The sequence below is a fragment of the Streptomyces sp. P1-3 genome (assembly GCF_050613155.1).
GTDB lineage: Bacteria > Actinomycetota > Actinomycetes > Streptomycetales > Streptomycetaceae > Streptomyces.
The window spans coordinates 2525126-2638395 of sequence record NZ_CP192512.1 but is presented as its reverse complement, the minus strand read 5'-3'; the positions used below and the strand labels follow the sequence as shown (position 1 = coordinate 2638395).

Here is a 113270-nt window from a genome sequence, read left to right as displayed (position 1 = left end):
CTCACCCGCTTCCTGGACGCCGTCCACCCCGGCGTCGTCATCAACTGCGCCGGCGCGACCCGCGGCGGCGCCCGCGAGCTGACCCGGCACAACACCGTCGCCGTCGCGACGGTCTGCGAGGCGCTGCGCCGCAGCGGCTGCGCGGCCCGCCTGGTGCAGATCGGCTGCTCCTCCGAGTACGGGCCCTCGCAGCCCGGCTCCTCCACGGCGGAGGACGCCGTGCCGCGCCCCGGGGGTCCGTACGGGGTGAGCAAGCTGGCCGCCACCGAGCTGGTCCTCGGCTCCGGCCTGGACGCCATCGTGCTGCGCGTGTTCTCGCCGGTCGGCCCCGGCACCCCGGCCGGCTCCCCGCTCGGTCGGCTCGCCGACGCGATGCGCCGCGCCATGCAGTCCGGCGACGGCGAGCTCAAGCTCAGCGGCCTCGGCGTCCAGCGCGACTTCGTGGACGTACGGGACGTGGCGCGGGCGGTGCACGCCGCCTCGCTCTCCGCCGCGCAGGGCGTGGTCAACATCGGCAGCGGTCGCGCCGTGCGGCTGCGCGACGCCGCCGCAGTCCTCGCCCGGGTCGCCGGGTTCGCCGGCTCACTGAACGAGGTCGACGTCCCGGCCGCCCGGCAGCCCCTGGCGCAGGCCGTGGGCGGGCCCCAGGGCGCGGGAACCGGCGTCCCCGCTTCCGTCGCCGCGCATGCCGACCAGCACGGCGCCGCCGCCCCGGCCGCGTACCCGTACCCCGACGGCTGCGGCGCCTGGCAGCAGGCCGACGTCCGCACCGCCCGCGACCGGCTCGGCTGGCGGCCGCGGATCGCCCTGGAGGAGTCGCTCGCCGACATCTGGATGGAGGCGGCGTGTCGCATCTGATCTCCCCCGGGCCCCGCGCCGCCGCCGCGCCGACCGCGGCCCGCCTGGGCTTCGGCGTGCCCGGATACGCCCACCCCCTGGTGGCCCCCACCGAGTGGGCCGAGCTGACCCGCGTCGGCCTCCCCCTCCACTGGGCCGTCCTGAACGTCGCGCGCGGACCCGGCGCCCGCCCCGACCCGCACTGCCTCGCCGCGACCGCCCGGCTGCGCGGGGCGGGCGGCCGCGTCCTGGGGCATCTGGACGTCCGCGCCGGCACCCGGCTCCTGGGCGAACTGGTCTCCGACGCCCACCGCTACCTCGACTGGTACGGCGTCGAGGGCTTCTACCTCGACCGCTGCCCCGCGGAGCGCCCCGGCCTTCCCGAGGCCCGCCGGGTGGCCACCGCCCTGCGCGCCCTGCGGGGCGGCGCGTACCTGGTGTTCGGGCACGGCACACATCCGCACCCGGGATACGGGGAACTCGCCGACCAACTGGTGACCTTCCGCGGCACCTGGGCCGACTACCGCTGGTCCCAGGCGGCGGAATGGACCGCAAGCCATCCGCCGGAGCGCTTCTGCCACCTGGTGCACGGCGTGCCCCGCCCGCATCTGGACGAGGCGCTGCGCATCGCCCGCTGGCAGGGTGCGGGAACGATCTACTTCACCGACCGCACGGCCGGGCCCGGCCAGGACGCCGGCGCCGCGGACCCCTGGGAGGCCCTGCCCGGCTACTGGGACGAAATCGTCTCGCGGATCGGACCTGGTGTCTCGGAATGAGAAGGGGCGTGGCAGTGTTACGGAAGGAACAACCGACGCTCCCACCTCTTACGGAGTCCCCGTGTCGCTGCCACCCCTGGTCGAGCCGGCTGCCGAGCTCACCGTCGACGAGGTCCGCAGGTACTCGCGCCATCTGATCATCCCGGATGTCGCGATGGACGGACAGAAGCGGCTGAAGAACGCCAAGGTCCTCTGTGTGGGCGCCGGCGGTCTCGGCTCGCCCGCCCTGATGTACCTCGCCGCGGCCGGTGTCGGCACCCTGGGCATCGTGGAGTTCGACGAGGTCGACGAGTCGAACCTGCAGCGCCAGATCATCCACAGCCAGGCGGACATCGGCCGGTCCAAGGCGGAGTCCGCCAAGGAGTCGGTCCTCGGCATCAACCCGTATGTGAACGTCGTGCTGCACGAGGGGCGCCTCGAAGCCGACAACGTGATGGAGATCTTCTCCCAGTACGACCTGATCGTGGACGGCACGGACAACTTCGCCACCCGCTATCTCGTCAACGACGCGTGCGTGCTGCTGAACAAGCCGTACGTCTGGGGTTCGATCTACCGCTTCGACGGCCAGGCGTCCGTCTTCTGGAGCGAGCACGGCCCCTGCTACCGCTGCCTGTACCCGGAGCCCCCGCCGCCGGGCATGGTGCCGTCCTGCGCCGAGGGCGGCGTGCTCGGTGTGCTGTGCGCCTCCATCGGGTCGATCCAGGTCACCGAGGCCATCAAGGTGCTGACCGGCACGGGTGAGCCGCTGGTCGGCCGCCTGATGATCTACGACGCCCTGGAGATGACCTACCGCCAGGTGAAGGTCCGCAAGGACCCGAACTGCGCGGTCTGCGGCCCGAACCCGACCGTCACCGAGCTGATCGACTACGAGGCGTTCTGCGGTGTGGTGTCGGAGGAGGCCCAGGAGGCCGCCCTCGGCTCCACGATCACTCCGAAGCAGCTCAAGGAGTGGATCGACGGGGGCGAGAACATCGACATCATCGATGTCCGCGAGCCGAACGAGTACGAGATCGTCTCGATCCCCGGCGCCCGGCTGGTCCCGAAGAACGAGTTCCTGATGGGCGGCGCCCTCCAGGACCTCCCGCAGGACAAGAAGATCGTCCTGCATTGCAAGACGGGTGTCCGCTCGGCGGAGGTCCTGGCCGTGCTGAAGTCCGCGGGCTTCGCGGACGCCGTCCACGTGGGCGGCGGAGTGATCGGCTGGGTCAACCAGATCGAGCCGGAGAAGCCGGTCTACTGACCGAGAGCGCTACAGGAAGGGGCCGGACCGCGTCGCAGCGGTCCGGCCCCTTCGCGTCTACGCGCGGGTCGTGGCCCTACGAGCAGGTCGTGCCGCTCGCCGGGACCTTCCCCTCCAGCAGGTACGCGTCGACGGCCTGCTTCAGGCAGCTGTTGCCGCTGTTGTAGCCGCCGTGGCCCTCGCCCTTCAGGGTGACCTCGATGCCCACGCCGTCGCCCAGCTCCCGGGCCATCTTGCGCGCGCCCTCGTACGGGGTAGCCGGGTCGCCGGTGTTGCCGATGACGACGATCGGGGCCGAGCCCTTCGCGCCGACCTCCGGGCGGTCGGTCTTGCCGGCGGCGGGCCAGCCGGTGCAACCGGTCATGCCCCAGGCCATCGACTCGCCGAAGACCGGTGACGCCTTGCGGAACTCCGGCAGCTTCGCCCGCACGTCCTCGGCCGTGTACCGCTGCTTGTCGTCGACGCAGTTGATGGCGCGGTTGGCCGCCTGCATGTTGGCGTATCGGCCCTGCTCGTCACGGCTGAGGTAGTTGTCGGCGAAGAGGAGCAGCATGTTGCCCTTGCCCAGCCGCATCGCCTCGTTCAGCGCGATCGTCAGATACTGCCAGTTCTCCTGGTTGTAGAGCGCGGCCGCGACACCGGTGAGCGCCAGCTCCTGGGTGAGCTTGCGTCCGCCGTCGGCCTCCAGCGGCTTCTTGTCCAGCTTCTTCAGCAGCGTGACGATCTTCTGGCTGCCCGCGGCGCCGCCGCTGCCGGTCGGGCAGAGCTCACCCTTCTTGGCGCAGTCCTTCATGTAGTTGTCGAGTGCGAGCTGGAACCCCTTGGCCTGGCCGATGGAACCGGTGACCGGGTCCTCGGTCGGGTCGACGACCGCGTCCAGCACCGAACGGCCCACGTTCTTCGGGTACAGGTGGGCGTAGACGCCGCCCAGCTCCGTGCCGTAGGAGATGCCGAAGTAGTACAGCTTCTTGTCGCCGAGGACCTGGCGCATCAGGTCCATGTCGCGGGCGGCGCTGACGGTGTCGACGTGCGGCAGCACCTTGCCGGAGTTCTTCCGGCAGGCGTCGATGTACCTCTTGTTGGCGGCGGCCATCGCCGCCACCTCGGCCTCGTCGTCAGGGGAGCTGTCGACCGTGTTGAGCTTGTCGAGTTCCTTGTCGCTCAGGCAGCGCACGCCCGCGCTCTCGCCCACGCCCCGCGGGTCGAAGCTCACCAGGTCGTAGCGCGAACGCAGGGTGTCGTACTCCTCGGCGAAGGCGGGGAGCCCGGCGACGCCGGAGCCGCCGGGCCCGCCGAAGTTGAAGACGAGCGAGCCGATCCGCTTGCCCTTGTCCTTGGCCTGCGCGCGGATCAGGGCGACGTCGATGGTGTCGCCGTCCGGCTTGGCGTAGTCCAGCGGGGCCTTGAGGGTGGCGCACTCCCAGTCGCTGCCCGGAGCCGCTCCCCCGCCGCCCTGCGCCGGGGTCGGGGCCGCGCACTCCTTCCAGTTCAGCTTCTGCTGGGTGAGGCCGGCGGGCAGGCTGCCCGCGGGGGTCGAAGAGGAGGCCGAGGAGGAGGGGTCGGCCGAGGAGCTGTCCTTGTCGTCGTCACCGCCGCAGCCGGTGAGGGCGGCGAGCGCGATCGCGAGGGTCGCGGAGACCAGGGCTCTGGTCCGCGTGGTCCGTATGGAACTCGGCATGTTTACAGTGCCTCTTTGCGTGTGAGGTGGCTGAAGGACAGCCAGCCCGGCAGTACCGGCAGCCAGAATGTCATCAGCCGGAACAGGAACACCGCGGGGGTCGCGGTCTCGTACGGCAGGCCCGCGAAGGTCAGACCCGTGATCAGCGCCGCCTCGACCGCGCCCACACCGCCCGGAGTGGGCGCCGCCGACCCCAGCGCGTTGCCCGCGAGGAACACCACGGCGATGCTCGCGTAGCTCAGATCACCGCCGAACGCCCTGATCGACGCGTCCAGGCACATCACGAAGGCGGCCGTGAGCAGGAGCATTCCACCGATGCCCGCCACCAGCTTCTGCGGTCGCTGGAGTACGTCCAGCATGCGCGGGACGACACCGGCGAACAGCGAACGCACGCGAGTGGAAACGAACTTCCGCAGTGCGGGGATCGCCGTCACCACCAGCGCCAGTACGGCGGCCGTCAGCAGTCCGGCGATCACGGTGCGGGACGGCGAGAGCGTCGGGGTGCGCTCGGTCCCGGTGATGTAGCCGAAGGTCATCAGCAGGATGATGTGGCTGGCCAGGCCGAAGAGCTGGGAGGCGCCCACACTCGCCACCGCCAGGCCCGGCCGTACCCCCGCGCGCTGCAGGAAGCGGGTGTTGAGCGCCACGCCGCCGACCGCCGCGGGCGCCACCAGCTTGGCGAACGAGGCGGCGACCTGCGCCAGCACCGTCCGCCCGAACGGCACCTTCTCCGGGACGAACCCCAGCAGGCTGATCGCCGCGGCCACGTAGGTGAGCGCGGAGAAGACGAGGGCGATCGCCACCCAGAAGTAGTTCGCGCCGCTGATCACCGTGCCCAGCTGGATGTGGGTGAACTGCGACAGCAGGAAGTACGCGGCGAAGGCACCGGCGCAGAAGGTCACCAGGGTGCGCGGTTTGATGCGCTCCAGGCGCACCGGCTCTATGGGCGCCTGCGGCCGCTTCAGCAGCACCTGCTGCCGGATCTGGGAGAGCAGGTCCTCCTCGCGGGCCTCCTCCAGCGCCTCGTCGATCGCGCGCTTCTCGGCCTCCTTCTCCGCCTTCACCGCCTGCTTCTCGGCCTTCGCCGCCTTGCGGTCGCTCACCTGGCCGGGCTGCCCGGCGACGGTCTCCGCCTCCTGGGCCTCCGCCTCCCCGCGGGCCTCCTTGACGGCCTTCCTGGCGCGGGACGCCTCCAGTACCGCCTCGCGATGGCGCTCCGCGCGCTCCCGCGCAAGGTGGCGCAGCGTCGCGCGGGTCCCGCGGTTGAGAGCGAGCGGTTGCAGCAGCGGAAGCGCGTCGGCGACCGTGTCCGGTCCGAGGACGTCCACGGCGGCGGCCACCGACCGCTCCGGGCCGACCCGCAGCGCGAGCGTGGTGAGCAGCTGGGCGATGTCCATCCGCAGTACCAGGTCGCCCGCCGCGATCTCGCCGCCGCGCAGGTCGGTGAGGATCACCCTGCCGGAACGATCCACCAGGAGCGCGCCGCCGTCCAGCCTGCGATGGGCGATCCGCCGCGACTGGAGCGCCTTGACCTGGTGCCAGGCGCCCGCCAGCAGTTCGTCGGTGACCTCCTCGTCCGGCAGGGAGTTCAGCGAGCGGCCGCCGATGTGCTCGTAGACCAGCATCACGGCGTCCGGGCCCAGCTCGGAGGTGGCGATCAGCTTGGGCGCCGCGGCACCGGCGGCGATCGCCGCGTACGCCAGCAGTGCCTCCTGCTCCAGCGCCTGGCGCAGCGACTGGAGGCTGCGGGGCTGGGTGATGCTGCGCAGCGCGAGCCGCTGCCACAGGCGGTAGAAGAAGCCCCGGGCCTGCTGCTCGCGGTCCACGACGGTCACGTCCAGCGGCGGGCCGTCCTCCAGCGTGACCAGGTACCGGCGGCCCCGGTCGCCGGGCGCGCCCGAGCGGCCCTCGCCGCCGTCGCCGTCGCCTTCGTATGGCTCGGCGTCCTCGGAGCGCATCGCGCTGACGGGCTTGAACCCGACGCGGCGCAGTCCGGCGAGCAGGTGCTGTCCAGTGGGGCGCACGTTCGGGGAGCCGACGGCGTACAGCGTGCCGTATGCGACGGTCCAGCCGATCAGCACGGTGATGATGATGGCGAACGGGGTGGTGTAGCCGCCGATGAGCACCGCGAAGGCGTCCAGCAGCAGCACGCACCACATGGCCACCCGCCAGCGCGGTCTGCGGGCCATGCCGACGGCGGTCATATAGGCGATGACCGGGGCCAGATAGCCGTGCACCGGGTCGCTGAACGTGCCGCCCGGCGACTCCTGTGTGAGGGCCTCGCGGATCGACTCGGGAGCGCCCTCGGCGACCCACAGGTCGGTGGCCAGGGAGACGCCGTGGGCGAGCACGGCGGCGAGTACGCCGTCCGCGATCCGCAGTCCGTCGCGTTTGACCAGCCGTTCGACGGCGAAGGCCACCGGCAGGATGAGCACCGCGACGCTGGCGCCCAGCCCCGCCAGGTCGATCAGCAGCGCGGGCGCCTCCTCGGTGCCCTCGCCGATGTCCTTCTCCAGCCCGCTGGTGGTGCCGTGCGCGAAGGCGGAGATGGCCAGGACGATGCCGATGCCGAGGACGCCGAGCAGCAGCCGCAGCAGGTCGGAGGGGCGGTGGACGCGGGCGGGGAGCAGCGGTTCGTCGCCGGAGACCCGGCCGATCCGCGGGCCGGGGCCGTCGCCGGGCCCGTCGCCGGAGACGGCGTGGCTGCCGTGCGGACGGCGGTCGCGGTGCTCGTCGGCGGGTTCCCCCTCGTCTCGCCGGCCGCGCGGGGCGGGTGGTTCGTCGTGCTCGTGGCCGGCGTGCGGGGCGGGTGGTTCGTCGTGCTCGTGGCCGGCGTGCGGGGCAGGTGGTTCGTCGTGCTCGCGTGGACCGTCCTGCGCGGAGCCATGGGCGTCGGAAGGCTCGGCGCCCTCCCCGGCGTCGGCCGGGGGCCGAGCCTGGGGCTCCGGGGCGGGCTTGGTCAACGAGGTCCGCGGGGCGCGGGGCGTGCCGGAGCGCGGCAGCACATCAGGGGCGCGGGCCTCGTCCGGAGGCTGCGCACCTTGCTGCTCGTCTGTCTCTTCTTGATCTCGTATCACCAGTCACCGCCCGGAAGATGGTGGCATGACCGGGCTGAGGAGGAGGGCATCAGGGGGTGTCTCGGGGCCGTGAAATTCGGATCGTACGGACTGTAGCCGGTCGCCGTACAGAGGGTGACCGAATTCGGGTCCGGCTGTGGACATCGTTCTCCGGGGCGTTGTCGGTGGCGTACGGCAAGATGGGCCGGATGAGTCCGGAGAGCGAGGAAGCACGGGCCGTGGACGCTCCCCCAGCCGGCGACGCCGGGGGATCCCCCCTGCCCGAGTACGCGGAACGGGTCCTGGAGGTCGCCGAGCTGATTCCGTCCGGCCGGGTGATGACGTACGGGGACGTGGCCGAGTGGCTGGGCGAGGGCGGCCCGCGGCAGGTCGGGCGCGTCATGGCGCTCTACGGAGGGGCCGTGCCCTGGTGGCGCGTGGTCCGCGCGGACGGCCGTCTGCTGCCCGGCCACGAGGTGCGCGCCCTGGAGCACTACCAGGAGGAGGGCACACCGCTGCGGGCGGCGGCGCGCGGCGCCCAGGGCCACATACCGCGCCTCGATCTGGCCGCGGCCCGATGGGACGGCGGCGTCGACGGAGACATCCCTCACACCTGACAGCTTCGGCGACCGGAGGGCCTCGCGTCTGCCCCCGGCCCCGCGGGCCGTCCGCACAGCGGGCGACCGCCGCGCAGAGGGGCGTGGCCGACCGGCCCCCGCCCGCACTGGCGTAGCGTCGGGGGAGCCCTGTGCCGCCCGCGGCACGCCGACCGGCCTCACCGCCCGGCCACCGCCCGGCGGACCCGGTCGTACCGGACACGGCTGTGCCGCATACGGCCGTTCGAAACCCAGCACACCCACCAGGACCGGCGATCCACGTGAGCTCCTCCTCCTCGTCCCTTGCGCGGCAGCGGCAGGTGCGGCAGCCGTCCACGGGTACGTACCGGTTGGTACGTACCCCGCCGGGGCCGGTCACCCCTCCTGTCCTGGACGCCCGGCAGCGCGCCGTGGTTGACCACGCGGACGGGCCGCTCCTGGTGCTCGCCGGACCGGGCACCGGCAAGACCACCACGCTGGTGGAGGCGGTCGCCGAGCGCGTACGGCGGGGCGCCGACCCCGATCGGCTGCTGGTCCTGACCTTCAGCCGCAAGGCGGCGGTCGACCTGCGCGACCGGATGGCGGCGCGCCTGGGGGGCGCCCGCGCCCCGCAGGCCACCACCTTCCACTCCTACTCCTACGCCCTGGTCCGCGCCCACCAGGACGCCGACCTCTTCGCCGATCCGCTGCGGCTGCTGTCCGGCCCGGAGCAGGACGTCGTCGTCCGGGAGCTCCTCGCGGGCCAGACCGAACTCGCGCGCGAGGGCCGCGCCACCGCCCACTGGCCGGACGAGCTGCGCGCCTGCCTGACCACGCGGGGCTTCGCCGACGAGGTGCGCGCGGTCCTCGCACGCAGTCGCGAACTGGGCCTGGGCCCCGGCGCCCTCGGCGCCTTCGCCGCCAGGACCGGGCGGCCCGACTGGGGCGCCGCCGCCGCGTTCCTCGCCGAGTACCTCGACGTCCTCGACGCCCAGGGCGTCCTCGACTACGCGGAACTGGTGCACCGGGCGGTGCTGCTCGCGGAACGCCCGCACGTGGCGGCGGGGCTGGCCGGGGCGTACGACGCGGTGTTCGTCGACGAGTACCAGGACACGGACGCGGCACAGGTGCGGCTGCTGCGCGCGCTGGCGGGCAACCCGAAGCCCGGGCGCGGCGGGCGTGCGCATGGCGGTGGCGCCGGGCGGCGGGGCGGTGCGGCGCGCCGGGACGATGCGGCACGGCAGGGCGACGCCGAGTGGCAGGACGGTGCCGCGGGTCGTGATGGCGCCGGGCGGGACGATTCCGGGCGACGTGGCGATCCCGCGCGGCGGGCGGGCCGCGCGCTCGTCGTCTTCGGCGACCCCGACCAGTCGATCTACGCCTTCCGCGGCGCTGACATCAACGGCATCCTCGACTTCCCGCACGCCTTCCCGCGCCCTGACGGCACACCCGCGCCGGTGGCGGTCCTCGGCACGTCCCGGCGCTCGGGCGCGGCCCTGCTGGCCGTCACCCGCCTGATCGCCCAGCGGATGCCGCTGACCAGGCTCCCGGCGGACGCGGTACGCGCGCACCGCGACCTGTCGGCGGCCCGGCCCGGCGGCCGGGCCGAGGCGTACACGTACCCGACGGCCGGGGCGGAGCTGGACAACGTCGCCGACATCCTGCGCCGCGCCCACCTGGAGGACGGGGTGCCGTGGCGCGACATGGCCGTACTGGTACGCGCCGGAGGCCGCTCGCTCCCGGGCGTACGCCGCGCGCTGACGGCCGCGGGCGTACCGGTGGACGTGGACGGCGACGACATCCCCCTGCGGAACGAACCAGCGGTGGCCCCACTGCTCACGGCCCTGCGCGTGGCGGCGACGGCGGCCCTGCGGGACACGGCGGGCCCCGGACCGCTGGGCGGGCTCCCCGAAGACGGCGCCGGCGTCCTGAGCCCCGCGCCGGCGGATGACGTCCAAGGCGCCGGTGTTCCGGGTCGCGTGTCGGCGGGTGACAGCGATGGTGCTGCCGTTCCGGGTTCCGTGTCGGCGGATGGCGGCGATGGTGTCGGCGTTCCGGGTCCTGTGTCGGTGGGTGGCGGCGATGGTGCCGGTGTTCCGGGTCCTGTGTCGGTGGATGACGGCGACGGGGTCGGTGCTCCGGGTCCCGCGTCGGCGGGAGGCGCGGCCGGGATGGACGCCGAGACCGCCCTCACCCTGCTCACCTCCCCGCTCGGCGGCATGGACGCTGCCGATCTGCGCCGCCTCGGCCGTGCCCTGCGCGAAGAGGAGCGTGCCGCCGGGGCCACCGTGCCGCGCCCGTCCGACGTCCTGCTCGCCGAGGCGCTCGCCGAACCCGAGCGGTTGGTCGCCCACGACGCCTCGTACGCGCGCGGCGCGCGACAGCTCGGCCTGCTGCTGCGGCGCGCCCGCACGCTGCTGGCGGACGGCGGCACCGCCGAGCAGGCGCTGTGGGAGCTGTGGGACGGCACCCGCTGGCCGCGGCGTCTGCGGCACGCCGCGCACCGCGGCGGCGCCGCCGGCCGCAACGCCGACCGCGACCTCGACGCCGTATGCGCGCTCTTCGAGACCGCGGCCCGCGCCGAGGAGCGGACCGGCGGCCGCGGCACGCTCAACTTCCTGGAGGAGCTCGACGCCCAGGACATCGCCGCCGACACGCTCTCCGGCCGCGCCGTCCGCCCCGACGCCGTACGCCTGATGACCGCGCACCGCGCCAAGGGCCTCCAGTGGCGGCTGGTCGTCGTCGCGGGCGTACAGGAAGGGCTCTGGCCCGACTTGCGGCGGCGCGGTTCGCTGCTCGAAGCCGACCGCATCGGCCGGGACGGGCTGGCCGAGCCGCTGTCCCAGGGCGCGTTGCTCGCCGAGGAGCGGCGGCTGTTCTACGTGGCGGCCACCCGGGCCCGTGAACGCCTGGTCGTCACCGCCGTCAAGGCCGCCGCCGAGGACGGCGACCAGCCCTCCCGCTTCGTCGCCGAACTGGGCGTCGAGCCCGTGGACGTCGCGCACCGCCCGCGCCGCCCGCTGTCCGTCGCCGCGCTCGTCGCCGAGCTGCGCGCCACCACCGTCGACCCCGAGGCGTCGGACGCGCTGCGGGACGCCGCCGCCCGGCGGCTGGCCCGGCTCGCGGCGCTGCGCGACGACGACGGCCAGCCGCTGGTCCCGGCGGCGCACCCCTCCCGCTGGTGGGGCCTGGACGAGCCGACGCGCAGCACGGTCCCGCTGCGCGACCGCGATCGGCCCGTCGCGCTGTCCGGCAGCGCCCTGGACCAGCTGGTGAACACCTGCTCCCTCCAGTGGTTCCTGGGCCGGGAGGTCAAGGCCGACGCACCCGCGACCGCCGCCCAGGGGTTCGGCAACGTGGTGCACGTACTGGCCGACGAGGTGGCCGTCGGGCGCACCCCGGCCGATCTCGCCGTCCTTATGGAGCGACTGGACTCCGTATGGGAGGCGCTCGCCTTCGACGCGCCGTGGAAGTCACGGCAGGAGAAGGAGAACGCGCGGGCGGCGCTGGAGCGCTTCCTGCGCTGGCACGTCATGGAGCGCGGCGGCCGCACCCCCGTCGCCACCGAGCACGACTTCGACGTCACTTTGGAGGCCGACGCCTACCAGGTGCGGATCCGCGGCAGCATGGACCGGGTGGAGCGGGACGCCGCCGGGCACGCGTACGTCGTCGACTTCAAGACCGGCAAGCAGCCCGTCGCCCGGGACGCCGTCGCCCGCCACCCGCAGCTCGCGGTCTACCAGCTCGCCGTCCGCGAGGGCGCGGTCGACGGCCTCTTCGACGGCACCCGCCCCGAGCCGGGCGGCGCCGAACTCGTCCAGCTCAGGCAGGCCGCCGCCAAGAAGGACGGCGGCGAGGCCGTGCCCAAGGTGCAGGCCCAGGAGCCCCTCGCGGGGGAGTGGGTCGGTGAACTGCTCGCCGAGGCGGCGGGGCGCGTCCTGGACGAGCGTTTCGCCCCGAGCACGGGCGACCACTGCGGCCGCTGCGCCTTCCGGAACGCGTGCAGCGCCCGACCCGAGGGCCGCCACATCGTGGAGTAGCCGGCGGAGCCGCGTTGTCAGCGGAGCCGCGTTGTCAGAGGGTGCCGATACCCTCGTTCGGGTGTCACCACGCCTCACCGACCCCGAGCAGCTCAAGGAGCTCCTCGGGATCCCGTTCACCCCGGAGCAGACGGCCTGCATCACCGCGCCGCCCGCCCCGCAGGTGATCGTGGCCGGAGCGGGCTCCGGCAAGACGACGGTGATGGCCGCGCGCGTCGTATGGCTGGTGGGCACCGGCCAGGTCGCGCCCGAGCGGGTGCTGGGGCTGACCTTCACCAACAAGGCCGCCGGAGAGCTCGCGGAACGGGTCCGAAAGGCCTTGGCCAAGGCCGGCGTCACCGATTCCGACCCGGCCCCCGCGGACCCCGAGCAGGCCCCTGGCGAACCCCGTATCTCCACCTACCACGCCTTCGCCGGGCAGCTGCTGAAGGACCACGGCCTGCGCGTCGGCCTCGAACCGACCGCCCGGCTGCTCGCCGACGCCACCCGCTTCCAGCTCGCCGCCCAGGTGCTCCGCACCGCCCCCGGCTCGTACCCGGCGCTCACCCGGCCCTTCGCCGACCTCGTCACCGACCTGCTCGCCCTGGACGGGGAGCTCGCCGAGCACCTGGTGCCCGCCGAGCGGCTGCGGGAGTACGACACCGGGCTGCTGGCCGAACTCGACGGCGCCAAGCTCACCAACGAGGCGCTGCGCAAGGTGCCCGAGGCCGCCCGCGCCCGCCTGGAACTGCTCGGCCTGGTCGAGTCCTACCGCGCCGAGAAGCGCGGCCGGGACCTGCTGGACTTCGGCGACCAGATCGCGCTGTCCGCCACCCTCGCGCGCACCCGGCCGGAGGTCGGCCGGATGCTGCGCGAGGAGTTCACGGTCGTGCTGCTGGACGAGTACCAGGACACCTCCGTCGCCCAGCGGCTGCTGCTGTCCGGCCTCTTCGGCGACGGCACCGGGCACGCCGTCACCGCGGTCGGCGACCCCTGCCAGGCCATCTACGGCTGGCGCGGCGCCTCCGTGGCGAACCTGGACGACTTCCCCGAACACTTCCGGCATGCCGACGGCCGCCCCGCCCGGCGCTTCGCGCTCAGCGAGAACCGGCGCAGCGGCGGTCGCCTCCTCACCCTCGCCAACACCCTGGCCGCACCGCTGCGCGCCCTCCACGAGGGCGTCGAAGCGCTGCGTCCCGCCCCCGGTGCGGAGCGGGACGGGCTGGTCCGCTGCGCCCTGCTGCCCACTCACGCGGAGGAGCTGGCCTGGCTCGCCGACTCCCTCGCCCATCTGGTGCGCACAGGCACCCCGCCGGGCGAGATCGCGGTCCTGTGCCGTACGGCCACAGACTTCGCCGAGATCCAGGGCGCCTTGGTGGAGCGAGACGTCCCGGTGGAGGTGGTCGGCCTCTCCGGGCTGCTGCACCTGCCGGAGGTCGCCGATCTCGTCGCCGTGTGCGAGGTGCTCCAGGACCCGTCGGCCAACGCCGCGCTCGTACGGCTGCTGACCGGCCCGCGCTGGCGCATCGGCCCCCGCGACCTGGCGCTCCTCGGCCGCCGGGCCCGCCTCCTGGTACGGACGGGACACGGCGGCGACGCGGAGGCGGACCCCGACCGGCGGCTCGCCGAGGCGGTCGAGGGCGTGGACCCGGCCGAGGTCGTCTCCCTCGCGGACGCCCTCGACACGTTCCTGAGCCCAGGGCGCACGGGGAGCCCTGGGGAGGACGGGCGAGGGACCGATGACGGGCTGCCCTTCTCGGCCGAGGCGCGGGTGCGCTTCGCCCGGCTCGCCGCCGAACTCCGCGACCTGCGCCGCTCCCTCGCCGACCCGCTCATGGACGTGCTCCACCGGGTGCTCGCGGTCACCGGTCTGGAAGTCGAACTGTCGGCCTCGCCGCACGCGCTGGCCGCCCGCCGCCGCGAGACCCTGCACAACTTCCTGGACGTCGCCGCCGACTTCGCCGCCCTGGACGGCGAGTCCACACTGTTGGCCTTCCTCGGCTTCCTGCGCACCGCCGCGCAGTACGAGAAGGGCCTGGACAACGCCCTCCCCGGGGGCGAGAACACCGTCAAGGTGCTCACCGCCCACAAGTCCAAGGGGCTGGAGTGGGACGTCGTGGCGGTTCCGGGCCTCGTCGCCAGGCAGTTCCCCAGCGAGCAGGCCCGGGAGTCCTGGACAGGACACGCGAAGGTGCTGCCGCACGCGCTGCGCGGCGACGCCGCGACCCTCCCGGACGTCGAAGCGTGGCACAGCAAGGGCATGGCGGCCTTCAAGGAGGCCATGAAGGAGCACCAGCGCACCGAGGAGCTGCGGCTGGGGTACGTCACCTTCACCCGCCCCCGCTCCCTGCTGCTCGGCTCCGGTCACTGGTGGGGACCCACCCAGAAGAAGCCGCGCGGGCCGTCGGCGTTCCTCGAGGCGCTGCGCGCGCACTGCGAGGCGGGCGCGGACCACGGTGAGGTCGAGGCGTGGGCGGAGCCGCCGGGTGAGGACGAGGGGAACCCTGCCCTGCGCGCCGCCGCGGCCACCGACCGGGTGTGGCCGCTGCCGCTGGACCCGGACGCGCTGGCCAGGCGCCGCCGCGCGGCCGATGCGGTCCTGGGCCACCTGGACCGCCTTGACCGGGCGGTGCGGGCTCCCCAGCGGCAGGAGGACGCGTGGCCTGAGCCACCTGAGGACCCGGACTGGCCCCCGCCGCCGGACGACGATCTGGACGATCCGTATGACGGTGTTCCGTACGAGGATGACGCGTACGGCGCCCCGTATGACAGCGAGCCGTCCGACCCTGCGGGCGGTGCACAGGTCAGCTGCCCAGGCCATGGCCTGGCGAGCTTCGCCCCCGTTCCTCCGGGGTCTGGGGCGGAGCCCCGGTTTCGGGAAGGGGCGGGGCAGGGGACATGTCCGCCGGAGGCGCCCGGCTCCACCGGACACGCCGCGGCGCCGCACGGGCCCCCGCGCCCCGGCGGTGGTTCCTCCGTGCCCGCGCCCAGGCGGCCGCAGCACGAGGCCCGGCGGCCGGGGCGGGAGGGCGCCTCTTTCGGCGCGCCCCCCGAGCCGCTGTCGGACGGCGAGCCGCTGCCGCCCGAGGAGGCCAGGCTGGCGGCCTCCTGGGACCGGGACCTCGACGCCCTGGCCGGTGAGCTGCGGCGCGCCCGCGCGACCGTACGGGAGGTCCCCGTACCGCCCGTGCTGAGTGCCACGCAGCTGCTGCGGCTCGCCGCCGACCCGGATGCCTTCGCGGAGGAGCTGGCCCGTCCCATGCCCCGGCCGCCGCAGCCCGCCGCGCGCCGTGGCACGCGCTTCCACGCGTGGGTGGAGTCGCGCTTCGAGGAACTGCCGCTGCCGCTGCTCGGGCCCGATGAGCTGCCGGGCGGCGCGGACGACGAACCGGAGATCGCGGACGAGCGGGATCTGGCGGAGCTGAAGGAGGCGTTCGCCCGCACCCCGTACGCCAAGCGCACGCCCTACCGAGTCGAGGCGCCGTTCCAGCTCGTCCTGGCGGGCCGTACGATCCGCGGCCGGATCGACGCGGTCTACCGGGAGCGGGGCGCCGACGGGGACACGTACGAGATCGTCGACTGGAAGACCGGCAGATCCCACGACGCCGACCCGCTCCAGCTCGCGGTCTACCGCCTCGCCTGGGCCGAGCGGCACGGACTGCCGCTCTCCGCCGTGACGGCCGCGTTCCTGTACGTGCGCGACGGCGAGGTCGTCCGCCCCGCCTCCCTCCCGGACCGGCCCGCCCTCGAACGCATCCTCACCGGCGAAGACCCCCCGCTCACCGGTGAGCACCCGCCGCGGCGGCCATGACCGGACCTCCCGGGACCGGGCGGGCTCCCAGGGACTTCCCGGGAACCGGGGCCCCAGGGTCGCCCCCGGACTCGAGCCTCCGGGGTCGCCTCGGGACCGGGCCCCCGGGGCCGCCCCGGACCGGGCCCTCAGGGCCGCCCTGGGGCCGAGCTCCCAGGGACGCCCCGGGACCGAGCCCCGGGGCCGCCCGGGACCAGGCCCCCAGGTACGCCCCGGACCGGGCCCTCAGGGCCGCCCCGGGACCGAGCCCCCAGGACCGCGGATCATCTCGCATCGCCGGGCGGATAGGCTCGTCTCCATGAGCGACACCCCGGACACCGCGGTCCGCGCCTTCGTCGACGGCCACCGCGCCGCCTTCCTCGACGACCTCGCCGAGTGGCTGCGCATCCCTTCCGTATCGGCCGATCCCGGCCGTGCCGAGGACGTGCGGCGCAGTGCCCGGTGGCTGGCGGACAAGCTGGCGGAGACCGGTTTCCCGACCGTGGAGGTGTGGGACACGCCCGGCGCACCGGCCGTCTTCGCAGAGTGGCCGTCCGGCGAGCCCGACGCGCCGACCGTCCTGGTCTACGGGCACCACGACGTGCAGCCCGCCGCCCGCGAGGACGGCTGGCACACCGATCCCTTCGAGCCGGTCGTCTCCGACGGCAGGCTGTACGCGCGCGGCGCGGCCGACGACAAGGGCCAGGTGTTCTTCCACACGCTCGGCATCCGGGCGCACCTGGCCGCCACCGGCCGTACCGCCCCCGCCGTCAACGTCAAGCTGCTCATCGAGGGCGAGGAGGAGTCCGGCTCGCCGAACTTCCCCGCGCTGGTGAGCGCCCGCGCCGACCGCCTCGCGTGCGACGCGGTGATCGTCTCCGACACCGGCATGTGGTCGGCGGACACCCCCACGGTCTGCACGGGCATGCGCGGTCTCACCGACTGCCAGATCGACCTGTACGGCCCTGACCAGGACATCCACTCCGGTTCCTTCGGCGGCGCGGTCCCCAACCCGGCCGTCGAGGCCGCCCGGCTGGCCGCCGCGCTGCACGACGCCGACCGCCGGGTGGCGATCCCCGGCTTCTACGACGGCGTGCTGGGACTCACCGAGCAGGAGCGCGAGCTCTTCGCCGAGCTGCCGTTCGACGAGTCCGCCTGGCTGCGTACGGCGCACTCGCACGCCACGCTCGGCGAGGCCGGGCACACCACGCTGGAGCGCGTCTGGGCCCGGCCGACCGCCGAGGTCAACGGCATCGGCGGCGGCTACCAGGGCCCCGGCGGCAAGACGATCATCCCGTCCGCCGCGCAGCTGAAGCTGTCCTTCCGGCTGGTCGCGGGCCAGGACGCGGACGTCGTCCAGAAGTCCGTACGGGCCTGGGTGGCCGAGAGCCTCCCGGCCGGGATCCGCCACGAGATCACCTTCTGGGGCGCCACCCGCCCCTGCCTCACGCCGCTGGACCACCCGGCCCTCCAGTCCGTCGTACGGGCCATGGGACGCGCCTTCGGGCAGAAGATCCGCTTCACGCGCGAGGGCGGTTCGGGACCGGCCGCCGATCTGCGGGACGTGCTCGGGGTGCCGGTGCTGTTCCTGGGGATCTCGGTGCCGTCCGACGGCTGGCACGCGCCCAACGAGAAGGTCGAGCTGGACCTGCTCATGAAGGGCGTCGAGACGGCCGCCTACCTGTGGGGCGACCTCGCGGAGAACTGGCGCCCCGCCCTGGGGGACTAGCCGGCGGCGCCCCGCGCACCGCCGCCCGCGCCGTTACGCAGAGCCCGAACCCGTGTCGTTACGCAAAGCCGAAGTCGCCGTCGTAGGGGGAGTTGGAAGCAGCCGTGACCACCTGGACCGATCACCGCGTCACCCGGCCGATCGCGCTCACCGCCGAGAGCGGCATCGACCGCGCCGCACACCACCGACTGGACGAGGCGTGGCTCGCCGCGGCGTGGAGCCACCCCACGACGCGGGTCTTCGTGGTCTCCGGCGGACAGGCCCTGATCGACGACGCCCCGGACGGCAGCACCGAGCTGGTGATGACCCCGGCGTTCGAGGCCCCGCCCACCGAGACCCACCGCTACTTCCTCGGCACGGACGAGGACGGGGTGCGCTACTTCGCGCTCCAGAAGGACACGCTGCCGGGGCGGATGGACCAGTCGGCGCGCCCGGCCGGGCTGCGGGAGGCGGGCGCGCTGCTGTCCCAGCGGGACGCCGGGCTGCTGGCGCACGCTGTGGCGCTGGAGAACTGGCAGCGGATGCACCGGTTCTGCTCGCGCTGCGGTGAGCGCACGGTGATCGCGGCGGCCGGGCACATCAGGCGCTGCCCGGCGTGCGGCGCCGAGCACTACCCGCGTACCGACCCGGCCGTGATCATGCTGGTGACCGACGACCAGGACCGGGCGCTGCTCGGGCGGCAGGTGCACTGGCCGGAGGGGCGCTTCTCCACCCTGGCGGGCTTCGTGGAGCCGGGGGAGTCGATCGAGCAGGCCGTGGTCCGCGAGGTCGCGGAGGAGGCGGGCGTGACGGTCGGCTCGGTCGAGTACGTGGCGAGCCAGCCGTGGCCCTTCCCGTCCAGCCTGATGCTCGGCTTCATGGCGCGCGCCACCTCCTCGCGGATCCAGGTGGACGGCGAGGAGATCCACGAGGCGCGCTGGTTCTCCCGGGACGAGCTGCGGGCCGCGTTCGAGACCGGTGAGGTGCTGCCTCCGTCCGGGATCTCCATCGCGGCCCGCCTGGTCGAGATGTGGTACGGCGAGCCACTGCCGCAGGGCTGAGCCGGCCGGGCTCGGCCTGGCCGACCGGACCTTCGCGGGTCCGACCTTCCCGGGGCGGATCTTCGCAGGTCGGCCGGGCCTGCGCCGCGGTCAGCCGATCTCCGCTCGCTCAGCCGACCTTCGCCTTGACCTGGGCGAGGGAGGGGTTGGTCAGCGTGGTGCCGTCGGCGAAGAGCACCGTCGGCACCGTCTGGTTGCCGCCGTTCGCCTTCTCGACGAACGCCGCCGACTCCGGGTCCTGCTCGATGTTGATCTCGGTGTACGCGATCCCCTCGCGGTCCATCTGGCTCTTCAGGCGGCGGCAGTAGCCGCACCAGGTGGTGCTGTACATCGTCACAGTGCCCTGCATCGGTCCTCGGCTCCTTAGGTTCTGGCGGGGTCTCGCCGTGGTTTCAGTGGTCCAACGCGCACTGGCCCCTGGCCATTCCCGGCACCGGGCGGAGCGCATTGGCAGGCGGATAAGTATGACCGGCGGTGCCTGCCTGTGGACGAGCGGGACCGGCCGCCGCCGGGGACCTGGCAGCATGGCGGGGTGACAGCAGCAACGCCTTCCACCCTCTTCCCAGGGGCCGCACCGAGTGGGTACGCGGCTCCGCCGGGGGACGCCGACGCGGTGCTCGACGGGCTGGACCCCGAGCAGCGCGAGGTGGCCCTGGCCCTGCACGGGCCGGTGTGTGTGCTGGCCGGAGCGGGCACGGGTAAGACCCGCGCGATCACCCACCGGATCGCGTACGGGGTGCGGGCGGGCATCCTCCAGCCCGCGAGCGTGCTCGCCGTCACCTTCACCAACCGCGCCGCGGGCGAGATGCGCGGCCGGCTGCGGCAGCTGGGCGCCGCCGGGGTCCAGGCGCGCACCTTCCACTCCGCCGCGCTGCGCCAGCTCCAGTACTTCTGGCCGAAGGCGGTCGGCGGCGACCTGCCGCGGCTGGTCGAGCGCAAGGTCCAGGTCGTCTCGGAGGCCGCCGCGCGCGCCCGCATCCGGCTGGACCGCAACGAGCTGCGGGATGTCACCGGCGAGATCGAATGGGCCAAGGTCACCCAGACCGTTCCCGAGGACTACCCGGCGGCCGCCGCCAGGGCGGGCCGGGAGGCCCCGCGCGACGCCGCCGAGATCGCCCGCGTCTACGCGGGGTACGAACAGCTCAAGCGCGACCGGGGCGTGATCGACTTCGAGGACGTGCTGCTGCTCACGGTCGGCGTGCTCCAGGAGCGGCAGGATATCGCCGACCAGGTGCGCCGCCAGTACCAGCACTTCGTCGTCGACGAGTACCAGGACGTCAGCCCGCTCCAGCAGCGGCTTCTGGAGCTGTGGCTCGGCGACCGGGACAGCCTGTGCGTGGTCGGCGACGCCAGCCAGACCATCTACTCGTTCACCGGCGCCACCCCCGACCATCTGCTGGACTTCCGCACCCGCCACCCCGGGGCCACCGTGGTCAAGCTGGTCCGCGACTACCGGTCGACCCCCCAGGTCGTGCACCTGGCCAACGGCCTGCTCGCCCAGGCCCGGGGCCGCGCCGCCGACCACCGGCTGGAGCTGGTGTCCCAGCGGCCCGCGGGCCCCGACCCGGCCTACAGCGAGTACGGGGACGAGCCCGCCGAGGCCGAGGGCACCGCACGCCGGATCCGCCGACTGATCGACTCCGGGGCGCGGCCGAGCGAGATCGCGGTGCTCTACCGGGTCAACGCCCAGTCCGAGCTCTACGAGCAGGCACTCGCCGACGCCGGGGTCCCCTACCAGCTGCGCGGCGCCGAGCGGTTCTTCGAGCGGCCCGAGGTGCGTGAGGCGGGGCTGCTGCTGCGCGGCGCGGCCCGCGCCGGAGGCAGCGACCCGGCGCTGGTGGACGTGGACATCCCCTCCCAGGTCCGCGCCGTGCTCGGCACGCGTGGCTGGACGCCGGAGCCCCCGGCCGGATCGGGGGCGGTGCGGGACCGCTGGGAGTCCCTGGCGGCCCTTGTGCGGCTCGCTGAGGACTTCGTACGGGCCCGCCCGGACGCCACGCTGGGCGACCTCGTCGCGGAGCTCGACGAGCGCGCGAGCGCCCAGCACGCCCCGACCGTGGAAGGTGTGACTCTCGCCTCACTGCACGCCGCCAAGGGGCTGGAGTGGGACGCCGTCTTCCTGGTCGGCCTGACCGAAGGCATGATGCCGATCACCTACGCCAGGACCGACCAGCAGATCGAGGAGGAGCGGCGGCTGCTCTACGTCGGCGTGACCCGGGCACGCGTCCACCTCACGCTCTCCTGGTCGCTCAGCCGGGCACCCGGCGGCCGCCCGGGCCGCAGGCCCAGCCGCTTCCTCAACGGGCTGCGGCCGGGCTCCGCCGCCGGCTCCGCCCACCGGCCCGCGTTCGCCGGGGAGAGCGCCGGTGGCGTCGAGCGGGGCGCCGGACGGGTGCGCAAGCGGCGGACCCCGGCGCGCTGCCGGGTGTGCGGCAGAACGCTGACCGACGCGGGCGAGATCAAGCTCATGCGCTGCGAGGACTGCCCGTCCGAACTGGACGAGGGCCTGTACGAGCGACTGCGCGACTGGCGGGCGGAGCGCGCCAGGGAACTGGGCCAGCCCGCCTACTGCGTCTTCACCGACAAGACACTGCTCGCGATTGCCGAGGCCGTTCCGGGAACCGCACCGGAGCTTTCCGGCATCTCTGGAGTGGGAAGGCGCAAGCTCGACGCGTTCGGTGCCGAAGTTCTGGCACTGTGCGCCGGAGCGGACCCCGCACGGGACCCGCTGGGCGATCTTTCCGAGGGCGCTCGCGACACCCCCGGAAAGTCGTTGGAAAAATAGTTTGCGCCCGCGGAGGGCATACCCATAGCCTTCCGAGCACGGAGACAACGGGCCTTCCAGGGCCGCTGAATCCGTGTTGTACTGACACGCGCGGACTGGCTTCCACCAGTCCCTGAGACGCCGAGAGGAGGCGAAGAAAAATGATCAGCTTCATCAAGACCACCAAAATGACCGATCGCTCGGTCGTCTTCGCCTGCCCGCTCGGCTCTTCGCTGCGTACCCAGGGCACCGGTCTGTCCGGATCCCTGGAAGCGCGCATCAGCGAGCGACCGACCAAGGCACCTGAGGTAGCGGCAGTGGCGCAGGCGAATGCCTATGCCTTTGCGACGGCGGCCAATGGTGCCGGTCACCAGACGAAGCAGCAGCACCCCATGTGGGCCTTCCGCGGGCTCGAACCCTGGAGTCATCCAGCCTGATCCACGATCAGGTCGGCACCTTCCAGGGCCGCGGAACCCACACCGGGATCCGCGGCCCTTTTGATTTGCCCTGGCGGGGCCAGGAGACCCCGACCCCCGCCTACCAGCCGGAACGAAGAGACGAGGAACACACACCGTGCAACTCAAGGCGCACACCCCGTCCGTATCGACCGACCTGATCCCCCCGCCCGACCTCTCGGAGGACTCCTTGACCCCGCCCACGACCACGCTGACCGAGCTCGACGACGCCATCGAGAGCCTCGGCGTAGCCGTACCGTGCCGCTCCTACGACCCGGAGGTCTTCTTCGCCGAGTCGCCGGCCGACGTGGAGTACGCCAAGTCCCTGTGTCAGACCTGCCCGCTGCGCGAGGCGTGCCTCGCCGGGGCCAAGGACCGCCGTGAGCCCTGGGGCGTCTGGGGCGGCGAGCTGTTCGTCCAAGGGGTCGTCGTAGCCCGCAAGCGGCCCCGTGGCCGTCCGCGCAAGAACCCGGTCGCGGCATGATCACCGCCGGCACGATCGATCGACCCTCGACGCACGACCCCAAGAAGCAGGACCCGACCATGACGCCGTCCGCCAACGAGCCGGCCCCCTTCACCACAGCCCGTACCACCGGTGCGACCGAGTCGCGCAAGAACAGGACCCGAGAAATGCAACTCATCCCAGAAGCCCTGGCCCGTGCCCATATGCGTGAACGACTGCACGAGGCGGAGTCTCAACGCGCGGCCGTACGGCTCGCCTCCGCCCGCCGGATGCAGCGCCGGGCCGAGCGTGCCTCGCTCCGCGCCCGCCGCGCGCTGGCCATGGCCGTCATGCACTGACCCTGGCAACCCGGACAACCCACACCCAGAGCACACCCCGAGGGCCGGTTCACACGACCGGCCCTCCGGCGTACCCGCTCAGGCCGGCCGGCCCTCCGCCCCGCCTCACCGCTCTCCTTCGCGGGACGGCCCCCTCCGAGGGGCTGCCCTCCCCCGAAGGGGGGTGACGAGGGCGCGTTTGCCATCCGTGCGTAACCGTCGGAGATATCGTCTCCAGGTGGACCAGAACACGCATGATGCCGTGCAGTTGGAGTCCGAGACCGTCACCTGCGCCCGCTGCGGCGCGGTGGCCGAGGGCATGCCGCTGAACTGGACCTGCTCCGTCGAGAACCGTAGGCGCTGCTACTTCTGCGTCGATTGCGCGCGCGACAACATCCGGGCCATCGAGAGCCGTCTCGACTCCTCCTGGTGGTAGGCGTCGGGACCTCCTCGTAGTAGCCGACAGGCGCGACCCGTACCCGCCGGCGGGCGGGCAGGCCCCCGCGTGGACGCGGCCCAGTGCGGAGCCGGGCCGCGACCCCTCAGGCCGGAGTCTCCTCGGCTGCTGCCGCTGCCTCCGAGCCGGTGTCCGCCTCCGCCTCCCCGTCGGCGTCCTCCTCGGCCAGGAATCCCGGCACCCAGTCCTCGAGTTCGGCGCGCAGTGCCACCGTCGCACCCAGCTGGGACAGCACGCCGATCGTGCTCAGACACACCCGGTGGATGAGCAGGTAGGACGGCGGCAGATTGATCTGGTTGCCCAGCTCGTACAGCGGCGACTTGCGGTCCGCGACCCGCGCCGCCTGCCCGCGCAGCCACTTGCGGGTGAACTCGAACTCCTCCACCTGCGCCGGCTCGATCATCGGCAGCAGATAGGTGAGCAGGGCCTCCGGATCCATCTCGATCGACGGCTTGACGAACCCCTCCTCACGCATCAGGGCGTACACGCCGTCGGCGTCGCCTTCCAGCGTCATCCGCAGTGCGACCCCGATCTCCGCGGGCAGCCCGTCCGGCAGCCGGTCCACCGTCCCGAAGTCCAGCACCCCCAGCTTCCACTTCTCCGCCGGCCCCTCCGGGGCCTCCGAGGTGACCAGCCGGAAGTTCCCCGGGTGCGGGTCGGCGTGCAGCAGTCCCGTACGGGAGGCGCCGGAGAACAGGAAGCGGGTCAGCAACTGACCGGCCCGGTCCCGTTCCTCGGAGGTGCCCCGGGCTATCACCTCCGACAGCGGGGTGCCCTCCAGCCATTCGGTGACCAGCACCTTCTCGGCCTGGTGCACCACGCTCGGCACCACCACATCCGGGTCGTCGGCGAACTCCTCCGCGTGCGCCTGCTGGGAGCGCGCCTCCAGTTCGTAGTCCAGCTCCTCCGCGACCCGGTCGCGCAGCTCCGCGATCAGCGGTTTGATGTCCAGCCCCGGCACCAGCGGCGCCAGCACCTTGGCGAAGCGGCTCAGTTGGTTCAGATCCGACAGCAGGGCCTCGCCCGCCCCCGGGTACTGCACCTTCACCGCGACCTCACGGCCGTCGTGCCACACCGCGCGATGCACCTGGCCTATCGAGGCCGCGGCCACCGGTTTCTCGTCGAACTCCTGGAACAGCTCACGCCAGTCCGGGCCCAGCCGCTCCGTCAGCGCCGCGTGGACCGTGGGGGCGGGCATCGGTGGCGCCGCTTCCTGCAGTTTGGTCAGGGCCGCGCGATACGGCTTGGCGATCTCCTCCGGCAGCGCGGACTCGAAGACGGACATCGCCTGCCCGAGCTTCATCGCGCCGCCTTTCAGCTCCCCGAGCACCTTGAACAGTTGCTCGGCTGTGCGCTGTTGCAGTTCACGGGCGACGATCTCGGCCGGACGCCCCCCGATCCGCTTGCCGAGTCCCCAGGTCGCACGTCCGGCGAACCCCAACGGCAGCGCGGCCAACTTGGCGGTACGGGTGATCGCCTTGCGCGGAAGATCAGACATGCGCCCCTCCAACTTCCTACAGCTGAGCCGTCCCCGGGAGGTGCCCCCCGGACCCCCGTCGCCCACTCAGCGGACGCCGGTCACCTGGCCATTGTTGCGTGCGACGTCTGCGCTGCTGAGGCATATCCCTCATCCGCGGTACTGCCTGCCCCGCAGCCGCAGTCCCGGTGCGGCTGGAGGGATCGCGGACGCCAGGTGAGAGCGGGCAGCACCAGCTCCAGGCGGGACCCCGCGGTGGGCGGCAGGTGCCCGTCGAGAAAGCTGAGCGCATGGGCCGCCGTGACACCCGCGACCACGGTGGCCAGCGCCGTGTCGCAGGCCGGCACCGCCGGACGGCGACCGGAGCGCCACTGCGCGAGCAGCCGCCCCCAGTACGGCTCCCGCTCGGCGCGGTCGGCCGCGACACATCCCGCGCAGGGAGTGACGCCCGGCACAACAAACGGACCCACCACCCCCGTGCCCTCGATCACTCCCGCGTACAGATGAGGAGCCCCGGAGCTGAGCAGCGGCTCCGCCTCCGCCGGGTCCGGCGCGTAGGCCCCCAGACCGTCGCGCGGCGCGATCACCGTGAGCGCCAGACCCGGGTCGGACGCCGCCGAACCCCTACCGGATCGTCGGCGGGCCTGTCCGGCGGGCGCCGCCCTCCGCACCAGGCGCCGCGCCGCCACGTCCCGGCGCTCGCCGACCTGGTCCGCCGCCAGCCCGGCGGGTGTGACGTCCCACGGCTCGACACAGCCGCCGTCCAGCACCTCGACCTGGCCGACCCCCGCGGCCGACAGCAGCGCGGCGACCGCCGCCCCGACCCGGCCCGCGCCTCTGACGCGCACCCGCGTCGCCCGACGCGCGCCCAGCACCCGCATCGCCGCACCCGGCACGGGATGCAGCACCGACGCGGCGGCAAGGTCCGGACGGAGCCGGTCCAGCGCGCCGTCCGCCTTCCGCAGCACGGTGGCCTGCTCGCCGCCGCCGGTCGGATCGTCCAGCAGCCCAGCCGCGCCCAGCCGGTCCACGAGCGCGTCGGCCCGGCTCTCCGGTAATCCCAGTGCCTGTGCCTCCCGCCGAAGCAGCGGCAGGTCGCGGGTCCCGTCGAGCAGTTCCAGAAAGCTGCCGGTCGCGGTGTCCATCGGGCCCATGACCACCGCGTGCGCCGTCGTGACCCCGAACTGCACGGTGTCCCTGTTCCGCCAGCCGCGACGCAGCGCGGGCTTGAGCATCGGATGCATGCCAGTCCCCCTGTTCCCCGTCGCACCGCCGGTGCGGTGCGATCCGGTCTCAGCTTGCGCCGGATCCGGGACGGCCGCAGAAAGTTATCCACAGGGGTGGGGAATAGTCGTACAAGTCGTGAACGCTGTGCAGCGGTTCACCTGCCACCGGCGTGCGGGGCGGGACTTCCCCCGCCCCCAGCCGGTAACGTCGAGGCGTGTCCGCCGACCCCCTGCACAGCGCCGCGAAGCCCCAGCGCAACGCCCCGAGCACGCAGACGCAGAGCTCCGGGCCCCGCGCAGTCGAGGTCCGCAGGAGCAGCCGCCGACGCAGAACCGTCTCGGCCTACCGCGAGGGCGACCGCACCATCGTCCTCATCCCGGCCCGGATGTCCGAGGCCGAGGAGCGCCGCTGGGTGACCGTGATGCTCGACAAGCTCGCGGCGCAGGAGAGCAAGCGGATGCTGGGCGACACGGAGCTGGCCGCCCGCGCCGCCTCGCTCTCCGACCAGTACCTGGAGGGGCGGGCCCGGCCTTCCACCGTGCGCTGGGTGACCAACCAGAACACCCGCTGGGGCTCGTGCACCCCGGCCGAGGGCAGTATCCGGCTCTCCCACCGGCTCCAAGGCATGCCCGAGTACGTCGTCGACTACGTGCTCCTCCACGAACTGGCCCACCTGCTGGTCCCCGGCCACGGCCCGCGCTTCTGGCGGCTGCTCGACGCCTATCCGCGCACCGAGCGCGCACGCGGCTACCTGGAAGGTGTGGTGGCGGCCGACCGGCTGCCGCACCTGCCCACCGCCCGGAGCGAATGACCGGCCCGCTCCGGACCCGGGAACCGGGCAGCACCGCCCCGGCGTCGCTCAAAGTCGGCGGCAGCGGTTAGCCTGGCGCGCAATGCACTCTCCGGTTCCGGGATGGGGGACGGTCGTTACGTATGGGCAGGGAATTCCAGCGCGGCCACAAGGCCAAGATCAGTGACCTGACAGCCGGGAGGGACCTGTACATCGGTGTGCAGATCGCTGGGCCTGGCCTGTCCTTCGACATCAGCTGCTTCGGGCTCGACGCGAGCGAGCGGCTGTCGGACGACCGCTACTTCGTCTTCTTCAACCAGCCCAAATCGCCCGAGGAAGCGATCCAGCAGCTCGGCGCGCAGGCGGGGGACACCGAGTCCTTCCGCGTCACGCTCGACAGCATCCCGCAGCACATCCACAGGCTGTCCTTCACCGCGACCCTCGACGGCGCCGGCCAGATGTCGCAGATAGGCCCCGGCTACATCCGGATCGTGGCGGGCGGCGAGGAGGTCGTGCGCTACTCGTTCAGCGGTTCGGAGTTCAGCACCGAGCGGGCCGTGATGCTCGGCGACTTCTACCTCAAGGACGTATGGCGCTTCGCCGCGGTCGGGCAGGGCTTCGACGGCGGTCTCGAGGCGCTGCTGCGGAACTTCGGCGGTGAGGTCGCCGAGGAGGAGCCCGCGCCCGCCCCGGCTCAGAACGCCACCCCGGGATTCGCGCCGCCCGGCCAGGCCGCCGCCGCGCCCGGATTCGCCGCCCCGGCCGCCGCTCCGCCGGCCGCGCCCGCCCCCGACTTCGGTCCGCCGCAGGGCGCGACACCGCCCACGGCCCCCGCCCCGCAGCCGTCCGCCGCTCAGGGCTTCGCGCCCCCGCCCGGCAGCACTCCGCCGCCGGCCGCCCCCGTCGCGCCGCAGATGCACGCCGCGCCGACGATCGCCGCGCCGATCACCCCGCCCGGCGGTGCGGTCCCGCCGCCCGGACCCGCCGGAGCGCCCGGCCAGTTCCCCGGTCAGCAGCCGCAGCCCGGAACGGGCCCGCAGCAGGCTCCGTACGCCCAGCCCGGGCAGTACCCCGGCCAGCAGACGCCGCCGCCCGGCCAGCCGGGACCGTACCCGGGCCAGCACGGCCAGCCCGGTCAGCAGCCGGGCCAGTTCCCCGGACAGCCGGGTCAGCCCGGCCAGTTCCCGCCCCAGCCGGGTCAGTTCCCCGGGCAGCCCGGTCCGTACGGACAGCCGGGTCAGCCCCAGGGAGCGCCGCCGCAGGGCGCCGCGGCCCCCGGTGTCCAGGCCGCCCTGGCCAAGTACCGCGAGGCGCCCACCGGCCAGCGCTGGACGCCGCAGAACCCCAAGCTGATCCGCGTCGACCTCGGCGTCGGCGGCCAGCCCGTGCTCGCCCGCCAGGGCACCATGGTGCTCTACCAGGGCAAGGTCGACTTCGGTTACAAGGGCGCGGGCTTCCGCGGCCGGATCGTCGGCAACGCCACCGGCCAGGAGATGCAGCTCATGCGCTGTTCCGGCCAGGGCCAGGTGTTCCTCGCCGAGAACGCCGCCGAGATCCACCCGATCGAACTGCAGGGCGACGCGGTGTGCGTCTCCGCCGAGAACGTCCTGGCCTTCGACGAGTCGCTCCAGCACGAGGTGCGCCGTATCGAAGGGCACGGCATCCCCGGTGGCGCGCTGTTCACCATGCAGTTCCAGGGCACCGGCACCGTCGTGGTCAAGACCCAGGGCACGCCGGTCGTGCTGCCGGTCACCCCGACCACGTTCGCCGACAGCAACGCCATCGTCGCGTGGTCCGCCGGATCCCAGGTGATCATCTCCAGCCAGGTCCGGCTGCGCCGCGCCGCCTACCCCGGCCACAGCGGGGAGACCGTGAACCTCCAGTTCCGCGGCGCGCCCGGCAACTTCATCGTCGTCCAGCCCTACGAGGTGTGAGGGGACCGTCATGGACCAGCAACTGATCGCGGGCTACGCCGCGACCCCGGTCTCCGCCCGTATGGAGAACCACGGCAGCAGCATGCTCAAGGTCGCCATGCAAAGCGGCCAGGACCTTTTCGCGCGCACCGGTTCGATGGTCGCGTACGAGGGCTTCGTCCAGTACGAGCCGAACCCGCCCGCCGTCCGCCAGATGGCCTCCCAGTGGCTGACCGGCGAGGGCGCACCGCTGATGAAGTGCAGCGGTGACGGGGTGCTCTACCTCGCCGACTACGGTGCCGACGTCGTCTGCGTCAACCTCAACGGCGACTCCCTGTCGGTCAACGGAACCAACCTCCTCGCCTTCGACGCGCACCTCCAGTGGGGCGTGCAACGCGTCAAGGGCATGGCCAAGTTCGCCGGACAGGGCCTGTTCAACGTGGGCGTCTCCGGCACGGGCTGGGTCGCGCTGACCTCCCGGGGCACCCCGATCGTCGTCGACTGCGGCCGCGGTGAGGACGAGACGTATGTGGACCCCGACGCGCTCGTCGCCTGGTCCACCAACCTCAAGATGAAGGGCAAGCGCAGCTTCAAGGCCTCATCGATGATCGGCCGGGGCAGCGGCGAGGCGTACCAGCTCGGCTTCTCCGGGCAGGGCTTCGTCGTCGTACAGCCCAGCGAGGACAGTACCGACCGGCTCCGGGCCCGGGGCTGAGGGGGAGCGAACACATCATGCAGAGCCCGCTTTTCGCCCACACCGAGGCCCAGAGCCAGGACCGCTACACCCTGCAGAACCCTCAGCTGCTCCGGGTCGCCCTCACCGGCCACGACGACGTGCTCGCCCGTAAGGGCACGATGGTCGCCTACCAGGGGCTGATCGAGTTCGACGGCGAGTACCAGACCCAGGGGCAGCGGCGCGCCCGTGCCAACACCGGCGAGGGCCTGGACCTGATGCGCTGCTCGGGCCAGGGCAGCATCTTTTTCGCCAACCTGGCGCAGTACGTCCACGTGATGGACGTGGACCATGACGGGCTCACCGTCGACGCGTCCTACGTCCTCGCGCTCGATTCCACCCTGCACTGGGAGGTGATCGCGGTGGACAGCCAGTACGGCATCTCCGGCTCCGGCAAGTACAACCTCAACATCTCCGGGCAGGGCAAGGTCGTGCTGATGACCTCGGGCCAGCCCCTGATGCTCCACGTCACCCCGGACAAGTACGTCAACGCCGACGCCGACGCGATCGTCGCCTGGTCGTCCTCGCTGCGCGTCCAGATGCAGGCGCAGACGCACTCCTCCGGGGTGTGGCGGCGCCGCGGCAACACCGGCGAGGGCTGGGAGCTGAGCTTCCTCGGCCAGGGCTACGCCCTCGTCCAGCCCAGCGAGCAGCTGCCGCCGCAGAACGCGGTCGTCGGCCAGGGCATGGCCGCCCAGTTCGGCATGGGCCAGCAGGGGGCCCGGGGCCAGAACCAGGGCAACATCTGGAACAACTGAAGGCACGCGCGGACGCCCTTCCTCCGAGTTCTCGGAGGAAGGGCGTCCGCGCGCTCTTCGGCTCGCTCGCTACCCGCGTGCCGTCACAGCAGCGCGCGCGTACGGGTCACCAGACGGCGGACCGACTCGTCGGCCACGTCCGCCACCTCGTCGTATCCGAACCAGCGCAGGTCCAGCGACTCGTCGCTGATCGCCGCGACCGCGCCCTCGGGCACCAGCGCCGCGTACTGCACGTCCAGATGCCAGGCGCACGGGGTCTGGTGCCGGTCCAGCCGCACCGGCCCGCCCGGCAGCAGCATCAGTCCGGCGATCCCGGACTCCTCCGTGGCCTCGCGCAGCGCCGCGTCCGCGAGCCGGAGGTCCCCCGGCTCGCAGTGGCCGCCCATCTGCAGCCACATCCGCAGCTTGCGGTGGAGCGTGAGGAGCACGCGCTCGCGCACCGGGTCGATCACCAGCGCGCTTGCCGTGAGGTGCCCGTCCGCGCACTCCCGCCATATGCCGTCGGGGTACGTGGCCAGATGCTCGCCGTAGCCCCGGCGGAGCCGCTCCTGCTCGTCGTCGGGCGCGGGCCACTCGGTGAGGACCCGGGCAGCGTCCTGGTGCAGGCTCACTTCTCGCTGTCGCCCTTGGTCTCGTCCTCGCCGGTCTCCTCGGCCGCCGGCCCCGCCCCTGTGCCGCCGCCCGCGGCCTCGCCGAGCATCTTGTCCAGTTCGGAGAAGTCGAGCTGCTCGCGGTGGACGAACCCGTCCGGGTCGTCGAGGTCCGCCGCCGTCGGGAGCATGTCCGGGTGCTCCCAGAGCCCGTCGCGCCCCTCCAGGCCGCGTGCGTCGGTCAGCGAGGCCCACAGCCTGGAGGCGTCCCGCAGCCGCCGTGGCCGCAGCTCCAGACCGATGAGGGTGGCGAAGGTCTGCTCCGCCGGTCCGCCGGTGGCCCGGCGGCGCCGCAGCGCCTCGCGCAGCGCGTCAGCCGACGGCAGATGCGGGGCGGCGGCCGCGTGCACGACCGCGTCCACCCAGCCCTCCACCAGGGCCAGAGCGGTCTCCAACCGGGCCAGCGCCGCCTTCTGCTCGGGGGTGTCCTCCGGCTGGAACATGCCCTGCTGGAGTGCTTCCTGGAGCTGCTCGGGGTGGGTCGGGTCCAGGTGGCCGACCGCGTCCTCCAGCTTGGCCGTGTCGACCTTGATGCCGCGGGCGTACCCCTCGACCGCGCCGAACAGATGCGAGCGCAGCCACGGCACGTGGGCGAACAGTCGCTGGTGGGCCGCCTCGCGCAGCGCCAGATACAGCCGCACCTCGCCCTCGGGTACGCCCAGGCCGGAGCCGAAGGCGGCGATGTTCACGGGCAGCAGCGCGGCCTTGCCGACCGGGCCGAGCGGCAGCCCGATGTCCGTGGAGCCGACGACCTCCCCGGCCAGGACGCCCAGCGCCTGCCCGATCTGGGAGCCGAACATCGCGCCGCCCATGGAGCGCATCATGCCCAGCAGCGGGCCCGCCATGGCCTGCATCTCCTCGGGCAGGACGTCGCCCATGGCCGTCCCGACGCGCTCCGCGACCGGGTCCACCAGGTCCTTCCACACCGGCAGGGTGGCCTCGACCCACTCGGCGCGGCTCCACGCCACCGCCGCGCCCGAGCCGGACGGCAGGGAGGTGACCCCGTCCAGCCACAGGTCGGCCAGGCGCACGGCCTCCTCGACCGCGGCGCGCTCGGCCGGGCCGACGCTCGCGTCCTTGCCGCCGTCGGCGGTTCCCCCGGCGACGGTCTTCCGGGCGATGTCCTTGGCCATGTCCCAGTTCACCGGGCCGCCCTCGTAGGACAGCATCTGGCCCAGCTGCTGGAAGGCGGCGCCGAGATCGCTCGGGTTCAGCGAGCCGAACATCGCGGCGAAGGGGTTGTCCGCGCCTCCCATGCCGCCACCGAACCCGAACGGATTCGCGGGGCCCTCGTTGCCGCCCTGGCCGCCCTTCTTCTTGCCGTTGTCGCCGTCCTCCGGCTCCTCCGGCGGAAGGCCGAATCCGAATGGGGTGTCACTCACGGGTTTCCTCGGCTCGTAGGGCCGCCGGCGTCTGCGCCGACGGCGAATGCCCGACATCACCACCCAGCGTAGACACCTCGGCCGTTTCCGGGCTCGGTGCTCCGCCGGTCCGTGGGCTGCGGCAGGATGGACGTCACCTCGTACGTACACGTCGTACGCGTACGTACTGATGACAACCGCTGGAGACGCCCGGTGAGTTCCCCAGAGTCAGAAGTTCGCGCAGCGCGAAACGAGACGGCCCGTACCGCCAGACGCCCTGTCGTGGCGGTCACCGGCGCCGCGTCCGGTGTCGGTGCGCTGCTGACGCGGAGACTCGTCGAGTCCGACGAGATCAAGCAGGTCGTGGCGCTCGACGAGCGGCGCGGCGACGTCGCCGAGGCGCACTGGCACGTGCTGGACGTCCGCGACCCGGCCATCGCAGACAAGCTGCGGGGCGCGGACGTGGTCGTGCACCTCGCGATCGACCTCGATCTGGGTACGGACCCGGCCGCGCGCACCGCGTACAACGTGCGCGGCACTCAGACCGTGCTGACGGCCGCCGCGGCGGCCGGCGTGCACCGGGTGGTGCTGTGCACCTCCTCGATGGTCTACGGGGCGCTGCCGGACAACGATGTTCCACTGGCCGAGGACGCGGAGCTGCGCGCCACCGCCGAGGCCACCGGAGTCGGCGACCTGCTGGAGATCGAGCACCTGGGGCGGCGGGCGCCCCGCGCCCATCCCGGGCTGAACGTCACCGTGCTGCGCCCCGCCGTGCTGGTCGGCGGCACCGACACCGCGCTCACCCGCTACTTCGAGTCCCCCCGGTTGCTCGTCGTCGCCGGTTCCCGCCCCACGTGGCAGTTCTGCCACGTGGAGGACCTGGTCAGCGCGCTGGAGTACGCCGCGCTGGAGAAGGTCGAGGGGGAGCTGGCGGTCGGCTGCGACGGCTGGCTGGAGCAGGAGGAGGTCGAGGAGCTGTCCGGAATCCGGCGCATGGAACTGCCGTCGGCCGTCGCGCTCGGGGCCGCCTCCCGGCTGCACCGGCTCGGTCTGACCCCGTCGCCGGCCGGCGACCTCGCCTACACCATGCACCCGTGGGCGGTCAGCGGCAGCGGACTGCACGCCGCGGGCTGGCGGCCCGAGTGGACGAACGAGGAGGTGCTGGCCGAGCTCCTGGAGGAGGTCGCGGGCCGGCACACGGTCGCGGGCCGCCGGCTCGGCCGCAAGGACGCCACGGCCGCGGGGGCCGCCGGTGCGACCGTCGCCCTCCTGGGCACCGCCGCCCTGGTGCGCCGCGCCCGCAAGGCGCGCCGCCGGATCTGACCGCGATCGGAAACTGTTTTCCGCATTACGGTATTCCGTAACCAGGGTGTGTGCGGCACGATGGACCCCATGGCACGCACGTACGAGCACCCGGGTGAGCAGGCGGTGGCCGACCCGATCCGTCTCCTCGCGATCCGGGACACCGCCCTGTCGGTGGACGAGGTGTTCGGAGCCGTCGGCGACGACTCCGCGGGCGGGACCGCGCTCTTCGTGGGGACCGTACGCGACCACGACGGCGGCGCCGATGTCGCCGCGCTCGGCTACTCCGCCCACCCCACCGCCGAGGCCGAGCTGCGCCGCGTCGCGGAGAAGGTCGCGGCCGACTTCCCGGTGCGCGCGCTCGCCGCCGTCCACCGGGTCGGGGAGCTGGCGATCGGGGACCTGGCCGTCGTCGTCGCCGTCTCCTGCCCGCACCGCGCCGAGGCGTTCGAGGCCTGCCGCCGCCTGATCGACGACCTCAAGCGCGAGGTCCCGATCTGGAAGCACCAGAAGTACGCGGACGGCACCGAGGACTGGGTCGGCGCCTGCTGACCTTCGCCCGGCCCCGAGGGCTCCCCCGATGGCGGTGCAGCGGTTGCGTAACCCCCACCCTGCGGTGAGCGTTGATCAGGCGGACGGTTAATCTGCTCATCTGTCAGTTGCGGTTGCACAAGGGGTCGGGAGGCCGCTGTGGGTGCGCTTCTCTGGTTGCTCATTCCGGTTGTCGCCGCGGTGATGGCCGTTCTGTACGCGGGCTGGGCCACGCGCAACCGCAAGAGTGGGGATGTCGCCGAGCTAGCCGGGTACGCCCGGTTCCGTGAGGCGATGGAGCGGTCACATTCCGGTTCCGACGCCGCCTGACCGACCCCTGCCGGGTCCTTCGGACGGCGTACCCGTACGCGTCCGCCAACGCGGGCGCCGGGGGGACCGCTGGTACGGATGGCCCCAGCGGTGGACAGGTGCACCCTTCCCGTACTGTCGTTCCATGCCACGCCGCACTGCGACGATGCTCGCCTCACTGCTGACGCTGATCGCGCTGCTCTGCGCGGGACTGCTCATCCCCGTGCCGTACGCCGCGATGTCACCCGGGCCCACGTACAACACCCTGGGCGAGCACAACGGCGAGCAGGTGCTGCAGATCAGCGGGCACGGGACCCACAAGACCAGCGGGCACCTCAACATGACCACCGTCCGCGTCACGGGGTCCGAGTACCGGATGAACCTCTTCGAGGCGGTGCACGGCTGGCTGGCGGACGACGAGATCGTCGTCCCGCACGACACCCTCTACCCGGACGACAAGACCGCCGAAGAGGTCACCCAGGAGAACGCCGAGGAGTTCAGCCAGTCCCAGGAGAGCGCCAAGGTCGCCGCGCTCAAACACCTGAAGATCCCGGTCCGCTCTTTCACCGTCGTCGGGAGCGTCCGCAAGGGCATGCCCGCCGAGGGCAAGCTGCACGCGGGCGACGTGATCAAGGAGGTCGACGGCTCGCCGGTGCGCTCGACCGAGGATGTGAGCAAGCTGGTCACCCGGCACAAGCCCGGCGAGAAGGTCGTCTTCTCGATCGTCCCGGCCAAGGACGCCGCGCAGGCGGAGAAGAGCGGCAAGGCCCCCGAGGGCGCCGTGCCGGTGACCATCACCACCACGAAGGCGGGGCCCCGCGAGAACCGCGCCATCGTGGGCATCGAGGCGGCGACCGACTACATCTTCCCGTTCCGGATGGACATCAGGCTGGCGGATGTCGGCGGGCCGAGCGCGGGTCTGATGTTCACGCTCGGCCTGATCGACAAGCTGACTCCGGGCCCGCTGACCGGCGGCAAGTTCGTCGCAGGCACCGGCACCATCGACAACGAGGGTCTGGTCGGCCCCATCGGCGGCATCCAGATGAAGACCATCGGCGCGCGCAAGAAGGGCGCCGAGTACTTCCTCACCCCGAAGGAGAACTGCGCGACCGCGGCCAAGGACGTGCCCGGCGGTCTCACCCTCGTCAAGGTCCACACCCTCGACGACGCGGTGAAGGCCCTCGACGCCATCCGCGCGGGCAAGACCTCCGACCTGCCCCGCTGCACCAAGGGCTGAGCGCCGCCGCGGCCCGCCCGCGGGGACCGGCCCGACCCCACGGGGACCGGCCGCGGTCCCCGCGGAGCCACGCTCAGTCGGCGAACGTCGAGGAGAGCGCCTCGGCCAGCCCCGGCACCAGCTCGGGACCGGTGAGCACCTCGGTGGGGGAGTCCTTCTCCCTCAGCCGCACCGCGGACTCGCGTGCCCCGTCCCGGAGCACCGCGACGGTCATCCGCACCTCCTGGCGTTCCGGGTGCTCGGCGACCCAGCGGGCGAGCCGCCGCTCGTTCATGCCCTTCGGCACGGACGCCTCGGCGGACGGCGGCAGCATCAGCCGCTCCACGGTGAGGGCGCAGCCGACGACCGCGTCCGGCCAGGCGATGGTGCCCAGGAACTCGTCCAGCGGCGTGCCCGCGGGCAGCTCGTCCTGCTCGATGGGGGTCAGGGTAGGGCCGGGGGTGTCGGTGCCACCGGCGTCGAGGCCGAGCTGGGTGGCCAGCGCGGGCTCCTGCGCCCTCAGTCGGGCGGTGTCGACGAGCGCGAAGAGCCGGGCGGGCTGGTCCCAGCCCAGGCCGGAGGCGTACTCGTCGATCTCCAGTACGGCCCGGGTCAGCGGGTTCGCCGCCATCGGGGTCGCCGCCGGAGCGGGCTCAAGGGGGTCATGGGGGTCGGGAAGGTTGGACATGCTCAATATCGTGCCCTGATCGGACCCCAAAACGGGAACTGAGTAAAGCCTGAGTAAGTTGCATCAGTGGGCCCTACGATCACGGGGCCCGCAATAACGACAGCGAACTTCGAGGTGCGCACCTTGGCTTTCCAGATGCCGGACCGCGGCGGAGGCCCGACAGGGCCACGGATCAGAGTCGGCCGACCTTCGCGGCGGGTCCGGACCCTGCTCATGACCCTGGGTGTGCTGGCAGCGCTGGCCATGCTCTTCGTCATGTTCGCGGGGTTCTGGACGGACTGGCTGTGGTACCGCTCAGTCGGATACTCCTCGGTCTTCACCAAGACCCTCAGTACCAAGATCGGGCTGTTCGCCGTCTTCGGACTGCTGATGGCCGCCGCCGTGGGCTTCAACATCTGGCTGGCGCACCGGCTGCGGCCGCCGCTCAGCGCGATGTCGCTGGAGCAGCAGAGCCTGGACCGCTACCGCATGGCCATCGCCCCGTACAAGGGCTGGCTGCTGGCCGCGGTGACCGCGCTCGTCGGGCTGATCGCGGGTGCCTCCGCCTCCAGCCAGTGGCGCACGTGGCTGCTGTGGGTCAACGGTGTGTCGTTCGGTGAGAAGGACCCCCAGTTCCACAAGGACGTGTCGTTCTACGCGTTCGACCTCCCCTGGTACCGCTTCCTGCTGAGCTTCGGCTTCGCGGCCACGGTGCTGTCCCTGATCGCCGCGGTGCTCGTGCACTACCTGTACGGGGGCTTGCGCATCACCAGCCCCGGGGCGCGGGCCACCGGGGCGGCCACCGGCCACCTCTCGGTGCTGATGGGCGTCTTCGTCGCGCTCAAGGCGGTCGCGTACTGGCTCGACCGGTACGGCCTGGCGGTGAAGTCCAGCGACTTCAAGGCGACCGACAACTGGGCCGGTCTGCGCTACGTCGACGCCAACGCCTACCTGCCGGCGAAGACGATCCTGTTCTGCATCGCGGTCATCTGCGCGCTGCTGTTCTTCGCCACGCTGTGGCGCCGCACCTGGCAGCTGCCCGTCATCGGCTTCGGCCTGATGGTGCTCTCGGCCGTCCTCATCGGCGGCCTCTACCCGGCGATCGTCCAGAAGTTCCAGGTCCAGCCCAACGAGCAGGCCAAGGAAGCGCCGTACATCAAGAAGAACATCGAGGCCACGCGCAAGGCGTACGGCATCGATGACGTGCCGATCACGCCTTACAAGGGCCGGGGCACCACCAAGGACCCCGCCAAGCTGCGCGACGCCGCGACGTCGGCGGCCAGCTACCGGCTGCTGGACCCGAACATCGTCTCGCCGACCTTCCAGCAGGTGGAACAGAGGAAGAAGTACTACCAGTTCCCCGCCACCCTGGACGTGGACCGCTACAACGGCAAGGACACCGTGGTGGGTCTGCGTGAGCTCAACATCGAGGGCATCCCGAAGCGGAACTGGATCAACGACCACTTCACGTACACCCACGGCTACGGTGTGGTCTCCGCCGAGGGCACGTCGACGACGGGCAACGGGGCGCCGAAGTTCACCTCGCAGGGTCTGCCGGCCAAGGGCGACCTCCTCGGGGACTACCAGCAGCGGATCTACTACGGCGAGAAGACCGACCAGTACTCGGTCGTCGGCGGCCCGCAGAAGGAGCTCGACTACGAGGCGACCGGCGAGAAGACGACCAGCTTCAAGGGCAAGGGCGGGGTCTCCCTCGACAACCCGATCAACCGGGCCGCGTACGCCATCGCCTTCAGCGAGCCGCAGTTCCTGTACTCGGGGGCCATCGGCAAGGGGTCGAAGATCCTGTACAACCGCACGCCCAAGGAGCGCGTCGAGGCGGTCGCCCCGTGGCTGACCATCGACGGCGACGCCTATCCGTCGGTGGTGGACGGCCGCATCCAGTGGATCGTCGACGCCTACACCACCACCAACGGCTATCCGTACGCGTCGCGGACGGCCCTGGGCGACACCACCGAGGACTCGCTGACCGACGGACAGCGCGAGGTGGTCGCGCAGGAGAACAAGGTCAACTACATCCGCAACTCGGTCAAGGCGACCGTCGACGCCTACGACGGCACCGTCAAGCTCTACGAGTGGGACACCGAGGACCCGGTCCTGAAGACCTGGAAGAAGGCGTTCCCGGGGACTGTGAAGTCCAAGGACGAGATCCCCGACAAGCTGATCGAGCACTTCCGCTACCCGCAGGACCTGTTCAAGGTGCAGCGTGAGCTGCTCGCCCGCTACCACGTCACCGACGCCAAGCAGTTCTACAGCGGCAGTGACGCCTGGCAGGTGCCGGACGACCCGACGACCAGGAACGGCGTCGCGGTCCCGCCGTACTACCTGAACATGAAGGTGCCCGGCGCGGACGGCCAGCGCTTCTCGCTGACCACCACCTTCACCCCCAACGGGCGCCCCAACCTCGGCGCGTTCATGGCGGTCGACGCCGACGCGAAGAGCAAGGACTACGGCACGATAAGGCTGTTGAGAGTCACCTCGGAGGTGGACGGTCCACAGCAGGTGCAGAACAAGCTCAACAGCTCGAACGACGTGGCCACCTTCGTCCGGGACCTGAAGGGCGCCGACTCGGACATCCAGTACGGCAATCTGCTGACGGTGCCCCTCGAAGGCGGGCTGCTGTACATCGAGCCGGTGTACGCCCAGGGCCGTAACGGGCAGTACCCGCTGATGAAGCGGGTGGCCGCGTCCTACAACGGCAAGACGGTCTTCGAGACCAGCCTGGACAGAGCGCTCGCCGCCGTCTTCAGTGAGGACGGTGCCGCCCTGCCGCCCAAGGACGAGCCACCGGGCGAGAAGCCCGAGCCGCCGACGAGTAAGGACCCGACGGTCCAAGAGGCGTTGAAGGACGCCCAGGAGGCGTTCGACGCGGGCCAGAAGGCGCTGCAGGGCGAGGACGGTCCGGACTGGGGCGCGTACGAGAAGGCCCAGGACGACCTCAAGGCGGCGCTCCAGCGCGCTGCCGACGCGGAGCAGAAGGCCTCCGAGGGGAAGCAGGACCAACAGGACCAGAAGCCTGCCGACAAGGCCAGGAGAGAAGGCACCTGAGCGGAGCGCCGATCAGGCCCATCCCGCGCCGTGGTACGGTAAAAACACAACGGCGCGGGGTGGAGCAGCTCGGTAGCTCGCTGGGCTCATAACCCAGAGGTCGCAGGTTCAAATCCTGTCCCCGCTACTGAACGACGAGGCCCGGATCCTCAAGGATCCGGGCCTTAGTCGTGTGTCCTCCACCAGTCTGCGGGGTTTTCGCGTTTGACTTATCTCTCTGTGGGCATGTCGACAAAACGCTGAAGTGACCTCACTGGCTGCGGGATACCAGATGTACGCGGGTTGCGGGTGATGCGACGATGGAAAACATGGGGGACAGGGCAAGTCTGTTGGAGACAGGGCAGCTTGTGCAGACGCACGACGACGCCGAAGAGGAGACGCGGCACCGCCGCGCCGCCGAAGCCGGCGACCCCGCTTCCATGAGTGCTCTCGGCTCCCTGCTGCTGCGCCGCGGTGATCTCGACGGCGCCGAGCCGTACCTGAGGGCGGCCACTGCCTCCGGTGACCGGGCCGCCGCCAACAACCTCGGAGTTCTGCTGCACCAGCGCGGTTACTCCGACGAGGCCGCGGACTGGTGGCGGACGGCCGCGGTCGCCGGTTCGGCTGCCGCCGCGCACGCGCTCGGCCGGTACCACCGCGAGCGGGGCGACGAGCCCGCCGCCGAGTACTGGCTGCGCCAGTCCGCCGAGTCCGGGCACGCGCTCGGCGCGTACGCCCTCGCCGATCTGCTGGAGCACCGCAGCGACATCGGTGCCGAGCGCTGGTTCCGGGCGGCCGCCGAGCGCGGTCACCGCGAGGCCGCGTACCGCCTCGCCCGCATCCTCGACCAGCGGGAGGGCGACTCGGAGTGCGGCAGGACCGGCACCGGCGCGAGCGGGCCGGGCAGAACCGGACCGGGCGGAACGGGCGCGGGGAGAACCGGGAGCCGCGGAACCGGCGCGGGGCGAACGGGCACCGGCAGGACCGGCACCGGTGCGGTCGGCACCGGCGGCAGCGGAAGCCGGCCCGAGGCCGAGCAGTGGTACCGCCAGGCCGCCGCGCGCGGCCACCGGCGCGCCGCCCTGCACCTCGGCACGCTCCTGGAGGAGCGCGGTGAGACCCAGGAGGCCGGCCGCTGGTACCTGATGTCGGCCAAGGACGGCGAGACCCGTGCCGCCTGCGCGCTGGGCTTCCTGCTGCGGGACGCGGGCGACGCCGAGAGCGCCGCCGTGTGGTGGCACCGAGCCGCCCAGGACGGCGACGGCAACGCCGCCAACGCGCTGGGCGCGCTGCACGCCGACCGGGGCGAGACCCAGACCGCCGAGCGGTGGTACCGGGCCGCCCTGGACGCCGGCGACCACAACGGCGCGTACAACCTCGGGCTGCTCTGCGCCGAGCAGGGGCGCGAGGCGCAGGCCGAGCAGTGGTACCGCCGGGCCGCCTACTCCGGGCACCGCGAGGCGGCCAACGCGCTCGCGGTGCTGCTGCTGCAGCGCGGCGACGCCGCGGGCGCCGAGCCGTGGTTCTCCAAGGCCGCCGAGGCGGGCAGCGTGGACGCCGCCTTCAACCTCGGCATCCTGCACGCCGGACGCGGCGAGGACGCGCTCGCCCACCAGTGGTACGAGCGCGCGGCGACCGCCGGGCACACCGAGGCCGCGCTCCAGGTCGCCATCGTCCTGCTGCGGGACGGGGACGATCGGGCGGCCGAGCGCCATCTGCGCTGTGCGGCGGGGGGCGGCAGCGCGGAGGCGGCGTTCCGACTGGGCGCCCTGCTCGACCGGCCGCGCACCGGCTCGCTCCAGGACCAGTCCGCGGGACCGTCGGCGCGGCGCTCCGCCGCGTCACCGGGAGCCAAGGGCGCGGCCAAGGACAGGGCCAAGGGCGGCGGCAAGGACCTGGCCAGGGACGGGGACGGAGGCGGGGGCAGGGCCAAGGACGTGGCCAAGGGCCGGGACGGCGCCGCCGACGAGGCCCGCCCCGAGTGCGAGGAGTGGTACGAGCGTGCCGCCCGCAAGGGCCACCGGCGCGCGCAGGTGCGCGTCGGCATGCTCGCGTCCGCCAGGGGCGACGTCGTCGAGGCCGCGCGCTGGTACCGCATGGCCGCCGAGGCGGGCAGCAGCAATGGCGCGTTCAACCTCGGCCTGCTGCTCGCCCGCGAGGGCAGCGAGCCGGAGGCCTCCCTGTGGTGGGCCCGCGCGGCGGAGGCCGGACACGGCCGTGCGGCGCTGCGGCTCGCGCTGCTCGCGGCCCGCCGGGGACAGCTGGCGGAGGCGCAGCAGTGGTGCGGTCGCGCGGTGGAGCTGGGCCCGGCGGAGGTCGCGGAGCGGGCGGCGCGGCTGCGGGACGCCCTTCAGCAGGAACTCACGGCGTGACGGCCGGGCCCCGGCCCTTTCCGGTGCGCACGGTCTGCACCGGCGTGCCTCGCCGCCTCTCCGGCGTGCCGGCCTCTCCGGCGCGCATGGCCCGCACTGGCGTGCCCCGGCCTCTCCGGAGGGTGGCTCCGGACGAGATTTGCGCTGGTCGTCGGCCTAGGGTTAAGGTTGGTTCACACCGACGCGGGGTGGAGCAGCTCGGTAGCTCGCTGGGCTCATAACCCAGAGGTCGCAGGTTCAAATCCTGTCCCCGCTACGAGAACGAAGGGCCCGGATCTTCAAAGATCCGGGCCCTTCGTCATGTGCGTGCACGGGGCCTGTGCCCACGGGGCCGGTCGGGCCCCGTGGGTCAGCCCGCGCAGTTCGGGCAGACGCCGCGATAGGTGACCTCGACGGCCGAGACCGCGAAGCCGAACCGTTCCTCGGTGGGCAGATCGGCGAGTGGGTCGCCGGACGGGTGGACATCGCGGATCGTGCCGCACTGGGAGCACACCAGGTGCTGGTGGGCGTGGTGGGCGTTGGGGTCGTACCGCTTGGCACGCCCGTCCGTGCTGACCTCGATCACTTCCCCCAGCGAGACGAGCTCGCCGAGCGTGTTGTACACGGTCGCGCGCGAGATCTCCGGCAGGCGGTCGACCGCCCGCGCGTGAACCTCGTCGGCGGTGTAGTGCACGTGGTCCCCGTCGAGGACCTCGGCGACGACACGCCGCTGGGCGGTCAGCCGCCAGCCGCGTCCACGGAGCCGTTCCAGCAGGTCACTCATGCCATTCACCTATCAGTCAGATAAGGACCAGGGTACCAGCGACCTGTCCATGGCCGGATCGCGTACGACTTTCCATGTCTTCTTGACTTAGACAATGTCCAATGTAGGATCGTCATCGGCTGTACGCCAAGGGACAGGACGAGACGCAGGAGGCGCACGTGACCGCAACTGGCGAGACCACCGGACCGCTGACGACCGAGGCGGGCGCACCGGTCGCGGACAACCAGAACAGCGAGACCGCGGGCGTCGGCGGGCCGGTCCTGGTTCAGGACCAGCACCTGCTGGAGAAGCTGGCCCACTTCAACCGCGAGCGCATACCGGAGCGGATCGTGCACGCGCGCGGCGCCGGTGCCTACGGCACCTTCACCGTGACCGCGGACGTCACCCGGTACACCCGCGCGAAGTTCCTGTCGGAGGTCGGCAAGCAGACCGAGACCTTCCTGCGCTTCTCGACCGTGGCGGGCAACCTCGGCTCCGCCGACGCGGTGCGCGACCCCCGCGGCTTCGCGCTGAAGTTCTACACCGAGGACGGCAACTACGACCTCGTGGGCAACAACACCCCGGTGTTCTTCATCAAGGACGCCATCAAGTTCCCCGACTTCATCCACACCCAGAAGCGCGACCCGTACACCGGCTCGCAGGAGGCGGACAACGTCTGGGACTTCTGGGGGCTGTCGCCCGAGGCGACGCACCAGGTGACCTGGCTCTTCGGTGACCGCGGCATCCCGGCCTCGTACCGTCACCTCAACGGCTACGGCTCGCACACCTACCAGTGGAGCAACGAGGCGGGCGAGGTCTTCTGGGTCAAGTACCACTTCAAGACCGACCAGGGGATCAAGAACCTGACCTCGGAAGAGGCGGCGGTCCTGGCCGGCCAGGACCCGGACAGCCACCAGCGCGACCTGCGCGAGGCGATCGAGCGCGGCGAGTACCCGACCTGGACCGTGCAGGTGCAGATCATGCCGGCGGCGGACGCGGCGACCTACCGGTTCAACCCGTTCGACCTCACCAAGGTGTGGCCGCACGAGGACTACCCGCCGATCGAGATCGGCAAGCTGGAGCTCAACCGCAACCCGCAGAACATCTTCGCCGAGGTCGAGCAGTCGATCTTCTCGCCGGCGCACTTCGTGCCCGGTATCGGTCCGTCCCCGGACAAGATGCTCCAGGGCCGCCTCTTCGCGTACGGCGACGCGCACCGCTACCGCGTGGGCATCAACGCCGACCACCTGCCGGTGAACCGGCCGCACGCCACCGAGGCGCGCACCCACGGCCGGGACGGCCTGCTGTACGACGGCCGGCACGGCGGCGCGAAGAACTACGAGCCGAACAGCTTCGGCGGCCCGGCGCAGACCGGCAGGCCGCTGTGGCAGCCGGTCGCGGTGACCGGTGCGACCGGTGATTACGCCGCTCCGTCGCACGCCGAGGACGACGACTTCGTCCAGGCGGGCAACCTCTACCGCCTGATGTCGGAGGACGAGAAGGAGCGGCTGATCGCGAACCTCGCGGGGTTCATCGCGCAGGTGTCGCGTGACGACATCGCGCAGCGGGCGATCGAGAACTTCCGCAAGGCGGACGGGGACTACGGCAAGCGTCTGGAGGCCGCGGTCCAGGCCCTGCGCGGCTGAGGAAGCTTGCCGTAACAACCGGAGAGGCCGGACGCCGTTGGGCTCCGGCCTCTCCGCGTGCTCCCGGTGCCCCTTCGTGTGCTCCCGGGCGCTTCACCGCGGCCGCGCAGAGACGGTTCCGTGCGCGGCCGGGCAGGCGGGCGGCCGGAAGGTCAGGCCGTCACCGCGTCCGCGGTCGGACGTGCCGGGACCCAGACCCGGATGATGTCTCTGACCGACACCACCCCCACCGGTCCGCGGTCGTCGCAGACGATCAGATGGCGGAAGCCGCCGCGCACCATCGCGGCGGCGGCGTCCTCCAGGCCGCACTCCGGGGCGGCGAAGACCACGTCGGTGGTGGTGTGGGCCTGGGCGGTCTCCTTGTCCGGATCCTGGCCCGCTCCCACGGAGTTGAGGATGTCGCGTTCGGTGAGGATGCCCAGACCGCAGTTGTCCGGGTCGAGGACGACGGCCGAGCCCACGCGGCGCGCGGCCATCAACCGGGCGGCCTGGCGGAGCGTATGCGCCGGGCCGATGGTGAGGATCACCGTACTCATGGCGTCACTGACGAGCATGGACATGGGTGGAGCCACCTCCTTGGCGGCCCTTCACGCCGGGATCCGGCGACGCCGGGCAGCCCTGTGAAGGGGTTCACAAGTTCACAAGCGGGTGGATTCTCATGTTCACACGCGGTCGTGGGCACGACAAGGGGGCGCGTGAGGCCCGACGGCGCGTACGGCCGCCTTTTGACGGTCCATCAGGTGGGCCGGTCGGGCCGCGCGAGGTTTCAGCCCAGGTAGCTCAGCAACTCCTCGTGCAGCAGGCCGTTGGAGGCCGCCGCGTTCCCGCTGTGCGGGCCGGGCCGCCCGTCCAGGCCGGTGAAGTTGCCCCCCGCCTCCTGGACGACGATCGAGCAGGCCGCCATGTCCCACAGCGACAGCTCAGGCTCGGCGCAGATGTCCACCGCGCCCTCCGCGACCATCATGTACGACCAGAAGTCGCCGTAGCCCCGGGTCCGCCAGCAGGCCCGCGTCAGGTCGAGGAACGCGTTCAGCCGGCCGCGCTCCTCCCAGCCGCCCAGCGAGGAGTACCCGAACGAGGCGTCGGCGAGCTTGCCCACCTGCGAGACGCGCAGCCGGGTCGCCGACGACAGGCTCCGCCCGGTGTAGGCGCCGAGGCCCTCCGCCGCCCACCAGCGGCGCCCCAGCGCCGGGGCCGACACCACGCCCACGACCGGCCGGTCGCCGCCCTCGCCGCGCTCCATCAGCGCGATGAGCGTGGCCCACACCGGCACCCCGCGGACGTAGTTCTTGGTGCCGTCGATCGGATCCACGACCCAGCGGCGCGGGCCCGAGCCCTCGCTGCCGAACTCCTCGCCGAGCACGGCGTCACGTGGCCGGGCGCGCTGGAGCTGGGTGCGGATCAACTCCTCGGCGGCCTTGTCGGCCTCGCTCACCGGGGTCATGTCGGGTTTGGTCTCGACCTTGAGGTCCAGAGCCTTGAACCGCTCCATGGTCGTGGCATCGGCGGAGTCGGCCAGTACATGCGCCAGACGCAGATCATCGTGGTAGTCGGCCATGGCCGAACAGTATCCACAGCGCCCCGCCGCAATCACACGGCCAGGGCCGTTCCGCCGCGCACTGTCGCCCGCAGGAGCTATTGACACTGTCTGGACGCCCGTCAATTCTGGCTCGAGGCCCGCCCAAATCGGGCGGATCGGCCGGGGAGGCGATATGCCCGCAGCGCGCGAAGCCTTGTTGGACGCGGCCTTCACGGCGCTCGTCGGCCGACCCTGGGCCGGGGTACGGATGGTTGACGTGGCCGCGGCCGCCGGGGTCTCCCGGCAGACCCTCTACAACGAGTTCGGCAGCAAGGAGGGGCTGGCCCGCGCGCTGGTGCGGCGCGAGGCCGACGCCTACCTGACCGGCATCGAGGCGGCGCTCGCCGGGTCGGGCGGCGCCGATCCCCGGGAGCGGCTGACGGCGGCGGCGCAGTGGACCGTACGGGCCGCGGGCGCCAACCCGCTGCTGCGCGCGGCCCTCACCGGCTGCTGGACCGAGCGCCTCCCCTCGCCCGGGCACCTCGGGCCGCTGCCCGCCCAGCGGCTCGGCGCCGCCCCCGAACCGCTGCCCTCTCCGGGCGAGCTGCTCGGCCGGGTGCGTGACCGCGCGGTGACCCTGCTGGAGCACGACTGGCCGGCGGAGGAGGCCGCGGCCCTGGGCCGCGCCTGCGAGACCGCCACCCGGCTCGCGCTGTCCTGCGTGGTCGCCCCCACCGGGGCGGAGGACGTGGCCCGCCTGGTCCGCGGAGTCCTGCCGCCGGTACCGCCGGTGCCGTCGGGGCCGCGAGAATCGCGGGTACGGCCGGGTCCGCGCAGCGGCGCCGGCGCGGAGGTCAATGGGCGGCGGCTCCGGAGAGCTGCAGGCCGATGACGCCGGCGATCACCAGCGAGATCGAGACGAGCTTCAGCGTGGAGACCGTCTCCCCGAGGAAGGCCATCCCGTAGATCGCGGTCCCGGCCGCGCCGATGCCGGTCCACACCGCGTACGCGGGCCCCACCTCGAGTTTCCGCAGGGCGAGCGTGAGCAGCCCGAAGCTGCCGAGCGCGAAGACGCAGAAGGAGACCGTCGGCCAGAGCCGGGTGAAGCCGTGGGAGAGCTTGAGGCCGACAGCGAAGCCGGTTTCCAGCAGCCCGGCGACCACGACGAGCAGCCACGCCATCTGTATGCCTCCCGCTCGGTGCGCTGTGCCGATCGACAGCCCGGCCCGGTGCGGTTCCTTCTACCTCCGCCGGCGGAGCGCAAAACGTGGCCGGCGGGGAGCCGGGCCTGGCCCCTCAGTCGCCCTCGCGCCGCTCGCGCGTGGCCATCAGCCGGCGCAGCGAGTACAGCCGGGCCGGCTCGGCGTGGCCGTCCGTCACCCACTGGTCCAGCGCGCAGTCCTGCTCGTCATGGCTGCACGCGCGCGGGCAATCCGCCGTCCCCGGCTCCAGATCGGGGAACGCGCGGATGACCCGCGAGGGGTCGATGTGGTTCAGCCCGAAGGACCGCACGCCAGGGGTGTCGATCACCCAGCCGGTGCCGTCCGGCAGCGGCAGCGCCAGCGCGGAGGTGGTGGTGTGCCGACCGCGCCCGGTGACCGCGTTCACCACCCCGGTGGCCCGCTTGCGGTCCGGTACCAGGGCGTTGACCAGGGTCGTCTTACCGACGCCGGAGTGCCCGACGAACGCGGTGACCCGGTCCGCCAGCCGCTCGCGCACCCGGTCCGCCGCGCCGCCGTCGGCCAGCTCCGCCCGGTTGGTGACCACGTACCGCACACCGAGCGGCGCGTACGTCTCCAGCAGCGTGTCGGGCGGGGCGAGGTCGGACTTGGTGAGCACCAGCAGCGGTTCGAGCCCGGCGTCGTAGGCGGCGACCAGGCAGCGGTCGATCAGCCGCGGGCGTGGCTCGGGGTCGGCGAGCGCGGTGACGATCGCGAGCTGGTCGGCGTTGGCCACGACCACCCGCTCGTACGGATCGTCGTCGTCGGCGGTGCGGCGCAGTACGGAGGAGCGCGTCTCGACCCGGACGATCCGGGCGAGGGTGTCCTTGGCCCCCGACAGGTCGCCCACCACCGCGACCTGGTCACCGACCACCACGGCCTTGCGGCCCAGCTCGCGGGCCTTCATCGCGGTGATCGTGCGGTCCTCGACGAGGCAGGTGATCCGGCCCCGGTCGACGGTGAGGACGAAACCCTCGGCGGCGTCCTCGTGCTTGGGGCGGATGTTCGTCCGGGGCCGGTTGCCCTTGCGGTTGGGGCGGACCCGGACGTCGTCCTCGTCGGTGTGCTTGCCGTAACGGCGCATCGGGTGTTTCTCAGCCTCTCGGCGCCGCGGTCGCCCCGGCTGTCCGTCCGGACCGTCCGAGCATGCCGGACCACAGTCCGGGGAAGTCGGGCAGTGTCTTCGCAGTGGTGTCCACGTTCTCCACCTGTACGCCGTCCACCACCAGGCCGAGGACGGCGGCCGCGGTGGCCAGCCGGTGGTCCTCGTAGGTGTGGAAGATCCCGCCGTGCAGCGGGCGCGGGCGGATCCGCAGGCCGTCCTCGGTCTCGGTGGCATCGCCGCCGAGCTCGTTGATCTCCTTGGCGAGGGCCGCGAGCCGGTCGGTCTCGTGCAGCCGCAGGTGGGCGATGCCGCGCAGGACGGACTCGGAGTCGGCCAGCGCGGCGACCGCGGCGATCACCGGGGTCAGCTCGCCGACCTCGTGCAGATCGGCGTCGATGCCGGTGATCCGGCCGGTGCCGGTGAAGGTCAGGCCCCGCTCGGTCAGCTCGCAGGAACCGCCCATGTCGGTGAAGATCCGGCGCAGCGCGTCGCCCGGCTGGGTGGTGTGCTCCGGCCAGTCCGGGATCGTCACCCGGCCGCCGGTGACCAGCGCCGCGGCCAGGAACGGCGCCGCGTTCGACAGATCCGGCTCCACGACCAGGTCCCGGCCCAGCAGCGCACTGGGCGCGACCCGCCACACGTTGGGTTCGCCGCCGGACTCGGGGGTGTCCACGGCCGCGCCCGCGCTGCGCAGCATGTCGACCGTCATCCGGATGTGCGGCAGGGAGGGCAGCGCGGCGCCGACGTGGCGCACCTCGATGCCCTGGTTGAAGCGCGGCGCGGACAGCAGCAGCGCGCTCACGAACTGGGAGGACGAGGAGGCGTCGATGGTGACCCGCCCGCCGTCCAGCGCTCCGCTGCCGTGGACGGTCATCGGCAGGCAGCCGCGCCCGTCGTCGTCGATACGGGTGCCCAGCGCGCGCAGTGCGTCGATCACCCCGTGTAGCGGGCGTTCGTGCGAGCGCGGGTCGCCGTCGAAGCGGATGGGGCCGTCGGCCAGCGCCGCGACCGGCGGCAGGAAGCGCATCACGGTGCCGGCGTTGCCCACGTCGACGGTGGCCGGGCCGTGCGGTCCGGCGGGGATCACGCGCCATGCCTCGCCGCTGCCGTCGGGGCCCACGCCCTCCTCGATGCCGACACCCATGGAGCGCAGGGCCTCGGCCATCAGCAGGGTGTCGCGGGAGCGCAGCGGGCGGCGCAGCCAGCCGGGTTCGGCGGCCAGGGCGGCGAGCACCAGGCCGCGGTTGGTGACCGACTTCGAGCCGGGCACGGTGACGGTCGCGTCGACCGCTCCGTGCGCGAGCGGAGCGGGCCAGAGGGCGTCGTGAGCGACGGGAGAAGTCTCAGTGCCGGTCATGGCCATCACTTTAGTGGCTTGCCCAGTGTGTGAATCTTGATCAAAAGTGGCGAAACTCAGTCGAAACACTGCACTGGTAAGGAACGGGCGGGCGGCGGCGGGGGTCTAGAGGCCCAGCAGCCAGCTGCCGCCACCGATCAGAGAGCACAGCGAAACGAGGTGGAAGAGCAGTAGCCAGGCGATGGCGGGCACGTTGGTCAGCCGGGCCAGCTGGTCCGGATCGGAGTCCCCGGCGTGCCCGTAGCGGCGCTTGCGCTGGAGCTCGAAGGGCGGGCGTACGCCACCCAGGAGAAGGAACCACACCACGGCGTAGGCGAAGGCGGCCTGCACCTGCGGCTCGGTGAGCCAGGAGACGAGGAAGAAGGCCGCCCCGGCTATGAGGACCGTCAGCACCCCGTAGGCGTTGCGGATCATCACCAGCATCGCGACGAGCAGCGCGGTCGCCCCCCACAGCAGCGCGGTGATGTGGTTCGCGGCCAGCAGCCAGGCCCCGGCGAGACCGAGCAGCGAAGGGGCGGTGTAGCCCGCGGCGGCGGTCAGGATCATGCCCAGACCGGTCGGCTTTCCGCGTGAAACGGTCAGACCCGAGGTGTCCGAGTGCAACCGGATGCCATCCAGCCGACGGCCGCTGAGCAGGGCCACCAGGCCGTGACCACCCTCGTGGGCGATGGTGATCGCGTTCCGGGCGATCACCCAGGTCGTCCGGAAGACGACCACGGCGAGCGCGACGACTCCGGCGGAGACCACCAGCCAGCGGGAGGGGTCCGGCTGGCTGCCGACGACGCGGTCCCACAGCTCGGCGGCGTTCGTGGTGTCCATATGCGGGCGGCTCCTCGGTTTCCGTGTCCCCGTGTTGCGTATGTCGGTCCCCTGCGCCGGATCTTCCGCGTTCCGGATCTCCACGCCACCGGGGCCGGGCGTCGTGGCAGTGTTGCACCCATGTGCGGTCGATACGCAGCGAGCCGGAGGCCGGAGGATCTCGTCGGGCTCTTCGATGTCCAGAAGTGGGAGCCCAAGGAGGCCCTGGAGCCGGACTGGAACGTCGCTCCGACGAAGAACGTGTACGCGGTGCTCGAACGCCCCCTGAAAGACGCCGACGACCCGCGTCCGGTTCGCCAGCTGCGCTCGCTGACCTGGGGACTGGTGCCGTCGTGGGCCAAGTCGCCCGACGCCGGCGTGAAGATGATCAACGCGCGGGCCGAGACGGTGCACGAGAAGCCGTCGTTCCGCCGCCCCTTCCTGGCCCGACGCTGCCTGCTGCCCGCCGACGGCTACTACGAGTGGGTCACCGGCGCGGGCGAGCGGCAGCTGGAGGAGCAGGGCAAGCGGAAGCGGGCCCGTAAGCAGCCGTACTTCGTCACCCCGGTCGACGGCTCGGTGATGGCCATGGCCGGGATCTACGAGTTCTGGCGGGACCGGACGCTGCCGGACGACCATCCGCGTGCCTGGTGGGTGACGTGCAGCGTGATAACGACCGAGGCGGAGAAGGAGCCTTTCGCCGGAGCCGGAGCCGGAGCCGGAGCCGGCGGGGATGGCGGCGAGGGTGGCGGCGAGGGACGGGGGCCGCACGCGCTCGCCGACATCCATCCGCGGATGCCGCTGGTGCTCACCCCGGACCGCTGGGCGGCCTGGCTGGACCCGGCCCGGACCGACCCGGCGGACCTTCGGGAGCTGCTGGTCCCGCCGCCCGCGGAGCTGCTGCGGGCGTATCCGGTCGGCACCGGGGTCAGTGACGTGCGCAACAACGGCCCGGAGCTCGTGGCGGAGCTGGACGCGCCTGAGGTGGACACGCTCTTCTAGTCCCATGAGCACGCTTCCGCGCAGCGAGACCGTTCCGACCCCGGCGGGGGACGCCCGCGTCACCTGGCACGAGGCCCGCCGGGCTCGCGCCGTACTCGCCGTGAGCCACGGCGCGGGCGGCGGCATCGAGGCCCGGGACCTGCGGGCGCTCGCCGCCGCCCTGCCGTCGCGCGGGATCACTGTCGCCCTCGTCGAGCAGCCTTGGCGGGTCGCGGGCAAGAAGGTCGCTCCAGCGCCCCGGACGCTGGACGCCGGATGGACGGCACTGTGGCCCGCGCTGACGAGGCCCGGGCTGCCCGTCGTCGCGGGCGGGCGCAGCGCCGGGGCGCGAGTGGCCTGCCGTACGGCCCAGGCGCTCGGGGCGCACGCGGTCCTCGCCCTGTCCTTCCCCCTGCATCCACCGGGGAAGCCGGAGAAGTCCCGCGCGGAGGAGCTGACGGAGGTCGGTCTGCCGACGCTGGTCGTCCAGGGCGGGCGGGACCCCTTCGGGCGCCCGGAGGAGTTCCCGTCCCCGCTTCCGGCCGGGACCGAGCTGGTCGAGGTGGCCTACGGCGATCATGGGTTCGCCGTCCCGAAGAAGGCCGGCACCACGCAGGACGAGGCCCTCGCGGCCCTGACCGAGGCGGTGGCGCGGTGGCTGGAGAGGATCACCGGCTGACCGATGACCGATGACCGATGACCGATGACCGCCGACACGACGCGGTGGGAAGCGGTGAGTGAATCCGGGAATGCGATGCGGGTGGCGCGTGTTGAACCGGGCGTCGGAATGTCGATGCACCGTTCGTCACAGGCAGTCGCACGAGGAGAGGAAGTCCCCCGCATGGGTTCGCTTGCTTGCCCGGCCCGTCCGCAGCCCGCCGACCTCTACTGGTCGCAGCTGAAGGCCGAGCCTGCCGCCGAAATAGAAGCGGCGAGCGGACCGGATGGTCGTCTATTCTCCGATTCGAGCGGGTCCGCATCCGGTCCTGCCACAGTGTTGGAGGAGGTGGGTCAGGTCACTGGGACCGACGCGGGGGCCGACGGCACGAACGAGGGACCGATCGAAGGGCGGGCCGCGGAGACGGACGCCGAGCGCAACGCGCGCTTCGAGCGGGACGCGCTGACCTTCCTCGACCAGATGTACTCCGCCGCACTGCGCATGACGCGCAATCCGGCCGACGCCGAGGACCTGGTGCAGGAGACGTATGCCAAGGCGTATGCGTCCTTCCACCAGTTCCGTGAGGGCACCAACCTCAAGGCGTGGCTGTACCGCATTCTGACCAACACGTTCATCAACTCGTACCGCAAGAAGCAGCGTGAGCCGCAGCGCAGTGCCGCCGAGGAGATCGAGGACTGGCAGCTGGCGCGCGCCGAGTCGCACATGTCGACCGGGCTGCGCTCCGCGGAGTCCCAGGCCCTCGACCACCTTCCCGACTCCGACGTGAAGGAAGCCCTCCAGGCGATCCCCGAGGAATTCCGCATCGCGGTCTATCTCGCGGATGTCGAGGGGTTTGCGTACAAGGAGATCGCCGACATCATGGGTACCCCCATCGGTACGGTGATGTCCCGTCTGCACCGTGGGCGGCGCCAGCTGCGCGGTCTGCTGGAGGACTACGCCCGTGGACGCGGGCTCGTCCCGGCGGGCGCGGGCGCTGCGGCGGACGAAGGGCACGATCGGAAAGGCTCGGACTCATGAGCTGCGGAGAGCCGCACGAGACGGACTGCTCCGAGGTTCTCGACCATCTCTACGAGTTCCTCGACCACGAGATGCCCGACGGTGACTGCGCCAAGTTCGAGACGCACATCGACGAGTGCTCGCCCTGCCTGGAGAAGTACGGTCTGGAACAGGCCGTGAAGAAGCTCGTCAAGCGCTGCTGCGGACATGACGACGTGCCCCGCGACCTGCGGTCGAAGGTGATGGGCCGGATCGAGCTGATTCGCTCCGGGCAGGTGGCGCCCGAGATGGACCTGCGCAGTCCGCTGCACGGTGAGTGCGGCGAGCCGGACCGGCCGGGCGCTGCCCAGACGGATCGGCCGACCACAGCCCAGGCGGATCTGCCCACCGCCGCCCAGGACTGAACCCCGATCTCACCCGAAGGTGTGCATTAGACGGGCTCATACGGCCTAATCCTCCGATGCGCCCGCCTTGCTCCTCGCACGGCAATATCCTCCCCATCCTGACGGCGTGGCCTGAACGGATGGGAGGAGGGCGCCATGCGGGCACTTCCCCCGAGGGCGTGCGCCTATATCCTGTGCGCCGCCCTCTCGGCGGCGGTGTGCGCCGCCCCCGCCATGAGTCCGGACGCCGCGACGCCCTGGACCACCGTGCTGCCGGTCGCCGCGCTCTACGCCGCCGTGTGCATCGGCCCCTCGGCCGAGTGGGGCACCCCGGTGCTGCTCGCCGGGGCGATGTTGCTGCCACCGCCCGCCGCCGCGCTCGCCGCGGTACCCGGTGGGCTCGCGGGCCCGGCCGAGCCGCCCGCCGCGGGCGCTCGCCGGGTCTGGCACGCGGCCCAGCTCGCCCTCGCCTCCGCCGCCGCGTCCTGGGTGTTCGGGCCGGGCTCCGCGTCCGTGTTCGGGGCGGCGGACGGCCCGCGGGCGGTCGCCGGTGCGGACCTGCCGTACGTGCTGCTGCCCGCCGCGGCCGCCGCCCTCGCCTTCTGCCTGGTGCGCGTCGCGCTGGAGGGCGGCGTTCTGGTCACCGCCGAGCACCACGGGCCGAGCACCGCCTGGCGCGGGCCGCTGGCGCGCTCGCTCGCACCGCACCTGGTCCACGGCTCGGCCGGACTGACGATGGCGCTGCTATGGCGCAGTTCCTACGGACCGACCGCCGCGCTCCTGGTGCTGCTGCCGATGTGCGTCTCGGCGTCCGTCTTCGCGCTCTACCACCGCAAACGCGCCGCCCACCAGGCCACCATCCGCGCCCTCGTCCAAGCGGTCGACATCAAGGACCGCTACACCCGCGGCCACAGCGAACGGGTCGGCCGCGCCTCGGTGATGATCGCCCGCGAGCTCGGCATGAGCGGCGAGCGACTGGAGGCGCTGCGGATCGCGGGCATCCTGCACGACGTCGGCAAGCTCGGCGTCCCCACCCGGCTGCTGCGCAAGGACGGCCCGCTGACCGCCGACGAGCGCCGGGTCATCGAACTCCATCCGGAATACGGACACGAGATGGTGCGTGGAATCGGTTTTCTCGAGGAGGCGCGGACAGCGATCCTCCACCACCACGAGCGGCTGGACGGCACCGGCTATCCGTACGGGCTCGCGGGGCGGGACATCCCCGAGTTCGCCCGGGTGGTGGCGGTCGCGGACGCGTTCGACGCCATGACCTCGACGCGTACGTACAGCAGGGCCCGCCCGGTGCCGTGGGCGGTGGAGGAGCTGAAGCGCTGCGCGGGCACGCACTTCGACCCCCGGATGGTGCGGGCGCTGGCGAGCGCGCTGGAACGGCACGGCTGGCACGCCGCGGTCACAGCGGACGCGCCGGAGCTCACGCCAGGCACGCGGGAGGGGCGCGGAAACGTCCCGCCAGCCCGCCCTGACAGCCCCCGCCCCTTGCCGTCCGCCACCCCGCAGGACGTCGTCGCCCCTGGTCACAGCCCTGGTGCCGGTCATCGAGGAGGCCGTTCGTGAACGGCGACCAGCGACACGGCGGAGGCGGCAGCCCCGAGCGCCCGGGCGGCGGGGGCGGGCTCGTCGCCACCGGGCCGCAGCCCGCCGGCCTCGGCCGCCCCCGTACGGACATGGACCTCGGCACGAACCCGGGCCCCGGCACGGACGCCAACCTTGATGCGGGCCCCGGCCCTGGTATCGGTATCGGTACGGGCGCGGAACCCGACACGTCCTCCGACACGTCCCCCGAAACCGCCCCCGGCCCCGCCGGGGAAACGTCGGCGGAGGCCGGGCGCGGCTCGCGGGCCCCCCGGCACGCGCGCGGCGGCGAGGCCGCCGCGAGCGAGCCGTCCGCGCGTGCTCCCCGCGCCTCCCGCACCGGGACGTACGCCGTGGGAGCGGTGTACTGCGCGGCCGGGGCGCTCACCCTGTTCGCGCTCGGGTGGACCCACTGGCACGGCGTCCGGGAGCCCGGAGTCGCGCTCGCCTTCGGCGCGCTGATCGCCGTCGGCGAGGCCCTGCGCTGGGACGACGGGCCGTCCGCGCGCGGCAACGCGGCCTGCGGCGGCTACGGCGCCGCGTACGCGGGCAGGGCGGGGGCCGGGTACATCGGTGCGTACCGCGGCAGGCCGGGGGCCGGGTACGCCGGGTACGCCCCGGGTCGCGAGCCCGGGAGCGCGGCGGGCGGTGAGCCGGGCCTCGGCGCACGGGAGCCCGCGCCCGTCGCCGCCGCGGGCGCTCTCGCCTACGCCCTGCTGGGGCGGCTCGGCGGTGAGCCCATCAGTCACGGCGCGCTCCAGGTCGTCGCCGTCGTGGTCGCCGCCGGACTGGTGGGCCTCACCCCGCGCGTGGCCCTCGGCCATCCGCCCCGGCTCGACCACCACGCGCGCCGGGTCCTCACCGTCGCCTTCGCCGCTGCCTGCTTCCAACCGCTGTACGGCGACGGCCGATTGTCCCAGTGGTGCGGCGACGGCCCCGCCCACGTCCTCTGCCTGCTCGTGCTGCTCGGGCTCACCGCGTTGTGCGACGCCGTGCTGGCCGCCGCGCTCGCCCACGCCCGCACCGGCTGGCCGTACGCGCCGCTGCTCCGCGACGAGCTGCGGGCACTGGCCTGTGTGGGGTCGGCGGTCTGCGCGACGGGGGTGGTGACGGCGCTGGCCGTGGCCGTCGCCGGGCTGTGGGCGCTGCCGGTGGTGTGCGTGCCGCTGCTGTTGACCCAACACGCCCTGCGCCGCTACACCGACGTCCGTGCCACCTACCGGCAGACCATCGCCTCGCTCGCCCGCTCGACGGAGATCGCGGGGTACACGCCCGCCGGTCACGCCCGCCGGGTCGCCGCGCTGAGCGGCGCGGTCGGCCGGGAGCTGGGGCTGTCCCGCCGTGAGCTGACCGTCCTCGAACACGCGGCCCTCATGCACGACATCGGGCAGCTGTCCCTGCTCGATCCGGTGCCGTCCGGCGCCACGGAGCAGCTGCCCGCGGCCGAGCAGCAGCGGATCGCCTTGCTGGGCGGCGCCGTCGTCCGGCAGACCGGGGCGCCCGCGCAGGTCGCGCAGATCGTCGAGCGGCAGGCGGACCCGTACCGGGAGCAGCCGCTGACCGCCCGGATCGTACGGGTGGCCAACGCCTACGCCGAACTGGCGCAGACCCTGGCCGACGCGGCGGACGGCCCGCTGCGCGCCGTGGAGCGGTTGCGGCTGGCCACGGCCCGCGACTTCGATCCGGCGGTGGTCGCGGCGCTCGGCCGGGTGCTCGCACGGTCCGGACCCACCGGATGAGGCACCGCGCGGGAGCTGCCCGGGCGCGGCATAACCCATGGGTAATGAGCCGTCGCCGGAACCGGCATGGTTGGATGCGAAGTGTGGGGAGTGGGGCGGCTCGCCAGCGGCAAGGAGGTGTGGTGGGGCACCGTTCCCTGGACGAATCTTGAGGGGCCGGGCTGAGATGTCCGCGAATGTGTGGCAGGTTGTCGTCAGGGGAGGGCGACAGGGGAGGGCGACGCCGTCCGGCTCAAGGCATCTGGTGCGGGACAACGGAGAAACCGGCAGGCGGGAATCGTGAAGATCTTCGGCAAGGTACGGCACCGGCCCTCCGCCTCTTGGCGGCAGGCCACCGACCGTGCGTTCACGCTCATCGGCGACGGCCGGTACGAGGACGCCGGCGCGCTGCTGACCCGGGCCGCCGATATGGAGCCGTGGCTGTCCGAGTCGTGGTTCAACCTGGCGTTGCTGCACAAGTTCCGGCATGACTGGGAGCAGGCGCGCGCCGCGGGCCTGCGCGCCGTCACCCTGCTGGACCGCGAGACCGGCGCCCCGGACTGGTGGAACGTGGGCATCGCCGCGACCGCCCTGCAGGATTGGCCGCTGGCGCGCCGCGCCTGGCAGGCGTACGGGCTCAAGGTGCCCGGCAAGCAGGACCCGGGCGCGGCCGTGGGCGAGCCGGTGGGCATGGAGCTGGGCAGCGCGGCGGTCCGGCTGTCGCCGGAGGGCGAGGCCGAGGTCGTCTGGGGCCGGCGGCTGGACCCGGCCCGTATCGAGGTGCTCAGCATCCCGCTGCCGTCGTCGGGGCGGCGCTGGGGCGAGGTCGTGCTGCACGACGGGGTCCCGCACGGTGAGCGGACGACGACGGGCGCGGACGGCACCGTGCGGGCCTACCCGGTCTTCGACGAGATCGAGCTGTGGGCGCCGTCCCCGGTGCCGACCTGGGTGGTGCTGCTGGAGGCGGCCACGGAGGCGGACCGGGACGCGCTGGAGCGGCTGGCGGCGGACGCGGGCTTCGCCGCCGAGGACTGGTCCTCGTCGGTGCGGTTGCTGTGCCGCTCCTGTTCGGAGAGCCGGATGCCCAGCGACGAGGGCGACGGGGAGCACCTGGACCCGCATGACCACAGCGAGCCGGGCCATCCGGGACCGCTGGGGCACCGCACCGCGGGCTCGGGGTCGCTGTGGGTGCCCGAGCGGGAGTGCGGGATCGCTGCCCCGGCCGGGCTGGTGCGGGGGCTGCTGGACGGCTGGGTCGCGGACAGCCCGGACACCCGTGAGTGGCGGGACCTGGAAGAGGTCTGCTGACGTCCCGGGCACCTCGGCCGCGCCGTACCCTGTAGGGCGACGGTTGACGGTTTGAGGAAGGCGTGCGGCGGACCATGGCACAGCAGGACACGGATCAGCGGGCGGACGACGAGTTCATCGACGACACGGTGGACGCGGAGGAGCGCGAGCTGGCGTATCGCGAGCGCGGCACCGTCCGCCCGATCACGGTCGTCGGCCACCCGGTGCTGCACCAGGAGTGCGACGACGTCACCGAGTTCGGTGACGAGCTCGCGTCGCTGATCGACGACATGTTCGCCAGCCAGCGGGCGGCGGAGGGCGTGGGCCTCGCCGCCAACCAGATCGGCGTGGGCCTGAAGGTGTTCGTCTACGACTGCCCGGACGACGAGGGCGTACGCCACGTCGGTGTGGTGTGCAACCCGGTGCTCGAAGAGGTCCCGGCCGAGCGCCGCCTCCTGGACGACTCCAACGAGGGCTGCCTGTCCGTGCCCGGCGCCTACGCCCCGCTGGCCCGCCCCGACTACGCGGTGGTGCGCGGCCAGGACGCCGAGGGCAAGCCGATCGCGGTCCAGGGCACGGGTTACTTCGCGCGCTGCCTCCAGCACGAGACCGACCACCTCTACGGCCGGCTGTACATCGACCGGCTCTCCAAGCGGGAGCGCAAGGACGTGATGCAGCAGATGGCGGAGCGTACGCCGCGCTACGAGGTCGTCCCGAACGACTGACGCGGCGCGTCCACGGCGGACGTCGGCGGTTCACCCCCAGGGGGGCGGAGGGTTCACCCATCCCGCCCCCCTTACGCATAACCGGATATTGGCATGAGCATGGCGCATGCACGGGGTCGGGTGAGGCAGGGTAGTGCACGAGGCGGCCGGGGGCACTTGGGGGGCGGCCGATCGTGGACCGACACGGGGGGCATAGCGACGTGAAACGGGCTTGTTGCTACTGCTAGTGTGCGCGTACTCGCAATGAGTAATCAGACCCCCCGTGCACATGTCAGAAGGGCCAAGGGTTTCCATGCGCAAGCTCCAACAGGCCGCGATCGTCGTCGCGGCGGTCGGCAGTCTGGTCACCGTAGGCGCCGGTACCAGCTACGCCGACGCTCCCCCCGGTGGGTACAACGGCGCCGGACAGCAGTTCCAGCCGCAGGGTCAGCCGCAGGCCGCGCCGCTCCCGGCGCCCGCTCCGCAGGCCGCGCCGCTCCCGGCGCCCGCCCCGCAGCCGGCACCCGCGCCGCAGGCCGCGCCGCTCCCGGTGCCCGCCCCGCAGCCCGCCGACCAGCAGGTCGCCCAGCCGCAGCCGGCGCCCGCTCCGCAAGCACCCGCCCCGCAGGCGCCCGCGCCTCAAGCGCCCGCCCCGCAGCCGGCTGCCCAGCCGCAGTCCACCACGCAGGCCGCCCAGCCGCAGTCCAGCCCGACCGAGCTGGGCTACGAGCACCACAGCGGCTACGAGCACCACAGCGGCTACAAGCACAACACCGGCTACTACCAGAACTCGGGCGGCCACCACCACGACGGCGGCCACGGGCACCAGGGCGGCCACCACCAGCAGGGCGGTCACCACCAGCAGGGTGGCCACCACCAGCAGCAGGGTGGCCACCACCACCAGCAGAAGGAACAGCGTCCGGTGAACAACTACGTGTTCCACCCGGAGCAGGAGTGCAGCCCGCAGACGGTCGTTCAGACCAACATCCCGATCGGGGTGTTCTCGCCGGCTGACACGAAGGGCTTCACCTGCCTCCAGCCGAACACCGCGTTCAACAAGTTCCACGGCTGAGGTCCGCCTCACGCCGACGCTCGCAGCGGGCCCCCTGGGGATCGGTCTCCAGGGGGCCCGCTGGCGCGCGTTACGCCCATCCGGGGCGTGTCGCCGTGCCGCGCTCGGGGCGTCGCACCCCAACTGCCTGGCGCTCAGCGGGGTTTCCGGGGCGCCGTCCATAATTCTTCCGCAAATCAGCGCGTCGTCGGACAAAATGGGATGTTCTTCCATTAACCTCCGTAACTGTACGAAGTTGGTCCAAAACGGACCGCATCGCGCTCAAACAAACGGAGAAGAAATGCGCAAGCTTCAGAAGGCTGCCGTGGTGGTAGCCATGCTCGGCAGCGTCGGCTTCGTTGGCGCCGGCACTGCCGCGGCCGGCGGCCACGGCCCGGACATCGACGTCAAGCAGCACAGCTCCTGCAAGTCCCACGACCTCAACGTGAACGTGCTGGGTGGGATCAACATCCTTGGCAACCTCCTGGGCAACCTGTTCGCCGAGGGCGAGAACGGCAACGCGTACGCCAAGACGGGCACGAGCCAGGACTGCAGCAACCACGCTCTCGGGCACTGAGCATCGCGCCCAGCAGGTGAGTAAGTAAGTGACATGGGTCCCGGCGTCCGAGCCACAAGCCCGGCGCCGGGACCCTTCTCTGATGTTCTGCCCGTCCGAACATCGATCACAAAAAGGGACGTGACGCATGGTCAGTTGGAAGAAGGTGGCGCTGGTCGCCGCGGTTCTCGCGGGACTGACGACGACATACGCGGGTGCGGCACAGGGCGCCCCGGCCGCCGCCTGCGAGCGGGACGACAGCGGCAACGTCGTCTGCAGCGACAAGACGGACTACCGCAGCAAGGACGGCAAGTATCACGTCAGCCAAGTCCAGTCATGCGTGACCGGACTCCTCTGGGGGAAGCTACCCCGGCCTACAGATCTGCTCTTCGACTGGGTGCAGTACGAGGAGCACCCGAAGCCCCAAGAGAAGGCGCGTGTGGACTGCTCCAACCACGCACCGAGCAACAAGGAGCGTTGAGCCATCGTCGCGGGCGCTCTTCTCACATAGCGGATGGCCGGAGCCGGGTGGGGACCCGGTCCGGCCATCGGCCGTTGTCTGTCAGAACTCGTCGTCGAACGAGACCGAGCCCTCCACGGCGACCTGGTAGGCCGAGGCGCGCCGCTCGAAGAAGTTGGTCAGCTCCTGGACGTTCTGCAGTTCCATGAAGGAGAAGGGGTTCTCCGAGCCGTAGCGGACCGGGAGCCCGAGGCGGACCAGCCGCTGGTCGGCCACGCACTGGAGGTAGTCGCGCATGGAGTCGGTGTTCATGCCCGGCAGGCCGTCCCCGCACAGGTCGCGGGCGAACTGCAGCTCGGCCTCGACGGCCTCCTCCAGCATCGCGGTGACCTGCTTGCCCATCTCCTCGTCGAAGAGGTCCGGCTCCTCCTGGCGGACGGTGTCCACGACCTGGAAGGCGAAGTCCATGTGCATGGACTCGTCCCGGAAGACCCAGTTGGTGCCGGTGGCCAGGCCGTGCAGCAGGCCGCGCGACCGGAACCAGTACACGTACGCGAAGGCGCCGTAGAAGAACAGGCCCTCGATGCACGCCGCGAAGCAGATCAGGTTGAGCAGGAAGCGGCGGCGGTCCGCCTTGGACTCCAGCCGGTCCAGCTTCTCGACCTCGTTGATCCACTTGAAGCAGAACTGGGCCTTCTCCCGGATGGACGGGATGTTCTCCACCGCGTCGAAGGCGGCGGCGCGGTCGTCCGGGTCGGGCAGGTAGGTGTCCAGCAGCGTCAGATAGAACTGGACGTGCACGGCCTCCTCGAAGAGCTGCCGCGACAGGTACAGCCGCGCCTCGGGGGAGTTGATGTGCTTGTACAGCGTGAGCACGAGGTTGTTCGCCACGATCGAGTCACCGGTGGCGAAGAACGCGACCAGCCGCCCGATCAGGTGCTGCTCGCCCGGCGAGAGCTTGGCGAGGTCGGCCACGTCGGAGTGGAGGTCGACCTCCTCCACGGTCCAGGTGTTCTTGATCGCGTCGCGGTAGCGGTCGTAGAAGTCCGGGTACCGCATCGGCCGCAGGGTGAGCTCGAAGCCCGGGTCCAGGAGGTTTTTCGAACGGCTTTCTGGGGTGTTGCTCATTACTGGCAGGCCTCGCAGGACTCGGGGTTTTCCAGGGAGCAGGCGATCGCCTCGGCGTCGGGCGTGGCCTGCTGGGCGGGGATCGGGGCGGCCGCGGTGGCCCCGTTGGCGCGCGCGGACTGTGCGATCCGGGTCGCCGGGCGCGAACGCAGGTAGTACGTGGTCTTGATCCCCTGCTTCCAGGCGTACGCGTACATCGAGCTGAGCTTGCCGATGGTGGGCGACGCCATGAAGAGGTTGAGCGACTGGCTCTGGTCGAGGTACGGGGTGCGCGCGGCGGCCATGTCGATCAGCGCGCGCTGCGGCACCTCCCACGCCGTGCGGTACAGGTCGCGGATGTCCTGCGGCACCCAGCCGAAGTCCTGGACCGAGCCGTTGGACTCGCGCAGCGCCTCGCGGGTCTGCGCGTCCCACACGCCGAGCCGCTTCAGGTCGTCCACCAGGTAGGAGTTGACCTGGAGGAACTCACCGCTGAGCGTCTCGCGCTTGAAGAGGTTGGAGACCTGCGGCTCGATGCACTCGTAGACGCCCGCGATGGACGCGATGGTCGCCGTCGGGGCGATGGCCAGCAGCAGCGAGTTCCGCATGCCGGAGGTGGACATCCGCGTGCGGAGCGCCTCCCACCGCTCGGGCCACGTCATCTGCGCGTCGGCGTAGTGGTCGGGGTGCAGCACGCCGCGTGCGGTGCGGGTCGCCGACCAGGCGGGGTGCGGGCCGTGCCGCTCGGCGAGGTCGCAGGACGCCTCGTACGCCGCGAGCATGATGCGCTCGGAGATCTTGGTCGACAGCGCCTTGGCCTCGGCGGAGTCGAAGGGCAGCCGCAGCCGGAAGAACACGTCCTGAAGGCCCATCAGACCCAGGCCCACCGGCCGCCAGCGGGAGTTGGAGGCCCCGGCCTCTTCCGTGGGGTAGAAGTTGATGTCCACCACGCGGTCGAGGAAGGTGACGGCCGTACGGACCGTGCGGTCCAGCTTCTCCCAGTCCATGTCGCCGTCCGCGCCCAGGTGCGCGGCCAGGTTGACCGAGCCCAGGTTGCACACGGCCGTCTCGCCGTCGTCGGTGACCTCCAGGATCTCGGTGCACAGGTTGGAGGAGTGGACGACCTTGCCGGGCTCGGCGGTCTGGTTGGCGGTGCGGTTGGCGGCGTCCTTGAACGTCATCCAGCCGTTGCCGGTCTGCGCGAGCGTCCGCATCATCCGCGCGTACAGCTGCCGGGCGGAGACGGTCTTGATGGCCTTGCCCTCGGCCTCGGCCTTGCGGTACGCCTCGTCGAACCGCTCGCCCCACAGGTCGACCAGCTCGGGAGTGTCGGACGGGGAGAACAGCGACCAGTCGGCGTCGGCCTCGACCCGGCGCATGAACTCGTCCGGGATCCAGTGCGCGATGTTGAGGTTGTGGGTGCGGCGGGCCTCCTCACCGGTGTTGTCCCGCAGCTCCAGGAACTCCTCGATGTCCGCGTGCCAGGTCTCCAGGTAGACGCAGGCCGCGCCCTTGCGGCGACCGCCCTGGTTGACGGCGGCGACCGAGGCGTCGAGGGTCCGCAGGAACGGCACGATGCCGTTGGAGTGCCCGTTCGTGCCTCGGATCAGTGACCCGCGGGCCCGGATGCGGGAGTACGACAGGCCGATGCCGCCGGCGTGCTTCGACAGCCGCGCCACCTGGTGGTAGCGGTTGTAGATCGAGTCCAGCTCGTCCAGCGGCGAGTCCAGCAGATAGCAGGACGACATCTGCGGGTGGCGGGTGCCGGAGTTGAACAGGGTGGGGGAGCTGGGCAGGTACGACAGCGTGCTGGTCAGCCGGTACAGCTCGCAGACGTCCTCCAGGGCCCGGTCCGAGAGGTCCTCGGCCAGCCCGCAGGCCACGCGCAGCAGGAAGTGCTGCGGGGTCTCGACCACCTGACGGGTGATGGGGTGGCGCAGCAGGTAGCGGCTGTGCAGGGTGCGCAGGCCGAAGTAGCCGAAGCGGTCGTCGGCGCCGTCGGCCAGCGTCTTGTCGACCAGGGTGTCCAGGCGGGCGGCGTGGGTCCGTACGAAGGCGGCCGTGGAGTCGGCGATCAGGCCCTCGCGGTGGCCCACCTCGACGGAGGCGGAGAAGGAGACCGCGCCCTGCCCGGCCGCCTCCTCGGCGATGGCGAGGGTCAGCAGCCGGGCGGCGAGCCGGGAGTACTCCGGTTCCTCGGAGATCAGGCCGGCGGCGGCCTCGGTGGCCAGGGCCCGCAACTCCGCCTCGTCGGACCCGGCGTGCCGGCCGCGCAGCGCGGCGGCGGCGACCTTGCCGGGGTCGGTGGCGGGAAGATCCGCGGTGAGATCGGTCAGGGTACGCAACAGGGCGGTTCCGGGCGCGTCGGTGGCGGCCGCGGAGCCCTTGGAGTCCTGGGCCGCTGAAACCGGATCGGCGGGCGCGATGGTCACGGAAGTGCTCTCCCTCGCTCGGCTGGGGGGCCAGGAGGGGTGGTGCGCGATGGGCGCATACGGGCGTGCCGTACCGGAGCAGGGCATGCCGCGCAGCGTCCACCGGCCCAACCCGCGAGGCCCGGACGTGTTCGAGGCCGTCGGCAGGTAGTCGGACTTCACGCGCACGCAAAAGCACACACGTACACCGTTGCGGGACAGTTCCGGATTCGCGCCGGATTCCCCTGCGGCGACAGCGAGGATGAGCATACATCTTGTGTTGACTGCCGCACGCGCCACCACATGTTGTGTCACTCGGTTTGAGCTTTCGCACGAATGTGCTATATCGGGAGGCTGTTGGAGGCGTACGCCGGCATGCGGAAGGGGCGCGGCGAGAGCGCCACGCCCCTGTCCTCCACGCTACCTCGCGGCTGTGCGCCGTGCGCCGTCAGTGTCCGCCCGGCGTCTTCACCGGCGCCGCCCCGGCCGCCTCCACGGCCGGCTCGGCCTTGGCGCGCGGGTCGCCCGCGTCCGCCGTGTAGTCCTCGGGGGAGGTCTCGTCGATGCCGTCGGGCGCCTTCAGGGCCCGCAGGACGACGGTCAGGGCGACCGTGACGGCCACGTTCAGGACGAAGGCGGTCAGGCCGATGTAGCCGATCTCACCAATGCCCGGGATCTCCTTCTGGCTGCCGCCGAAGTGCTTCTGGGTGGGGCTGGCCACGCCGTACGCCGCGACCGTGCCGTAGACCATGCCGACCGCCCACCCCGCGAGCAGCGCCCAGCGGTGGAACCAGCGGGTGAACAGACCGCCCACCAGTGCCGGGAAGGTCTGCAGGATCCAGATCCCGCCCAGTAGCTGGAAGTTGATCGCCACCGTCTTGTCCATGGTCAGGACGAAGGCCAGCGCGCCCACCTTGACCAGCAGGGAGACCAGCTTGGAGACCTTCGTCTCCTGCTCCGGGGTGGCGTCGGGCTTGAGGAAGTCCTTGTAGATGTTGCGGGTGAACAGGTTCGCCGCGGCGATCGACATGATCGCGGCCGGCACCAGCGCGCCGATGCCGATCGCGGCGAACGCCACGCCCGCGAACCAGTCCGGGAACATGTCCTCGAACAGCTGCGGGATGGCGAGCTGCCCGTTCTCCACCTTCACGCCCGCCGCGATCGCCATGAAGCCCAGCAGCGCCAGCAGTCCGAGCATCAGCGAGTACAGCGGCAGGATGGTGGTGTTGCGGCGGATCACCTCACGGCTGCGGCTGGAGAGCGTCGCGGTGATGGAGTGCGGGTACATGAACAGCGCCAGCGCGGAGCCGAGCGCCAGCGTCGCGTACGCCCACTGCGAGGCCTCCGGTGGCGCCAGTGCGCCGCGTGGCTTCCCGGTCGCCTCGTTCGGCTGCGAGAACGCCTCCCCGGCCTTGGCGAAGATGTCGTCGAAGCCGCCCAGCTTGATCGGGATGTAGATGATCGCCACCACGATGACGATGTAGATCAGGGTGTCCTTGACGAAGGCGATCAGCGCGGGCGCGCGCAGCCCGGAGGAGTAGGTGTACGCCGCGAGCACGCCGAAGGCGATGAGCAGCGGCAGGTCCTTGATGAACCAGTTGGTGTCCTCGCCGCCACCGACGCCCATCACGTCCAGCACCGCCTGGATGCCGACGAGCTGCAGCGCGATATAGGGCATCGTGGCGAGGATGCCGGTGACCGCGACGGCCAGCGACAGCCCCTTGGAGCCGAAGCGGCCGCGGACGAAGTCCGAGGTGGTGACGTACCCGTGCTTGTGCGACACGGACCACAGGCGGGGCAGGAAGGTGAAGATCAGCGGATAGACGAGGATCGTGTACGGGACGGCGAAGAAGCCGGCCGCGCCCGCCGCGTACACCGCGGCCGGGACCGCGACGAAGGTGTACGCGGTGTACAGGTCGCCGCCCAGCAGGAACCAGGTGATCCAGGTGCCGAAGCTGCGCCCGCCCAGACCCCACTCGTCGAGGTTGTCGGCGTTCTCGGCCGCCCGCCAGCGCGCGGCCATGAAGCCCATGACGGTGACGGCCAGGAAGAAGACGATGAAGACGGTGAGTGCCACGCCGTTCACTCCGTCGTTCACTTCGCCGCACCCCCCTCGCGGGACGCGCGCAGCGCCCGCTGCTCACGGCGGACCAGGACGTACGCGATCGCCGTCAGCCCGGTCGAGATCAGCACCCACAGCATCTGGTACCAGTAGAAGAAGGGGATCCCGAACGCCTTGGGGTCGACCTTCGCGTACGAGCCGACCCACAGCATCGCGACGAACGGCGTGACCAGGCAGAGACCGATCACCACACGCGAGGGTGTGACGACCGGTCTGATGCCTTGTGTACCGGGTTTTTCGGACATGCGGCGGCTCCGCCCCCTCGTTGATCACCTGCGGTAATGCGCACGAAATCTAGGCCAGGGGTACGACGCCCGTCACTACCTGTCCGTATATCGGTATGACAAACAAATGGTCAGCCGTTGGGCCGCTGAAGCCGCGCGACGAACTTGTAGCGGTCGCCGCGGTAGACCGAGCGCACCCACTCCACCGGCTCGCCGTTGGCGTCCAGCGAGTGCCGGGACAGCATCAGCATGGGCAGCCCGACGTCCGTGCCGAGCAGGCCCGCCTCGCGCGGGGTGGCCAGCGAGGTCTCGATCGTCTCCTCCGCCTCGGCCAGGCGGACGTCGTACACCTCGGCCAGCGCCGTGTACAGCGACGCGTACTTCACCAGGCTGCGCCGCAGGGCGGGGAAGCGCTTGGCCGACAGGTGCGTGGTCTCGATCGCCATCGGCTCCCCGCTGGCCAGCCGAAGCCGCTCGATCCGCAGCACCCGGCCGCCCGTGGCGATATCCAGCAGTTCGGCGAGCCGGTCGTCGGCGGTCACGTAGCCGATGTCGAGCAGCTGCGAGGTGGGCTCGAGGCCCTGGGCCTTCATGTCCTCGGTGTACGAGGTCAGTTGCAGGGCCTGGGAGACCTTGGGCTTGGCGACGAAGGTGCCCTTCCCCTGGATCCGCTCCAGCCGCCCCTCGACCACCAGCTCCTGGAGCGCCTGGCGCACCGTCGTGCGCGAGGTGTCGAACTCGGCGGCCAGTGTGCGCTCCGGGGGGACCGCGGTGCCGGGCGGCAGGGTCTCGGTCATCTCCAGCAGGTGCCGCTTGAGCCGGTAGTACTTGGGCACGCGTGCGGTGCGCGTCCCGCCGGTCCCGTTGCCGGTCTCGGCCGGAGACCCGGCCGTATCCCCGTCGGTCTCCATGACGCGCCTTCCCGCCTCCTGTCCTGCTGCCGTCACCGGCTCCTCCGTCTTCAGCGGCTCACATCGTGGCACGGCCAGGCGGCCCCTCGGCTCAGATGTCGTGTGATGTCGGTCCGGTAACGGAGCCGACAGCGACTCTTATACACCCTTGACACCCCTAAAGGTCTAGGCCAAGCTGCGGGGCACTGGTCTAAACCATTAAAGACCAATCCAGTCCTGTTGAGGAGTGTGCGGTGAAGCGTGGGCTCATAGCGGCGACCGGTGTCGCGGCAATGCTGGTGAGCGTCGCGGCCTGTGGGTCCGGCGACGGCGACAAGAAGTCGGGGGCGGACGGCTTCAAGGGGGAGACGCTCACCGTCTGGGCGATGGACGGCTCCACTCCCGACGGCTGGACCAAGGACGTCAAGGCCGAGTTCGAGAAGCGGACCGGCGCCAAGCTGAAGATCGAGACGCAGCAGTGGAACGGCATCCAGCAGAAGATCACCACCGCGCTGTCGGAATCCGATCCGCCGGACGTCATCGAGATCGGTAACACCCAGACCCCCGCCTACGCCGAGACCGGCGGCCTGGCCGACCTGACCGACCTCAAGAAGTCCATCGGCGCCGACTGGACCGAGTCGCTGAACCAGTCCGCGGTCTACGACGGCAAGCAGTACGCCGCCCCGTGGTACGCCGCCAACCGCGTCGTCCTCTACAACAAGAAGATCTGGGCCGAGGCCGGCATCAAGGAGATGCCGAAGACCCGCACCGAGTTCTTCAAGGCGCTGGACACGATCGAGAAGAAGACCGATGCCGAGCCGATCTATCTGCCCGGGCAGAACTGGTACTTCTTCGACGGCCTGACGATCGGCGCCGGCGCCGAACTGGTGAAGAAGGACGGCGACAAGTGGGTCTCCAACCTCGCCGACCCCAAGGTCGGCAAGGCCATGGACATCTACAAGCAGTACCAGTCCTTCAGCAAGGCCCCCAAGGACAAGGACGAGGCCACCCCGCAGCAGGGCGAGGTCTTCGCCAAGGGCAAGACGGGCGCCTTCATCGGCATGGGCTGGGAAGCCGGTGTGGCGATCAAGGCCAACCCGAAGATCGAGAAGGAGATCGGCTACTTCACCATCCCGGGGGAGACCGCCGGCAAGCCGGAGGGCGTCTTCCTCGGCGGCTCCAACCTCGCCGTCGCCGCGGGCAGCGAGAAGCAGGAGCTGGCCAAGGAGTTCCTGAAGATCGCGCTGTCCGACACCCTCGAGAGCCGGCTGGCCGAGGAAGCCGGCGTGATCCCGAACAAGGTCTCCCTGCAGACCGCGCTGAAGGGCAACGCCGCCGCCGAGGCCGCCGCCCCGGCGGTCAAGGCCGGCGGCACCACCCCGCTGATCCCCGAGTGGGCCGCGGTGGAGAACGCGCCGAACCCCATCAAGGCCTACATGACCGCCGTGCTGAACGGTGAGTCGCACGCGGATGCCGCCGAGTCGGTCGAGGACGAGCTGAACAAGCGCCTCAGCCAGGAGCGGTAACCAGATGGCAAGCACGTCGGCGCAAGCCAGACGGGCGGACACCGCCCCGCCGGCCGACGCCCCCGCCGGCGCGGGGCCCGCCAAGGGTCCCGCCCGCGGGCGTCCCCGGGCCACCGGCACCGCCCCCTATCTGCTGCTCCTGCCCGCGGTCGCCGCCACGCTGGTGTTCCTGGGCTGGCCCCTGGTGAAGAACGGCATGCTGTCGTTCCAGAACCTGAACATGAAGCAGCTCATCCAGCACCTCACCGAGTGGAACGGGACCGAGAACTACCGCGAGGCGCTGAGCAGCGACGAGTTCTGGCGCGTCACCGGCCGCTCGGTGGTCTTCACCGGCGTCAACGTCGTCCTGATCATGGTGCTCGGCACTCTGGTCGGGCTGCTGCTGGCCAGGCTCGGCAAGCGGATGCGGCTCCTGCTCTCGGTCGGGCTGGTGCTCGCCTGGGCGATGCCCGTCATCGCCGCCACCACCGTCTACCAGTGGCTGTTCGCCCAGCGCTTCGGCGTCGTCAACTGGGTGCTGGACAGGCTCGGCTGGCACTCGATGGCCGACTACAACTGGACCGGCAGCCAGTTCTCCACCTTCTTCGTGATCACCCTGCTGATCGTCTGGCAGTCGATCCCCTTCGTGGCGATCAACCTCTACGCCGCGACGACCACCATCCCCAAGGAGCTGTACGAGGCCGCGGCCCTGGACGGCGCCGGGACCTGGAAGTCGTTCACCTCGGTGACCTTCCCGTTCCTCAAGCCCTTCCTGCTCGCCACCACCTTCCTCGAGGTCATCTGGGTCTTCAAGGCGTTCCCGCAGGTCTTCGTGATCAACGAGGGCGGCCCGAACCGCCTCACCGAGACCCTCCCCGTCTACGCCTTCGTCGAGGGCTTCGGCAACCAGCACTACGGCATGGGCGCCGCGATCTCGGTGCTCACCATCGTGATCCTGCTCGGACTGACCGCCTACTACCTGCGAACCGTGCTCAAGCAAGAGGAGGACGAGCTGTGAAGCGCTCAGCGCTGGGGAGGATCTGGCCGAGTGCCACGGCCGTCGTCCTCTTCGTCGTCTTCGCGTTCCCGGTCTACTGGATGCTCAGCACGGCCTTCAAGCCGACGTCGGACATCGTCACCGAGGATCCGGTGTGGTTCCCGGCCAGCCCGACCCTGGAACACTTCAGGACCGCCCTGGAGGCCGAGAACTTCTGGACCCTGGTCGGCAACTCCCTGACCGTCACCGTGACGGCCGTCGGGCTCTCCCTGGTCATCGCGCTGCTGGCCTCGTTCGCCCTGGCCCGCATGCGGTTCAAGGGCCGCCGCGGCTTCATCCTGACGTTCATGATCGCCCAGATGGCGCCCTGGGAGGTCATGGTCATCGCGATCTACATGATCGTCCGGGATGGCGACATGCTCAACAGCCTGGTCCCGCTGACCCTCTTCTATATGGTCATGGTGCTCCCCTTCACCGTCCTCACCCTGCGCGGCTTCGTCGCCGCGGTGCCCAAGGAGCTGGAGGAGGCCGCCATGGTCGACGGCTGCACCCGGCCCCAGGCGTTCATCAAGGTGATCTTCCCGCTGCTGGCCCCCGGGCTGATGGCCACCTCGCTGTTCGGCTTCATCACCGCATGGAACGAATTCCCGCTGGTCCTCATCCTCAACAAGGACGCCGAGGCGCAGACCCTGCCACTGTGGCTGTCGAAGTTCCAGACGGCCTTCGGTGACGACTGGGGAGCCACGATGGCCGCGGCCTCGCTCTTCGCACTGCCGATCCTCCTCCTCTTCCTGTTCCTGCAACGCAAGGCGGTCGGGGGTCTCACCTCCGGCGCGGTGAAGGGATGACAGACCCTCATGACGACGCTCGCGCGCGCCTCCGACACCCTCACCCGGGACGCCCTCGCCGTCCTGCAACCCGGTTTCGCCGGCACCACCGCCCCTGACTGGCTGCTGCGCCGACTCGGCGAGGGGCTCGTCTCGGTCGGACTGTTCGGCCGCAACATCGCCTCGCCCGACCAGCTCGCCGACCTCACCGGGCGGCTGCGGGCCGAGCGCGCCGACCTCCTGGTCGCGATCGACGAGGAGGGCGGCGACGTCACCCGGCTGGAGGTGCGCACCGGCTCCTCCTTCCCCGGCAACCTCGCCCTCGGCGCGGTCGACGACACCGCGCTGACCCGCTCCGTCGCCCGCGAGCTGGGCCGCCGGCTCGCCGCCTGCGGCGTGAACCTCAACTGGGCACCGTCCGCCGATGTCAACTCCAACCCCGGCAACCCGGTCATCGGGGTCCGCTCCTTCGGCGCCGACCCCGAACTCGTCGCCCGGCACACCGCCGCGTACATCGAGGGCCTCCAAGGCGCCGGGGTCGCCGCCTGCACCAAGCACTTCCCCGGCCACGGCGACACCGCCGTGGACTCCCACCACGCCCTGCCGCGGATCGACGCCGACCCGGAGACCCTGGCGGCACGCGAACTGGTGCCCTTCCGGGCCGCCATCGCCGCCCGCACCAAGGCGGTGATGAGTGCCCACATCCTGCTGCCCGCGCTGGACCCGGAGCTGCCCGCCACCCTCAGCCCGGCCGCCCTGCACGGTCTGCTGCGCCTCCCCGTGGCCGACGGCGGCCTCGGCTTCGACGGCCTGATCGTCACCGACGGCATGGAGATGCAAGCCATCTCCGCCACCTACGGCATCGAGCGCGGCAGCGTCCTGGCGATCGCCGCCGGTGCCGACGCCATCTGCGTCGGCGGCGGGCTGGCCGACGAGGACACCGTGCTGCGGCTGCGGGACGCCCTCGTCGCCGCGGTACGCGACGGACGCCTCCCACAGGAGCGGCTGGCCGACGCCGCCGCCCGGGTACGCGCCCTGGCCCAGTGGGCGCGCCAGCCCGGTCGAGAGGGCGTGGCGGGCGCGGCGGTGGGGGCCGCGCCCGCCCCCGAGGTGGGGCTCGAGGCCGCCCGCCGCGCGCTGCGGGTAACGGCGGCCCCGGAACCGTACGCGCCGCTGACCGCCCCGGCGTACGTCGCCGCGTTCACCCCGATCGCCAACATCGCCGTCGGCGACGAGACGCCCTGGGGGGTGGCCGCCGAACTCACCCGGCTGTTGCCCGGCACCACGACCGACACCTACGGCCGGCAGCTGGCGGACCGCGACGGCGTGCTCGCGCTGACCGCGCAGGTGCTCGCTGCGGCGGCGGACCGCAGGATCGTCGCCGTGGTACGCGACGTCCACCGCCACCCCTGGATGGCCGACGCCCTGAACGCGCTGCTCGCAGCCCGCCCGGACACGGTCGTGGTCGAGATGGGCGTGCCCCAGGCGCCGCCGGCAGGGGCGCTGCACATCGCGACCCACGGCGCCGCCCGCGTCTGCGGTCGCGCGGCCGCGGAGGTCATCGCGGGCGTGCGGGTGTAGCCGGCGGTGGGCTTGCTCCCCTGCCCCTCCCCCTACGCCCTTGAGGGCGTGGGGGACCCCTGCCCTGGGCGGGCAGCCCCCGCCCAGGGCAGGGACTGCAGGCCCGGCCCTACAGCCCCTGCCAGCTCGGCTTCGCCGCGTACGTGGCGCGGAAGTAGCCGGCGAGCTTCAGCTTGGAGGCGGCCGCCTCGTCCACGACGACTGTGGCGTGCGGGTGCAGCTGGAGTGCCGAGGCCGGGCAGACCGCGGCGACCGGGCCCTCGACGGACTGGGCGACGGCCTCCGCCTTGCCCTCGCCGGTGGCGAGCAGCACCAGGTGGCGGGCGTCGAGGATGGTGCCGATGCCCTGGGTGATGACGTGGTGCGGCACCTGGTCGATGTCGTCGTCGAAGAAGCGCGCGTTGTCGACTCGGGTCTGCTGGGTCAGCGTCTTGATCCGGGTACGGGAGGCGAGCGACGAGCAGGGCTCGTTGAAACCTATGTGGCCGTCGGTGCCGATGCCGAGGAGCTGGAGGTCCACGCCGCCCGCCTCGGCCAGCGCCCGGTCGTACGCCTCGCAGGCGGCCTGGACGTCCTCGGCCGTGCCGTCCGGGCCGATGAAGGCCCCCTCGGTCAGACCCAGCGGTTCCACGACCTCGCGCAGCACGGTCGAGCGGTACGACTCGGGGTGCCCCGCGGGCAGGCCGACGTACTCGTCGAGCTGGCATATCCGGGCCCTGGAGATGTCCACGGCGCCGCCTCGGACCTTGGCCGTCAGGGCCTTGTAGACCGGCAGGGGAGTCGAGCCGGTGGCGACACCGAGCAGGGCGTCGGGCTTGCGGCGAACCAGGGCGGCCATGGCCTCCGCGATGAGCTCTCCGCCTGCCTTGGCGTCCGGGACGATGACAACTTCCACGTTGGCCTGCCGTTCTGGAAGTGGAGCATGTGGTTTAGACCAATCTAGCAGCTTTCCCTCGGCGGACGGGCGGTTCTCCGCGGTCCCCGCGCCTCGCTTCCCGCTGGAAGGGCGGGGACCGCAGGGGCTTCGTCTTCTCCGGCGGCTACAGCAGCACGCCCCCCGAGGCGTCGATCCACTGGCCGGTCACCCAGCGGCTGTCCGGAGAGGCCAGGAAGGCCGCGATGCCGGCTATGTCCTCGGGCTGGCCGACCCGGCCCAGTGGCGAAGCCGCCGCCATCGCGGCCAAGGAGTCCGCATTGCCGCGCAGCCAGCCCGCGTTCATATCGGTGTCCACCGCGCCCGGTGCCACCGCGTTGACCGTGATGCCGCGGGGGCCCAGTTCCTTCGCGAGGTGCGTGGTGAAGGCGTCGACGGCGCCCTTGGTCATCGAGTAGGCGATCAGCTCGGGCATCGCGCCGCCCCGGGTCAGCGCGGTCGAGACGTTGATGATCCGCCCGCCGTCCCGCAGTCGCGGCAGCGCCTGCTGGGTGACGAAGAACGGCGCCTTGGCGTTGACCGCGAAGACCTTGTCGAAGTCCTCCGGGGTGAGGGTGCCGATCGGCTCCCGCTCGCCGGTGATCCCGGCGTTGTTGACCAGGATGTCCAGCCCGTCCGCCTGCTCGTCGAAGGCCGCCCACAGCGCCTCCGCGTCCCCGGGCACCCCCAGCTCGGCGCGGATCGCGAACGCGTCGCCGCCCGCCGCCCCGATCGCCTCGACCGTCTCCTTCGCCGCCGTCTCGTCCCGTCCGTAGTGCACGGCGACCCGCGCGCCGTCCCGGCCCAACCGCTCGGCGATCGCCCGCCCGATCCCCCTGCTGCCGCCCGTGACCAGTGCGGTCCTGCCCGTGAGCACGCCCATGGCCGCGCCCCCCTTTTTTTCTGTAGGAGTCGATACAGAAAGACCGTAGCACATTTCCTAGCGGCCGCTATAGAATCCATCTCATGGATGCCACGAACGAGCGAACGAGTGAGCGGGTAGGCAGGAGGGGCAGGCCCCGCTCCTTCGACCGCGACGCGGCGCTCAAGGCCGCGACGCTGGAGTTCTGGGAGCGCGGCTACGAGGCGGTGTCCATCGCCGACCTCACCCGCGTCATGCACATCAAGGCGCCCAGCCTGTACGCCGCCTTCGGCGACAAGCGGACCCTCTTCGAAGAGGCCGTCCAGGCGTACGTCCAGGAGTTCGGCGGCTACATCCACCAGGCACTGGAGGAGGAGCCGACCGCGCGCGACGGCGTCGCCCGCATGCTCCGGGAGGCTGCCACCGTGCACACCCTCCCCGGCCATCCCAAGGGCTGCATGATCGCCACCGCCGGGACCAACTGCACAGCTCAGTCCGAGGAGATCCTCCAGGGGTTGACCGAGCTGCGCGTCCAGAACACCCGGCTGATCGAGCGCCACATCCGCGCCGACATCGCCGCCGGCCGGCTTCCCGCCGACGCCGACGCGCACGCCCTGGCCGTCTTCAGCACCAGCGTGCTGCACGGCATGTCGCAGCAGGCCCGCGACGGCGCGGACAGGGCGACGCTGGAAGCGGTGGCGGAGATCGCGATGGACGCCTGGCCGTGACGGGCGTGGTCGCGGATGGCCCGGCCGCCGCAACATGCCTGGCTGTAACGGGCCTGGCCGCAATGCGCCTGGCCGTAACCGGCCTCACCGTGAATCGCCCGGCCGTAAAAAGACCCGCGGGCCGCGGCGCCAGAGCGGGACCCTCAACCCGCCCGGCACCGCAGCCCGGAGTTGCATCGGCCGACCGGGTCGGCCGACCGGAGGCCCCCGGCGCCGTCAGGGCAGAGAGCGCCGTGTGCCTCGATCCGCCCTCCTGTGCGGGGAAGGCGGAGGTCTTACGGAGTGCCGGGAGTCAAGAGCGCTCCCGGGAGATTACGCCGTCAACATTGTGGACTAGACCACTCGCGTCTGTCCATCGTTGTCTCTAGAAAGGGTAAACCCGCTCCAGAAAGAGTAAACCCGCTACGCCGGTAGGCTCACAGTGTGCCCTCCATGAACGACCTCGTACGCCAGCACACGGCGCTGGGCGACTCCGACCTCGAATGGCTCCACTTGCTGGTATCGGAGTGGCAGCTGCTCTCCGACCTCTCCTTCGCCGACCTCGTCCTGTGGGTCCCCACCCGCGACGGCACCCGCTATGTCTCCGTCGCCCAGATGCGGCCCAACACCGGCCCCACCTCCTACCAGGACGACATGGTGGGACATCTCGTTCCGCGTGGCCGCCGCCCCATGCTCGACGCCGCCCTGGACGAGGGGCGGATCGTCCGGGAGGGAGATCCGGAGTGGCGCGAGGAGGTCCCCGTACGCGTCGAGTCCATCCCCGTCCGCAGGGAGGGCCGGGTACTCGGCGTCATCGCCCGCAACACCAACCTCCTGACCGTGCGGACCCCCAGCCGGCTGGAGCTCACCTACCTTCAGAGCGCTTCCGACCTCGCCCAGATGATCGCCGCAGGGGCCTTCCCGTTCCCGGGCCAGCAGGTCGAAATGGACGCCTCGCCGCGCGCCGGTGACGGACTGATCAGGCTGGACGCGGACGGCGTGGTGCAGTACGCCAGCCCCAACGCCCTGTCCGCCTACCACCGGCTCGGCCTCGCCGCCGATCTCGTCGGGCACCACCTCGGACAGGCCACCGCCGAACTCGCCCCGGCCCGCGGCCCGGTGGACGAGGCGCTGGTGAAGCTCGCCAGCGGCTGGGCGCCGCGCGAGTTCGAGGTCGAGGGCGACGACGGCGTGATCCAGCTGCGCGCCATCCCGCTCAAGCCCAAGGGCGCCCATATCGGTTCGCTGGTCCTGCTGCGGGACGTCACCGAGCTCCGTCGCCGCGAGCGCGAGCTGATCACCAAGGACGCGACCATCCGGGAGATCCACCACCGGGTGAAGAACAACCTCCAGACCGTCGCCGCCCTGCTGCGCCTCCAGGCGCGCCGGATGGATTCGGATCAGGGGAGGGAGGCGCTCAACGAGGCGGTCCGCAGGGTCGGTTCGATCGCGATCGTCCATGAGACGCTGTCCCAGAACCTCGACGAGCGCGTCGAGTTCGACGACATCGCGGACCGCGTGCTGGCCATGGTCGCGGAGATCTCCCCGGGCCGGGTGGCCGGCCGCCGCACCGGTCGCTTCGGCATCCTGGACGCCGAGGTCGCCACGCCGTTGTCCATGGTCCTCACCGAAGTGCTCCAGAACGCCCTGGAACACGGCTTCGGGCCGGGGGAGCAGGGCACCGTCGAGGTGGCCGCGGTGCGCAGCGAAGCCGTCGCGGCGGATGCCGGCGGGCGCGGCCAGCGTGGCGAGGGCCGCCGTGCGGAGGGCCGACTGCTGGTCACCGTGCAGGACGACGGCCGCGGTCTGCCCGAGGACTTCGATCCGCGCCGCGCGGGCAACCTCGGCCTGCAGATCGTACGGACACTGGTGGAGGGGGAGCTGGGCGGGACCTTCGACATGGTCCCCGCGCCCGAGCGGGGCACCCGGGTCGTCCTCGACATCCCGGTGCGCACCGGGAAGCGCTGAGCCCGGTACCGGTCGCGGCTCCTGCACCCGGCGACCTGCCGGGAGTGCCCTGGCAAAGCGCTGAGCCCCGGTCCGTACGGCTTTCGCGTACGGACCGGGGCTCAAAGCTCACGGTATGGGGGCATCCCCAGGGGCGAAGCTCCGGGGAGCATCGGGGTACTGCGCGCTGCGGCTCGGGGGCCGAGGGGCTGCGGTCAGGCGCTCGCGTTGCGCGCCCGGTTGCGAGCGGCGCGGCGCTTCATCGCACGGCGCTCGTCCTCGCTGAGGCCACCCCAGACACCGGAGTCCTGGCCGGACTCCAGCGCCCACTGCAGGCACTGCTCCATGACGGGGCAGCGGCGGCAGACGGCCTTGGCTTCCTCGATCTGCAGCAGCGCAGGACCGGTGTTGCCGATGGGGAAGAACAGCTCGGGGTCTTCCTCGCGGCAAACGGCGTTGTGACGCCAGTCCATGGCTGCTCCATCTCCTCGTGTTGCATGTACGTTGCTTGTGAATGTGAACGCTTTCACGAATCCCTCCGCAAGGGAAGGGCCGTCGCCCAGTTTGGGGCTGGTGCGGTCCCGTGGAATGAGGAGGGGGTTCGGGCTCTCAAGGGGGCTTCGTGCGGCCGTCCCGATCGCCATGAAGAGACTCGCAAACCTCGGCGGCGGATACAACCCCTTCCGGAAAGTTTTTTTTGATTCCTTGGTGTCGTCTCAGTCACAGCCGTACTTCCATGGGGTGGAGAGCAGGCTAAACGTTCGACTGGAAGGAGTTTCGGGCCTGCCACTCACACAATCACACGCAGTGCACGGCGAACACCTGTGAACGTCACGCTCGTACGCAGTCCCAGGTGGTCGCCGTCCATCTGGAAGGGGAGCGGCGCCTGCGATTGCAAGGTGAAGTCGGTCAGGTCGTGCTCGGAGACCACATGCTTGCCGTGCGGGCCGCGGTCCGGGGTGGAGGTCAGCAGCTGCGTGCCGTACCGGGCCATCGCCGCCGTCGACAGTTTGGTGAATCCCAGCACGTCGAGGGCGGTGTCGAAGGACGCCTGCGGCGAGGCGTAGACCGGCCGGTTCCCCAGGAAGGTCCACGGGGAGGTGTTGCAGACTATCGACAGGACCAGGTCCTCGACCGGCTCCGTCTCGGGCCGGGTGAGCGTGATCGCGCCGTGCCGCCGGTGCGGTTCCTTGAAGAACTGCCGCGCGGCCTGCCGCAGGTACAGCGCGTGGGTCGACCGCTTGCCGCGCTCCCGCTGCTGCTCGACCCGGCCGATCACCCCGGCGTCGAACCCGAAGCCCGCGCAGAAGGTGAACCAGCGAGGGGGCACCGCTTCGTCGACGGTGCCCGGGGTGCCGGCGGCCACTCCCAGCCCCACGGTCCGCTCGTTGCCCTGCCGCAGCGCGTCCAGCAGCGCGCCGGTCGCCTCGACGGCGTCGTTGGGCAGCCCGAGGGCGCGCGCGAAGACATTGGTGGACCCGCCGGGGACCACGGCGAGCCCGGGCAGCTGCTCCGGGGCGGGTCCGCTGTGCAGCAGGCCGTTGACCACCTCGTTGACGGTGCCGTCGCCGCCGAGCGCGACGACCAGTTCGTACGCACCGGTCTCCGCCGCCCGTCGGCCCAGGTCGCGGGCGTGCCCTCGGTACTCGGTGGTGGCGACCTCCAGCTTCAGATCGCTGGCGAGCGCATGGATCAGTACGTCCCGGGTGCGGGCACTGGTAGTGGTTGCTGCCGGATTGACCACGAGAAGCGCGCGCATGCCGCAGAGCCTACCTACCTGGCGGTACCCGTCCATCCCCCGGGGGCGCCCCGAGCGCCCGGCGCGCGGCTACCCTGCTGGGGTGAGCAGTAAGAAGTCCGCCTCCGCCAAGCCCTCCGCCGCCAAGCGGTCCACTGCCGACCAGCCGGCGGCCAAGCGGCCCGCTGCCAAGCGGCCGGCCGACGCGCCCGCGGCCGCCTCCGCCGCCAGTGTCCCCTCCGGGCCCCGACCGGCCCGGCTGACCGCCGCCGCGGTGCTCGCCGCCGTCGAGGGCGCGGTGCTCTTCGGATTCGGGATCTATCTCCTGGTCATGGGGCTGGTGGGCGATCCGGACAGCCCGCAGCAGGCGGAGATGCTCGCGGTGACGGTGCTGGCGCTCGCCGTGCTGCCGACCGCCGCGGCGCGCGGGCTGTGGCGGCGGCGCAGCTGGAGTCGCGGCCCGGCGATGATCACGCAGCTGATGGCGCTGCCGGTGGCCTGGACCCTCGTACAGAACGGTGGCGCGCTGATCGCGATCGGGGTGGCCATCGCCGCCGTGGCCTTCGCGGTGCTGGGCCTGCTGATCAACCCGACGGCCACGGAGGCGCTGGGCATCGGCCCGCGCGAGGCGTAGCCGCCGGTGGAGGGCGCGTCCCGTCGGGCGCGCCCCGCCGGGACACCGGCGCACCGCTGTCGTGTGCGTCCCGTCGGGCCGGATTGCTCGGCGGGCGGGTGGGGCGTGTACCGCTCGGTTCACCCGCCGGGCAGCGGCGCCGTCGTGACCTCTGCTCCTCGACGCCCGGTCGTCTCGTCTGCCGACCGGCCGATACCTCTACTCCTCGACCAGGAGCCTCTCCCGCAGCTGCGCGAGCGTACGGGCCAGCAGCCGGGAGACGTGCATCTGCGAGATGCCCACCTCCTGCGCGATCTGCGACTGGGTCATGTTCCCGAAGAACCGCAGCAGCAGGATCTTCTTCTCCCGCGGCGGCAGGTCCTCCAGCAGCGGCTTGAGCGACTCGCGGTACTCGACGCCCTCCAGCGCCTCGTCCTCCGCGCCGAGGGTGTCCGCGACCGCCGGGGACTCGTCGTCCGTGTCGGGCACGTCCAAGGACAGTGTGCTGTACGCGTTGGCCGACTCCAGGCCCTCCAGCACCTCCTCCTCGGAGATGCTCAGATGCTGGGCCAGCTCGTGCACGGTCGGCGCGCGGCCGTGCCGCTGCGACAGTTCCGCGGTCGCCGTGGTCAGCGAGAGCCGCAGCTCCTGCAGCCGGCGCGGCACCCGCACCGCCCAGCCCTTGTCGCGGAAGTGCCGCTTGATCTCGCCGACGACGGTGGGCGTCGCGTACGTGGAGAACTCGACTCCGCGGTCCGGGTCGAACCGGTCGACGGACTTGATCAGGCCGATGGTGGCGACCTGCGTCAGGTCGTCGAGCGGCTCGCCGCGGTTGCGGAAGCGCCGCGCCAGGTGCTCCACCAGCGGCAGATGCATCCGGACGAGGTGGTTCCGCAGCTCGGCCCGCTCGTCGGAGCCCTCGGGCAGCCCACGCAGTTCGACGAACAGCGCCCGCGCACCGCTGCGGTCGTGCGGATCATGCTGCTGCCGCGTGTCCTGCTGGTGCTGATCCATGTGGTCCGCCCGCTCTGGTGGGTCGCCGGCCGCGCCCTGGTCCGCGGGATGCGGCCGGGCGGGCTGGGGCGGGATGGCCGGGGTACGCACTCCCCGCGATGATGCAGTGCTCACGGAGCCCCCCTTTCCGTCACGGCTGTCCGGGGCCGGCGCCGCGCTTCTTGTGCAGGCTGATGCTGACCGTACGGTCCTCGGCGACCGTCGAGTCGACCTCGCCGGCCAGCGCGGAGAGCACCGTCCAGGCGAAGGTGTCGCGCTCGGGAGCGCGGCCGTCGGTGGTGGGTGCCGAAACGGTCACCCGCAGCGCGTCCTCGACCAGACGGAAGACGCAGCTGAGCACACTGCCGGGGACGGCCTGCTGAAGCAGGATCGCGCAGGCCTCGTCCACGGCGATACGCAGATCCTCGATCTCGTCGAGGGTGAAGTCCAAGCGGGCTGCGAGCCCTGCGGTCGCCGTCCGCAGCACCGACAGATAGGCACCGGCTGCGGGCAGCCGGACTTCCACGAAGTCCTGGTTCCCGGGCTCGCCTGCGATCTGGGACACCCTCACCTCCAAGGTGGCAGAGCTGGGTAGAGCTGAGCTGATACGAGCACCGACCGCGCCTCCGGGAGGGGGTGCGGACAGGTGCGGAGCACGTGTTCCGGCTGCGACGCTACCGCGATCCGCGGCTCGGTGTCGCCCGGTCGGAGGACGGCCCCCGTGTGGGCTACACCGAAACACGGTCACGTTACGTCACTTATGGTAAGCCCATGTATACGTACAGTGGCTAGGGGTTGGGCGGGTTCAATTCGGAAGAGATGCGGTCCCGTTGTTCCACGCCCCGCTGGGGCGGGCCGGTCGCGGCAGCGCGGACGCGGGTCGCCCCGCCTCGGCCGCGAGCGCGGCCAGCGCCTCCCCGGACATGCGTCGTACGGTCCATTCGTCCATCGCCTCCGCGCCGAGAGCGGTGTAGAACCCGATGGCGGGCTCGTTCCAGTCCAGCACAGACCACTCGAAACGGGCATAGCCGAGCTCCACGCAGATCCGGGCCAGCTCGGCCAGGAGAGCCCTGCCGTGGCCGCCGCCGCGCGCACGCGGACGTACGTACAGATCCTCCAGGTAGACGCCGTGCGTGCCGGTCCAGGTGGAGAAGTTGCGGAACCACAGCGCGAAGCCGACCGTTCCGCCCTCGTCTTCGGCGATCAGCGCGAAGACCGCCGGGTTCTCGCCGAAGAGCGCGTCGTGCAGCTGCTCCTCGGTGGCCTTGGCGTCCGCCTCGGCACGTTCGTACGCGGCGAGTTCGCGGATCATGGCATGGATCGCGGGGATGTCGGACGGCTCAGCGGATCGGATCATGCCGGAAGGCTAACCGGCGCCTCCGGTCAGGTCAGCCGGCGGTCGGCGTAGCACCAGCGCCAGCTCTCGCCCGGCTCCAGGGTCCGCACCAGCGGATGGCCCGTCTCCGTGAAGTGCCGGCTCGCGTGCCGGTGAGGCGAGGAGTCGCAGCAGCCCACGTGTCCGCAGTGCAGGCACACCCGCAGTTGCACCGGGTGGCTGCCGATGGCCAGGCACTCCGGGCAGGTGCCGGTCAGCGGGTCCGGCTCGGGGCGCGGGAGGTCGAGAACATGCGGACACTCGCTCATGATGGCCAGGTTAGACCCGGTCACCCCCGCGGAAACGGCCGTCACCGGCCCGCAGATGACCGCCACCACGAACGGGAGACGGGCCGGAGCCGATGGACGTGACCCCACTTCTGGTACTGGTCGCGGTGAGCGCCGCGGTCGCGGGCGCGGCCCGCCGCACCGCCGCCGTGCCGGGGCCGCTGCTGCTGGTCGCCGCCGGCCTGGGCGCCTCCTACGTGCCCGGCGTCCCCGACTACACGCTGGACCCGCACATCGTCCTGCCGCTCCTGCTGCCACCCCTGCTGCACAGTGCGGCGCTGGGCAGCTCGTATCTGGACCTGCGCGCCAACCTGAGGCCGGTGGCGCTGCTGTCGGTCGGCTACGTGCTCTTCGCGACGCTCGCGGTCGGCTGGATCGCCTACCTGGTGGTGCCGGATCTGCCGCTGACCGCCGCCCTGGTGCTGGGGGCGATCATCGCCCCGCCGGACGCCGTCGCCGCCACCGCCATCGCCCGCCGGGTGGGGCTGCCCAGCCGCATGACGACCGTCCTCCAGGGCGAGTCGCTGGTCAACGACGCGACCGCGATCACCGCCTACAAAGTGGCGCTGGCCGCTGCCGTGGGCGAAGGGGCCGCCTGGGCAGGCGCGGTGGGCGAGTTCGCGCTCGCCGCCGTGGGCGGCCTCGGGACCGGGTTGGTCCTGATGGTGCCGCTGCACTGGCTGCGTACCCGGCTGCGCGACCCGCTGCTGCAGAACACCTTGTCGCTGCTCATCCCGTTCGTCGCCTACACCGCGGCCGAGGAGATCGGCGCCTCCGGGGTGCTCGCCGTCGTGGTCGTCGCCCTCTACCTCGGCCATCGTTCCTGGCAGGTCGACTACGCCACCCGGATCCAGGAGGCGGCGGTGTGGCGGATGGTCACCTTCGTCCTGGAGTCGGTGGTGTTCGCGCTGATCGGCCTCCAGTTGCCGGTCGTGCTGCGTGGACTGGGCGACTACGGGGCGGGAGAGGCCGCCTGGTACGCGGTCGCGGTCCTCCTCGCCGTCATCGTCATGCGCTTCGTCTGGGTGCTGCCCGCCAGCTTCCTCCCCGGGGTGCTCACGCCCCGCGGCGGCGACCGCGGGCCCGTCCCCGGCAGGGCCGTGACCGTGATCGTCGGCTGGGCCGGGATGCGGGGCGTGGTCTCGCTGGCCATCGCCTTCTCCGTACCGGAGACCGTGCACGGCGGCGGCGACTTCCCCGCCCGCAACCTGATCCTCTTCCTGGCTTTCACCACCGTCATCGGCACCCTCTGCGTCCAGGGCCTCACCCTGGCGCCGTTGACCCGGCTGCTGCGGATCCCCGGCCGCGACCGGCAGGCCGAGACGCTCCAGGAGGCGCAGGTCCAGTACGAGGCGTCCGAGGCGGCCGGGCAGCGGCTGGACCAGCTGCTCGCCGACGAGCGCAACGCCCTGCCCCAGCCGCTCGCCGACCGGCTGCGCACCGTGGTGGAGCGGCGGCGCAACGCCGTCTGGGAGCGGCTCGGGGCGGTCAACGAGACCACCGGGGAGTCGGCCGACGACACGTTCCGCAGACTGCTGAGGGAGCTGATCGCCGCTGAGCGCGAGGTGTTCGTGAAGCTTCGGGACGAGCGGCGGATCGACGACGAGATGCTGCGCAGGCTCCAGCGCCAGCTGGATCTGGAGGAGGCGGCGGTGTACCGGGAGGCGGCCCAGTAGCTCCTCCGCCCGGGCCCTCGGCCCTCACACCCCGCCGGTGATCACCGCCGCCACCGCGGTGCCGGGCGGGAACGCGCCCTCCTCGGCCAGCGCCGTGAGTCCATAGAGCATCTTGGCGACATAGACACGTTCCAGCGGCAGGCCGTGGCGGTCCGTGAAGTCCTGGGCGAACGCGTCGAGTGCGGGCGTACTCCGGGCGTACCCGCCGCAGTGGAACCGGTCGTCCAACCGCCACTCCCCGGCGCGTGTGCCGAACGCCGCGTCCTGGAGCCGCTCGACCTCCGCCCCGAGGAATCCTCCCTTGAGCACCGGGAACCCGATCGCCCGCTCCCCGGGGCCGAGCCCGGCCGCCAGCCCCGCCACCGTGCCGCCAGTGCCGCAGGCCACCGCGGCCACGTCCGCCCGCCCGCGCAGCTCCCGGCCCAGTTCCGCGCAGCCGTGCACGGCTGCGGCGTTGCTGCCGCCCTCGGGGACGGGGAAGAAGGCGCCGAAGCGCTCGCGCAGCTCCTCCAGCAGCGCCGGATCCGACCTGCGGCGGTACGTGCCGCGGCTGACGAAGTGCAGCCGCATGCCGTCGGCGGCGCAGCGCGCGAGCGACGGGTTGAGCGGGCGGTCGGCCAGCTCCTCGCCCCGTACGACACCGATGGTGGCGAGCCCGAGCAGCCGGCCGGCCGCGGCGGTGGCGCGCAGATGGTTGGAGTACGCGCCGCCGAAGGTGAGCAGGGTGCGCTGACCGGCCGCGGCGGCGGCGCGCACGTTCGGCACGAGCTTGCGCCACTTGTTGCCCGCTATCTCGGGGTGGATGAGATCGTCCCGCTTGAGCAGCAGGCGCACACCGCGGCGCGCGAACCGGCCGTCCGCGATCTCCTGGAGCGGGGACGGCAGCCGCGGCCGCAGCGTGCCGGTCGGATCGGGGGCGGGTGGGGTCACCCGCCCATTGTCCTGTGTGATCGGTCGTCCCCGGCGGCCCGGGGGTGGCGGTCCCTCCGCGTGACCGTGCCCCCGGACAGCCGCGTGCCCGACGTGGCTACGCCACTACTGCATACGCCACTACTTCAGCTGGTCGCGCACGCGCTCGCGCATCTCGTCCATCGGGAAGCCGCGCGGGTCGACCTTGCCCGGCTGCCATTCGAGATGGCCGATGACCGAGCGCTCGGTCCACTTGTGGAAGCGGCAGACGGCGGCCGCGGCCTTCGCGATCGCCGCCAGCTGGGCCTCCGGCCAGGGATCCTCGCCGTCGCCCAGGTTCTCGCACTCGAAGCCGTAGAAGTGCCGGTTGCCGTCCGTGTTGGCCTCGTTGTCGGGCGGCAGCGCCTTCTCGGCGATGACGGCGCGCAGTACGTCGTCGTCGCCGCGTCCCGCGTGGTTGGCGCGCCCGTAGCCGACCAGGTGCACCGTGCCGTCCTTGGCGATCACCCCGTGGCACAGCGGGCCGGGCAGCTCGGGCCAGCCGTCGTAGCAGATCCGCACGGTCCGTTCGGTCCCGGAGGTCACGGTGTGGTGGATCATCACGCCGTGCATCGGCCCCCACGGGCCCATGTGGTTTCTGTTGTGCTCTCTCCAGTCGCCGACCTCCACCACGCGCAGGCCCTCGTCCTCGAGGGCCCGGAGGAAGCGTCCCGCGGACATGGGTGTGGCCATGGCCGCCTCCGTTCGGTCGGTTCGGCGGACGCCTGTCGCGTACCGCCTGGTCACCCACCTTGTACCCGAAAAACGCGCTCTGTGACGACCTGTTCGGATCCTGTGACGAGGGTGTTCGGTTATCGTGCGAGCTGATCCGGCCGACGACGTCCAGGAGAAGCACGGCACGATGGACTACCAGTCAGTTCTCGACGAGGTCGCGGCCGCGGTGGCACCGCAGATCGGGCGCGGGCAGGTGGCGCGGTACATTCCGGCGCTCGCGGCCGTGGACCCGGGTCGGTTCGGGATCGCGCTCGCGGCCGTCGACGGGACCGTGGTCGGGACCGGCGACTGGGAGGTGCCGTTCTCCATACAGAGCATCTCCAAGGCGTTCAGCCTCGCGCTGGTGCTCGCGCAGGACGGCGAGAGCATCTGGCGGCGCGTGGGGCGCGAGCCGTCCGGCAACCCCTTCAACTCCCTGGTGCAGCTGGAGCACGAGAACGGCATCCCGCGCAATCCGTTCATCAACGCGGGCGCGCTGGTCGTCACCGACCGGTTGCAGACGATGACCGGGGACGCCAGCACCACGATGCTGGACTTCCTGCGCGCCGAGAGCGGCAACCCGGAGCTGTCCTTCGACGCCGCCGTCGCCGCCTCCGAGACCGAACACGGGGACCGCAACGCGGCCCTGGCGCACTTCATGGCGAGCTACGGCAACCTCGACAACCCCGTCCCCACGGTGCTGGAGCACTACTTCTGGCAGTGCTCGATCGAGATGAGCTGCCGCGATCTGGCGCTGGCGGGCGGCTTCCTGGCCCGGCACGGGCTGGCGGCGGACGGTTCCCGGCTGCTGTCGCGGCGCGAGGCGAAGCGGATCAACGCGGTGATGCTCACCTGCGGTACGTACGACGCGGCGGGCGACTTCGCGTACCGGGTCGGACTGCCCGGCAAGAGCGGGGTCGGCGGCGGCATCGTCGCGGTGATCCCGGGGCGCTGCACGCTGTGCGTGTGGAGCCCCGGCCTGGACGCGCGCGGCAACTCGGTGGCGGGGGTCGCGGCGCTCGACCACTTCACCACGATCACCGGCTGGTCGGTGTTCTGAGCGCCCTTTCCCGGGCCCGGGGGAGTGCGGTGGCGGCGCGCCGCCCGCCGGGCGCATGGTGGTGACAGGAGGTGTACCGCCATGCGGCACGAGATGCGCGCGGAGTACGAGGAGGGCAGCTCGGGGCGGGTGGCAGGCGCGCCGGTCAAGAGCTGGCACATGGTGCGGGAGATGGGGACGGCGGCGATGTGCGGCCGCGAGCTCGCCCCCGACGCGCAGACCCTGCCCGCGGAGGAGTGGGGCGGCGCCGGGGCGCCGTGCTGCCGTGCCTGTGACGCCGTCTATCTGCGCGAGTGCGATGCCGTCTATCTGCACGAGGTCCCCTGACGGGCCCATGGGCCCCATGGGCCCCGGGGTCCCTAGGCACCTGGGTCCCGGGGTCCCGATGGGTTTGTCGGTGCGGGCTGCGATGCTGGGGCCATGTACCGGGAGCGGGTCGGGCGGCCGACCGGAGCGGTGGTCTGGACCAGGACGGCGGGCAGCGGCCCGCAGCGGGTCCTCCCCGACGGCTGTACGGACCTGATCTGGCGCGCAGCCGGACCGGGCGGCGAGCTGATCGTCGCCGGTCCTGACACCGCCGCGCATCTGGCCGCGGCCCCGCCGGGCACGCGCTTCACCGGGCTGCGTTTCGCCCCCGGTGCCGGGCCCGCCGTCCTCGGGGTGCCCGCGCACGAACTCCGCGACATGCGGGTGGCGTTGGCCGCCCTGTGGCCGGCCGCCGAGGTGCGGCGGCTGGCCGCGCTGCTGGCGGAGGCGGGCGCGGATGCGGAGGCGGACGCGGGCGAGGTCGCGGGCGGCGCCGTCGGCCGGGTCCTGGAGACGGCGGCGGAGCGTCGGCTGCGCGCCGCGGGGCCGCCGGACCCGGTGCTGGGCGAGGTGGTGGCGCGGCTGCGCGGCGGGTGGCCGGTGGCGGCCGTCGCCGAGCGGGTGGGCCTGAGCGAGCGCCAGCTGTACCGGCGTTCGCTGGCCGGGTTCGGCTACGGCCCGAAGACCCTGGCCCGGGTGCTGCGGTTGCGCCGGGCGCTGGCGGCGGCCCGCACGGGGACCGGCTTCGCCGAGGCGGCGGCAGCGGCGGGCTACGCCGACCAGGCCCACCTCGCGCGGGAGGTGCGGGCGTTGGCCGGGGTGCCCCTGGGGACGCTGCTCGGCGATCTGGCGGTCACCGCCTAGCCGAGCGGCGCGAAGAGGTCCACGCCGTTGCCGTCCGGGTCCCGTACGACGGCGTACCGCTGACCCCAGAAGGCGTCCCACGGCTCCTTGTGGCCCTCGGCACCGGCGGCCACCAGCTCGGCGTAGACCTTGTCGACGTCCGCGGGGCTGTCGCAGAGGAACGCCAGGCCGGTGCGGCCCGCGCCGGGGACCGGGGCCCAGTCCGGGTCGAAGGAGCGCACGGTCTCATCGGTGTCCCACAGCAGGCGCAGGCCCCCGGGCAGGGCCGCCTCGACATGGGGCAGGGTGTCGGAGTCGGCCGGAATGTCCAGGCCGAGCCGCCGGTAGAACGCGAGGGACGCCGCCATGTCCGTCACGACCAGGCCGATGGCGTCGAATCGAGGTGTCATGCGGGCAGCGTAGGCAGGGGCCGGGCGGCGGGTCTTGAACGAATCGGACGCCGGCGCCCGGTCCGGGATCGGGAGAGACCGTCGCGCCGCGTCACGGGCAGCGGAGCCCTCGCGTCACGGGCAGTGGAATCCGCACGGGCAGCCGGGCCACCGCCTCACGGGCGGGCCGAGCCACCGTCTCACGGGCAGCGGACGACCTGCCCCGCGTACGACAGATTGCCGCCGAAGCCGAACAGCAGCACCGGGGCGCCCGACGCGATCTCGCCGCGCTCCACCAGCTTGGACAGCGCGAGCGGGATGCTGGCGGCCGAGGTGTTGCCGGACTCCACGACGTCGCGGGCGATGACGGCGTTGACCGCGCCGAGCTTGCGCGCCACCGGCTCGATGATCCGCAGGTTCGCCTGGTGCAGGACGACGGCGGCGAGCTCCTCCGGCACCACTCCCGCCCGTTCGCACACCTGACGGGTGATCGGCGGAAGCTGGGTGGTGGCCCACCGGTAGACGGCCTGCCCCTCCTGGGTGAACCGCGGCGGCGTGCCCTCGATCCGGACCGCGTGGCCCATCTCCGGCACCGAGCCCCACACCACGGGCCCGACCCCCGGCGCGTCGCCCGCGCCCTCGGGGGCGTCTTCCGCCACCACCACGGCGGCTCCGGCGCCGTCGCCCAGCAGGACGCACGTCGAGCGGTCGGACCAGTCGGCGACCTCGGTGAACTTCTCCGCGCCGATCACCAGGGCGCGGGTGGCGGCACCGGCCCGTATCGCGTGGTCGGCGGTGGCCAGGGCGTGGGTGAAGCCCGCGCAGACGACGTTGAGGTCCATGGTGGCGGGGCTGCCGAGGCCGAGCCGGGCGGCGACGCGGGCGGCCATGTTGGGGCTGCGGTCCAGGGCCGTGGAGGTGGCCACCAGGACGAGGTCGATGTCGGCGGGGCTGAGTCCGCTGTTCGCGAGGGCCTTGGCGGCGGCCTCGGCGGCCATCTCGTCCACGGTCTCGTCGGGGCGGGCGATGTGCCGGGTACGGATGCCCACGCGGCTGCGGATCCACTCGTCGCTGGTGTCGACGATCGCCGCGAGGTCGTCGTTGGTGAGCACCTTCGCGGGCTGGTAGTGGCCCAGAGCCAGTATGCGTGAGCCGGTCATCGGACCGTCCCCCTTCACCGTTGGCGGCAGTGCCACGTCCTGCTGTCTGCCGGTCGTCGTCCGTCGCCGTTGGTCGTCAAGGTGCCGTTCAACGCGCCGTTCAAAGTGTCGTCTCCCCAGTCTTGGGTCCCCGCGGCCCGCCGGGTGGGCCGGTATCCACCAACATTGCGCCGGAAGATCTGGAGCTTTCACCCTTCCGGACTCGCCGGTAGGGAATCGCGGGCGACGGGCCGCACCGTCCCGGCACCGCGGCCGCCGGCCCGGCGACCGCGACGGCCAGGTCACCGAGCGCCTGGAGATCACGCGACCGAGTGGTCAATGCGTGCGGGCGCGCGTTCACTCGAACGAGGGCTATTCCGCTGTCGAAAATGGTTTCTGCAGCGCCGAGCGCGGTAATCGGTCCCTACGCTCGCCTGCACGCCATTCCCCACCCCTGTGAGACCGCGATGCAACAGGCCGCGCGACGAGCCACGCCCGTGTCGTACGCCCGGACGTACTCGACCGGCACCTGTGCCGTGGTCGAGTGCCACGGCGAGGTGGACATCGACGGTGCGCTGGAGATCGGCCCGCCTCTGGACGCGGCCACCGGCGGCACCGCCCCCGTGGTCGTCGTCGATCTGACCCCGGTCACCTTCCTGGACTGCTCCGGCCTGGCCCTGCTGTGCCGCGCACACCGCCGCACGCGCGAGCGCGCGGCGCGGCTGCGCGTGGTGTGCGCGGACCGGGCCGTACTGCGTACGTTCCGGGCGTGCGGGCTGACCGAGGTGCTCGACCCGCTGCCCACGCTGGGGGCGGCCCTCGACGGCGAGGCGCCGGGCAGGGGCGGATGACGCACGGAGGCCCGCCGTCCCCGGTGGGGACGACGGGCCGCGTGGCGGGGGGTGGGTTCCGGGTGACTCGGGTCGGTGTGCCGGTTGGGGCCCGCCGGTCAGACGGGCCGTGGACGCGTCACTTGGCGGTGCGGAACCCCGCCTTGTCGAACGCGGCCTTGTCGAACGCCGCCGCGTCGACCGAGGCGAGGCCGTTGGCCCACAGCTGCTCGACCCGGTTGATCTCGTTCGCGTCCGGCTGTGCGTTGGTGCAGGACGGGCCGGGGCCGCCGCCGGACATGAGCTCGCTGCACGGACCCTGGTAGTGGTCCGGCAGGCCGAGGACGTGTCCGGTCTCGTGGGCGGTGACCCGGGTTGAGTCGTACTCCTGGTTCTGGGCGTAGTCGAGGAAGATGTAGCCGTTGCCGTGGCCGTCGGTGCTCGCGTAGGAGCCGCGCGGGTCGTCGCCCTCGCGGTACTCGAAGTCGGCGTTGCCGCCCTCGACCAGCTCCACGTTGTCGACGGAGGCGTTCCATATCTCGGCGCTGCGCGCTATCTGCGCCCGGAAGGTGGGCGCGCCGCTGGCGTCGTAGGTGACGGTGACGCTCGCGGCGCCGGCGTTCTTGGCCTGCTTGGCCTTGGCCGACTTCAGCACGGCCTCGAAGAACGCCTTGGCGTCGGCCTGGTCGGCCGAGTCCGAGACGTAACCCGACGAGGCGGCGGGCCGCGCGGAGTGGTCGGCGGTGGCCGCGGAGGCCGGCACGGCGGAGAGCGCCGCGGTCAGGCCGAGGCCGACGGTGGCGGCGAGCGCCAACTTGGGGAAACTCATGTGGGGGGCTCCTCATCGTCCGTGGGGTCCCTGGGGCGCGGTGATGTGGGGATGCGCCCCAGGGGCCTTGGGATGAACTGTTGGTGCCGCAGAGTCTCGGCCAGATTCGGCGCTGTGCGGAGATACCAACCAGCGATAGCACGGTGCTATAACCCGACCGCAAGAACGCGAAAGTTGGGCACGTTCGGGTGGTTTAAAACTCTGGTGTGGCGTGTCAAGACGCCGTTATGCTCGCGCCGTGGAGCTCGAAGTCAGGCACCTTCGTGCGCTGTGCGCCATCGCCGACAACGGCAGCGTACGCAAGGCCGCGCGGCAACTGGGCATGACCCAGCCCTCCCTGACCACGCAACTCCGCCGGATCGAGAACGCCATCGGCGGTGAGCTCTTCTCCCGCGAGCCGACCGGCACCACCCTCACCCCGCTCGGCCGCTCCGTGCTCTCCCGGGCGCGGCCCATCGTGGCCGAGATGAACGCCCTGATCGCCGAGGCGCGGACGGCGGCCGGACGCGCCGCCGACGCGCGGTTGCGGATCGGCAGCACCGGCAGTCGCGCGGTGCCGGGCTGGCTGCGCCGGCTGCGGCTCCGGTTCCCCGCCGCCGACCCCACCATCCGTACCGACGCGTCGCCGAACACGCTGCTTCAGATGGTCGCCGCCCACCAGCTCGACGTCGTCTTCGTACACGAGGTCGAGGGCTCTCCGCTGCGCGTTCCCGAGGGGGTCGAGGAGCGTGTACTCGTGGCGCGCGAACCGCAGTTCGTCGCCCTGCCCGAGACCCATCCGGCCGCGCGCCGCCCGGTGGTGGCGCTGGCCGACCTGGCCGCCGACCAGTGGATGGTCGACCCGGCGGTGGACGGGGAGGCCGCGGGCGTGCGCCGGATGCTCGCCGCCGCGGGCTTCGAGCCGCGGGTGGTGTACGGCGACTACCTGACCGCGGTCGACCTGGTGGCCGCCGGGGAGGTCGTCACCCCCTGCCAGCCCACCTCCCGGTCCCGGCCGGGCATGACCGTCCGCCCCTTGGAGGGCGATCCGCTGACGGTCCGTCTCCTCCTCGCCGCCCGGCCCGGCGCCGCCGCGCCGCTGGGCATCGACGAGGTGTACGAGGATCTCGCGGCCGCCTACCGCGAGATCGCGTGGGCCAGCCCCGCGTACCGCGAGTGGCTGGTCCGCAACGACACCCCGCCACCGCTGCTCCAGGCCCGCGGCCGGGTGCCGGTGGCCTGAGCCGCCGATGCCGCGGGCGGTGCCGAGTCGCCCGGCTCGCGGCGCGTCGTCAGTCCTGCGGCGTGACGCCCAATGACCGGATGAGCTGGTTCAGTTCCTCGCGGAAGAGCTTGTCCGGGCTGAGGGTCTGGGTGGCGAGATGGCCGTAGACCTCCAGCGACACCAGGCCGTGCAGGTGGCTCCAGACGCGCAGGGCGAGGGCCACGCCGGCCGGGGGCAGGTCGGGAAAGGCCGGGCGGACCTTGTCGAGCAGGCCGGCGTCGAAGTCGGACCACTGGAAGTCGCTGCCCTCATAGAGGCGTTCGGCGTGCGGCCAGGCGGCGGCGGCGAGCGCGGTGAGGCCGGTGCACACCCGGCGGGCGGCGTCCGGGGCGGCCCCGCCCTCAGGCGGGCGGTAGCCGGGAACCGGGTCGCCGTAGACGAGGCGGAATCCCTCGGGGTTGGCCAGCGCCCAGTCCCGGAAGGCGCGTGCCCACGCCTCGATCCGGGCGGCGGCGTCCCCGGCGGGGGCGGCGGCCCAGGCGGCCTCCACGGTGTCGGCCAGCGCGGTGTACACGTCGTTGACAAGCGTGGTGACCAGGTCGTCGCGGGTGGCGAAGTAGCCGTAGATGGCGTTGGCGGTCATGCCCATCTCGCGGGCGATGGCCCGCAGCGTGATCGCGTCCGGCCCGCCTGAGGACATCAACCGGAGCGCGACCTCTTTGATCTCGGCCGTCGTCTCGGTCCGCAGCCGCTCGCGGCGCCCCCTGGTGCTTCCCATGACCGGCACTCTACAGCGTCACTTTTACCGATTGCCGTATCAAAACTTCACGCCGTATAGTTTCGCAACGCCGTGAAGAAGCGGCTCCGTGAGAGACGGCTGTGCCGAACAGCCGCACGGAACAGGGGAACAGGGGAGAGCCATGCACATCGGAGTCATCGGAGCCACCGGCACCATCGGCGGCCGCGTCGTCGCCGAGGCCTGCGACCGGGGGCACCATGTCACCGCGTTCAGCCGGAACGCCGACGGGATCGCCGAGGGCCGGGAGAGCGTCACCTGGAAGAGCGTCGACGTCTTCGACGCCGGCGCCGTCGCCGCGGTCCTGCCCGGCATGGATGTACTGATCAGTGCCTACCAGCCGGGCAACGCCGCCAAGGACTTCGCGGACACGGTGGCCCGTTCGATCGCCGATCCCACGGTCTACGCCACCGCCGCGCGGGCACTGCTGAAGGCGCTGGAGGCCCATCCGAGGACCCGGCTGATCGTGATCGGCGGCGCCGGCAGCCTGGAGGTCGAGCCCGGACTCGTCCACGCCGACTCCGACGCGCACCTGTACGAGAGCCTGGACGCGCTCGGACTGCCGAGGGAGTACGCCGCCGCGGTGCGCGGCCACCGGGACGCCCTGGACGTGCTACGCACCTCCAACCGGCTGTGGACCTATTTCAGCCCCGCCGAGAACATCGCGCCCGGGGAGCGCACGGGCCGCTTCCGGATCGGCGGCGACCAGCCGGTCCTCGACGCCGACGGGCTCAGCCGGATCTCCGTGGAGGACGCCGCCGTCGCCCTCGTCGACGAGGCGGAGCTGCCCCGTTTCGCCCAGCGCCGCTTCACCATCGGCTACTGAACGGCCGCCCGCGGGCCGACGTTGTCGCGCACCCCCGGTGCGCGGGACGAAAAGACCGCACCCGGAGCCCTGTCGGGCTCCGGGTGCGGTCGAGGCGGGGCAAAGAGGCCGGTCAGGCCTGCTTCGTCTCCCAGAAGATCTTGTCGATCTGGGCGATGTACTCCAGCGCCTGCTGGCCGGTCGCCGGGTCGTTGGACGCCTTGGCCGCGCTCAGGGCCTTCAGGGTGTCGTTGATCAGCTGGTGCAGCTCGGGGTACTTCTCGAAGTGCGGCGGCTTGAAGTAGTCGCTCCACAGCACCGACACGTGGTGCTTGGCGAGCTCCGCCCGCTGCTCCTTGATGCTGAGCGCGCGGGTGCGGAAGTCCTGGTCCGTGTTGGCCTGGTACTTCTCCTGGATGGCCTTGACCGACTCGGCCTCGATGCGTGCCTGGGCCGGGTCGTAGACGCCGCAGGGAAGGTCGCAGTGGGCGCTGACCTTTACCTTGGGGGCGAACAGGCGGGAGAGCATAGAGCTGTCCTTCCTCGTGATCGTCTTCTCAGGTGCGAGATTACTCGGTGCGGGAAGGCTTTTCTCGGGCGGCCCGGGGGACTTAGGCCAAAAGTCCAGTGCCAGCCTGGGCCCAGTGGAGGATCGGACCGGAGGTGCCGGATGCAGGAGCAGGTGCGCGATCGCGGGCCGGAGCGGGGCCGTGAACGTCATGGGCTGCTGCGGATAGGGCTGGCGGAGGTCTACAACCCGTCGATGGTGCCCACCCTCGGTCCCGGTGACCGCCTCGTGGTCCGGTACGGCGCTGCCGTGCGGCCGGGTGACGTGGTGGTGCTGCGGCACCCGTTCCGGCAGGACCTGCTGATCGTCAAGCGGGTGGTGGAGCGGCGTGACGGCGGTTGGTGGGTGCGCGGCGACAACCCGTACGTGGTGAACGACAGCCGGGAGTTCGGCGTGGTGCCGGACGAGCTGGTGGTCGGCCGGGCCTGGGTCCGGCTGCGGCCGCCGCCCGGAGCCGTGCCCGGTGCTCAGCGCTCCGTGGCCGGCGTTCTGTCCTGGGTGGCGTCGGCCGTGCGGCCGCTGTCGTCGGGGCGTTCCCGGCGCCGGGCGCGGTCCGAACGCTCGGCGTCCAGACGCTTGCGGGCGCGGTAGGCCGCCACGTTCGCCCGGGTGGCGCAGCGGTCGGAGCAGTACCGCCTGGAGCGATTTGTCGATGTGTCGAGATACGCGTTGCGGCAGGGTGGCGCCTCGCAGATGCCCAGGCGGTCGGCGCCGAGCTCGGTGAGCTGGAAGGCCAGGCCCATGGAGGCGGTGGCGGTGTAACCGGCGCTCGCGTTGGCCGCGTAGTCGGCGATGTGCATGTGCCAGTGCGGGCGGCCGTCCTCGTCGCGGAGCTCGTGTCCGGAGATCTGCGGGCTCACCGGGAACTCCAGCAGCAGCGCGTTGAGCAGGTCCACGGCCCGCACCTCGTCGCCCTCGGCGGCCGCCTCGAAGACCGCGCGCAGCCGGGCGCGGGCGGCGCGCAGCCGGGTGACGTCGGCGTCGGTCGCCCGGCGGGCCGCCTGCCCGCCGGCGGCGAAGAGCTCGCGCACCGCCTCCACCGAGGTGAGGGTGTCCGCGCCGCGTGCGGGCTCCTCGCTGTTCACCAGGCGCACAGCGAGATCGGAGTAATAGGCCAGTTCCACTTGTGGTCCTTACGAGGGCGGAATAGGTTCGGTAACGCCTGATATGGCTACGAGGGTATTACGACTTCGGAGGCGCGCAATGACGGAAACCCTTGCTGCGGACTGGGGCGGGTGGCAGCGGAGCTGGGACCGGCAGCAGGAGTGGTACCTGCCGGACCGCGAGGAGCGGTTCCGGGTCATGCTGGACGCGGTGGAGGCCGTGGTCGGCCCGCGGCCGCGGGTACTCGACCTCGCCTGCGGTACGGGCAGCATCTCCGACCGTTTGCTGAACCGGTTCCCCCAGGCGACGAGCACCGGGGTGGACCTGGACCCCGCGCTGTTGACCATCGCCCGCGGCCACTTCGCGGGCGAGCCGCGCGCCGAGTTCGTCACGGCGGACCTGCGGGACCCGGACTGGACGGCCCGCCTCCCGCACCGCCGGTACGACGCGGTGCTCACCGCGACCGCCCTGCACTGGCTGGGCGCCGACGAACTGCGCGTGCTGTACGGGCAGCTCGCCGCGGTGGTCCGGGACGGCGGGATCTTCGTCAACGCCGACCACATGCCGGACGAGAGCAGCCCGCGGCTGAACGCGGCCGACCGCGCGTACCGGCACGCCCGCCAGGAGCGGGCCAGGCGGGAAGGAGCACAGGACTGGGCGGACTGGTGGCGGGCCGCCGCCCAGGACCCGGTGCTCGCGGACGTGGTCGCCGAGCGCTTCGGGATCTTCGGAAACCCGGCCGACGGGGACCACGGCGAGGACAAGGTCTATCCCGCCGCCTGGCACATGGACGCGCTGCGCGCCGCCGGCTTCGGCGAGGTGCGCACCGCCTGGTGCTCGCTCACCGACGCGGCGGTGCTGGCGCTGAAGTAGCCGCAGCGGCCGGAGTAATCGGGTCCTCATCCGACGTCACCCGGTGTCCACGCCGGTCGGCCGACGCCGGCCGGCCGACGGCCCGGGAGCACGGCAGAGCGGGCGGTACGGGGTGTCCGCACTCCGTACCGCCCGCCCGTCATCGATCGCCTCAGAGCACCTTCGACAGGAACGCCTTCGTCCGCTCGTGCTGCGGGTTCGTCAGCACCTCGCGGGGGTTGCCGGACTCGACGACCACGCCGTCGTCCATGAAGACGACCGAGTCGCCGACCTCGCGGGCGAAGCCCATCTCGTGGGTGACCACGACCATCGTCATGCCCTCCTCGGCCAGGTCGCGCATGACGTCGAGGACGTCGCCGACCAGCTCCGGGTCGAGCGCCGAGGTGGGCTCGTCGAAGAGCATCAGCTTGGGCTCCATGGCCAGCGCCCGCGCGATGGCGACGCGCTGCTGCTGCCCGCCGGAGAGCTGGGAGGGGTAGTTGCGCGCCTTGTCGGCCAGCCCCACCCGGTCCAGCAGCTTCAGCGCGCGCTCCCGCGCGACCGCCTTGGCCTCGCCCTTGACCTGGATGGGCGCCTCCATGACGTTCTCCACCGCGGTCATGTGCGGGAAGAGGTTGAAGCGCTGGAAGACCATGCCGATGTCCCGGCGCTTGGCGGCGACCTCGCGGTCCCGCAGCTCGTAGAGCTTGTTGCCCTGCTGCCGGTAGCCGACCAGCTCGCCGTCGACGTACAGCCGCCCGGAGTTGATCTTCTCCAGGTGGTTGATACAGCGCAGGAAGGTGGACTTCCCGGAGCCGGACGGTCCGATCAGGCAGAACACCTCACCGGGCGCGACCTCCAGGTCGATGCCCTTGAGGACCTGGACGGCACCGTAGGACTTGTGGACGCCTTCGGCCTTCACCATGGCAGTCATCAGAAACCTCCCTTGGGGCGGCCGAGCGAGATGAGGTTGGCGCGGACGCGCTGCAGCACCGTCGGCGGCAGGCTGCGGCTGGAGCCACGCGCGTAGTACCGCTCAAGGTAGTACTGGCCGACGCTCAGCACCGAGGTGAGGATCAGGTACCAGGTGGCGGCCAGGAAGAGCATCTCGGCCGGGGCCCCGGAGTTCTGGCCGATCTCCTGGGCGCCCTGGAGCAGGTCCCAGTACTGCACGGCGAACACCAGCGAGCTGGTCTTGAGCATGTTGATGAACTCGTTGCCGGTCGGCGGCACGATCACCCGCATCGCCTGCGGCAGCACGACCCGGCGCAGCGTCTTGGCGTGGCTCATGCCCAGCGCGTGCGCCGCCTCGGTCTGCCCCTCGTCGACGGCCTGGAGGCCGGCGCGGCAGATCTCCGCCATGTACGCGGCCTCGTTCAGGCCGAGACCCAGCAGAGCGGCCAGGAACGGGGTCATGAAGTCCGACCACTCGTCCTGGTAGATGGGGCCCAGGTTGATGTACTGGAAGATCAGGCCCAGGTTGAACCAGAGCACCAGCTGCACGTAGACCGGGGTGCCGCGGAAGAACCAGATGTACCCCCAGGCCACGGCCTGGGTCACCGGGTTCTTCGACAGCCGCATCACCGCGAGGATGATGCCGAGGACCACGCCGAGCACCATCGAGGCGATGGTGATCCACACGGTCTTGCCGACGCCCTTGAGGACCTCGTGGTCGAAGAAGTTGTCCGGGATGGCGCCCCAGTTCACCTTGCCCTGGGAGAACGCGTAGACCAGCATGCCCAGCAGGGCGACGATCACGACGGCGGCGACCCAGCGCCCGTAGTGCCGGACCGGGATGGCCTTCATGTCCTCGGGCGCGGGGGACGACGGCGGGGTGTCCCCGGGACCCCGCTTGTCGATGTCAACAGTCACGAATGATGCCTTTCAGTGCGAGCGACGAGCGGACGGGATCACTTGCCACCGTTGACGATGGCCTGGTCCACCGCGCCGTCCTCGGCGCCCCACTTTTCGAGGATCTTCTTGTACTCGCCGGACGTGATGACCGCGTCGAGCGCTGCCTTGAGGGCGTTCCGCAGCTGGGGGTCGCCCTTGCCGACCGCGATGCCGTACGGCGCCGCCTCGACCTGGTCGCCCACCAGCTCGAAGTCCTCGCCGCCGCCGGAGGTGCGGACCGCGTAGGCCGCGACCGGGAAGTCGCTGGAGGCGGCGTCGGCGCCGCCGCCCTTCAGCCGGACCTGGGCCTCGGTGTCCTTGGCGAACGCCTCGATCTCGATCTTGCCCTTGTCGCCGCACTCCTTCGACTGGGCCTTGGCCAGGTCGTGCGAGACGGTGGCGCGCTGGACGACGATCTTCTTGCCGCACAGGTCGTCCCAGGTCGTGATCCCCTGGTTGTCGCCCTTACGCGTGTAGATCGAGACGCCGGCGGTCAGGTAGTCGACGAAGTCGACGCCTTCGCCGACCTTCTTGCCGCTGTCCGGGTCGACGCCCTCCTGGCGGCCCTTGTTGTCCGTCATGGCGGACATCGCGATGTCGAACCGGCCCGACTTGAGGCCGGTGATCAGGCCGTCGAAGTCGCCGTTGCTGAACTTCATCTTCACGCCGAGCTGCTTGCCCATGGCGTCGGCGAGGTCGATGTCGAGGCCGATGACCCGGCCGTTCTTGCGGAACTCGACCGGCGGGTAGCTGATGTCCGACCCGACCTCGATCACGCCCGCGGACTGGACCTTCTTCGGCAGCATGCCGAAGAGCGGGGCGCCCGAGGTCCGGTCGGAGATCTTGTCCCGCTGGTCGCCACATCCCGACAACAGGAGGGATCCGGTGACCGCGATCGCGGCGACGGCGGCCAGGCTTGACCTGGCCGCGCCTGCGCGGCGGGTGGTGCTTGCGGTCATTCTTCGTCCTCCTGCGGATAAGGGGTAAGGGCTGGAGTGTGGGGGGTCGGGGCACACACCTTCGGATGTCGCGACCTCGTGTGATTGGGGAATCCTGCCATCTGGACGGGCTCGAACGGATGGGTAGCTATGTCAAAATCGGATAACGGGTGACCCCCGTCCGCGCACCAGGCCGGAACCCCAGGCGGGCCGTACGGCAAGAAGTGGAATGAAACGTTCCGCGCATGCGCATTGTCTCAGTACGTGGACACCTGACCGTGGATGCGCCACTTCCATCCCACTTCGGCGTGAACGCGAAGTTTCCGTGCGGCATCGCGACGGAACTCACTCGTCCCCGGAAGCGCTCTTCCGGTAGAAAAGACGGTTACACCCCTCACCCGGGGCTCAGGGCGCGTGTGCGGCGCGCCCGGCGTACGTACCTCACCCCCGCATGGCAGGAATCTGTCGGCGGGGAAGCGGACGCGGTGCCCGCCCGTTCTCAACCAGGAACGGCCACCCTCAGCAGATATACGACAAAGGGGTCAGAAACGTGTCAGCGGAGATCGTGAATCCTCGCAACGACAGCATCAGCGACAGCGGCACGGCCGCGGAGAGGGCCGGCGGTGACGAAGACGAGTTCTTCGACCCGGCCTTCGCGCTGCATCGGGGCGGCAAGATGGCGGTCCAGGCGACCGTGCCGGTGCGGGACAAGGACGACCTGTCCCTCGCCTACACGCCGGGCGTCGCCAAGGTCTGCAGCGCCATCGCCGAGCAGCCCGAACTCGTCCACGACTACACCTGGAAGTCCCAGGTCGTCGCCGTCGTGACGGACGGCAGCGCGGTGCTCGGACTCGGTGACATCGGGCCGGAGGCGTCCCTGCCCGTGATGGAGGGCAAGGCGATCCTCTTCAAGCAGTTCGGCGGCGTGGACGCGGTGCCGATCGCCCTCGACTGCCGGGACGCCGACGAGATCGTCGAGACCGTCGCCCGGCTCGCGCCGTCCTTCGGCGGCGTCAACCTGGAGGACATCTCCGCCCCCCGCTGCTTCGAGATCGAGCGCAAGCTCCAGGAGCGCGTGGACATCCCGATCTTCCACGACGACCAGCACGGCACCGCCGTCGTCACTCTCGCCGCCCTGCGCAACGCGGCGACGCTGACCGACCGCGACCTCGGCTCGCTGCGCGCCGTGATCTCCGGCGCGGGTGCCGCCGGGGTGGCCATCGCCAAGATCCTCGTCGGGGCGGGCATCGGAGACGTCGCGGTGTGCGACCGCAAGGGCATCGTCTCCGCCGACCGCGAGGACCTCACCGACGTCAAGCGCGAGCTCGCGGGCTTCACCAACAAGGCCGGGTTGACCGGCTCCCTGGAGAGCGCGCTGGACGGCGCCGACGTCTTCATCGGCGTCAGCGGCGGTACGGTCCCGGAGCCCGCCGTCGCCCGCATGGCGCCCGGCGCCTTCATCTTCGCCATGGCCAACCCGACCCCGGAGATCCACCCGGACGTCGCCCACAAGTACGCGGCCGTCGTCGCCACCGGCCGCAGCGACTACCCGAACCAGATCAACAACGTGCTCGCCTTCCCCGGCATCTTCGCCGGCGCCCTCCAGGTCCGGGCCTCCCGGATCACCGAGGGTATGAAGCTCGCCGCCGCCGAGGCGCTGGCCGCCGTCGTCGCCGACGAGTTGAGCGCGGACAAGGTCATCCCGTCGCCGTTCGACGAGCGGGTCGCCCCGGCCGTGACCGCCGCGGTCGCGGCGGCCGCCCGCGCGGAGGGCGTCGCCCGCCGCTGAGGCGCCGGGGGCTCCACCCCGGACGTCGTCCTGGCTGAGTCCCCAGGGGCCTGGTGCCCCGGACGTCGTCCGCGTCACCTCACGTACGGCCACCCAAGGCGGTACGGGCCACCCGGCCCGTACCGCCTTCGGCTTGCCGGCCCCGACGGCCTTCGGCTTGCCGCCTCGACGGCCTTCGGCTTGCCGCCTCGACGGCCTTCGGCTTTGCCGCCCCGTACGCAAGACCGCCACACCCCGTACGCCCCGCATTCAGCGGAGTCCGATGTCATACGCAGCGCCGTGCCCGAGAGCGCGGCCGTCACCCCTGTCCCGACCAGACATGGAGCAGCGTATGAGCCTGGATCGCCGCAACCTCCTCAAAGCCGCAGCGGCAGCCGGGGCGTTGAACGTCCTGTGGCCGCTCAGCGCCGGGCTGAGCCCGGCTCAGGCACGCGAGGCCGCCGAACAGCTCGGGGCCGCATGGGACGCCGCGCCCTTCACGCTCGGCGTGGCCTCCGGCGACCCGCTGCCCGACAGCGTCGTGCTGTGGACCCGGCTGGCCCCCGAACCCCTCGCCGCGGAGCAGCCGCTGCCCGACTCCGTGGACGTCGACTGGGTGGTGGCCCGCGACCGCGACCTGCGCCAGGTGGTCGCCCGGGGGACCGTGCCGGCCACCGCCGCCCTCGGCCACAGCGTCCATGTGACCGTCTCGGGGCTGGAGCCGGGACGTCGCTTCTGGTACGCCTTCCGGGCACTGGGCAAGCGCAGCCGGGTGGGCCGCACCCGCACCGCCCCGGCGGGCCGGGTCGCGAGCGTCCGCTTCGCCTCCGCCAACTGCCAGGCCTTCCACGACGGTTACTACCCGGCCCATCGGGGCATCGCCCGCGAGGACATCGCGTTCGTCGTCCACCTCGGCGACTACATCTACGAGCACGGACAGGTCGGCGGGCAGGCGCTGCGCGACCACGAGGGCCCCGAGGTCTTCACCCTCCCCGAGTACCGGCGCCGCCACGCCCTCTACAAGAGCGACCCGGCGCTGCGCGAGGCGCACGCCGCCCACCCGTGGTTCCTCACCTGGGACGACCACGAGGTCGTCAACGACTACAGCGGAACCCGCGGCGGCTCCTTCGCCAAGCGGCGCGCGGCCGCGTACCAGGCGTGGTACGAGCACATGCCCCATCGGGACCCGGCCGCCTCCACAGGTGGCACCGCCCTGCCCGCCGAACCCCGCATCCACCGGGTCCGCCACTGGGGCGGCCTGCTGGAGCTGACCGTGCTCGACCTGCGGCAGTTCCGGTCCGAGCAGAACCTGCCGGACGGCACCATCCTCGGCGCCGCGCAGCGCGCCTGGCTCGGCCGGGGCATCGACCGGGCGCCGGACACCTGGCACTGCTGGGTCAACTCGATCATGCTCAGCCAGCTGCGCGGCAAGCCGGGCGGCGGGTACATGTTCACGGACCAGTGGGACGGCTTCCTGACGGAGCGCAAGGACGTGCTCGGCCAGGTGCGGCGCAGCGGCCTGGAGGACCTGGTCGTCATCACCGGCGACTGGCACTCCGCCTTCGTGGGCGACATACGCCCCGACTTCGACGACGCGGACGCGCCGGTCATCGGCACGGAGTTCACCGCGCACTCCGTCACCTCGGGCGCGTACTCGGCGGACTGGAACGCCGCCAACGGCCCGCTGATGGGCCGGGCCAACCCGCACCTGCAGTACTTCGAGGGCAACCGCTACGGCTACGACGTCTACGAGGTCACTCCGGAGCGCTGGACCACACACCTGCGGGTGGTCGGCGACCGCCGCGACCCGGCCTCCCCGGTGACCACGCTGACCCGGTTCCACGTGGACCGGGGCCGGGCGGGCGCGTACGAGGACGAGGCGACGAAGGGCTCTCCGGCGCAGTACCGGAGGGACTGACCGCGCGCACGGCTCCGGAGGGGGCGCGGCACAGAAGGGGGAACGCGGCGCGGCGACACGGTGGGCGACGGGACACGGAAGGGGGACGCGGCGCGGCGACACGGAAGGGCGACGGGACACGGAACGGGGGACGCGGCGCGTGTCACATGGTCCCGTGGTTCCGCCGCGTCCCCGCCGCGCCCTATGGTCGGGATCATGTTCGCTGCCTACGCCGCACGTATCGATCCCGACCAGCCGCTCAACGGCCTCGAACTGGGCGAACGCCCCGAGCCGACCGTGCGCCACGGCTGGACGACCGTCAACGTCAAGGCGGCCTCCCTCAACCACCACGACCTGTGGTCGCTGCGCGGGGTCGGCCTCGGCGAGGAGTCGCTGCCGATGATCCTGGGCTGCGACGCGGCCGGGATCGACGAGGACGGCAACGAGGTCGTCCTCCACTCCGTCATCGGGCAGACCGGCCACGGTGTCGGCCCCGGTGAGCCGCGCTCCATCCTCACCGAGCGCTACCAGGGCACGTTCGCCGAGCGGGTCGCCGTACCCACCTGGAACCTGCTGCCCAAGCCCAAGGAGCTGTCCTTCGAGGAGGCGGCCTGCCTGCCGACGGCATGGCTGACCGCGTACCGCATGCTCTTCACCAACGCCTCGGTGCGGCCCGGCGACAGCGTCCTGGTGCAGGGCGCGGGCGGCGGGGTGGCCACCGCCGCGATCGTCCTGGGCGCCGCCGCCGGACTGCGCGTCCTCGCCACCAGCCGCGACGAGGCCAAGCGCAAGCGCGCGCTGGACCTCGGCGCCGAGGGCGCGTACGCCCCGGGGGAGCGGCTGCCGCGCCGGGTGGACGCGGTGATCGAGACGGTGGGCGCCGCGACCTGGTCGCACTCGGTGAAGTCGCTCAAGCCCGGCGGCACACTGGTCATCTCGGGCGCCACCTCCGGCCCGAACCCCAAGGCGACGGAGCTGAACCGCATCTTCTTCCTGGAGCTGAAGGTCATCGGCTCGACCATGGGGACCAAGGAGGAACTGGAGGACCTGCTGAGCTTCTGCGCGGCGCGCGGCGTACGGCCGGTCATCGACTCGGTGCTGCCGCTGGACCGGGCCCGCGAGGGCTTCGAGAAGATGGCGGGCGGCGAGCAGTTCGGCAAGGTCGTCCTGACGGTGTGAGCGTGGCCTCGACGGTATGAGAGGTCCTCACCCCTGCTGCGGGGCCTCCGGGGTGAAGCTCCGCAGCAGGTGGTAGCGCCTGACCGTGGCGCCCAGGAACCCGGGGAACTCCAGCACCTTCTCCCAGGCGGGTGAGGGCGCGCCGGCGACCGCCGCGAAGGACTCGTCGTACGCCTCCTCGCTGGTCCACTCCGCGTAGTTGAACACCCGGTCCTCCGCCGAGCCCAGGTGCGCCTCGCCATCGGCCAGCAGATGGAAGTGCGCGCCCAACAGCCCGCAGCCGGGGCTGGACGTGGTGGTCATCGCCTCGATGGTGGTGTCGACCCATTCCTGCCGACGGCCGGACGCCTCGGCGTCGAAGCGGATGTCGACGGTGACGATGACACCGGGCGCCTCGGCGGCCCGCCGGGCGGGGTCCGGGACGTGGCTGCGGTACGGCCGGTAGCTGTTGATGGCTACGCGCTTGATGCCGGGGACGGCGGTGTCGATCTCGTCGTTCCGCCCCTGCCGGTGGTTGCGCACGAAGTCGAAGTACCCCTCCTCGCTGGTCCACTGGGAGTAGTGCATCAAGGTGTCGCCGTCGGTGCCCGCGTAGACGCTGTACGCCAGCAGGTTCCGGTCCGGCCACGGCCGCCCCTCCCACGTGGCGGCGATGGCGTCGCCCGCCGCCCGCTGCCGCTCGGGGGTGCCGACGCTCCAGGTACTGAACAGGGGGGCGCCGACGCCGGGGCGAGCCGGGTCGGGGTGCTGCTGGTGGCTGACGTGGGTCGCGGGCGTGGACATGGACGTCTCCTCGAGATCGTGACCGCCGGGCCGCTCCGGCTCCGGCGGTCACGATGCTCGTCCTTAAACCGAGGTTTAAGTCAACTCCTCTGACAAAGCTGGCCCGAGACGCCGCCGCTACTTCTCCTCTTCTGTGTGCTCTGCGACGCTCGGCGAGAGCGAAGGGAGAACGTCTTGACCATGGGATATGGGCTTGTTGTTCGCTTTGTGCTGCATGACGCAGCCGCCGCGGCAGCCTTCGACGCGCTGGTGGACCGCACCCTCAAGGGCATCAAGGAGAGTGAACCCGGCACGCTGGTCTATGTGAGCCATCGAGTGCCAGAGGAGCCCAACGTCCGCGTCTTCTACGAGCTGTACGCCGACCGGGAAGCCTTCGAAGAGCATGAGCGGCAACCTCACGTACGAGAGTTTCTTCAGGCGCGCCAGCTGTATGTGGCGCACTTCGACGTCACACTCCTGGTCGGCGTCGACGGGAAGCTGACCGGAGAGGCAGAGGGGGCGGCGTGACACCTCCCGAGATGATCCAGAGTCACGTCGCATCCCGTGCGGCCATCCGCGACCTGATGCTCCTCGCGGGGCGTTCGGCGCCGCCGGAGTTGAAGGATCTCGCCCGCCGTGCTGACGCGATCAACTGAGCGGGACCGGGGTGCCGTCGCCGGGGCCCACGAGGCCGAGACCCGGTGGGGCGAGCGCTCTTTTGCAGGACCGGAGGTCAATACCCCCCTCCCGTCCCCCGTCGTCACCGGAATGGGCGAACCTCGGTGGATTCGCGATGAGTTGGGGTGAGGTGGCGATAGCGTGTGCGGGAAAAGAAAACGGTCCCCGGCGGTGTTAGCAGCACCGGCCGAGGACCTCACCTCCGAGGAAGAATGAGAGCGTCTTCCCGTGGCTGTCGCACAGCTTAGTGCCCCCGCGTGTCCGCGCGCCGACACCGCCCCCGGCGGCGTGATCCACATCCGCCATCGCCACAAGCGCGGCTTCACCATCGTCTCCAATCACCTGGCCCTCCACCCCACCCTCAGCGACACCGCGATCTCCCTCGGGGTGCGCCTCCTCGCGCTCCCCGACGGGGCCGACATCAGCATCAAGACGCTGGCCAGACGGGTCGGCGGGGCGGGGCAGAAGCGGGTGGCCGACGCGCTCCATGAGTTGGAGGCGGAGGGCTATCTGCGGCGGGAGAGAGCGCAGTTGGAGGGCGGGCGCTGGATCACCCGAACGTGGGTGTACGACCAACCCGTCGGCCATCCGCGCCGTACCGAGCCGCCCCCTCCCACGCAGCAGCCCACCGCGCGTCCCGTCGAACCGGAGGTCGTCGTGGCGGGGGACGGGGATGACGTGGATATGGAACCCGGGCTGAGGGCCGCGGCGGAGGAGGTGCTGCGGGGGCTGGTCCACAGCGCGCCCTGTCTGCTGCTCTCCGCCCGCGAAGTCCGTCGGCTCGCAACCGCCGCGGCGCTCTGGTTGCAACGGGGCGTGTCGGGTGGTGAATTGGTCGCCGCGCTCACCACCGGGCTGCCACAGCGCGTCCATCACCCTGCCGGTCTCCTCGGCAGACGGCTGATCGACAAGCTGCCCGATCCCCGGCCCGCGCCGCAGAGCCCTCCGGCGCGGCTGCGGGAGTGCGCGGGCTGTGGGCGGCCGGGGCGTGCCGGTGCGCTGGCCGGGGGCAGATGTGCGTCGTGCCGGGGGATCGAGCCGGGTGCCGATGGCGACTGCGGCTCGGTGGCGGAGGAATACGTACGCGCGCGCGTGACTGAGCTGCGCGAGCTCAGCCGTGCCGCGCGCCCGTATCCCTCGTATCCGTCCAGCTCCTGAGCCGCCGTACGGCGGACCCGGTCACGCGTACGTGACCTGCACGCTTCCGATGCCCAGCGTGCTCTGCCGGGGGAGTGTGCCCGACTCGAAGACCGCCGCCAGGAGCGGAAGGATCAGCTCTGCCAGTCGCTCCGCGCGGGTGGTGCCCAGGGCTTGCCACGGCTGCGCCGCCAGTGCGTCGGTCTGCCGCTCGACCTCGTCCCGGCCCTGCCGTCCGCGCTCGGTCGCCTTGCCCGCCGCGTCGATCCAGCCGCGCCCGGCCAGCCGGTTCCGGGCCGCCGCCCACTCCTGCTCGGTCCAGCCCCGCCCGGCGAAGTTGGCCTCCGGGGCGGCGTCGACGGCCGCGAAGGAGACCAGGGTCTCGCAGGGGTCCAGCCCGGCGGCCAGCAGCGCGGCGAGGTGGCCGTCGCCGCGGTGCTCGCGCAGGACGGTGACGGCCTGCCAGAGGGCCAGATGGGGCTCGTCGGACCAGCCGAGGTCACGGTTGGCGGCGGCGAGTGGGCGGCCCGCCAGGATGGCGTGCTCCGCGGCCTCCCGGGCCAGCTCCGCTGCCTCGGCCAGCTCCGCACCGCCGATTCGGTCCGGGACCAGCGCGCGGTGGATGCGGTCCACGGCGCGCAGCCGGGCGGCCAGGACCTGCTCGGGCGTCGCGACCGACCAGATGGCGGGCACGTACTCGGCGACCGTCCGCGGACTGAAGCTGTAGTACGTGGCGGCGACGAGCTCGGGACCTGTGGCGCCCAGCGGCGCCGTACGCCACGCGAAGTAGCTGGGCCAGCGGGAGGAGACGTCGTAGCCGAGGGCCGCCGCCTCCTCGAACGCCTCGGGCGCGAAGTAGAGGGCGGCGTGCACCGGTTCCAACTGGTGCCACATGTGACGCGCGAGGGCCTGGTACCGGGTCATCGTTACCTTTCGGTCGATCGGGCGTAGGGGAGAGCTGGGCCGGAGGGGAGGGTGGCCGGGGACGGCACCCGGCCGGTCAGCCGTCGGCGGGGCCGCCCCGGAGCAGTGCGGTCAGCTCCGCGGCGGTGGCGGCGAGCCGGTGGCGGGCCTCGGCCAGGGCGTCCTCGGTCACGCCGTGGTCGCGGGCGGTGTCGCGGACGTCGTCGCGGAACCGGTCCAAGAGCCGCCCCAGGTCGCGGCCGGGATCGCCGCTCGGCCGGAACTCCTCGGGCCAGGCATGCCGCGGTGGCGCTGTGGTCCGTCGTGCGCTCGGCCGTTCGGCGAGGTCCGGTCCTTGCTGCGCCTGCGCCTGCGCCTGCGCCTGCGCCTGTGCCTGCGGCTGAGGCCTCCGCGCGCCCTCGCCGGCGTCCGGCGTCCCCGCTGTCCCCGCCGCGTCATCGGCACCCGGCCGACGCGTCTGCTCGGCCTGACCCGGCTCGGCCGCGGCCCGGTCCCCGTACGCGGCCGCGGGCTGTGCCGCCTCGGTCGCCTCCGTCGCCTCGGAAGCTGCGGTCGCTTCGGCCGCTGCTGGCGCCTCCGGGGCCGCGGCCCTGTCGCCGGGAGTGCCCGGTGCTCCGGCCTTGTCGCCCGGGCTGCTCGGTTCTTCGGCGTGGTCGCCGGGAGCGCCCGGTTCGCCGGGGTGGTCGCCGGGAGCTCCCGGTTTCCCGGCCTTGTCGCCCGGACTGCTCGGTTCTTCGGAGTGGTCGCCGGGACCGCCCCGTTCCCCGGCGCGGTCACCCGGGCCGCCCCGTTCCCCGGTGCGGTCGCCGGGAGCGTCCTGCTCCCCGCGCCGTTCGCTCGGGCCCGTCGGCCAGCCGCGGAACAGGTCCTCGGCCCAATCCGTCGATGCCCAATCCGCCGATGCCGGGCCCTGCCGGGAGATACGGCTCATCGCGCGCGACACCTCGGCCAGGCCCTCGCGGGCCGCCTGCTGCCAGTCGCCCGCGCGGACGTGTTCCTGGGTCCGTTCCTGTACCCGCCGGGCGATCCGCTGGATCTCCTCGCGTGCGAACTCCTGGGCGTCCTTGGCCTGCTGGCGGGCGCGCTGGGCGTCCTGGCGGGCGCGGCGGCTCTCCTCCTTGGCGCGGCGGGCCTGCTCCCGCCACTCCTCCCGGGCGCGCCGCAGCTCCTCCTTGGCTTCGCGCCAGGCGTCCTTGTCGGGGAGCGGCACGCCCCACGCGTCCGCCGGGGTGTCGGAGGCGCCGGAGGTGCCGGCCCGCTCCGCCCCGGCGTCGTCGGACGTGTCCGGCCGTCGCGCCCGCTGCGCGGCCTCCCGGATCTCGCGGCGCAGATCGCTCGCCGAACCGCGCACGTCCTCCCTTATCTCGGCGGCCAGTTCGGCGACGGACTCGCGGATCTCCAGCTCCAGGTCGGCCAGCTCGCCGCTCCGGTCGGCGAGTTCGGCGCGTCCGGCGTCGGTGATGGAGTACACCTTGCGGCCGCCCCCGGTGGTGTGGGTGACCAGCCCCTCGGCCTCCAGCTTGGCAAGCCGCGGGTAGACGGTGCCGGCAGACGGTGCGTACAAGCCCTGGAACCGTTCTTCCAGCATGCGGATGATCTCGTAGCCGTGGCGCGGGGCCTCGTCGAGGAGCTTCAGCAGGTACAGGCGCAGCCGACCGTGCGCGAAGACGGGTGGCATCAGAGGACCTTCCCTTCGCTGTCGCCGACGGCCTCGCCGAAGGGCCTGCCCTCAGGCGCGTCACCGGAGGGCTTGCCCTCGGGCCCGGCCCCGGTCTCGCCGTCGTCGGAGGCGGGCCGGCGCAGCAGGGCGATGGCGCCGGAGACGGTGGTCGCCTTCAGTCGGCCGCTTCCCGCGCCGAGTGTGCCGGTGATCCTCTTGGCGCCCCACTGGCCGCCCACCCGCAGGTCGTCGAAGGCGCAGGAGAAGTCACCGCTGGTGGTGTTGGCCTCGATCCGGGTGTCGGCCCGGTGCGGCAGCCGTACGGCGATCTCGCCGGAGACGGTGGCCAGCCGCAGGTCCGTGTCCTTGGTGGCGGGAGCGAGGTCGAGCACCATGTCGCCGCTGATGGAGTCGGCGTGGACGGCGGGGCCCGCGCTGTCGACGACCGTGAGACCACCGGATACGGACTGGAAGCGCAGCTCGCCGGTGACGGCCTGGGCCTCGACATGGCCGGAGACGGTGTGGGCACGGACCGCGCCGGTCAGCCCGACCAGGGTGAAGTCGCCGCAGACGCCGCGCAGTTCGGTGCTGCCGCCGAGTCCCGAGACGACGGCGCCGGCGCCGATGACTCCCACCGACGCGGCGGTGCCGGTCGGCACGGCCAGGGTGATGTGAGCCGTGCGGCGCCAGCTCGTGCGGTCCCGGCCCCAGCGGGCCCAGTCCTTGATGCCCCAGTCCTTGATGCTCCAGCCCTTGGCGTTCTGCTCCTCGCCGTCGAGCCACCGCAGCAGGCCCTCCCAGGGGAGGTCGTCGTACGCGACGGTCAGCGTCCCGTCCTCGTGGGTGACGGTCAGCGGCGGGCCGTCGATCTCGGACAGCTCCAGGCGGGCGGGTCCGGTGTCGGTGCCGACGATGTTGACCGTGCCGCCCACGATGCGTACCTGAAGGGTGGTGACAGGGCCGTCAACGGTGAGCTTCCGTGGCGCGGCGAGCGACCACTCGGATCGGGCTGACATGCCTGACCTCCCCTGGCGCGGCGGGCCGGACGCAACATATCGCGTCTTCCATATTCACGATATATCGCGGTCTGCCGAAGTCAAGCGCCCGGCGGCGCCACGCGGACGCGGAGCGCCGCCGAGGGGGGGGGAGGGCCGTGGAGGGCGGGCGCGGGCTGGGCCCCTAGTCCTCGTCTTCGTCGTCCAGCCGGGCCAGCCAGGTCGCCAGCCGCTCCACCGGGACCTCGAAGTCCGGGTTCAGATCGACGAAGGTCCGCAGCTGCTCGGCGAGCCACTCGAAGGTGATCTCCTCCTCGCCGCGCCGCTTCTCCAGCTCCTCGATGCCGCGGTCGGTGAAATACAAGGAGAGCTCCAGAGGGAAGTCGTGTGCGTACACGTCCAGGATAGGGGGGAGCGACGGACGGACCCGGGGGGAGGCCGCTCAGCCGAACCGGTTCAGCAGCCAGCCCAGTACGGCGCGGACGGCGCCGGAGAGCGCGGCGGCGGCGAGGACGAGCAGGGGAGCGGGGCGGTTGTCGCGTGCGCGTGCCAAGGTCGGCTCCTTTTCGTGAGATCGGCCCCTGACGCCGACGCGCCGGGATACGTTCACGATGTGCGGGGCGGCTCGTGTTGCGGCAGCCCGCACGCGTTGCGGATCGCCACAACAGCGGAGGGGCAAGGCGCCGATGGGGGACGAAGCGGTCAGCGGCGAGCTGGTGCCGGACCCGCGCGAGAACCGGCGGGTGGGGGACCTCAAACCCATCCCCGAGCGGGTGGGGCCGGAGTGCCGGGCGCTCGCCCTGGGACTGCGGGAGCTGTTCGGCGCCGTCGGGGTCTCGCTGCGGGTCTACGCCACGCGCAAGTACCTCGATCCGGGCACGGTGTCGCGCTACCTCAACGGCACGGTGGTGGCCCCGGCGACCTTCGTCGACCAGCTGATCGTCGATGCCGGCAAGGCGACCGGCCGCCCGGTCGCCCAGGAGGTCCTGGCTCATGTGCACCGCCTGCAACGCACCGCGTTGCAGGCCACCAACAGCGTCGGCTACGAGCTCCAGATGCTTCGGGACCAGCTCGCGGACGCCGACCGGGACCGGCAGCGGGCGGAGACGGTGGCGGAGGCGCTGACCGAGGCGTTGCAGGACCGCAAGGCCCGGATCGCGGAGATGGAGGTCGAGCAGCGGCGGCTCGCGGCGTCCGTCTCGGCGGAGCGGGCCGAACGGGCCGAGTACGACGCCGAGCTGGCCCGGCGCGGGTCGGAGGAGCAGCGGTTACGCGGCGAACGGGACCGGCTGCGGGCGGAAGTCGCCCGCTTGCAGCAGGAGTTGGACCAGGCACGGCGGCAGGCGGTGACGGCTGAGCAGCGCTGCGAGGCGCTGGAACACCAGTTGCAGACGGCGGAGGAGGCGGCGGCGGGGCCCGGCGCCCCGGCGCAGGAGCCGTACGCGGAGCTGCTGGACCGCTCGGAGGAATTGCGGTTGGCGCACGAGCGCCGTGCGCGGGAGTTGCAGGAGGAGCTGGAGGCGCTACGGGCGCGGACCGGGCCGCTCCAGGCGGCGTTTGAGCAGCTGCGAGCAGGGCTGCTGAAATGGACGGAGGAGCGGCGGGAGCGGTCCACGCTCCGCGCGCTGGGCCGAGCCGTCGAGCAGGCCGACGAAGAGGCCGACGAGCCGCGGCGGGACGGTGAGCGGACCGAGGAGGACACCCGGCTCTCGCTGGACCGCCTGCTGGCGGAGCTTTCGAGTCGCGCCGCGGCCGCGGTCGGCGACCCCCGCTCCGCCGCCAGGGACAGCATCGGGGAAACCGAGCACAGCCCGGTCGTCCGGTTCCTGGGTCCGGACGCGCCCGAGTTCACCGTGGTGCACGCCGCCGAGGACGCCCCCTGGGCCGAATGGATCGCCCACCGGCTGGAGGCGCACGGGCAGCAGGTCGCGCTCCGGCGCTGGTACCCGACGTCCTCGGCCTCCGCCGAAGACCTGCTGCCCAGCGCGGATGGCCTGACCATCCTGCTGCTCAGCGACCCGTTCTTCGACCTCGGGACCCGGGCCGGGATCGACTGGCCGACGGTGATCTCCACGATCAGGGACACCTACCCGCACCAGGTCCGGGCCTGCGAGGTGGCCGGCACCACGCACCAGGCGGCGACCGCGCTCGATCCCCTCGGCCTCGGGAGGCTGTCCGGCGAGGCCGCCACCGAGCGTGCGCTGCTGCGCGACCTGGGGCTGCCCGCCGCCCCGGACAGGCCCCCGGCCAGCCCGGGCGGGCCCCACTACCCGCTCGACCCGCCCGCCGTCTGGGACGGCGTGCCGCACCGCGATCCCCACTTCAGCGGCCGGAACGAGTTGCTCACACGGCTCCGTGAGCGGTTCGACAGGGAAGGCGGCAGAGCCTCCGTATGCGCCCTGGTGGGCATGCCGGGCATCGGCAAGTCGCAGCTGGCGGCGGAGTACGCGCACCGGTTCGCCGCCCACTACGACCTGGTGTGGTGGGTGGCGGCGGACACCCGGGCCCGGGTGCGGGAAGAGCTGGCCCGGCTCGGCCTCGTCCTGGGCCGCGACGTCGGCGGCGCGTTGGAGGACCGCATCAGCGCGGCGTCCGACGCCCTGCGTGAAGGCCGTCCGTACCGCCGTTGGCTGATCGTCCTGGACGGCGCCGACGACTTCGCGTCGCTGGCGGACCTGCTCCCCGCCGGCACCGGAGACGTCCTGATCACCTCGCAGAGCCGCGCCTGGGGCTCGCGCCACGACGTCGTGGACGTACCCCTGTTCACCCGCGCGGAGAGCACCGCGTATCTCCAGCGCGTCGTACGGCGCGTGGGCGCGGGCGGGGCCGACGCGCTGGCGGAGGTGCTCGGCGACCTGCCGTTGCTGCTGGACCGGGCCGCCCGCCATCTCGACGTCACCGCCCTTCCGGTGACCGACTACGTCGCCCGGTTCAGCGGTACGGAGGGGACGGGGGCTCCGGCGGACACCGCGCAGCTCCTCGCCCCGACCCTGAACCGGCTCGCCGAGCGGTCCCCCCGAGCCCATGAACTGCTCTGCCTGTGCGCCATGTTCCACGACGGCACCGCCCCGCTGGACGTCCTGCGGCCCATGTTCCGGGGAGTGGACTGCGACGCGCTCGTGGGCAGCGTGGTGCAGATGTCGCTGCTCTCCCGCGACACCACGCGGGAGGGTGTGCCGATCGCACGGATACACCCCGCCCTCCGGGCGGCCGTACGGCAGCGCACCCCGGCCGAGGACCGCGAAGGCCTCACCGGCCGGATCCGCAGCGCCTTGCGGGACACCGCACCCGGCGACCACATGGAGCCCGAGTACTGGCCGTGGTACGCGGCGGTCATCCCGCAGCTGGAGGCCACGGGCGCGCTGAACCCGGCGCACAAGTCGGCCGCGGACCTGGTGCTCGAATGCCTCTCGCATCTGCACTTCCGGGGCCGGGTGCGCGAGGGGCTGCGGCTGGCCGGACGGGCCGACCGGATGTGGCGGTCCGAGCTCGGCGAACTCGGCAGCCCCCACCCGAAGCTCGCCGCCTTCGTCGGGCGCCACACGGCACTGCTCAGAGCTGCCGGGGAGTTCGAGCGCGCGGAACAGCTGGACCGTGCGGAGCTGGAGCGGCAGCGGCTGGTCCACGGTGCGGGCGCGGAAGATCTTCGGGTGATGGGGCAGCTCTCCAACGACCTGCAAGGGCTGGGCCGGTACACGGAGGCGCTCGAACTGTCCCTGGCGCGGTACGAGGGACGCCGCGAGCTGTTCGGCGAACACCATCCGGCCACCCTCAACGCCAGGCTGGGGCTGGCCGACTCCCTGCGTCTGCTCGGCCGCCACAGGGAAGCGCGGCGGCACAGCCGCGCCTGCGCCGCCGCCTTCCGGGCCCGCTCCGACCTGGGGCACCGGATCCTGCGGCTCCTCACAGAGCAGCGGCTGTCCCTGGACCTGCGG

The 113270-nt window shown here is 72.1% G+C and carries 101 protein-coding genes, 2 tRNA genes, 4 pseudogenes and 1 riboswitch (2 of these 108 running past the window's edge); of the genes and pseudogenes, 63 read left to right on the top strand and 44 right to left on the bottom strand.

Annotated elements, in window-relative coordinates:
• The 4 genes and pseudogenes from ACQUSR_RS10830 to moeZ form a co-directional block, all read left to right on the top strand.
• Positions 1-625, top strand: a pseudogene (locus ACQUSR_RS10830) (NAD-dependent epimerase/dehydratase family protein); its annotated part reaches 150 nt to the left of the window's first position; the annotation flags it as partial.
• A gap of 86 nt (positions 626-711) precedes the next feature.
• Positions 712-858, top strand: a pseudogene (locus ACQUSR_RS10825) (reductase); the annotation flags it as partial.
• The gene (locus ACQUSR_RS10820; RefSeq protein WP_431042351.1) at positions 846-1613 is read left to right on the top strand and encodes a spherulation-specific family 4 protein; all 768 of its coding nucleotides are present in this window, start codon (positions 846-848) and stop codon (positions 1611-1613) included. The pseudogene ACQUSR_RS10825 and the gene ACQUSR_RS10820, both read left to right, overlap by 13 nt.
• Positions 1614-1674: 61 nt before the next feature.
• Entirely contained in the window at positions 1675-2853 is a 1179-nt protein-coding gene (gene moeZ, locus ACQUSR_RS10815; protein ID WP_431042350.1) for an adenylyltransferase/sulfurtransferase MoeZ, read from the top strand.
• A 76-nt stretch (positions 2854-2929) separates the two neighbouring features.
• Here the strand turns inward: moeZ and ACQUSR_RS10810 are convergent, their stop codons facing one another.
• Positions 2930-4531: an alpha/beta hydrolase gene (locus ACQUSR_RS10810; RefSeq protein WP_431042349.1), complete on the bottom strand. Its 1602-nt coding sequence runs from the start codon at positions 4529-4531 to the stop codon at positions 2930-2932.
• A 2-nt stretch (positions 4532-4533) separates the two neighbouring features.
• On the bottom strand, positions 4534-7608 hold the full coding sequence (locus tag ACQUSR_RS10805) for a lysylphosphatidylglycerol synthase domain-containing protein (RefSeq protein WP_431042348.1): 3075 nt from the start codon (positions 7606-7608) through the stop codon (positions 4534-4536).
• Between the two features lie 188 nt (positions 7609-7796).
• Between ACQUSR_RS10805 and ACQUSR_RS10800 the strand changes: the two genes are divergently transcribed.
• The 5 genes from ACQUSR_RS10800 (at position 7797) to nudC (ending at position 18740) form a co-directional block, all read left to right on the top strand.
• Positions 7797-8204: an MGMT family protein gene (locus ACQUSR_RS10800; RefSeq protein WP_431042347.1), complete on the top strand. Its 408-nt coding sequence runs from the start codon at positions 7797-7799 to the stop codon at positions 8202-8204.
• A gap of 260 nt (positions 8205-8464) precedes the next feature.
• Positions 8465-12202, top strand: coding sequence for an ATP-dependent helicase (locus ACQUSR_RS10795; RefSeq protein ID WP_431042346.1), 3738 nt, complete (start codon positions 8465-8467; stop codon positions 12200-12202).
• A gap of 61 nt (positions 12203-12263) precedes the next feature.
• On the top strand, positions 12264-15992 hold the full coding sequence (locus ACQUSR_RS10790; RefSeq protein ID WP_431042345.1) for an ATP-dependent helicase: 3729 nt from the start codon (positions 12264-12266) through the stop codon (positions 15990-15992).
• A 298-nt stretch (positions 15993-16290) separates the two neighbouring features.
• On the top strand, positions 16291-17700 hold the full coding sequence (locus tag ACQUSR_RS10785; RefSeq protein ID WP_431042344.1) for a dipeptidase: 1410 nt from the start codon (positions 16291-16293) through the stop codon (positions 17698-17700).
• Between the two features lie 104 nt (positions 17701-17804).
• Positions 17805-18740, top strand: coding sequence for an NAD(+) diphosphatase (nudC, locus tag ACQUSR_RS10780; RefSeq protein WP_431042343.1), 936 nt, complete (start codon positions 17805-17807; stop codon positions 18738-18740).
• A 109-nt stretch (positions 18741-18849) separates the two neighbouring features.
• Here the strand turns inward: nudC and ACQUSR_RS10775 are convergent, their stop codons facing one another.
• A complete protein-coding gene (locus ACQUSR_RS10775) occupies positions 18850-19089 on the bottom strand; it encodes a mycoredoxin (protein WP_431042342.1) in 240 nt (79 codons plus the stop codon).
• A gap of 183 nt (positions 19090-19272) precedes the next feature.
• On the opposite strand from ACQUSR_RS10775, the gene ACQUSR_RS10770 reads away from it, so the two are divergent.
• The 5 genes from ACQUSR_RS10770 to ACQUSR_RS10750 all read left to right on the top strand — a co-directional run bounded on the left by ACQUSR_RS10770 (position 19273) and on the right by ACQUSR_RS10750 (position 23175).
• Positions 19273-21525 carry an ATP-dependent DNA helicase UvrD2 gene (locus ACQUSR_RS10770; RefSeq protein WP_431042341.1) on the top strand — a complete coding sequence of 751 codons (2253 nt, stop codon included), beginning with the start codon at positions 19273-19275 and terminating at the stop codon, positions 21523-21525.
• Between the two features lie 140 nt (positions 21526-21665).
• Positions 21666-21941 carry a hypothetical protein gene (locus ACQUSR_RS10765; protein WP_431042340.1) on the top strand — a complete coding sequence of 92 codons (276 nt, stop codon included), beginning with the start codon at positions 21666-21668 and terminating at the stop codon, positions 21939-21941.
• Positions 21942-22077: 136 nt separating this feature from the next.
• Positions 22078-22443 (top strand): WhiB family transcriptional regulator, encoded by a 366-nt coding sequence (locus ACQUSR_RS10760; protein ID WP_431042339.1) that lies wholly within the window; start codon positions 22078-22080, stop codon positions 22441-22443.
• Positions 22440-22760 (top strand): hypothetical protein, encoded by a 321-nt coding sequence (locus ACQUSR_RS10755; protein WP_431042338.1) that lies wholly within the window; start codon positions 22440-22442, stop codon positions 22758-22760. The genes ACQUSR_RS10760 and ACQUSR_RS10755 overlap by 4 nt, the downstream gene beginning before the upstream one ends.
• 217 nt (positions 22761-22977) lie before the next feature.
• Positions 22978-23175: a hypothetical protein gene (locus tag ACQUSR_RS10750; protein WP_304463824.1), complete on the top strand. Its 198-nt coding sequence runs from the start codon at positions 22978-22980 to the stop codon at positions 23173-23175.
• Positions 23176-23281: 106 nt separating this feature from the next.
• Here ACQUSR_RS10750 and ACQUSR_RS10745 read toward each other — a convergent pair whose 3' ends face one another.
• Together ACQUSR_RS10745 and ACQUSR_RS10740 are read right to left on the bottom strand one after the other, a co-directional pair.
• The gene (locus ACQUSR_RS10745; protein WP_431042337.1) at positions 23282-24694 is read right to left on the bottom strand and encodes an ABC1 kinase family protein; all 1413 of its coding nucleotides are present in this window, start codon (positions 24692-24694) and stop codon (positions 23282-23284) included.
• An 80-nt stretch (positions 24695-24774) separates the two neighbouring features.
• Entirely contained in the window at positions 24775-25917 is a 1143-nt protein-coding gene (locus ACQUSR_RS10740) for a ThiF family adenylyltransferase (RefSeq protein WP_431042336.1), read from the bottom strand.
• Positions 25918-26114: 197 nt separating this feature from the next.
• Between ACQUSR_RS10740 and ACQUSR_RS10735 the strand changes: the two genes are divergently transcribed.
• The 4 genes from ACQUSR_RS10735 to ACQUSR_RS10720 all read left to right on the top strand — a co-directional run bounded on the left by ACQUSR_RS10735 (position 26115) and on the right by ACQUSR_RS10720 (position 30094).
• Positions 26115-26711, top strand: a complete 597-nt coding sequence (locus tag ACQUSR_RS10735; protein ID WP_431042335.1) for a M48 metallopeptidase family protein — start codon at positions 26115-26117, stop codon at positions 26709-26711.
• Between the two features lie 122 nt (positions 26712-26833).
• Positions 26834-28624 (top strand): TerD family protein, encoded by a 1791-nt coding sequence (locus ACQUSR_RS10730; RefSeq protein ID WP_431042334.1) that lies wholly within the window; start codon positions 26834-26836, stop codon positions 28622-28624.
• Positions 28625-28634: 10 nt separating this feature from the next.
• Complete coding sequence (locus tag ACQUSR_RS10725; protein WP_431042333.1) at positions 28635-29318, top strand: AIM24 family protein; 684 nt, start codon at positions 28635-28637, stop codon at positions 29316-29318.
• A 17-nt stretch (positions 29319-29335) separates the two neighbouring features.
• Complete coding sequence (locus ACQUSR_RS10720) at positions 29336-30094, top strand: AIM24 family protein (RefSeq protein ID WP_431042332.1); 759 nt, start codon at positions 29336-29338, stop codon at positions 30092-30094.
• Between the two features lie 83 nt (positions 30095-30177).
• Here ACQUSR_RS10720 and ACQUSR_RS10715 read toward each other — a convergent pair whose 3' ends face one another.
• Positions 30178-30705 carry an NUDIX hydrolase gene (locus ACQUSR_RS10715; protein ID WP_431042331.1) on the bottom strand — a complete coding sequence of 176 codons (528 nt, stop codon included), beginning with the start codon at positions 30703-30705 and terminating at the stop codon, positions 30178-30180.
• Positions 30702-32126, bottom strand: coding sequence for a zinc-dependent metalloprotease (locus tag ACQUSR_RS10710; RefSeq protein ID WP_431042330.1), 1425 nt, complete (start codon positions 32124-32126; stop codon positions 30702-30704). Before ACQUSR_RS10710 ends, ACQUSR_RS10715 begins: the two co-directional genes overlap by 4 nt.
• A 192-nt stretch (positions 32127-32318) precedes the next feature.
• On the opposite strand from ACQUSR_RS10710, the gene ACQUSR_RS10705 reads away from it, so the two are divergent.
• The 4 genes from ACQUSR_RS10705 (at position 32319) to ACQUSR_RS10690 (ending at position 35484) form a co-directional block, all read left to right on the top strand.
• Entirely contained in the window at positions 32319-33428 is a 1110-nt protein-coding gene (locus ACQUSR_RS10705) for an SDR family oxidoreductase (RefSeq protein WP_431042329.1), read from the top strand.
• A 69-nt stretch (positions 33429-33497) separates the two neighbouring features.
• Positions 33498-33959: a molybdenum cofactor biosynthesis protein MoaE gene (locus ACQUSR_RS10700; protein ID WP_431042328.1), complete on the top strand. Its 462-nt coding sequence runs from the start codon at positions 33498-33500 to the stop codon at positions 33957-33959.
• Positions 33960-34115: 156 nt separating this feature from the next.
• Positions 34116-34268 (top strand): hypothetical protein, encoded by a 153-nt coding sequence (locus tag ACQUSR_RS10695; protein WP_431048009.1) that lies wholly within the window; start codon positions 34116-34118, stop codon positions 34266-34268.
• Positions 34269-34392: 124 nt separating this feature from the next.
• Entirely contained in the window at positions 34393-35484 is a 1092-nt protein-coding gene (locus tag ACQUSR_RS10690) for a YlbL family protein (protein ID WP_431042327.1), read from the top strand.
• 73 nt (positions 35485-35557) lie between these two features.
• Here ACQUSR_RS10690 and ACQUSR_RS10685 read toward each other — a convergent pair whose 3' ends face one another.
• Positions 35558-36151, bottom strand: a complete 594-nt coding sequence (locus ACQUSR_RS10685) for a PPA1309 family protein (RefSeq protein ID WP_431042326.1) — start codon at positions 36149-36151, stop codon at positions 35558-35560.
• 135 nt (positions 36152-36286) lie between these two features.
• Between ACQUSR_RS10685 and ACQUSR_RS10680 the strand changes: the two genes are divergently transcribed.
• The 4 genes from ACQUSR_RS10680 (at position 36287) to ACQUSR_RS10665 (ending at position 41803) form a co-directional block, all read left to right on the top strand.
• Complete coding sequence (locus ACQUSR_RS10680; RefSeq protein ID WP_431047499.1) at positions 36287-39196, top strand: UPF0182 family protein; 2910 nt, start codon at positions 36287-36289, stop codon at positions 39194-39196.
• Between the two features lie 53 nt (positions 39197-39249).
• Positions 39250-39323, top strand: a tRNA-Met gene (locus ACQUSR_RS10675).
• Between the two features lie 172 nt (positions 39324-39495).
• Complete coding sequence (locus ACQUSR_RS10670) at positions 39496-41547, top strand: tetratricopeptide repeat protein (protein ID WP_431042325.1); 2052 nt, start codon at positions 39496-39498, stop codon at positions 41545-41547.
• Positions 41548-41729: 182 nt separating this feature from the next.
• Positions 41730-41803 (top strand) — tRNA-Met (locus ACQUSR_RS10665).
• A gap of 93 nt (positions 41804-41896) precedes the next feature.
• On the opposite strand, the gene ACQUSR_RS10660 is transcribed toward ACQUSR_RS10665, so the two are convergent.
• Positions 41897-42310 carry a Fur family transcriptional regulator gene (locus tag ACQUSR_RS10660; RefSeq protein ID WP_431042324.1) on the bottom strand — a complete coding sequence of 138 codons (414 nt, stop codon included), beginning with the start codon at positions 42308-42310 and terminating at the stop codon, positions 41897-41899.
• Between the two features lie 158 nt (positions 42311-42468).
• On the opposite strand from ACQUSR_RS10660, the gene ACQUSR_RS10655 reads away from it, so the two are divergent.
• Positions 42469-43935 carry a catalase gene (locus ACQUSR_RS10655; RefSeq protein WP_431042323.1) on the top strand — a complete coding sequence of 489 codons (1467 nt, stop codon included), beginning with the start codon at positions 42469-42471 and terminating at the stop codon, positions 43933-43935.
• A 152-nt stretch (positions 43936-44087) separates the two neighbouring features.
• Here ACQUSR_RS10655 and ACQUSR_RS10650 read toward each other — a convergent pair whose 3' ends face one another.
• Positions 44088-44489, bottom strand: a complete 402-nt coding sequence (locus ACQUSR_RS10650) for a CBS domain-containing protein (RefSeq protein WP_431047497.1) — start codon at positions 44487-44489, stop codon at positions 44088-44090.
• A gap of 212 nt (positions 44490-44701) precedes the next feature.
• Positions 44702-45493 carry a histidinol-phosphatase gene (hisN, locus tag ACQUSR_RS10645; RefSeq protein ID WP_431042322.1) on the bottom strand — a complete coding sequence of 264 codons (792 nt, stop codon included), beginning with the start codon at positions 45491-45493 and terminating at the stop codon, positions 44702-44704.
• Positions 45494-45647: 154 nt separating this feature from the next.
• Between hisN and ACQUSR_RS10640 the strand changes: the two genes are divergently transcribed.
• Positions 45648-46346, top strand: a complete 699-nt coding sequence (locus ACQUSR_RS10640; protein ID WP_431042321.1) for a TetR family transcriptional regulator — start codon at positions 45648-45650, stop codon at positions 46344-46346.
• Here ACQUSR_RS10640 and ACQUSR_RS10635 read toward each other — a convergent pair.
• The 4 genes from ACQUSR_RS10635 to ACQUSR_RS10620 all read right to left on the bottom strand — a co-directional run bounded on the left by ACQUSR_RS10635 (position 46309) and on the right by ACQUSR_RS10620 (position 49955).
• Positions 46309-46635: a DMT family transporter gene (locus ACQUSR_RS10635; protein ID WP_431042320.1), complete on the bottom strand. Its 327-nt coding sequence runs from the start codon at positions 46633-46635 to the stop codon at positions 46309-46311. The two genes, ACQUSR_RS10640 and ACQUSR_RS10635, sit on opposite strands and share 38 nt — an antisense overlap.
• A gap of 115 nt (positions 46636-46750) precedes the next feature.
• On the bottom strand, positions 46751-47758 hold the full coding sequence (gene rsgA / locus ACQUSR_RS10630; RefSeq protein ID WP_431042319.1) for a ribosome small subunit-dependent GTPase A: 1008 nt from the start codon (positions 47756-47758) through the stop codon (positions 46751-46753).
• A 10-nt stretch (positions 47759-47768) separates the two neighbouring features.
• Positions 47769-49136: a 3-phosphoshikimate 1-carboxyvinyltransferase gene (gene aroA, locus ACQUSR_RS10625; RefSeq protein ID WP_431042318.1), complete on the bottom strand. Its 1368-nt coding sequence runs from the start codon at positions 49134-49136 to the stop codon at positions 47769-47771.
• A 105-nt stretch (positions 49137-49241) separates the two neighbouring features.
• A complete protein-coding gene (locus tag ACQUSR_RS10620; protein ID WP_431042317.1) occupies positions 49242-49955 on the bottom strand; it encodes a M50 family metallopeptidase in 714 nt (237 codons plus the stop codon).
• 120 nt (positions 49956-50075) lie between these two features.
• On the opposite strand from ACQUSR_RS10620, the gene ACQUSR_RS10615 reads away from it, so the two are divergent.
• From ACQUSR_RS10615 to ACQUSR_RS10565, 11 genes are all read left to right on the top strand, one after another.
• Entirely contained in the window at positions 50076-50936 is an 861-nt protein-coding gene (locus tag ACQUSR_RS10615) for an SOS response-associated peptidase (RefSeq protein ID WP_431042316.1), read from the top strand.
• Positions 50937-50940: 4 nt separating this feature from the next.
• The gene (locus tag ACQUSR_RS10610; protein WP_431042315.1) at positions 50941-51594 is read left to right on the top strand and encodes an alpha/beta hydrolase family protein; all 654 of its coding nucleotides are present in this window, start codon (positions 50941-50943) and stop codon (positions 51592-51594) included.
• 327 nt (positions 51595-51921) lie between these two features.
• Positions 51922-52611 carry a sigma-70 family RNA polymerase sigma factor gene (locus ACQUSR_RS10605; RefSeq protein ID WP_431042314.1) on the top strand — a complete coding sequence of 230 codons (690 nt, stop codon included), beginning with the start codon at positions 51922-51924 and terminating at the stop codon, positions 52609-52611.
• Entirely contained in the window at positions 52608-52994 is a 387-nt protein-coding gene (rsrA, locus tag ACQUSR_RS10600; protein WP_431042313.1) for a mycothiol system anti-sigma-R factor, read from the top strand. The genes ACQUSR_RS10605 and rsrA overlap by 4 nt, the downstream gene beginning before the upstream one ends.
• Before the next feature lie 135 nt (positions 52995-53129).
• On the top strand, positions 53130-54548 hold the full coding sequence (locus ACQUSR_RS10595; RefSeq protein WP_431042312.1) for an HD-GYP domain-containing protein: 1419 nt from the start codon (positions 53130-53132) through the stop codon (positions 54546-54548).
• Between the two features lie 380 nt (positions 54549-54928).
• Entirely contained in the window at positions 54929-56305 is a 1377-nt protein-coding gene (locus ACQUSR_RS10590; protein ID WP_431047495.1) for an HD-GYP domain-containing protein, read from the top strand.
• Positions 56306-56584: 279 nt separating this feature from the next.
• Positions 56585-57592 carry a tetratricopeptide repeat protein gene (locus ACQUSR_RS10585; protein WP_431042311.1) on the top strand — a complete coding sequence of 336 codons (1008 nt, stop codon included), beginning with the start codon at positions 56585-56587 and terminating at the stop codon, positions 57590-57592.
• Positions 57593-57666: 74 nt separating this feature from the next.
• A complete protein-coding gene (gene def, locus ACQUSR_RS10580) occupies positions 57667-58296 on the top strand; it encodes a peptide deformylase (RefSeq protein WP_431042310.1) in 630 nt (209 codons plus the stop codon).
• A gap of 292 nt (positions 58297-58588) precedes the next feature.
• Positions 58589-59347: a hypothetical protein gene (locus ACQUSR_RS10575; protein WP_431042309.1), complete on the top strand. Its 759-nt coding sequence runs from the start codon at positions 58589-58591 to the stop codon at positions 59345-59347.
• Positions 59348-59627: 280 nt separating this feature from the next.
• The gene (locus ACQUSR_RS10570; protein WP_304463851.1) at positions 59628-59903 is read left to right on the top strand and encodes a hypothetical protein; all 276 of its coding nucleotides are present in this window, start codon (positions 59628-59630) and stop codon (positions 59901-59903) included.
• A 127-nt stretch (positions 59904-60030) separates the two neighbouring features.
• Positions 60031-60363, top strand: a complete 333-nt coding sequence (locus tag ACQUSR_RS10565) for a hypothetical protein (RefSeq protein WP_431042308.1) — start codon at positions 60031-60033, stop codon at positions 60361-60363.
• Between the two features lie 81 nt (positions 60364-60444).
• Here ACQUSR_RS10565 and ACQUSR_RS10560 read toward each other — a convergent pair whose 3' ends face one another.
• Both ACQUSR_RS10560 and ACQUSR_RS10555 read right to left on the bottom strand, forming a co-directional pair.
• Positions 60445-61470, bottom strand: coding sequence for a ribonucleotide-diphosphate reductase subunit beta (locus ACQUSR_RS10560; protein WP_431042307.1), 1026 nt, complete (start codon positions 61468-61470; stop codon positions 60445-60447).
• Positions 61470-63881 (bottom strand): ribonucleoside-diphosphate reductase subunit alpha, encoded by a 2412-nt coding sequence (locus ACQUSR_RS10555; protein WP_431042306.1) that lies wholly within the window; start codon positions 63879-63881, stop codon positions 61470-61472. The genes ACQUSR_RS10560 and ACQUSR_RS10555 overlap by 1 nt, the downstream gene beginning before the upstream one ends.
• Before the next feature lie 4 nt (positions 63882-63885).
• Here ACQUSR_RS10555 and ACQUSR_RS10550 point away from each other — a divergent pair, with 4 nt between their 5' ends.
• A complete protein-coding gene (locus ACQUSR_RS10550) occupies positions 63886-64032 on the top strand; it encodes a hypothetical protein (RefSeq protein ID WP_431042305.1) in 147 nt (48 codons plus the stop codon).
• Positions 64007-64164: riboswitch (cobalamin riboswitch) on the bottom strand. It overlaps the preceding gene by 26 nt.
• A gap of 144 nt (positions 64165-64308) precedes the next feature.
• On the opposite strand, the gene mctP is transcribed toward ACQUSR_RS10550, so the two are convergent.
• The 3 genes from mctP to ACQUSR_RS10535 form a co-directional block, all read right to left on the bottom strand.
• On the bottom strand, positions 64309-65958 hold the full coding sequence (gene mctP / locus ACQUSR_RS10545) for a monocarboxylate uptake permease MctP (protein WP_431042304.1): 1650 nt from the start codon (positions 65956-65958) through the stop codon (positions 64309-64311).
• Complete coding sequence (locus tag ACQUSR_RS10540) at positions 65955-66227, bottom strand: DUF3311 domain-containing protein (RefSeq protein ID WP_431042303.1); 273 nt, start codon at positions 66225-66227, stop codon at positions 65955-65957. The genes mctP and ACQUSR_RS10540 overlap by 4 nt, the downstream gene beginning before the upstream one ends.
• Positions 66228-66337: 110 nt before the next feature.
• Complete coding sequence (locus ACQUSR_RS10535; RefSeq protein ID WP_431047493.1) at positions 66338-67117, bottom strand: GntR family transcriptional regulator; 780 nt, start codon at positions 67115-67117, stop codon at positions 66338-66340.
• Positions 67118-67350: 233 nt separating this feature from the next.
• Between ACQUSR_RS10535 and ACQUSR_RS10530 the strand changes: the two genes are divergently transcribed.
• The 4 genes from ACQUSR_RS10530 to ACQUSR_RS10515 are packed head-to-tail and all read left to right on the top strand — an operon-like array spanning position 67351 to position 72006.
• Positions 67351-68622 carry an extracellular solute-binding protein gene (locus tag ACQUSR_RS10530; RefSeq protein ID WP_431042302.1) on the top strand — a complete coding sequence of 424 codons (1272 nt, stop codon included), beginning with the start codon at positions 67351-67353 and terminating at the stop codon, positions 68620-68622.
• A 4-nt stretch (positions 68623-68626) separates the two neighbouring features.
• A complete protein-coding gene (locus ACQUSR_RS10525) occupies positions 68627-69619 on the top strand; it encodes a carbohydrate ABC transporter permease (RefSeq protein ID WP_431042301.1) in 993 nt (330 codons plus the stop codon).
• Positions 69616-70446, top strand: a complete 831-nt coding sequence (locus ACQUSR_RS10520) for a carbohydrate ABC transporter permease (RefSeq protein ID WP_431042300.1) — start codon at positions 69616-69618, stop codon at positions 70444-70446. Before ACQUSR_RS10525 ends, ACQUSR_RS10520 begins: the two co-directional genes overlap by 4 nt.
• 9 nt (positions 70447-70455) lie before the next feature.
• Entirely contained in the window at positions 70456-72006 is a 1551-nt protein-coding gene (locus ACQUSR_RS10515; protein ID WP_431042299.1) for a glycoside hydrolase family 3 protein, read from the top strand.
• Positions 72007-72115: 109 nt separating this feature from the next.
• Here the strand turns inward: ACQUSR_RS10515 and nagB are convergent, their stop codons facing one another.
• Positions 72116-72901, bottom strand: a complete 786-nt coding sequence (nagB, locus tag ACQUSR_RS10510; protein ID WP_431042298.1) for a glucosamine-6-phosphate deaminase — start codon at positions 72899-72901, stop codon at positions 72116-72118.
• A gap of 145 nt (positions 72902-73046) precedes the next feature.
• Entirely contained in the window at positions 73047-73802 is a 756-nt protein-coding gene (locus ACQUSR_RS10505) for a glucose 1-dehydrogenase (protein WP_431042297.1), read from the bottom strand.
• 83 nt (positions 73803-73885) lie between these two features.
• Between ACQUSR_RS10505 and ACQUSR_RS10500 the strand changes: the two genes are divergently transcribed.
• Together ACQUSR_RS10500 and ACQUSR_RS10495 are read left to right on the top strand one after the other, a co-directional pair.
• Positions 73886-74509 carry a TetR/AcrR family transcriptional regulator gene (locus ACQUSR_RS10500; protein WP_431042296.1) on the top strand — a complete coding sequence of 208 codons (624 nt, stop codon included), beginning with the start codon at positions 73886-73888 and terminating at the stop codon, positions 74507-74509.
• A 432-nt stretch (positions 74510-74941) separates the two neighbouring features.
• On the top strand, positions 74942-76456 hold the full coding sequence (locus tag ACQUSR_RS10495) for a PAS domain-containing sensor histidine kinase (RefSeq protein ID WP_431042295.1): 1515 nt from the start codon (positions 74942-74944) through the stop codon (positions 76454-76456).
• Positions 76457-76650: 194 nt separating this feature from the next.
• Here the strand turns inward: ACQUSR_RS10495 and ACQUSR_RS10490 are convergent, their stop codons facing one another.
• Both ACQUSR_RS10490 and ACQUSR_RS10485 read right to left on the bottom strand, forming a co-directional pair.
• A complete protein-coding gene (locus ACQUSR_RS10490; RefSeq protein WP_003953983.1) occupies positions 76651-76908 on the bottom strand; it encodes a WhiB family transcriptional regulator in 258 nt (85 codons plus the stop codon).
• A gap of 317 nt (positions 76909-77225) precedes the next feature.
• Complete coding sequence (locus tag ACQUSR_RS10485; protein ID WP_431042294.1) at positions 77226-78194, bottom strand: diacylglycerol/lipid kinase family protein; 969 nt, start codon at positions 78192-78194, stop codon at positions 77226-77228.
• A gap of 82 nt (positions 78195-78276) precedes the next feature.
• On the opposite strand from ACQUSR_RS10485, the gene ACQUSR_RS10480 reads away from it, so the two are divergent.
• Complete coding sequence (locus ACQUSR_RS10480) at positions 78277-78807, top strand: hypothetical protein (RefSeq protein WP_431042293.1); 531 nt, start codon at positions 78277-78279, stop codon at positions 78805-78807.
• Positions 78808-79005: 198 nt separating this feature from the next.
• Here the strand turns inward: ACQUSR_RS10480 and ACQUSR_RS10475 are convergent, their stop codons facing one another.
• From ACQUSR_RS10475 to ACQUSR_RS10460, 4 genes are all read right to left on the bottom strand, one after another.
• Positions 79006-79914, bottom strand: a complete 909-nt coding sequence (locus ACQUSR_RS10475; protein ID WP_431042292.1) for an RNA polymerase sigma factor SigF — start codon at positions 79912-79914, stop codon at positions 79006-79008.
• 16 nt (positions 79915-79930) lie between these two features.
• Positions 79931-80344, bottom strand: a complete 414-nt coding sequence (locus ACQUSR_RS10470; protein WP_135338432.1) for an anti-sigma regulatory factor — start codon at positions 80342-80344, stop codon at positions 79931-79933.
• A gap of 240 nt (positions 80345-80584) precedes the next feature.
• Positions 80585-81136, bottom strand: a complete 552-nt coding sequence (locus tag ACQUSR_RS10465) for a GNAT family N-acetyltransferase (protein ID WP_431042291.1) — start codon at positions 81134-81136, stop codon at positions 80585-80587.
• A 26-nt stretch (positions 81137-81162) separates the two neighbouring features.
• A complete protein-coding gene (locus ACQUSR_RS10460) occupies positions 81163-81423 on the bottom strand; it encodes a UBP-type zinc finger domain-containing protein (protein ID WP_431042290.1) in 261 nt (86 codons plus the stop codon).
• Between the two features lie 92 nt (positions 81424-81515).
• Between ACQUSR_RS10460 and ACQUSR_RS10455 the strand changes: the two genes are divergently transcribed.
• Positions 81516-83117, top strand: a complete 1602-nt coding sequence (locus ACQUSR_RS10455; RefSeq protein WP_431042289.1) for a Na+/H+ antiporter — start codon at positions 81516-81518, stop codon at positions 83115-83117.
• Between the two features lie 24 nt (positions 83118-83141).
• On the opposite strand, the gene ACQUSR_RS10450 is transcribed toward ACQUSR_RS10455, so the two are convergent.
• Positions 83142-84047: a 1-aminocyclopropane-1-carboxylate deaminase/D-cysteine desulfhydrase gene (locus tag ACQUSR_RS10450; protein WP_431042288.1), complete on the bottom strand. Its 906-nt coding sequence runs from the start codon at positions 84045-84047 to the stop codon at positions 83142-83144.
• Between the two features lie 120 nt (positions 84048-84167).
• Positions 84168-84758: an N-acetylmuramoyl-L-alanine amidase gene (locus ACQUSR_RS10445; RefSeq protein ID WP_431042287.1), complete on the bottom strand. Its 591-nt coding sequence runs from the start codon at positions 84756-84758 to the stop codon at positions 84168-84170.
• A gap of 169 nt (positions 84759-84927) precedes the next feature.
• Here ACQUSR_RS10445 and ACQUSR_RS10440 point away from each other — a divergent pair, with 169 nt between their 5' ends.
• The 3 genes from ACQUSR_RS10440 to ACQUSR_RS10430 all read left to right on the top strand — a co-directional run bounded on the left by ACQUSR_RS10440 (position 84928) and on the right by ACQUSR_RS10430 (position 87009).
• Complete coding sequence (locus ACQUSR_RS10440; protein WP_431047491.1) at positions 84928-85839, top strand: glutaminase; 912 nt, start codon at positions 84928-84930, stop codon at positions 85837-85839.
• An 81-nt stretch (positions 85840-85920) separates the two neighbouring features.
• On the top strand, positions 85921-86166 hold the full coding sequence (locus tag ACQUSR_RS10435; RefSeq protein ID WP_431042286.1) for a hypothetical protein: 246 nt from the start codon (positions 85921-85923) through the stop codon (positions 86164-86166).
• A 93-nt stretch (positions 86167-86259) separates the two neighbouring features.
• The gene (locus ACQUSR_RS10430; RefSeq protein WP_431042285.1) at positions 86260-87009 is read left to right on the top strand and encodes a helix-turn-helix domain-containing protein; all 750 of its coding nucleotides are present in this window, start codon (positions 86260-86262) and stop codon (positions 87007-87009) included.
• On the opposite strand, the gene ACQUSR_RS10425 is transcribed toward ACQUSR_RS10430, so the two are convergent.
• Positions 87006-87398 carry a VOC family protein gene (locus ACQUSR_RS10425; RefSeq protein ID WP_431042284.1) on the bottom strand — a complete coding sequence of 131 codons (393 nt, stop codon included), beginning with the start codon at positions 87396-87398 and terminating at the stop codon, positions 87006-87008. The genes ACQUSR_RS10430 and ACQUSR_RS10425 overlap by 4 nt on opposite strands.
• A gap of 179 nt (positions 87399-87577) precedes the next feature.
• A complete protein-coding gene (locus ACQUSR_RS10420; RefSeq protein ID WP_431042283.1) occupies positions 87578-88537 on the bottom strand; it encodes a beta-ketoacyl-ACP synthase III in 960 nt (319 codons plus the stop codon).
• Positions 88538-89013: 476 nt separating this feature from the next.
• Between ACQUSR_RS10420 and ACQUSR_RS10415 the strand changes: the two genes are divergently transcribed.
• Positions 89014-89367 carry an STAS domain-containing protein gene (locus ACQUSR_RS10415; protein WP_431042282.1) on the top strand — a complete coding sequence of 118 codons (354 nt, stop codon included), beginning with the start codon at positions 89014-89016 and terminating at the stop codon, positions 89365-89367.
• A 118-nt stretch (positions 89368-89485) separates the two neighbouring features.
• Here the strand turns inward: ACQUSR_RS10415 and snpA are convergent, their stop codons facing one another.
• Entirely contained in the window at positions 89486-90175 is a 690-nt protein-coding gene (gene snpA / locus ACQUSR_RS10410; RefSeq protein ID WP_431042281.1) for a snapalysin, read from the bottom strand.
• A 238-nt stretch (positions 90176-90413) separates the two neighbouring features.
• Between snpA and ACQUSR_RS10405 the strand changes: the two genes are divergently transcribed.
• The gene (locus ACQUSR_RS10405; RefSeq protein WP_431042280.1) at positions 90414-91397 is read left to right on the top strand and encodes a LysR family transcriptional regulator; all 984 of its coding nucleotides are present in this window, start codon (positions 90414-90416) and stop codon (positions 91395-91397) included.
• 49 nt (positions 91398-91446) lie between these two features.
• On the opposite strand, the gene ACQUSR_RS10400 is transcribed toward ACQUSR_RS10405, so the two are convergent.
• On the bottom strand, positions 91447-92157 hold the full coding sequence (locus tag ACQUSR_RS10400) for a TetR/AcrR family transcriptional regulator (protein ID WP_431042279.1): 711 nt from the start codon (positions 92155-92157) through the stop codon (positions 91447-91449).
• Positions 92158-92299: 142 nt separating this feature from the next.
• On the opposite strand from ACQUSR_RS10400, the gene ACQUSR_RS10395 reads away from it, so the two are divergent.
• Positions 92300-93001 carry an NAD(P)-dependent oxidoreductase gene (locus ACQUSR_RS10395; RefSeq protein ID WP_431042278.1) on the top strand — a complete coding sequence of 234 codons (702 nt, stop codon included), beginning with the start codon at positions 92300-92302 and terminating at the stop codon, positions 92999-93001.
• A gap of 112 nt (positions 93002-93113) precedes the next feature.
• Here the strand turns inward: ACQUSR_RS10395 and sodN are convergent, their stop codons facing one another.
• Positions 93114-93509: a superoxide dismutase, Ni gene (gene sodN / locus ACQUSR_RS10390; protein ID WP_431042277.1), complete on the bottom strand. Its 396-nt coding sequence runs from the start codon at positions 93507-93509 to the stop codon at positions 93114-93116.
• Positions 93510-93650: 141 nt separating this feature from the next.
• Between sodN and sodX the strand changes: the two are divergent.
• Positions 93651-93962, top strand: a pseudogene (sodX, locus tag ACQUSR_RS10385) (nickel-type superoxide dismutase maturation protease); the annotation flags it as partial.
• A gap of 53 nt (positions 93963-94015) precedes the next feature.
• Here the strand turns inward: sodX and ACQUSR_RS10380 are convergent.
• Positions 94016-94672, bottom strand: a complete 657-nt coding sequence (locus ACQUSR_RS10380) for a CGNR zinc finger domain-containing protein (RefSeq protein ID WP_431042276.1) — start codon at positions 94670-94672, stop codon at positions 94016-94018.
• 79 nt (positions 94673-94751) lie between these two features.
• Here ACQUSR_RS10380 and ACQUSR_RS10375 point away from each other — a divergent pair, with 79 nt between their 5' ends.
• Entirely contained in the window at positions 94752-95525 is a 774-nt protein-coding gene (locus ACQUSR_RS10375) for a class I SAM-dependent methyltransferase (protein ID WP_431042275.1), read from the top strand.
• Between the two features lie 151 nt (positions 95526-95676).
• On the opposite strand, the gene ACQUSR_RS10370 is transcribed toward ACQUSR_RS10375, so the two are convergent.
• From ACQUSR_RS10370 to ACQUSR_RS10360, 3 genes are read right to left on the bottom strand one after another with little or no spacing between them, the layout of a single operon-like run.
• Positions 95677-96438, bottom strand: a complete 762-nt coding sequence (locus ACQUSR_RS10370; protein WP_431042274.1) for an amino acid ABC transporter ATP-binding protein — start codon at positions 96436-96438, stop codon at positions 95677-95679.
• Positions 96438-97376, bottom strand: coding sequence for an amino acid ABC transporter permease (locus ACQUSR_RS10365; RefSeq protein WP_431042273.1), 939 nt, complete (start codon positions 97374-97376; stop codon positions 96438-96440). Before ACQUSR_RS10365 ends, ACQUSR_RS10370 begins: the two co-directional genes overlap by 1 nt.
• 38 nt (positions 97377-97414) lie before the next feature.
• The gene (locus ACQUSR_RS10360; protein ID WP_431042272.1) at positions 97415-98356 is read right to left on the bottom strand and encodes an ABC transporter substrate-binding protein; all 942 of its coding nucleotides are present in this window, start codon (positions 98354-98356) and stop codon (positions 97415-97417) included.
• A gap of 529 nt (positions 98357-98885) precedes the next feature.
• Here ACQUSR_RS10360 and ACQUSR_RS10355 point away from each other — a divergent pair.
• From ACQUSR_RS10355 to ACQUSR_RS10345, 3 genes are all read left to right on the top strand, one after another.
• On the top strand, positions 98886-100124 hold the full coding sequence (locus tag ACQUSR_RS10355) for an NAD(P)-dependent malic enzyme (RefSeq protein WP_431042271.1): 1239 nt from the start codon (positions 98886-98888) through the stop codon (positions 100122-100124).
• A gap of 331 nt (positions 100125-100455) precedes the next feature.
• On the top strand, positions 100456-102021 hold the full coding sequence (locus ACQUSR_RS10350) for an alkaline phosphatase D family protein (RefSeq protein ID WP_431042270.1): 1566 nt from the start codon (positions 100456-100458) through the stop codon (positions 102019-102021).
• Positions 102022-102216: 195 nt separating this feature from the next.
• Positions 102217-103179: a zinc-binding dehydrogenase gene (locus ACQUSR_RS10345; RefSeq protein WP_431042269.1), complete on the top strand. Its 963-nt coding sequence runs from the start codon at positions 102217-102219 to the stop codon at positions 103177-103179.
• A 27-nt stretch (positions 103180-103206) separates the two neighbouring features.
• Here ACQUSR_RS10345 and ACQUSR_RS10340 read toward each other — a convergent pair whose 3' ends face one another.
• A complete protein-coding gene (locus ACQUSR_RS10340) occupies positions 103207-103962 on the bottom strand; it encodes an antibiotic biosynthesis monooxygenase (protein ID WP_431042268.1) in 756 nt (251 codons plus the stop codon).
• A 180-nt stretch (positions 103963-104142) separates the two neighbouring features.
• Here ACQUSR_RS10340 and ACQUSR_RS10335 point away from each other — a divergent pair, with 180 nt between their 5' ends.
• From ACQUSR_RS10335 to ACQUSR_RS10325, 3 genes are all read left to right on the top strand, one after another.
• Positions 104143-104469 (top strand): putative quinol monooxygenase, encoded by a 327-nt coding sequence (locus tag ACQUSR_RS10335; RefSeq protein WP_431047489.1) that lies wholly within the window; start codon positions 104143-104145, stop codon positions 104467-104469.
• Positions 104466-104597 (top strand): hypothetical protein, encoded by a 132-nt coding sequence (locus ACQUSR_RS10330; RefSeq protein WP_431042267.1) that lies wholly within the window; start codon positions 104466-104468, stop codon positions 104595-104597. The genes ACQUSR_RS10335 and ACQUSR_RS10330 overlap by 4 nt, the downstream gene beginning before the upstream one ends.
• A 250-nt stretch (positions 104598-104847) precedes the next feature.
• Complete coding sequence (locus ACQUSR_RS10325; protein ID WP_431042266.1) at positions 104848-105777, top strand: helix-turn-helix domain-containing protein; 930 nt, start codon at positions 104848-104850, stop codon at positions 105775-105777.
• 21 nt (positions 105778-105798) lie between these two features.
• Here the strand turns inward: ACQUSR_RS10325 and ACQUSR_RS10320 are convergent, their stop codons facing one another.
• The 4 genes and pseudogenes from ACQUSR_RS10320 to ACQUSR_RS10305 form a co-directional block, all read right to left on the bottom strand.
• On the bottom strand, positions 105799-106680 hold the full coding sequence (locus tag ACQUSR_RS10320) for an SCO6745 family protein (RefSeq protein ID WP_431042265.1): 882 nt from the start codon (positions 106678-106680) through the stop codon (positions 105799-105801).
• A 913-nt stretch (positions 106681-107593) separates the two neighbouring features.
• Positions 107594-108358, bottom strand: a pseudogene (locus ACQUSR_RS10315) (helix-turn-helix transcriptional regulator); the annotation flags it as partial.
• The gene (locus ACQUSR_RS10310; RefSeq protein ID WP_431042264.1) at positions 108358-109356 is read right to left on the bottom strand and encodes a DUF4097 family beta strand repeat-containing protein; all 999 of its coding nucleotides are present in this window, start codon (positions 109354-109356) and stop codon (positions 108358-108360) included. The pseudogene ACQUSR_RS10315 and the gene ACQUSR_RS10310, both read right to left, overlap by 1 nt.
• Positions 109357-109519: 163 nt before the next feature.
• Positions 109520-109699 carry a DUF6104 family protein gene (locus ACQUSR_RS10305; protein ID WP_240118762.1) on the bottom strand — a complete coding sequence of 60 codons (180 nt, stop codon included), beginning with the start codon at positions 109697-109699 and terminating at the stop codon, positions 109520-109522.
• 322 nt (positions 109700-110021) lie between these two features.
• On the opposite strand from ACQUSR_RS10305, the gene fxsT reads away from it, so the two are divergent.
• Positions 110022-113270, top strand: partial view of an FxSxx-COOH system tetratricopeptide repeat protein gene (gene fxsT / locus ACQUSR_RS10300; RefSeq protein WP_431042263.1) — the 5' portion only. 405 nt of this gene lie beyond the right edge of the window; 3249 of the gene's 3654 nt are visible here — the first part of the coding sequence; its start codon is at positions 110022-110024; the stop codon falls past the right edge of the window.

Coding starts and splice junctions, on each gene's coding strand:
- ACQUSR_RS10730 (WP_431042334.1), top strand. CDS start 26,834: ATGGGCAGGGAATTCCAGCGCGGCCACAAGGCCAAGATCAGTGACCTG.
- ACQUSR_RS10685 (WP_431042326.1), bottom strand. CDS start 36,151: ATGTCCAACCTTCCCGACCCCCATGACCCCCTTGAGCCCGCTCCGGCG.
- ACQUSR_RS10505 (WP_431042297.1), bottom strand. CDS start 73,802: ATGGGCGTGCTCACGGGCAGGACCGCACTGGTCACGGGCGGCAGCAGG.
- ACQUSR_RS10720 (WP_431042332.1), top strand. CDS start 29,336: ATGCAGAGCCCGCTTTTCGCCCACACCGAGGCCCAGAGCCAGGACCGC.
- ACQUSR_RS10610 (WP_431042315.1), top strand. CDS start 50,941: ATGAGCACGCTTCCGCGCAGCGAGACCGTTCCGACCCCGGCGGGGGAC.
- ACQUSR_RS10570 (WP_304463851.1), top strand. CDS start 59,628: ATGCGCAAGCTTCAGAAGGCTGCCGTGGTGGTAGCCATGCTCGGCAGC.
- ACQUSR_RS10785 (WP_431042344.1), top strand. CDS start 16,291: ATGAGCGACACCCCGGACACCGCGGTCCGCGCCTTCGTCGACGGCCAC.
- ACQUSR_RS10565 (WP_431042308.1), top strand. CDS start 60,031: ATGGTCAGTTGGAAGAAGGTGGCGCTGGTCGCCGCGGTTCTCGCGGGA.
- ACQUSR_RS10435 (WP_431042286.1), top strand. CDS start 85,921: ATGCGGCACGAGATGCGCGCGGAGTACGAGGAGGGCAGCTCGGGGCGG.
- rsgA (WP_431042319.1), bottom strand. CDS start 47,758: ATGCGCCGTTACGGCAAGCACACCGACGAGGACGACGTCCGGGTCCGC.
- ACQUSR_RS10345 (WP_431042269.1), top strand. CDS start 102,217: ATGTTCGCTGCCTACGCCGCACGTATCGATCCCGACCAGCCGCTCAAC.
- rsrA (WP_431042313.1), top strand. CDS start 52,608: ATGAGCTGCGGAGAGCCGCACGAGACGGACTGCTCCGAGGTTCTCGAC.
- ACQUSR_RS10745 (WP_431042337.1), bottom strand. CDS start 24,694: ATGTCTGATCTTCCGCGCAAGGCGATCACCCGTACCGCCAAGTTGGCC.
- ACQUSR_RS10425 (WP_431042284.1), bottom strand. CDS start 87,398: ATGACACCTCGATTCGACGCCATCGGCCTGGTCGTGACGGACATGGCG.
- ACQUSR_RS10740 (WP_431042336.1), bottom strand. CDS start 25,917: ATGCATCCGATGCTCAAGCCCGCGCTGCGTCGCGGCTGGCGGAACAGG.
- ACQUSR_RS10755 (WP_431042338.1), top strand. CDS start 22,440: ATGATCACCGCCGGCACGATCGATCGACCCTCGACGCACGACCCCAAG.
- ACQUSR_RS10340 (WP_431042268.1), bottom strand. CDS start 103,962: ATGTCCACGCCCGCGACCCACGTCAGCCACCAGCAGCACCCCGACCCG.
- def (WP_431042310.1), top strand. CDS start 57,667: ATGGCACAGCAGGACACGGATCAGCGGGCGGACGACGAGTTCATCGAC.
- ACQUSR_RS10420 (WP_431042283.1), bottom strand. CDS start 88,537: ATGACCGGCTCACGCATACTGGCTCTGGGCCACTACCAGCCCGCGAAG.
- ACQUSR_RS10650 (WP_431047497.1), bottom strand. CDS start 44,489: ATGCTCGTCAGTGACGCCATGAGTACGGTGATCCTCACCATCGGCCCG.
- ACQUSR_RS10765 (WP_431042340.1), top strand. CDS start 21,666: ATGATCAGCTTCATCAAGACCACCAAAATGACCGATCGCTCGGTCGTC.
- ACQUSR_RS10495 (WP_431042295.1), top strand. CDS start 74,942: ATGAACGACCTCGTACGCCAGCACACGGCGCTGGGCGACTCCGACCTC.
- ACQUSR_RS10810 (WP_431042349.1), bottom strand. CDS start 4,531: ATGCCGAGTTCCATACGGACCACGCGGACCAGAGCCCTGGTCTCCGCG.
- ACQUSR_RS10620 (WP_431042317.1), bottom strand. CDS start 49,955: ATGGACACCACGAACGCCGCCGAGCTGTGGGACCGCGTCGTCGGCAGC.
- ACQUSR_RS10370 (WP_431042274.1), bottom strand. CDS start 96,438: ATGACTGCCATGGTGAAGGCCGAAGGCGTCCACAAGTCCTACGGTGCC.
- ACQUSR_RS10335 (WP_431047489.1), top strand. CDS start 104,143: ATGGGATATGGGCTTGTTGTTCGCTTTGTGCTGCATGACGCAGCCGCC.
- ACQUSR_RS10635 (WP_431042320.1), bottom strand. CDS start 46,635: ATGGCGTGGCTGCTCGTCGTGGTCGCCGGGCTGCTGGAAACCGGCTTC.
- sodN (WP_431042277.1), bottom strand. CDS start 93,509: ATGCTCTCCCGCCTGTTCGCCCCCAAGGTAAAGGTCAGCGCCCACTGC.
- ACQUSR_RS10660 (WP_431042324.1), bottom strand. CDS start 42,310: ATGAGTGACCTGCTGGAACGGCTCCGTGGACGCGGCTGGCGGCTGACC.
- ACQUSR_RS10700 (WP_431042328.1), top strand. CDS start 33,498: ATGGCACGCACGTACGAGCACCCGGGTGAGCAGGCGGTGGCCGACCCG.
- ACQUSR_RS10395 (WP_431042278.1), top strand. CDS start 92,300: ATGCACATCGGAGTCATCGGAGCCACCGGCACCATCGGCGGCCGCGTC.
- ACQUSR_RS10350 (WP_431042270.1), top strand. CDS start 100,456: ATGAGCCTGGATCGCCGCAACCTCCTCAAAGCCGCAGCGGCAGCCGGG.
- ACQUSR_RS10500 (WP_431042296.1), top strand. CDS start 73,886: ATGGATGCCACGAACGAGCGAACGAGTGAGCGGGTAGGCAGGAGGGGC.
- ACQUSR_RS10465 (WP_431042291.1), bottom strand. CDS start 81,136: ATGATCCGATCCGCTGAGCCGTCCGACATCCCCGCGATCCATGCCATG.
- ACQUSR_RS10445 (WP_431042287.1), bottom strand. CDS start 84,758: ATGGCCACACCCATGTCCGCGGGACGCTTCCTCCGGGCCCTCGAGGAC.
- ACQUSR_RS10540 (WP_431042303.1), bottom strand. CDS start 66,227: ATGTCCGAAAAACCCGGTACACAAGGCATCAGACCGGTCGTCACACCC.
- snpA (WP_431042281.1), bottom strand. CDS start 90,175: ATGAGTTTCCCCAAGTTGGCGCTCGCCGCCACCGTCGGCCTCGGCCTG.
- ACQUSR_RS10560 (WP_431042307.1), bottom strand. CDS start 61,470: ATGAGCAACACCCCAGAAAGCCGTTCGAAAAACCTCCTGGACCCGGGC.
- ACQUSR_RS10490 (WP_003953983.1), bottom strand. CDS start 76,908: ATGGACTGGCGTCACAACGCCGTTTGCCGCGAGGAAGACCCCGAGCTG.
- ACQUSR_RS10775 (WP_431042342.1), bottom strand. CDS start 19,089: ATGCAGGGCACTGTGACGATGTACAGCACCACCTGGTGCGGCTACTGC.
- ACQUSR_RS10615 (WP_431042316.1), top strand. CDS start 50,076: ATGTGCGGTCGATACGCAGCGAGCCGGAGGCCGGAGGATCTCGTCGGG.
- ACQUSR_RS10485 (WP_431042294.1), bottom strand. CDS start 78,194: ATGCGCGCGCTTCTCGTGGTCAATCCGGCAGCAACCACTACCAGTGCC.
- hisN (WP_431042322.1), bottom strand. CDS start 45,493: ATGGCCGACTACCACGATGATCTGCGTCTGGCGCATGTACTGGCCGAC.
- ACQUSR_RS10595 (WP_431042312.1), top strand. CDS start 53,130: ATGCGGGCACTTCCCCCGAGGGCGTGCGCCTATATCCTGTGCGCCGCC.
- ACQUSR_RS10670 (WP_431042325.1), top strand. CDS start 39,496: ATGGAAAACATGGGGGACAGGGCAAGTCTGTTGGAGACAGGGCAGCTT.
- ACQUSR_RS10535 (WP_431047493.1), bottom strand. CDS start 67,117: ATGGAGACCGACGGGGATACGGCCGGGTCTCCGGCCGAGACCGGCAAC.
- ACQUSR_RS10525 (WP_431042301.1), top strand. CDS start 68,627: ATGGCAAGCACGTCGGCGCAAGCCAGACGGGCGGACACCGCCCCGCCG.
- ACQUSR_RS10360 (WP_431042272.1), bottom strand. CDS start 98,356: ATGACCGCAAGCACCACCCGCCGCGCAGGCGCGGCCAGGTCAAGCCTG.
- ACQUSR_RS10690 (WP_431042327.1), top strand. CDS start 34,393: ATGCCACGCCGCACTGCGACGATGCTCGCCTCACTGCTGACGCTGATC.
- ACQUSR_RS10430 (WP_431042285.1), top strand. CDS start 86,260: ATGTACCGGGAGCGGGTCGGGCGGCCGACCGGAGCGGTGGTCTGGACC.
- ACQUSR_RS10515 (WP_431042299.1), top strand. CDS start 70,456: ATGACGACGCTCGCGCGCGCCTCCGACACCCTCACCCGGGACGCCCTC.
- ACQUSR_RS10680 (WP_431047499.1), top strand. CDS start 36,287: ATGCCGGACCGCGGCGGAGGCCCGACAGGGCCACGGATCAGAGTCGGC.
- ACQUSR_RS10375 (WP_431042275.1), top strand. CDS start 94,752: ATGACGGAAACCCTTGCTGCGGACTGGGGCGGGTGGCAGCGGAGCTGG.
- aroA (WP_431042318.1), bottom strand. CDS start 49,136: ATGACCGGCACTGAGACTTCTCCCGTCGCTCACGACGCCCTCTGGCCC.
- ACQUSR_RS10725 (WP_431042333.1), top strand. CDS start 28,635: ATGGACCAGCAACTGATCGCGGGCTACGCCGCGACCCCGGTCTCCGCC.
- ACQUSR_RS10640 (WP_431042321.1), top strand. CDS start 45,648: ATGCCCGCAGCGCGCGAAGCCTTGTTGGACGCGGCCTTCACGGCGCTC.
- ACQUSR_RS10400 (WP_431042279.1), bottom strand. CDS start 92,157: ATGGGAAGCACCAGGGGGCGCCGCGAGCGGCTGCGGACCGAGACGACG.
- ACQUSR_RS10455 (WP_431042289.1), top strand. CDS start 81,516: ATGGACGTGACCCCACTTCTGGTACTGGTCGCGGTGAGCGCCGCGGTC.
- ACQUSR_RS10460 (WP_431042290.1), bottom strand. CDS start 81,423: ATGAGCGAGTGTCCGCATGTTCTCGACCTCCCGCGCCCCGAGCCGGAC.
- ACQUSR_RS10320 (WP_431042265.1), bottom strand. CDS start 106,680: ATGACCCGGTACCAGGCCCTCGCGCGTCACATGTGGCACCAGTTGGAA.
- ACQUSR_RS10440 (WP_431047491.1), top strand. CDS start 84,928: ATGGACTACCAGTCAGTTCTCGACGAGGTCGCGGCCGCGGTGGCACCG.
- ACQUSR_RS10800 (WP_431042347.1), top strand. CDS start 7,797: ATGAGTCCGGAGAGCGAGGAAGCACGGGCCGTGGACGCTCCCCCAGCC.
- ACQUSR_RS10310 (WP_431042264.1), bottom strand. CDS start 109,356: ATGTCAGCCCGATCCGAGTGGTCGCTCGCCGCGCCACGGAAGCTCACC.
- ACQUSR_RS10575 (WP_431042309.1), top strand. CDS start 58,589: ATGCGCAAGCTCCAACAGGCCGCGATCGTCGTCGCGGCGGTCGGCAGT.